Source organism: Ruegeria sp. A4 (assembly GCF_056543025.1).
The window spans coordinates 1,697,361-1,810,411 of the sequence record NZ_JBQGAW010000001.1 but is presented as its reverse complement, the minus strand read 5'-3'; the positions used below and the strand labels follow the sequence as shown (position 1 = coordinate 1,810,411).

The following is a 113,051-nucleotide window of genomic DNA, read 5'->3' as shown; positions in this document are numbered from 1 at the left end:
GAACAATCGCAGTTTTCTGGATGCGGTGATCGCGGGCGCGTTCACCGTGCCGGGTGACGGTTGCATCGACTTTCAGGCCGTGGCCGATGCACTGAAAGCAATGGATTACAACGGCTGGATCGTGGTCGAGGCAGAGCAGGACCCGGCCAAGGCGCCGCCCTATGAGTACTCGAAAATGGGCTATGACCACATCGTCCAGGTCTGCGGTCAGGCAGGATTGGAGATCAAAGCGTAACAACCCGCCCTTCGGGGCAACACCGAAGCCATGAAAGAGGAGAAAAATCATGGTGAATCAAGAACTCGGTTTCGTCGGCTATTTCGACCGGGAATCCTGTGATCTGGATGAATTCAAGGTGTTGACCTCTCAGACTCTTTCCGCCGAGACGGTGCCTTTTGCCGCCTCGGTCGAAAAGAACGTGCCCGTCTATGATATGCAGGCACTGAGCCCCGGTTTGGAACGGCCTGATACGCGCAGGGCCTTGCTGGCAGAATGGGGCCGGGTGCTGGGCAAATCCGCCGGTGTGATCGCCCTGAAAGGGGCGTATCCCGACACGTCGATCATTGATCGGGCGACGGATGTGTTTCGTGAAGTCATCGAAGAAGAACGCCAGGGTGGCGCCGGTGAAGGCGATCACTTTGCCGCCTCGGGCGCGAATGACCGGGTGTGGAACGCGCTGCAAAAGCAATGCCTGCGCGACCCCGAGGGCTTTGCGCTCTATTTCGGGAACACGGCGATAGCGGCGGCATGTGAAGCGTGGCTTGGCCCGAACTATCAGGTGACTGCTCAGATCAATCAGGTGCGCCCCGGTGGCAAGGCGCAACAGGCGCATCGGGATTATCACCTTGGGTTTCAAAGCGCCGAAAGCGCGGCCAGGTATCCCGCACAGGCTCATCTGGTGACGGCCTCGCTGACCCTGCAAGGGGCGGTTGCGCATTGTGACATGCCGGTGGAAAGCGGGCCGACCAAGTTGTTGCCGTTCTCGCAGCTCTACCCGCCGGGCTATCTGGCGTTCCGCGATGAAGCACACCGGGCGAATTTCGAAGACAGCTGTATCCAGTTGCCATTGGAAAAGGGGGACGCGGTGTTCTTCAATCCGGCGCTGTTCCATGCGGCGGGCGCGAACAGCAGCGCCGACATCAATCGCATGGCAAACCTGCTGCAAGTCTCATCCGCCTTCGGGCGCGCGATGGAGTCGGTGGATCGGCAGGCGATGTCCGTGGCGGTGTTCCCGTCTCTGGTCGCCTTGAAACAGCGCGGGGCGCTGGACGCAGCGCAGGTGGAGGCCGCAATTGCGGCGACGGCTGAGGGCTATCCCTTCCCGACCAATCTGGACACGGACCCCCCGGTCGGGGGCAATGCGCCGGAAAGCCAGGCAGATATTCTGCGTCGCGCGGTTGCGGAAGGATGGACCGAGGCGCGGCTGGCCCAGTCCCTATCGGCCCGGAACCAAAGGCAAGCTGCCTGAATTCAACACAGGCGGGCACTCGGGGGCCGCCCAAGAAGGAGAACAAGAATGGCAGACCTGCTGAAGAAACCGATCGGAACCCACGGCAAGGTACATGACATCACTCCGTCAAGCGCTGGATGGAATTATGTGGGCTTTGGGCTTTATCATCTAAAGGCCGGGGATCGCGCAAACGAAGTGACCGCGGATCGCGAAGTCATCCTTGTGATGGTTGAAGGCAAGGCGCGGATCACCGGGGCAGGTCAGGACTGGGGCGTGTTGGGCGAGCGGATGAACGTCTTTGAAAAGACCCCGCCTCATTGCCTTTATCTGCCCAACGGAACCGAATGGGAGGCCGTGGCCGAAACCGACTGCGTTATCGCCGTCTGCTCTGCCCCGGGCAAGGGCGGGCACCCGGCGCGGCGGATCGGCCCGGACGGGATCACGCTGACTGAACGTGGAAAGGGCGTAAACACACGCTATATCAACAACATCGCGATGGAGGCCGAGGATTACGCCGACAGCCTGCTGGTGACCGAGGTGTTCACCCCGAACGGCCACTGGTCGTCCTATCCCAGCCACCGCCACGACGAGGATGACTATCCCCGCATCACCTATCTGGAAGAGACCTACTACCACCGCCTGAACCCGTCGAACGGATTTGGGATCCAGCGGGTTTACACCGATGACGGCCAGTTGGATGAGACGATGGCGGTATCCGATGGCGACGTTGTCACTGTCCCGCGTGGCCATCACCCTTGCGGTGCGCCCTATGGGTTCGAGATGTACTATCTGAACGTCATGGCCGGACCGCTGCGGAAATGGCGGTTCGTGCCGGCCCCCGAGGTCGAATGGATCATGGAGCGTGACGGATGAGCCATACTTTCGCCAATTACCCAAGCCTTGCAGGTAAGACGGTTTTCATCACCGGAGGCGCCGGCGGAATTGGCGCGGAAACCGTTCGGGCCTTTGCCGAACAGGGGGCAAAGGTTGGGTTTTTGGACCTCAACGCCGATGCCGGGCTTGCTTTGCTTTCCGAGCTGGACGGAGAGCATGCATTCGCCCAATGCGATCTGCGCAACATTGACGAGATGAACGCCGCAATAGGGCAACTGGTGGAAGAGCTGGGCGACGCGGATGTGCTGGTAAACAACGCGGCCCGGGATGACCGGCACGACTGGCGCGAGGTCACGCCCGACTATTGGGATGAGCGCATGGCGACCAATATCCGCCACATGTTCTTTGCCATTCAGTCGGTGGCACCCGGAATGATCGCCAAAGGTGCAGGTTCGATCATCAATATCGGGTCGAATTCGTGGTGGGAGGCCGGAGCGGGTTTCCCTGCCTATGCCACTGCGAAATCGGCGGTGCACGGCCTGACCCGCACCATGGCGCGCGAACTGGGCGATCACCGCATCCGCGTCAACACAGTCGTGCCCGGCTGGATCATGACCCAGCGCCAGAAAGATCTGTGGGTCACACCCGAGGCGCTGGCCAAGCAAGTGGATCGTCAGTGCCTGCCCGACCCGATCGCCCCGGTCTACGTGGCGCGGATGGTGCTGTTTCTGGCCTCGGACGATGCAGCCATGTGCAGTGCCGGGAACTTCATGGTCGAAGGCGGGTCGATCTGAGCCCACACATTCCGAAAGGTGGTTCGATGACTCAACCGTTCGAACTGGCAGCTTGCGCCGAGATGCTGTGGCTGGACAGGCCGATGGATTGGCGTGCCGCCCGGCTGGCCGAGATGGGGTTCGGCGTCGGGCTGTGGAACTGGCCGGAGCTCGATATTGCCAGACTGGTCGCAACCGGCGCCAGTTTCACCATCATGAACGGCTATCTTCAGGGGCGGCTGGCTGATGATGACGGGGCCGAGATGCTGCTGGCTTCGGCCGCCGAAACAATTCAGGTCGGCAAGCGTCTGGGCGTTGCGCGTCTGAACCTGCACGGCACCGGGTTGGGTGACGGTGGCATACCGATCTGGCAGCATGACGAGGTCACAGGGCCGATGTGGCTCAAGGCCAGGGACACCCTGAACCGGATCTGTGATCTGGCCGAGGCCAACAATGTGGTGTTCACGCTTGAAAACCTGAACCTGCTGGACCATCCCGGCTGTCCGTTCGGGTCAACGGCGGACGTGCTTTCCTTGGTTTCGTCGGTTGATCGTCCGCAGTTGCGGATCAATCTCGACCTCTACCATACCCAGATCGGCGAGGGGGACCTGATCCGCTGGTGTGAAAAATGCCTGCCCTGGATCGGAGAGATGCAGGTGGCCGACAATCCCGGTCGGTGCGAGCCCGGAACCGGCGAGATCAACTATGCCGCCGTGGCGCGTGCGTTGAACGAATTGGGCTATCATGGCCCGGTCGGGATGGAAGCCTTCGCCGCAGGCGACCCGGAAGACGCGTTACACGCCTTCCGGTCGGCATTCACGCTCTGAGCGTCACCGCTGCGGTGGCGCACCAAAGGCGCGGATCACGTTGCGGGCGGCAGCCATGACCGGATCGTGGGTTTCCTTCAGGATCGTCACCCGGTCGAACCGGTCGGGGTCGCGGTTCACGGCCTCGCGCAGGGCGGTGCCGAAGGCCATGCGCAGTTCGGTCCCGATGTTGAATTTGCAGATGGAGGTCTCGCGCGCCAGCCGCGCGCGCTGTTCGACCGGCACACCCGAACCGCCATGGATGACCAGTGGAACCTCGGTCATGGAGTCGATTTGGTGTATGCGGTCCTCGTCCAGACCGCCTTCCTTGTTCTGCTGAAGGTGGACGTTTCCGACCGAGATTGCCATAGCGTCGACGCCGCTGTCGCGGGCAAACTTCGCGGCTTCCTCGGGATCCGTGCCGTTTGAGCCTTCACCGCCGGAATAGCCGACGAAGCCGATCTCGCCCTCGCACGAGATCCCGGCGGCGTGGGCCATTTCGGCAATCGCGGCGGTTTCATCGATGTTCTGCTGCAAGGGCTTGCGCGACCCGTCGAACATCAGCGAGGTGAACCCGCTGTCCAACGCGATCTTGCAATCCTCGAAAGTATAGCCGTGATCCAGATGCGCCACCAAGGGCACCGAGGCGTTTTCGGCCAGATACCGGAACATCTTGCCCAGGATCGGCAGCGGGGTGTGCTCGCGGCAGCTGGGTCCGGCTTGTAGGATCACCGGGGCGTTCTCGGCCTCGGCGGCGGCGACATAGGCGCGCATGTCCTCCCAGCCCAGCGTCACCAGGCCGCCGACGGCATAGCCCTGTTCATAGGCCGGTTGCAGGACGTCTTTGAGCGTAGCGAGGGTCATTTGAATTTGGCGATCATGTCTTTGATGCCCGGGATCGTTTCGATCTGATAGGCATGGGTGGGTTGGAAATACTGCACCAGCGACCGCTGGGTCAGCCCGCCGAGGATGGTGAAGTAATACATCTCGTATCCCGGCAGCACGCAGCAGGGGTGATAGCCCTTGTCGATGCAGATCGTGGAGCCATCGACGATGTGATAGGCATCGCCCGGTTCGTTGTCCTCGCGCTGCAGCATCTGCAGGCCCGAGCCCCAATTGGGTTTGAAGCGGAAATTGTAGGTTTCGTCATGTCGGGTCTCGTCCGGCAGGCGGTTGGTGTCGTGCTTGTGGCTGGGAAAGCCCGACCAGCCGCCCTGACCCACGGTGAACAACTCGCTGACCAGCAGGCGGCCGACCTTGTCATGCTGCTTCTGGCCCAGGATGTGCTTGATCTTGCGATGGGTCTTGGTGTCGTCGCTGCCATATTGCACCAGGTCATGCTCGCGCACGTCGAAGGGATCCAGCACTTTGTCATACTTTGCGCCGGCCACGAACACCTCGGCCGTCTCTGACACGCAGACCATCTGCGCCGGTGCCCCCGACGGGACATAGGCGCCCTCGGGCTCGCCATCCCAGACATCTTCGCCCCGGTTGCCTAGATGGGCAAAGCGCACGCCTTCGACATCCACGTCGACGCTGCCGGTGGCGGGCACGATGCAGGTTTCGTAACCCGGGATCTGGTACTCGAAGGCCTCGCCCTTTTTCAGTTTGACGATGTTGAAATAGTTCAGCGGAACCGTTGGATCATCGGCGTCTACGATGGGTTTGTTCTGATTGTCATAGGGTGCGATATGCATGGTACTCTCCTATGTGGTCGGGCCGGGATGCGAAGCGAGAAACGCGTCCAGTTCTGGTGTCGTTGGCATGGCGGGTGCGCAACCGGGATGCGACACCACGATCGACGCGCAGGCCGAACCGCGCATGACCGCGTCTTTCAGATCGTGCCCGGCCGCGATCGAGGCCAGCAGCCCGGCCATGAAACTGTCGCCAGCCCCGTTGGGTTTGACGGCCGTAACCGGGTAAATACCGGTTCGCAGCTCTTGCCCGTCCACAAAGGTGACAGCACCTTTTTCGCCCATCTTGTAGATGACGATCCGACCCGGTTTTTGGGCAAGTTCCTGCGCCTTGGCAAAACCCTTTTCGATGCCGCCGGCCATGAATCCGAACTCTTCGTCGTTGCCGACGATCAGGTTGCTGGCTTCGCCAGCCCGGGACAGAACTTCGGCAGCCACCTCGGCCGAGGGCCAGCTGTATGGGCGGTAATCGATGTCGAAAATGATCGGCAGCCCTGCGCTTTGGGCGTTCTCGAAGGCCCGGAATGTGGCGCTGCGCGACGGTTCGGACGCAAAGACCGTTCCTGCCGAGATGATTGCCGAGAAAGATGAATAATCGACCCTGTCCATATCCTCTTTGGTGACCTGGAAATCAACGGCCCCGTTGCGATAGATCACATTCTGAAAGTCCTCGATCCGGCTTTCGTACACGGCCAGAGACATGCGGTATTCGCCGCCCAGAACGCGGATATAGGATGTGTCCACACCGTAATGCCGCAACCGGTTCAGACAGAACCGCCCAATCGCATCGTCCGAGACGGACGTAATCAGCGACGCCTCGCTGCCCAACTTGACCAGCCCGGCACAAATATTGGCGGAAGAACCACCCAGGTCGGCATGAAACGTGCTGGCATCCTCGCTTTTGACGCCGATTGGGTCGGCGTACAGGTCCATGCCTGCGCGACCCAGAACGGCGAAGCGGTTTCCTTTGATACCATCCATCAAAGCGCTCAAGTTTTGTCCTCCGGCAGAATGGGTCGGCAAAGTTTGGACCTTGCGTTGAATCGATTCACACGATACTGATTTTGCAACCGGTTGCAAATGATATGTTCGGAGCCGTTGCAGATGCCTGAAATCGGAATTGGAATCGTCGGCGGCGGCTATATGGGCAAGGCCCATTCCGTGGCCATGTCAGCGGTCGGCGCGGTGTTCAACACGGCATTGCGACCCCGGCTCGAGGTCATTTGTGCGTCCAGCCCCGAAAGCGCCGAACGTTACAGGACGGCCTATGGATTTGACAAAGCAACCGATGATTGGCGGATATTGGTTGAGGATCCCAGGGTTCAGGCAATCGTCATCGCCTCGCCTCAATCGACACATCGTCAGATTGCCGAAGCGGCGTTTGAATTGGGTAAACCGGTCTTGTGTGAAAAACCACTGGGCGCATCCCTTGACGACAGTCTGGCCATGGTTGCTGCTGCCGAAGCGTCTGGCGCGGTCAACATGGTGGGGTTCAACTATGTTCGTACACCTGCGACCCAATACGCCCGCCAGCTTATTGCCAATGGTGATATCGGGGATATCACCTGGTTCCGGGGGGAGCACACCGAGGATTTCTATGCCGACCCGCACGCTCCTGCCTCCTGGCGTACGACGGGTATGGCCAATGGCACCATCGGAGATCTGGCACCGCATATGGTCAACGGTGCATTGGCGCTGGTTGGTCCGATCGCGCAGGTTATGGCGGATGTTGAAACGGTTCACAGAACCCGACCGGGCGGTGAGGTGACAAATGACGACCATGCCCAGATGATGTGCCGTTTTGAAAACGGTGTTATGGGCAACCTGTATTTCAGCCGCGTCGCGACGGGGCGAAAAATGGGCTATGCTTATGAAATATCGGGAACAAAGGGCGCCATCCGGTTCGATCAGGAGGACCAGAACGCGCTGTGGCTGTATAAGCGGGAAGGGCCCGAAGCGTCCCGTGGGTTCACAAAAATTCTGACCGGCCCGGCGCATCCGGATTACGAGCCCTTCTGCCAGGGTCCGGGCCACGGAACAGGCTATCAGGACCAGATCATTATCGAGGCCAAAGATTTTCTTCAGGCCATCCACACCGAAAAAGCCGCTTGGCCGACCTTTCGCGACGGGCATGAGGTCAACCGGGTGCTTGCCGCCGCCTTGGCATCGTCAGAGCAGCGGCAGTGGAAAGACATCCGCGATTTCTGATCGCTCAAACAAAAAAGTTCTAATGAGAGACGATGACCATGGCTAAGTTGAGATGGGGCATGATCGGTGGTGGTGAAGGCAGCCAGATTGGCCCCGCGCACCGCTTGGGGGCACAGGCTGACGGGCTGTTTGAATTTGCTGCTGGTGCGCTGGATCACCGGCCCGAAGCGGGCCGGGAATACGCGCAGCGATTGGGCGTTGCCGCCGATCGTGCCTATGGCGACTGGCAAGAGATGCTGGCGGGTGAGAAGGACCGAGAAGACCGGATCGATCTGGTGACAATCGCCACGCCGAATTCGACACATTTCGAGATCGCCAAGGCCTATCTTGAAGCGGGCTTCAATGTCTTGTGTGAAAAACCGATGACAATGACTGTGGAAGAGGGTGAGGAAATAGTCAGCGTCGCCGAAGCATCGGGAAAGATCTGCGCGGTGAACTACTGCTATTCCGCCTATCCGATGGTGCGGCAGGCCCGCGCTATGGTGCGCTCGGGCGAGATCGGACGGGTGCGTCTTGTGGTGACCAATTTCAGCCACGGCCATCATGGGGATGCCACCGATGCGGACAATCCGCGCGTGCGCTGGCGCTATGACCCTGCGATGGCAGGGGTTTCCGGGCAGTTCGCCGATTGCGGTATCCACGCCCTGCATATGGCCAGCTTTATCTGTGATGACGAGGTGAAGACGCTTTCGGCTGATATGGCCTCAACGATCGCAAGCCGGGAACTGGAAGACGATGCAATGATCAACTTCCGTATGGAAGGCGGCACAGTCGGGCGTCTTTGGACATCTTCCGTGGCGATCGGGCGCCAGCATGGCTTTGACATACAGGTCTTTGGCGAAACCGGCGGGTTGCGCTGGGCGTCAGAGCAACCCAACCAGTTGATCTACACCCCGGTAGGAGGGCGCACCCAGATCATCGAAAAAGGCGAGGGGGGTCTGCATGATGAAGTGCGACGCCTGTCTCGGGTCGCCATCGCGCACCCCGAGGGATTCCCGCTGGCCGTTGCCAATATCTATTGCGATCTGGCGGATGCGATCCGCGGTGAAAGCCGGGATGGCCTGCCCAACGCAGCGGATGGCGTGCGATCGATCGCAGCGGTGCACGCGGCTGTTGCGTCGGGCAAAGCAGATGGTGCCTGGCAGGACGCCCGCCCGCCGATGTTCCGCTGATCAGGGGCAGGGCCGCAACGTGCCCCGCTCGACCACCCGACAGGGGAAAATCCGTGCCTCGGGGTAGCGATCGGGCGTCTTCAGCATCTCTTCGACCAGATCGACCGACGAGGTGATGATCTGCTTGATCGGCTGATGGATGGTCGTCAGGTTGATATATTCCCAGCGCGACATCTCCATGTCGTTCAGGCCGATGATCCCGATATCGGTGCCCGGTTTCAGCCCGTGATCGGCCAGCGCCGACAGCGCCCCAATCGACAGGATGTCGTCGCCGCAGAAATAGGCCTGCGCCGGCTCACCGGCCAGCAGGCGCAGCATCTCGGCCCGGCCGGCCTCGAAGGAATAAGCCCCGGCGAAGGAGTGGTTGACCGGAATCTGCGGATGGTTGGCCATTTCTTCGATAAAGCCCCGCTGCCGGTCCAGGGACGAGGTCGCATCCTGCGGCCCGCCCAGATAGCCCACGCTGGCATAACCCCGGGCGACCAGCTCGCGCGCGGCCATGCGCCCGCATTCCACATTGTCGATCCCGACCACATGCACCTCGGGCGAGGTGGCAGACCGGCCGAACGTGTGCACCACCGGTACGCCAGCATCGTGGAACGCCTTGGCAAAGCTGGGCGGCAAGGTCGACGAGGCGACGATCACCGCATCCACCGAGTATTGCCGCAGCATGCGTACGGAATTGGCTGGCTCGGTCTCGTCCGTCAGGTTCACGATCAGTGGTCGCAGGCCGCGTTCCTGCAAGGCGCGTGTAAACTGGTCGAAGACTTCCAGAAAGATCGGGTTGTGAAAGTTGTTCGAAATCAACCCGATCAGCTTGGTGCGCCCGGTCGTCAGAGACGAAGCCAGAGCATTGGGGCTGTAGCCCAGCTCACGGGCCGCCTTTTCAACCTTGCTGCGCGTTTTTGCGGAAACCGAGGCACCTTCGGTAAAGGTGCGCGACACGGCGGACCGTGAAACGCCAGCCAAGGCGGCCACGTCTTTCAGGGTCACACTCACGCTGCGGGACTCCGATAACAGCGAGGCAGGAAAGCAGGTAAGTTTGGCATTGCCCCAGCATTATGCATCATCGACCTGAACTTGCAACCGGTTGCAACGCCGCCACGTCGATTCAACCGTGTTTGAGCGTCGAAATTCAGAAGGTAAAAAGGTGGGTGAAGAAACACTCGAACTCCTGACATCTTCAGCGTAACCGAAGCGCCTTTTCCAATCCGCAGATGTACCCAAGCGCCGTCTTGCACTGCCGCCAAGCGCACAGGTTCCCAGAGATGCCTGGTGTTGTCAGCGATTTGAAGTTGCACAAACTGCGGAACGGTTCAAGGGCATATCCTTTCCTGCCGCTTTCAAGATCACGTCCGATCGAGCCGCAACAGGCATGCGTGACGGCGCATGCGTTGCCAAAAGGGCCATCGGGCAATTGCTTTTTCAACCTTTGGTATTGATCCATGAACGTGGCGCAAATCATGGCCATCCCTTGGTGGACATACATGAGAGAGGCAGTGGAACGCCAACCCGCCCATTCGCAGCGCAGTTGCTATCCAAGACGGAATTTTGTTGGCGTCACACCGGTCTGGCTTCGAAAAAACCGAGTGAAGTGGGACTTGTCGGAATAGCCAAGCATGAGGCCGATCTCGGCAACTGTCATTTTGCTTTCTCTGAGGTGCTCCTTGGCGACATCGACCCGCAGACGCCTTACCTCTCGGGGAAGTGTTGTCTGATGTTTCTGAAGTGCTTTCAGGAACCGCTCGGGCTGGATACCCAGCAATCCGGCCACAACCTCCGGCCCCAGCTCTGACTCATCCAGTTTTCCGCGCAGGACAGACCGCAAAGCGGCCACTACGGTGACGTCTTCATTGTGTCGAATCGTGTCTGTCGGCGTTTCGGACTCCTCTGCCGCATGGTGTAGAAACAACCATTCCACGGGAAAACTGATCTGCATTCCGGGGTTGGGTCCAAGGCCGACTTCGATACCTTTGTAACCGCGTGGCAAGCCAAGGATGTATCTGCTTTCCCATCGCACCCGGGACGGATCCCACGCGTTTCCGACCACGCTTTGCAACAGGCGCACATAGATGGCAGCTCCAAACCCGGTAACCTGAACGGGCGGAACGGTTGGTTCTTGTTGCCGTGCGATCCGATAGATCGCTTTGTCTGCTTCCACGACAAGACTGTGCCGGACGGCGTTGGACTCTTGTGGAACAAGCCTTACGAACCGGGCAAAAAACTCGAACAGAGTGTTCGAGGATTGCAGCGACCGGGCGAATGGCGGCCATCTTTGCAGGTCAAATGTCTCTCCTACATTCAGGCCAAGGTATCGATCCCCTGACAACTCTGAGAAGGCATTCAACAGACCATAGACCAGTTCTGAGTGGACATAGACAGATGGGTCGGACAGCAGGTCGGCCTTCAAGCCGACCTGATCCAAGGCCGGTTGCGGATTGATCCCGCGGTCGGTGAGATATTGCAGAAACGGGGCGGCCAGCGCGAGGCGGATAAAGCCTTCGCTATGCGCTTCAGAAGTGGAGCTGAGTGGCACGCCCGTCACCCTTGTTAAAACCGATGGTTTCGTTCAGTGGCCTTTTTTGCGGTCACATTCGCACATGTTAGTCCAAAAGTGGCAACCCGCCCAAGAGTTTTCGGGCTACGTTTGGTAAAACGTGAATGTGAAGGGAAGACCTATGACCAACATGCGAATGTCCATTTGCCCGGCGGTAGTGGTCGCGGCAGTTTTTGGTTTTTCGGCGGCTGCGCAGGCTCAGGATCAAGAAGATCCTCAAACGCTGTTTACCAATGTGCACGTCTTTGATGGCGTGAATGAGCAACGTATCGAGAATGCAAATGTTCTGGTCGAGGGCAACCTGATCAAGACTGTTTCAACCGAAGCGGTGGACGCGCCCAACGCCGTTGTGATTGACGGCGGGGGGCGGACGTTGAGCCCGGGCTTTGTCGAGAACCATGCCCATTTGATGTTGATGGGGCCTACGCTGCCAGCGATGGAAGCCAACACAACATGGGAGGACTTCGCCATTCACGGTGCACGAATGGCTGAGATGTATCTCATGCAAGGTTTTACCACGGTCAGAGACGCCGGGGGGGCCAATGGTGGGTTGCGCAGGGCAATTGACTCGGGGCAAATCGATGGCCCCCGTTATTACCCGTCTGGCGCATTTATAGGAACGCGAGGTGGTCACGCTGACTTTGCGAATTTCACCGCGCCGCCGGGTTCAGAGACCAACATGAGCCGCCTAAACTTGGCGCAAGAGGTTAGCGGCGTCGATGACGTTTATAAATTCGCGCGTAACAATTTCCGCATGGGCGCAACGCAGTTGAAATTCATGCAATCCGGCGGTGTCGTTTCAGCCTTCGATCCATGGCAATTGCTTGCTGGATCGCCCGAGGAAATTCGAGCCGCGGTACAGGTCGCCAATGAATATGGCAGCTATGTCATGGCGCATTCCTATCGTAAGGAGGCAATCCTTAGTGCGCTGGACGCGGGTGTGATGTCGATTGAACATGGTTTCTCGTTCGACTGTGACATTGCCCAGGTCATGAACGAAAAAGGGGCCTACATCACCACCAACCTGACGGCCTTCGACCCCGGATTGCTGGACATTCCGGCTGTGGCAAACGTGCCGTCGAGCCTGGCCAAGGCAAAATCCGCATCCGCCACTTTTGCGGGCTATATCGACAATATGAAGGAATGCCCGGTAAAGCGGGGGTTCCAGACCGATTGTGTTGGTTCGGTCGAGGCGTGCAATATCCAGATTGCCTACGAGAAGCACCTGAACAATGAATTTTTTGGGCCCTATCAGTCGATGGTCACTTTGACGTCGATCGGTGGCGAGATCGTGGCGCTGTCCGGCGATTTCATGAACCCGTATACGGACGGAAAACTGGGTGTGATCGAGGAAGGGGCTTATGCGGATATCCTGCTGATCGACGGAAACCCTCTTGAAGACTTTTCCGTCGTTGGAACCGGGGATCAATGGTTTGGCGCCGACCCGAGGCCGGAAAGCCCGGAAACGATCCGACTGATTATGAAGGACGGTGTGATATACAAGAACACACTGGACTAACCAAAAAAACGGTTGGAGAGATTTGATGTTCCCTTGGTTTCGCGCCGCAGTTTTCGCTGGCTTGGTCCTGAGCGGTCATTCCGCAATGGCAACGCCCCATGCGACGCTTGACTGGTCTGACCTTCCGGATCCGTCGGTGCAGGTGTTCGATGACCCTTATCGTGATCTGAGCCCTGAACAGTTTGACGATGTCCTATTCGTCGTGCGCTTGCGCGGCAGGTTGCAGCAGGATGTCGGCAGCGTTGAGGAAAGACAGAAATGGCAAGAGCTTCTGACCGAGACTGAAGACGCCTTGGCCGAGGGGGGCGTTGATGTCGACTGGCTGCTCGATCAGCGAGAGGATGTGAAAGAGCGGCGAAGAAAGGCAGGAACAAACGGAAATCCGCAACTCGATGGCCAGAGTGTTACGCTGACAGGCTTTGCCATTCCCGCGCCGAAAGATCCGGACGGGCGAGCGGTTGCATATTTGGTGCCAGAACGCGGGATGTGCAGCCACATGCCCCCGCCTCCGCCCAATCAGATGATCCGGGTGCGGTTGAACGGCGACTGGGCCCCCAGTTACTTCCATGAACCCGTTCGGCTCACAGGTAGGCTGACGATTGAACCCTCGGTTCAGAACATGATGGTCGTGGATGGGCTTGTGCCGATGAATGCAACCTTCAAATTGGAGACGGACAGCGTTGAAACGCTGGAAACCAAGGCCGACGGTCTGGAATGGAGACAGCGTGCAGCCGATCGCGTCCGAGCTGCTGGCAATCGTAAAACTGGCGGCGCAAAGGCGTCGGAATGATAAGGCGCCTTGTTGCCGCATTGAGTATTGCCTGCGCGGGTACGGCGTCTGCGCAGGGGTTGTCCGGGCCTTCTTCGGTCGAGGCCGAGCTGAAACCTGGCGATGGCCTGACCGATCCGCAATACCGTTCCGGATTTCCGCGCAACATCGCGCCGGGTTGGTTTCGGTGGAAAGACCGGCTGGCCGAGAGCGGATTTCGGTTCAACGTGGATTACCTGGCGTTGGGTCAATCCACGAACGCCGATTTGGGAACTGGTGAAGCCGCAAGTGGAATCGCTCGCGTCTACGGCAGTTGGCAGGCAACCGAGCGGGGTTCATTGACATTCAAAATCGAAGATCGGCACGGATACACCGATGTTGCCCCGCAATTCCTTGGGCTGGACGGAGGCGCATTGTCGATCACCGGGACTGCCTTCAACGACAATGGTTTGTTGCTGACCAACCTGTTCTGGACCCAAAGGGCCGAGAACGGCGCGTGGACGCTGCAAGTCGGCCAGATTGATGTGACGGACTTTGTGGATATCTATGGATTGGTCAGCCCCTACAGCGGGTTCCAAAACCTGTCGTTCAACACCAACCCGACAATCAACACACCCAACCAGGGAATTGGCATTGCCGGTGGGATAAAGCTGAACGAAAACTTCTACGCGGTTGCCAGCGTTGCAGACGCAAACGCCGATCCGTCTGATCCAAGTCTTGACGTGTTCAGCGACGGCAATCTCTTCAAATCGTTTGAGATTGGCTACACTTCGGGCTTTGATCGCATCTATTTCGACAATGTCCATTTGACCCTCTGGCATGCAGATGCGGCCGACGATGGCAGTCGTGCAGAAGATTATGGTGCCGTGTTTTCCGCGGCTTGGTTTGTCGACAACAAATGGATGCCGTTCTTTCGGGCAGGGGCGTCGAAAGGCACGGCAGCGCTGTATGATCGTTCGGTTTCTGCGGGGCTGGGCTATTACGGTCGAAACACCGATCTGGCCGGTTTGGGTCTGAACTGGGCCGAAGCAAGAAACATCGACGGCGATCAGTTCACGCTGGAAGCATTCTATCGCTTTTCGATCTCACCCGGTCTGCAAATCACGCCGTCACTACAGTTCATTTCCAATCCGCTGCTGAACCCAAATCAGGATAGTATCACGTTGTTCAGCCTGCGAACCCGGATCGTTTTTTGATGCGGCTCGAAAGCAGCAATTCACCCGAAGCCAATTTGGGAGGCTCAGTCATGAAAACTTTGTTGGCCGCAAGCGCCATTGCAATCGTATTCGGTGCCGCGCTGCACGCGAGCGAGGAAAGCAAGACATGGGATGCGTCAGATGAGGCGAAGCAGTTTGTGAAGGACACAATCGTTCTTGGCATGTTGGCCAGCCCCTACGGCACCGGCTGGACTGAAGACGAACAGCTGCACACTTACTTCGCGCGCGCTCGGGACAACGGAATAACAGGTCATGAGATGACGCTGGCCGCAGCGGATATGTCCTTTGAGACTTTTCTTGATCAGCACTACCGCTTCCGGTCGGCGATGGCGCAACAGCCAGAGAATTACCTGATCGTGAATGAAACCCGCGATATCGAAGCCGCCCATATTCAAGGCAAGACGGCGGTCATCTGGAACAGCCAGACGGCGACGATTCTGGATGGCGACCTGAGGAAGATGGCGTTGCTCAAGGATGTGGGGATCAAGAGTATGATCCTAGCCTACAACGATATCTTCCGCACCGGGTCGGGGCAGTTGGCGGCCTATAACGGGCGCGATATCGGTCTGACCCCTTGGGGCAAGTCGGTGATCGATGAAATGGTGCGTTTCGGCATCCTTCTGGACCTGAGCCACACGGGCTCCAAAACGGCCAACGACGCCATGGACTACATGGACGAAAACTATCCCGGCGTGCCTTATGTTTACACGCATTCGGTTCCTGCCGGGCTTTACGCAAACGAACCCGGTGCGACGCCACGCGGGTGTTATCGGGCCATTCCCGATGACGAGGCCCTGCGAGCGGCCAAATCGGGTGGCTATGTTTCTCCGACATTCACTGAATGGATGATGGACGGCGTTTGGCCTGAAGATATCTCACCCAAGCAAGCCGCCGACATGATCGACTACTATGTCCAACTTGTTGGGGTCGACCACGTTGGGATCGCAACCGACGACATGTTCTCGACTGAATTGGTTGTGCAGTTCGCGACTGCAAACGCAAGCATGTATGATGATGGCGGCTACATGATCGACGCGTTCAACAAAGGGGCGACCGGCAACGGTGAGCTGGCCAAAATCCTTGCGGCAATCACCGATGATCTCTGGGCCAGGGGTTATTCCGATGAAGACCTCGAAAAGATCTATGGCGGCAACAAGATGCGGGTTTACGCGCAAGTCTGGGAAGGCAAGCCCCCCGAACAATTTCTGAAAGAATACCCCGAGCGTCTGCGTCTCAGACAGGAACTGCGAGAAGGGTTTTATTCGCGATAGACGTTCAGGACCCGCATCAAAGATGTTTGGCCCCGGCCGGGGAAATGATCAGCAATTTTGGGGGAATGATGGTGGGTAATGAGAGATTCGAACTCCCATGCCTACCCAACAAAGAACCTATTTTATAGCGCTTTTTAGCCGCTGCCTTGATTGTTATGTGCTCCTCCAATGTACCGAAGGTCAACACTCGTCGGCTGGCCAGCATCAACAATCAAAAGCGCGTAACCTGACTAGATGAGGCGCTTAGGTGCAATGTGTGGAACGGAATACAGTTCCGAACCTGCTTAAAAGTGACTTAACTGAGGGTATTTCCAAGTGTCTTTGTGGCTCGATATTTGCTACCAAGTGTCCATTGCGACAAGTTGCTACTTGGCTCTACTCATCAACAATTGTTAGTCTCATTTCGAGACCGTTTGAGAGTTTTCGCGTCAGTGCTTACTTTCGGGTTTCAAAAAGCAAAAAACAAAAAATTTGATAGTGGAAAATGTTCAAGCGACTAGTTTTCGCCGGGGTATTTCTCGTGCTTTCAGGCTGCGCTGAGTCAATAATGCAATCATATGTCGGGCGAGATATTACAGACGTAATACTCGACTACGGTCAGCCAGATAACGTGGTCAAGCTCCCAGATGGACGTTTTGCGTTTCAGTGGAGCAACACGACGTCCCATACGGCATCAACGACAACAAATGTCTACGGCTACGGAAACAACGCTACCGCCTACACGTACGGTGGTGGAACGACTTATTCGGAGTGCCTGTACACCTTATTCGCGAAACCAAATCCACAAGATAGCTTTACAGTGATCGGCTATAAAAAACCGACTTTGATGTGTGCATAGTTTAACCTGTATCGCTAGAGCGGGACTGCCAAAGTTAGAGACGGTCCCTTTTAGCTTTGTGGCACTCCAAAATGAAAAATGTGTAGATATGACGGGTCGCTTGTGTGGCTGACGCTTGAAGCGCGTTGGGCGGACGCAAGCCGGTGCTACGGCCAATCAAGTATCGGAAGTATCGGTGCAAAGGACAGTTTCTAGGCTCCAAACTCAGTGATTTACAGCCAGAATGGGACTGTAGCAGCGAGAGCGATGCCCGAAGATCTCCCCCTCAGCAAGCGCTCTCGCGGTAACCGTTCTGTCTTAGCTGTAAATCGATGAGCCGGGAGCCTAAGAAATTGCGCCTGCGCTTGCGTTCGGCCCAACTTGCGCACCGCCTTCAAACGATTTGCCAGCTTTGACCGAAGCCAGACCAAAGGCTGTTTTGGGCAGGCTGTGTTCTTTACGCCAGACTTGGGTCAGGCGTCAATCGCGTACAAGATGGCCGCCATCCACATCCAGAACGGAGCCGGTTAAAAACCTGTTCGTCATCGCCATGATCACGGCTTGCGCGATGTCCTCGGCCTCTCCGACGCGTCCCACAGGCAGGCTGCCACCAACCTGCGCATACATGCCTTCACGTGCCTCTTCCGACATTGCGGCATAGGCTTCGGTTGCGACCATGCCGGGGCTGATGCAATTCACCCGCGCCCGTCCGGACAGCTCCAGCGCCAACCCCTTCGCCAACGCCTCGACCGCGGCATTTACGGCGCCGAGGCCCGTGGCCCCGGCGGATGGGCGACGGCTGAGCACACCGGAAAAGAATGTGATGGAGCCGCCTTTGACCAACACGGGCAACACTTCGCGCGCAGCCAAATAGGGGCCGACAAACTTGGCCTCAAACATGGCGCGCAGATTGTCTGTGGGCAGATCGGTGAACGCACCATGCGCAGCACTTGAGGCTGAGATCACCAGGTGATCCACCGGGCCCAATACACCAGCCCATGATTTCACGCCGGTCTCATCGGTTGTATCGACCGGTGCGATCTGCACCCCGCCGCCGATCTCGTCTGCCGCCGCATGCAGCTTGGCAGCACTGCGGCTTGCGATGGTGATCTTTGCCCCGAGGGCGGTGGCCATCTTTGCAGTTGCCTTCCCCATACCGCTGCTACCGCCGAGAATGACAATGTGCTTGCCTTTCAGGGCGGCTTCGAAAACCGTGCTCATTTCTATGGCTCCTTTTTTGTTGGATTGATCAGTCGATACTCAGCACCAGCTTGCCGGTGGTTTCACCGGCTTCCAGTCGGCGGTGCGCCTCGGCGGCTTTAGCAATGGGCAGGGCGGTGACCTGCGGGCGCAGAATTCCCGTCTCAAGCAGATCAAAAACTGTGGCCATATCTGCGCTAAACTGATCGGGGCGATTGACGAAATAGGTGTATATATCGCTGACACGGACCGAGACGGATTTCTGGAAGTGCTTCGCCAAGTCCTCGGCAAAACTGCCTGCGGGCGGACCGGCAAGAAACCCGAACAGAACTGCGGTGCCCAGAGGCGCCAGCACATCGAGATCTGATTTCAGAGACTCTCCGGAAATCGGGTTCAGTGTCAGGTCCACGCCGCACCCGCCGGTGATTTCCATCACCCGCTCGGTGACGTTCTCAGTGCGATAGTCAATGACGTGATCGGCACCTTGATCTTTGGCATACCCAACCTTGCCGGTGCTGGTCGAGGCGATCACCGTCATGTCCAGATGTTTTGCGATCTGTATGGCCATGGTGCCAACGCCCCCGGCTGCCGCGTGAACCAGTACGGATTTGCCGGCCGCAGCGCCGCCCAAGTTGACCAGCATGTGATACGCGGTCATTCCGTTGACAGGGATAGCGGCCGCGGTTTCGAAGTCCACCGTTTCAGCCAGCCGGGTGACATGGGGCGCAGCGATCACTGAATGGGTCCCGTACCCACCGGCACCAATCGGCCCCATCCATGCCACGCGGTCCCCCACAGAGAAGCCTTCGACTCCCTCACCCAGCGCCTCTACAATTCCGGCCCCCTCGACACCAGGTACATGAGGCAGCTCGGGCATCATGCCCTCGGGCATCTCACCGCGACGAATGATTGTGTCGATGAAGTTGACCGCCCCGGCTTTGTTGCGGATCAGGATTTCTCCGGCATCGGGGGTCGGGGTCGCCTTGTCAGTTTCGCGCAAAACGTCCGGTTTGCCGGTCTGGGTGATTTCAACGGCGAAAGGCATGAGCTGTCTCCTTCTGTTGCGCAGAAGGTAGAGGTCACGTCGTTGAATGATAATGGTTGAAATTGAGAGATATAATCCCAAAAATAGAATAATGATTTATAACGACCTTGCCCTGTTTACTGTCGTCGCGAAACATCTCAGCTTTTCCAAGGCTGCGGACCGTTTGGGCATACCGCTCAGCCGGGTCAGCAGAAGGATTGCAGAGTTGGAAGACCACCTGGGCACCAAACTGTTCGAGCGGACAACCCGCCAGGTTCGCCTGACGGAGGAGGGCCGTCGTCTTCTGGACCGATGTCAGAACCCGATTGAGGCGCTGCAAGGTGTTGCGGGATTTACCGACGATACCAGACGCCAGAGCATCCGAATTACGGCGCCTCCGTTGGCCGCGCGCACGACCGTTGGCCCTCGGCTGTTGGATTTTGCGGAGCAGAATCCGGATGTGGCACTTGAGGTGACCACGACCAACATCATGTTGGATTTCTTTCGCGACAATATCGACCTGGCCTTTCGGGTCGGCCCGTTGACAGATTCCAACCTTGTCGCGAAACGGCTCTGGTCGGTTCCCTATTGCTTTTGTGCGGGACAGGGCTTCATTCGGGAGCGTGCGTTGGACGGGCCGATATACAGACCGGACTTTCTTGCTTTGCCCGCCCTGACAGCTGGTCAGCCCTGGGTGCTTGAGAGCGGGGAAACTCTGCAACCGAAGCACACCGCGCACAGTTTAACGGACCTTGATGTCATTGCTCAGGCCGCCCGCCGCAACCTGGGTGTCGCGATGCTGCCTTTGGATATGGTGGACGGAGACCTGCAACGGCTTGAGGTTACGGGCACTATCCCTTTGACGCGGGATATGTTCGCAGTCTATCCCAGTCGTCGCCTTTTGCCCGCGCGGGTCAGGAAGCTGATTGGTTTTATGGCACCCGGATAAACCTACCAATCAATCGCAACGCCGTCGCGAAAGAACCCTCCGGTCGGGCCGCCTTTCGGCAAGGTCGCGGCCCAGACAACGCCCTTGGCACCCTCAGAAATCGGACGTCCTCCGCCGCCCATATCTGTTGCGACCCAACCGGGGCACACGGCGTTAACGAGAATGCCCTGGGGTTTCAACGCGGCAGCGGTCTTGAGGGTTAGCGCGTTCAAAGCCGCTTTGGAAACGCCGTAACCGGGTGCGCCGGCGGACATGCTGTTCAGCGACCCCGCGCCAGATGAGACGTTGACGATCCGGGCATCCGTGCCTCGTTGCAACAGTGGCACCGCCGCAATCGTGGTATCCCAAGGGCCGAAGAGGTTCGTATCAAAAGCGCGGCGAACCCGATCCAGATCGGCGAGGTGGACCTGTTGGTCGGTGTCATAGTCCACACCCGCATTGTTCACCAGAACATCGAGACGACCGTAGATAGGTTCAACCATCAAAAAGAAGGCGGCGGCGACAGAGTCCGGATTTGAGACATCCAATTCCAAGGCTTCCGCCCCATATCCGATTTCATCCGCAGCAGCCTGCCCTTTTGCCAGATCGCGCGCACCCATCAAAACCTTCATCCCGTGGTCTCGGGCCAATTGCTGGGATACTTCTTTACCAATACCGCGATTGGCGCCGGTCACGAGTGCGATGCGCTGGCTGGTCATGGTCGCTCCTTCAGTTCGCCTCGGCCGCGCTCTGGCCGGCAAGAGCCACAAGCCCACGGTCACCAGATTCCCAGATTGCCGTCATGGTCATCGATGTGACAACCCAGCGGTCGTCTGATTTCGTAAGCTCATACTCATAGCGGCCACCCAGCACCCACAAGCCTTTATCAAGGCGATGGGTTGCTGTGAAATCAGCCTGTGCCGTGGCGGATGTATCGGACAGAGAGATGATCGTGTGATTGGTCACCATATGATGCGTCGCGTCGAAACCGGGCAGAAAGGCGGACCAACCCGCCACAAGCTTATCTGCGGGTTGTGTAACCGGGTCTCCGCCCCAGAGGCTGGTGTAATCCGTCGTGACTGTATCGGCAAACGCGTCGCGCACGCGGGCCCAGTCGTGGCGGTCTGCGCCTGCCGCGATATCGGTGATTGCGGTCGAGATGCCTGCCTGTGGTTCGGCGAAAGCGGCGGTTCCAATCATGGAGACGGCAGCAAGAGTCGATGTGAGTTTTCTACGCATGGGGATGCTCCGAATAGATGAGGGTGGACGCCGAACGACTGCTCGGTGTCCAGACAGGGCTTAGTTGCTCGAACCGGCGCGGAAGTGGTCAGCGACGGTATCGGCCGCCCGGGTGACATCCTCGGGGTTGTCGTAGAAATCGAACTGCGTGACATCCTCCAACCATTGCGCGGTCGCATCGCCTGCGAAACCGGCAAGAAAGGTCTGAACGCCTTGTGGGATCGCCGCGCTTTCCGAGTGCACAATGGCCAGTGGCTTATCCAAACGCTGCGGATTGTCGGCTGGGTGATAGGTCAACCAGCCTTCCCAGCCCGCATTGTTCCACTTGTCGTCATATTCCGGGATCGCGCCACGGTCGGCCTCATAGTAGTATCCGCCGATCGGCATCAGAACGCCCTCGGCGCCCTCGGGCCCTGCGGCAGGAATGATCTGACCCCCTGCGGCCTCGGCGGCGTGGGACACCTCGATCAGCCCAGCAACACCGTCTGCGCCGCCATAGACCGCCTCGACGATCTCTTCATTCTGCAACCATGGTGCAACCAAGCCCAGCCGCTGAACCAGCGGGTTGCCGGAGACCGCATCGACCATGTAGCCAGCCGAGGCGCAGATTCCCAGACCGTTGATGTGATCGGCGTCCACTTCGGGAAGGGTCGCGACGAAATCGATTGCGGCTTTGATGTCCGATGTCTTGGCCTCGGGGCTTTCAACAAAGCGCACGTTGTTCGGCAGATCGCCCGATTTTCCCCAACCGCGGAAATCAAAGGTGAAGGCGGCAAGGCCGCGCTCGGCCATCTCGCGGGCATAGTTGGCGGGCATCTGTTCCTGAACCGAGGTCCAGGCCCCGGTCACGACGACCGTCGGCAGCGGTTCAGATCCGCGCTCTTCCGGCAGGTACAGCGTGCCGGACAGGGTGGCGCCTTCGTTCTCGAATGTGACGGTGCGGGTTTCAACCTGCGCGACGGCGGCCGTCGACGCCATAAGTGCTGCGGCGGTGTTCAAAGCGAGGGTGTTCATAGCGATATCTCCCAAAGTCTTTCTGGATGGGCACAAGCCCGATGACACCTGAGATACGCTGTCGACGGCAGGCATACTTGTACCGGACTGCCGCGTTTTTGAAAGATTCTGCTTCAGACAGCATTTGCCGCACGAAATGCGCGGGGGGTCTGCCCTACTACCTGTTTGAAACTGCGCGTGAAATGCGCCTGATCTGAGAACCCACAGGCCATGGCGATATCCCCCAGAGGGCGCGCCGGGTCTTCCATCATCTTCATCGCCTGCTCGACCCGATAGGCCATGACATATTGCATGGGAGTCGAGCCCAGCGTCTCCTTGAAAACCCGCGCGAAATGCGAGGGGCTCATGCCCGCCTCGGACGCCATCTGATCGACGGTGATCGTCTGATCCAAACGGTCCTGAACGTAGGCCAGCACCCGTTGATAGTGCTGAGAGGTAAAGCGCGCGGACAGCTCGACCTCTTCAGCGCGGCGTTTTCCATATTTCTGCAGCAGTTTGACCAGAAATACCCGGCTCATGGCTTCGAACATCACTGCCGAGGACATATCGTCGGCTTCAAGCGCGTCGCGCAAAATGACGCCTGCAGCACATAGGTCAGGGTCGTAAAACTGCGGCTGATCGTGAAACTGCTCCGGCGCCAACAGCATACCGAGTTCCGACTGCGCAAAGCGCTGGACTTTGTCGGGATGCAAGGTGATCACGATCACGTCGGACTGCCCGTACCATCGCCACCCCGACCGCATGCCTGCCGGGGTCACGATGACTTCATCTTTGCAAAAGGTAAAATCCCGTAGCGTGCCGTCCCGCCAGTTCTGAACACGATGCCCCTTTTCCTGAAGGTTCAGAAGGACATGATGTTCTGCAAAAACTTCCTCGGGCATCCGATCAGGTTCGGCCCGAAAATACCGCACTGACATCAAACCAGCCGCCGAAGGGCGCTGCATCGCATCGCTGTTCAAAAGCGGTTCTGACGGATAGATATCAGCGTATCTCAAAGGCAATGAACGGCTCCGGCTGGCAACATAGATAGATTTGCAGGTATCCGCATCGCGGACAACATTCGATAAGTTGGGCCAACTGGTACAGGATCAAACACCTTGCTGGCGTTATATGTGGTCGTTGAACAGCCTACGCGACATCATTGATCAGCACTGACGGGGGACATACATGAAAAAAACGGGTGTGAGACTCTGGTGGTCGTCAGGAACGGGTTTATGTCTGAAAGTATAACACCGGCGTCTAAGAAGAGCGCTAGCTTTGTTCCGCCAGGCAGTCTCTCGTACGCCCTCCACTGAACGGCCACAACTCAACCATATATCGCTTGACCCAACATCGGTTTTATCGACGTGGGCGGTTTGTTATGACGCGGAAAATTAGCCGACGGATGCGAGGCCAGCCGTTCAGAACATAGTCCGGCAACAACCGCAATGCGCAACGAAGCACCAGTTCGCTGCAGCTGCAAAGAGTACCCTTTGATATTGAAGAGTTTCGGGCTTCTAAATGCTGGAAACGACTTACAGGGCTATGGGAAGCTCAAGTGTAACGCTCGCTCCTTTTTCCACTTGGTTGATTTCAACCACTCCTCCATGGCGTTTTGCCACCGCTGAGACAATTGACAATCCAAGGCCGCTGCCTTCCGAGTACTCTAGCTGCGAAAACCGACTGAATGCTGCTTCGCTTTGGGCGGGAGAAAGACCAGTTCCGTCATCGGCCACAGTAAGTTTGACACTTCTTCCGTCACAGAGCAGCACAATTGAAATTCGGCTCAACTTAGCGCCACCATGTTTAACTGCATTGTCCAGCAGGTTTTTGATGGCCTCAGTCAAAAAGATCTTATCCCCTGTTACCATGATTGCAGACTCCGGCATCGTGACCTCAAATTCGATCCCATTTGCCAGAATTTGTACGCCCATCTCTGCACAAGCTTCTTCAACGACCAAGCGGAAATCAATCTTTTCCATCTGATCCTGATGCGTAGGTTGCCGCAGCCGTTCCAGTGACAACAGCTGTTCCGCCACAGTGGCCGAGTTCTTTGCTGCTGCCACAAGCTCGACAATGCGTTTGTCCCTGTCTTCATCCGTTTTTGCATCTCGCAGCGCCTCGGCCATGGACTGGACTGCGGCTGCTGGATTTCGCAGTTGATGCGCAGCTTCTGAGATAAACACTTGATGGGCGTTTATACTGTCTTCGACCTGCCCAAACAGCCGGTTCAGGGTCTGAACAATGCCATGGACTTCGGTCGGGACCGGGCGTTTTATCTTGCTGAGGTCGTCGGGCGAACGCAGGTCAATGGCGTCCTGCAAATCCAGCAACGGTCGCAGGCCGCGCGCAACGCCGAACCAGACGACAAAGCCAAGGGTGGCCATTAGGATGCCCATAAGTATAGCTGCTCGGATCGACAATTCGTTGGCAAACGCGTTGCGATCCGCGATGCGTTGCCATGCGGTGACCGTCGCATCTCCTACCAGGTTATCCAGTGTGACCCGTTCGGTCATTTTCAATACGCGCACCGGCTCGTTACGATAGACAGCTTCGAAAAACTGGGGTTGGTAAACGTCCTGTTCTGTCGGGTTTGCCGAGGCAGGTGGATATGCGTAACCGGTTACGTAGATACCGCCGGGTCCGGTCACGTGGTAAAAAATCTCTCCCCCCGATGCATCGCGGATTAAGCTGCGGGTGGTGGGCGATAAAGCATCGCCGTCTGACACCGCCACATCGCGCGAGATCGCCAGACCAGCAGATAACAGGCTGTCGTCAAAAAGCTCTTGCGCCGTTTCCCGGGCAACCGTGTAGCGCCAATATCCAAGCAGAATCGCGAGCAACACCAAGGGTGTCAGGATCAGAATGAACAGCCTAAGCCGGAGCGAACCATGCCTGATCACTTCTGCACCTCAAGCAGATACCCAAGACCGCGGGCGGTTTTGATCCTAATGCCAAGGTTCTGAAGGCGTTTGCGCAATCGCGATACATGAGGTTCAACGGCAGAGTCTTCGACATCCGCACCCACGCCATAGACATAGTCAGTCAGTTGGCCCTTGGGGACAATTCTGCCGCGCCGTTCCAGCAGGCATTCAAGCACAGCCATTTCTCGGCGTGGCACGTCAAGCACCTGTCCCTTTACGCTGACCTGCCGCGCGGTGCGGTCAAATTCCAGTTCTCCGATGGTCTCTTGCGAGCCGTAATCCAGTTGCTTGCGACGAGACAGGGCGCGGATGCGCGCCTCGAGCTCGTCCATCTCGAAAGGTTTGACCAGGTAGTCGTCAGCGCCCATATCCAGACCAGACACTCGGTCACTGGTCTCGGTGCGCGCGGTCAGCAGAATAACCGGGGCGCTGTCACCCCGGTTGCGCAACGACCGCAAGATTTCAAGCCCTGACCGACCCGGAAGGTTGATGTCCAGAACGATCAGGTCCGCGCCTTCCTGCTCTAGATACAGTTCGGCTGCATCGCCGTCTGTCAGTACATCAGCAGCATGGCCCCGATCCCGCAGGCGATAGGCAATGGCGTTGGCGAGGGTCTCATTATCCTCGACGATGACGATCCGCATTCGGGCTCCCGCAAGTTTCGCGCAAGGTTGGCGCTCCATGATTGCCAGATGGGAGGGGGAATCAACCCCACAGTTCTATTTGCGATCACGGTGGCGCGGAGGGCGCCGACGTGGTTGTCTGGTCAACAGGGAGGAACCAATGGCCATTTCCAACTTCACCCGTCGCGCCGTCGTGGGGCTGATCGCCGCCGCCGGTATCGCAGCACCCGCCGCAGCCGAGGTCGATTTCTCGGGCAAGACCATTGAATGGGTCATCCCGTTTTCGGAAACCGGCGGGTCTGCCAAATGGGCCAACTTCTTTGCGCCGCTTCTGTCCGAGGCGCTGCCGGGTCAACCGACCGTGGTCGTGAAATTCATGCCGGGCGCTGGTTCGACCAAGGGTGCGAACTGGTTTCAGGAGCAAAGCCATGATGACGGTACGCTGCTGTTCGGTACCTCGGGTTCAACTCAATTCCCGTATCTGCTGAACGATCCGCGCGTGCGTTATGAATATAACGACTGGATTCCGGTCATGGCATCGGGAACCGGTGGCGTCGCCTATCTGAACGCAGAAGATGGTGCCAAGTTTGATGGATCGGCAAATGCACTGAAAGACACAAATTTCATCTATGGCTCTCAAGGCGCAACCCGTCTGGACCTTGTGCCGTTGCTTGCATGGCAGATGCTAGGCATGAACGTTGAGCCTGTCTTTGGCATCAAAGGCCGTGGAGACGGACGCCTGATGTTCGAACGTGGAGAGGCCAACATCGATTATCAAACCTCCTCGGGCTATCTGGGCGGTTCGGCGCCGCTGGTCGAGGCTGGTCAGGCCGTGCCGATGATGACATGGGGTGCCTTGGATGCAGACGGCAACATCGTGCGCGATCCGACTTTCCCGGATATCCCGACTTTCAAAGAGGTCTGCGAGGCGACCGATGGCTGTGAAACCAGCGGTGAAGCATGGGACGCATGGAAAGCCTTCTTCGTGGCGGGCTTCCCGGTTCAGAAACTGGCCTTCTTGCCCGGTGACACGCCACAAGAGGTCGTCGATGCCTACACCGCGGCGTTCCAAGCTGTAACCGAGCGTGGTGACTTTGCAGACATTTCGTCCAAACGCGTAGGCAAGTATCCGGTGTTCGTCGGCGACGGCTCAAAAGCTGCGCTGCAAACCGCGACCAATGTGGATGACAATGCCAAGCAATATGTCCTGAACTGGCTGAAGGAAGCCTATGGTGTCGAGTTGAACTAAGCCGACACGTCGTCGCGCGCCCAACGAAGGGCGCGCGCTTTTCTACATACAAGACAATTTATGAAAGGCGGCCGCTATGGAGGTTTTCGCCACCGCTCTACCTGCGCTTGGTGATGCGTGGGGTCTGATCCTGCAACCCATCGTTCTGGGCTATCTCGTGCTCGGCGTCGTTATGGGGCTGGCCGTAGGTGTTTTCCCGGGGCTTGGAGGCATTGCCGGCCTGTCGCTCTTGCTCCCTTTCATGTTCGGCATGGACCCGATCCTGGGTCTGGCCCTGATGATCGGGATGGTGGCGGTGGTTCCGACCTCTGACACTTTCGCATCGGTTCTGATGGGCATCCCCGGCAGTTCGGCATCGCAGGCCACAGTGCTGGATGGCTTCCCCATGGCCAAAAAGGGCGAGGCCGCGCGGGCGCTGTCGGCGGCCTTTTCCTCGTCCCTGTTCGGAGGGCTGGTCGGCGCGACCTTTCTGACCATGTTCATTCTGATCGCGCGCCCAATCGTTCTGGCCTTTGGACTGCCCGAGATGTTGATGATCACTATTCTCGGCCTGTCGATGGTCGCCATTTTGGCAGGACGTATCCCACTGAAAGGCGTCGCCGCCGCCGGTCTGGGCCTGATGGTCGGCACAATTGGCGAGGCCGATGCTGGTGGATCGCTTCGGATGGCGACCTATGACATTCCCTATCTGACCGATGGCTTGAAACTTGTCATTGTCGGTTTGGGTATTTTTGCGGTGCCCGAAATCGTCTCGCTGCTGCGGCAGGATCGGTCGATTGCGAAAGGCGCCTCGATAGGTGCTGGATGGCTGGACGGCGTCAAAGACTGGTTTGCGAATATCTGGCTGTCGGTCCGCTGTTCGATCATCGGGGTCGTCGTCGGCGTCATTCCGGGCCTCGGCGGTTCGGTCGTTGACTGGATCGCTTATGGTCATTCGGTTCAAACCACCAAGGACAAAAGTAATTTCGGCAAAGGCGAAGTGCGCGGGGTCATCGGCCCGGAAAGCTCGAACAACGCCAAGGAAGGCGGCGGTCTGGTGCCGACGCTTCTGTTCGGAATTCCGGGCTCGGGCTCGATGGCAATCTTCATTGGTGCGGTTGCGTTGCTGGGGTCGGGAGATATCGAAGTCGGTCCGAGCATGCTTCAGGACAATCTCGACATCACCTATTCGATCGTCTGGCTGTTGGCGCTGGCCAACGTGGTGGGCACCATCCTGTGCATCGCGGCCTCGGGCGGGATCGCCAAGCTGACCACGATCCGCTTTACCTATCTGGCGCCGTTCCTGTTCATGTTGATCAGCTTTGCAGCCTTCCAATCCGGTCAGAACTTCGAAGACCTGCTGGCCTTGTTTGTGATTGGTTTGATCGGCATCTTCTTGCGTCGGTTCGACTGGTCGCGCCCGGCTTTCCTGATCGGCTTTGTTCTGTCGAACCCGGTTGAAAAGTTCACCAATCAGGCCTTCCAGATAGCATCGTTCCGTTTCCGAAAGAGCTTTGGCGAAGGGATGGAATATGTCTTCAGCCCCATCGTCATTGTCTTGATCGTCGTCACGGTTGCCTCGGTTATTCTGGGCATCCGGCAAGCCAAGATGATCATGGCCGAGGGTGAGGTTCAGGCAGGTACAAAGCGTGCGCCATTGGTCTTTCTACTGGTGATCATGGCCTATCTGATCGTGGCTTTGGTCAATGCTAACATGATCCCTGACTACAACATGACCGACAAAATCATCCCCCTAGTGATCGGCTGTATCTCTTTGTTCTGCTGCGTGATCCTGCTGATCCAGATGATGCGGCGGCCCGAGGGCGACGCGATCTTTGCGGACAAGGAAATTGCGGGTGAGGACGCCAGTGCCCCCCATGGATTGTGGTCCACGCTGGCTTGGTTCGCTGGTCTCATCGCGGCGACATGGGTGGTGGGGTTCATCCTTGCATTGCTGGGTTTCCTGATGGCGTTTTTCCGCATTCGGGCGGGGGCCAGCTGGCAGATGGCGCTGATCCTGACCGCCTGCGGTATCGGCTTTATGTGCCTGATGGCGGGTGCTCTGAACCGCGATTTCCCACCTGGACTGTTACAGGACATGGTCAGTTTGCCTTGGCCATTGAAATGAGCAGCCCGATGACATCGCTCGGCCTGTGTACCGGGCCGGGCAGAAGAAACACCACTCAGTCTTGGCCAGGGGGGACCCGATGACCCAAACAGCAATCCCATATGTATTCATGCGGGGCGGAACCTCTCGGGGCCCGTATTTCCGCCGCTCGGATTTGCCCGAGGATCTGGACACTTTGGCCAAAGTGCTGATCGCTGCCCTCGGGGCCGGGCAATCGCTGAACATTGATGGCATCGGCGGTGGCGCGGCGGTCACGACCAAGGTCGCGATGCTGTCGGTCAGCGAGGATGACTGGGCCGATATCGACTATTTCTTCGCGCAGGTTGCGGTCGAGGATAAGTTGGTCGACTTCAAACCAACTTGCGGCAACATCCTGTCCGGTGTCGCCCCCGCTGCAATCGAAATGGGGTTGTTTGAGCCCCAAGGCGATGAAACCGAAATCCGTATCCGGGCGGTCAACACCGGGGCACGTGTAGTGGCCCGGATTCAGACACCCGGGGGAAGGCTGACCTATGAGGGTGATACAGGTATTGCCGGGGTGCCCGGTCAATCTGCACCGGTGCAGCTGAGTTTCATGGGGGTGGTTGGGTCAGCAACCGGTGCTTTCCTGCCCACCGGCAACCTGCGTGACACAGTACAGGGGATAGAACTGACTTGCATGGACGTCGCCATGCCAATGGCCATTGCCTGCGCCGCCGATTTCGGACTGACGGGTTATGAAAAAGCCGAGGATCTCGACGCCAACCGCGCCTTTTTTGACCGGATGGAAGCCGTTCGGATCGAAGCCGGGGAACGGATGGGGATGGGGGATGTGTCCAAATCCGTGACCCCCAAATTCGGCCTTGTAGCTCCTGCCAAAGCGGGCGGAACGCTTGCGGTGCGGTATTTTATGCCGTGGAAGACCCACCCGACCATGGCAGTTACCGGTGCGCAGTGCATGGCGTCCTGCGCTTTGACGCCCGGCACGGTCGCGGAAGGTTTGCTGGATCGCCCGACGACAAGCCCGGCTGAAGTCATATTGGAACATGCCTCGGGCACGATCGACGTATTGGTGGATTTCACCACTGAGAATGGGTTCACTGTAAACGCAGCAGGCTTGGTTCGTACCGCGCGCAAGTTGGCAGACGGCCATGTGTACGTTCCACAATCCGTGTGGAAAGGGAGTTGATTGGGCATTTCCAAATTGGTATACCTTTGTATACAAAAAGGAGGGGTTATGATGGACGACTACTCGGAATGCCTCGATATCGCGCGTCAGGAGCTCCGGTTGGCGCAAGCTGCCTTGCGGCGGGATATGGCCGAATACCCCACGCCAATCGCGGGGTGCGACGAGCAGTTTAATCATCTGTTGGACCAAAGCGAACGCGTCCGAAACGCGCTGGCAGCACTTGACGTGCAGCATTTTGTGCCGACACCCAGAAAACTGACCACCGAGCAGAGTATAGAAAGCCGATGAAAGTACACATTCTGGACGATTGGTTCGACACGCTGCGTGGGCTGCCATGTTTTGAGAGACTCAACGCTCATGAAGTGACGGTGTGGACGGATCATGTCGAGGATCTTGACATCTTGGCCAAGCGTTTGCAGGAGGCTCAAGTGCTGGTGCTGTTCCGAGAGCGGACCAAAGTCACGCGTGCCTTGCTGGAAAAGTTGCCGAATTTGCAGCTGATCAGCCAGCGCAGCGTCTATCCCCATGTTGATGTGCCGGCCTGTACAGATCAGGGTGTTTTACTGTGTTCGAATATGCATAGCGGCACGCCGTCTTATGCTGCGGCGGAACTCACATGGGCGCTGATCATGGCTGGGATGCGGGATTTGCCCGCTCAGATGGCCTCGGTCAAGGCAGGGCACTGGCAGGCAGGGGTAGGCAAGACGCTACGCGGTCGTCAATTGGGGCTCTATGGTTACGGCCGTATCGCGCGTGCGGTTGCGGGTTATGCCGAGGCGTTCGGAATGAATGTCGTTTGGTGGTCGTCCGATGAAGGTCGGTCGCGTGCGCAAGCGGATGGCGCTAGGGTCGCGCCGAGCCGCGAGGCGTTTTTTGCCGATAGTGATGTTGTTTCGATCCATGTGCGCCTGAAACCGGACACGCGTGCGATCATTACCGCATCGGATTTTGCGCAGATGCAGCCCGGGGCGATCTTCGTGAACACTTCACGGGCCGGGCTGATTGCTCCGGGCGCTTTGCTTGAAGCGCTCAACGCCGGTCGTCCCGGCAAAGCCGCGATTGATGTATTCGATTCCGAGCCACTGACTGACGCGACCGATCCATTGCTGGCACATCCCAACCTGCTCGCGACGCCGCATATTGGTTTTGTGACCGAGGATGAGTTCGACCTGCAATTTGCCGATATCTTCGATCAGGTAAATGCTTACGCCGACGGCGCGCCGATCCACATGATCAACCCCGAGGTTTGGACCACCGTAGAATAAGATTGGCGGCGATGGGCGCGCCGATGATCACCAGCACAATCCTTGTCAGATGGTGAGTGATCACAAAGCCCAGGTCCGCGCCTGAAACGATGGCCAGAACTGTCATCTCGGCCTGCCCGCCGGGCGCGAAGGCCAGAAACGCCTCGACCGGCTTGCCAAGCCCTAACGTGGTGACAACAGCAGTGAAGGCCGCCGCCAACACGGCCAGGACAACCACATAGGCGCAACCCGCTGCCACGACCTTGCGCAATTCCACCCAGGTGACACCGACAAACTTCACTCCGATTCCGCAACCGATGAAGAATTGCGCGGCCAGGATGGCCTCGCGCGGGGGGCGGGTATGGATGAAGTCCCCAAGTGACAAAGCAGCTGTCAGGATCATCGGTCCCAGGATCGACGCGCCGAATAGACCGATGCGCTCGCCGCCCTTCCAGCCGATAAAGGCGGCCAACACCATCAGGGCCAGTTCGTGAACGGGCAGGGCGTGCGCGGGTTCACCGATTGGGTTGGTCAGTTCAGCGCCATAGAAAACAGTCAGAAATAGCGGGGCCAACGTCACTATGATCAGCACGCGTGTGCCGTGGATCAGCGACAACGTGCGCGGATTGGCACCCGCCTCGGATCCGAAGATGATCATGTCCTGCAACCCGCCGGGCATGGCCGCATAAAAAGCGGTTGTAGTATCGAAGCCCCAAACCTTGCGGAAGAATGGCACTCCGACCAGTGCGATCAGCAGGATAAAGAACGGAACCAGCGCAATCGACGCGGCCATTTTCGGCAATTCGGCAAACAGGGCCGGAGTGATCGATGCTCCGACGGCAACGCCCAGGATAGTGCGCGCCGCCACCGAGACCTGCCCGAATCCCTCCATCGGCGCATGCGCCAGGGCTGCAATCAGACAGGCGCTCATTGGGCCGAACAGGAAGGGCAGGGGCAAATTCATTAACCAGAATGCTCCGGTGCCCAACACTGCAAGCGCGAAGGTCACTGCACGTTTTTTCGCTGAGGAGGGTGCGTTGATCTGGGTGGACAAAATGTAGATTCCGGTGCGGTTGACTTAGTGTGTATCCAAATGTATACAAGTGGACGCAATAACACAAGTGAGCGCGTGATGACCCTGCAGGACGACCCGTTACAGCCTGGCCCACAAGGCAATTCCGCCTATCAGCGCCTGCTGGATGAGATTCGCGAAGGTAGCCTGCCGCCCGGCGAACGCCTGCGCGAGATTGAGTTGTCCGAGAGGTTGGGAGTTAGCCGCACGCCTGTGCGCGAAGCGATCCGACAGCTGGAAGCGGATGGCTTGGTAACACATATCCCCCGTCAAGGCGCGACGGTACGCAGTCTGGATTACGCCGAAGTGATGGAGCTCTATGAGATGCGCGCTGTGCTCGAGGGAACTGCGGCCCGTCTGGCGGCAAGGGCGGCGTCCGATGTCGAACTGGATGAGCTGGATGTGCTGAATGACCGGCTGGCCGAGGCAGGCACCGGTCCGGAGGCCGCGCGGATCAATCGGATTTTCCATGCGACGCTTCTGGATGCGGCCAAGAACCGGTTTCTGGCTAAATCCATGTTGTCTTTACAAAAGGCGTTGCTGATCCTGGGCCCGTCGCAATTGTTGGACGGCGACCGAGCCGAGGCCGCAGTAGCCGAACACCGCCTTATCATGGCCGCCTTGAAAGCCCGGGATGGCGCGGCGGCTGAAAATGAGATGCGCGCTCATATCCACGCAGCACAACGCATGCGCATTCGCGCCTTGCAGGAGCGCGACCGAACAACGGACCAAACTCAATAGGCGGAAACCACATGGCCACCCAAAAGGAAGCCTACGATATCGCTGTGATTGGCGGAGGTAACGCCGCCCTGTGCGCTGCGATGACCGCCGCCGAAGCAGGCGCGCGCGTTCTGATCCTTGAAACGGCGCCCAAACCCTATCGTGGCGGAAACTCGCGCCATACCCGAAACTTTCGCTGCATGCATTCCAGCCCTTTAGGCCCGCTGGTCGAGGAATACAGCGAAGACGAATACCTGTCAGATTTGCTCAAGGTTACCGGGGGTAAAACCGACAAAGATCTGGCGCGCCTCGCAATTCGCACGTCTGAGGAATGTCTTCCCTGGATGGAGGAGCACGGGGTTCGGTTCCAGCCCTCTTTGTCGGGGACGCTATCGCTGGCGCGGACGAATGCGTTCTTTATGGGCGGCGGTAAATCGCTGGTAAATGCCTATTACCGGACAGCAGCGAAGCTGGGCGTCGAAGTCCTGTACGAAGCCGCCGTCACGCATCTTGAATTGAACGGAGACCGGATTGAATGGGTAGACTTCACCTGCGAAGGCCAATCCCATCGCATAACGCCCAAAGCGGTCATCGTCGCTTCGGGCGGCTTTCAGGCTGACACCGATTGGCTGACGCGTGCGTGGGGACCTGCGGCACGCAACTTCCTGATCCGGGGCACACCCTATAACCGGGGTGTCGTGCTGGCCGATCTTCTGGATCAAGGCGTTGAGAGCGTTGGAGACCCGACCCAATGCCACGCCGTTGCCGTCGACGGGCGTGCTCCGAAATTCGATGGCGGCATCGTCACCCGCCTGGACTGCGTTCCATTCTCAATTGTTGTCAACAAAGATGCCGAGCGGTTCTATGACGAGGGCGAGGACGTCTGGCCAAAGCGTTACGCGATCTGGGGTCGCTTGGTCGCAGCCCAGCCGGATCAGGTGGGCTATGTGATCATTGATGCCAAATCGCTGAATCTGTTCATGCCGTCGGTTTTTCCGCCGTTAAAGGCGGACACGCTCGAGGAACTGGCCAAAGCGATGGGTCTGCCCGCCGATAAACTGACCACGACCGTCGCAGAATTCAATGCCGCCTGCGGTGACACAAGTGGCTTTCATCCAACAGAATTGGACGGAGTTTCAACTACCGGCCTGACGCCACCCAAAACCAATTGGGCGCGCCCGATCACCGAACCTCCTTACTATGGCTACTCGCTGCGCACCGGTGTGACCTTCACATATCTGGGGCTCAAGGTGGATGAATCTGCGCAATGTTCATTGTCAAACGGCAAAATCCAGAACCTCTGGGCGGCAGGCGAAACCATGGCTGGGTCGATTTTGGGGCAGGGTTATCTGGCCGGGTTCGGCATGACCATCGGAACCGTCTTCGGACGCATTGCAGGACGAGAGGCCGCTTCTTATGCGAACTGAACTGATACAGGAAGCCCGCCGTCAGGCTGAGATCTGCAATGCCTGCCGGTATTGCGAAGGCTATTGCTCGGTCTTTCCGTCGCTTCACGCTGAACGCGCATTCTCGGACGGCGATATCACGCAATTGGCCAATCTCTGCCATAACTGCAGAGGATGTTACTATGCCTGCCAATATACGGCGCCGCATGAGTTCGACCTCAACCTGCCGAAGGCTCTGGCCGAGGTCCGGCGCGACAGTTGGGAAAGCTTCGCCTGGCCGCAACCAGTGGCGCGCTGCTTCCATAGCCATGGTGGAGCGATCGCCCTGGCTCTGGTCGTCGGCTTCGCGCTTATTTTTTGGGCCATTCGCGCGATCGGCTCGACCGGAGGCGAAGGCTTCTACTCTGTCCTCTCTCACAATGCGATGGTGTTGATTTTTGCTCCGGCATTCCTTCTGCCGTTGTTCAGCATTGGCATCAGCTTGCGGCGCTATTGGCACGCAGTTGGAGGCCAGCCGATCCAACCGGGCGACTTGAAAGCCGCGCTAAGTCGAACGGCCAAAATGCAGGACCTGGCTGCTGGCCACGGGGAGGGTTGCAATTTCGAGGACGAAGACCGTTTTAGCCAGGCCCGCCGCCACGTGCATCATGCGATAATGTACGGGTTTCTGCTGTGTTTTGCTTCGACTTCGGTGGCGACGATCATGCATTATGGGTTCGATCTGCACGCACCTTACCGGTTCTGGTCATTGCCGAAGCTGTTTGGAGTCACAGGGGGCGTTTTGCTCACTGTTGGCTGCTACATGATGGTCCGGCTGAAACACAAGTCAGACCGCAATCTCGGCGATGTTTCAGCTTGGGGCGGAGAAATCGGATTTATACTACTGCTTGGGTTTGTAGCGTTGAGCGGGCTTGTTCTTTACGCTTTCGGTTCATCCGCAGTAATGCCTGCGCTGCTTGCCGTCCATCTGGGGTCGGTCCTCGCGTTCTTCCTTCTTACGCCTTACACAAAAATGGCGCACGGTTTCTATCGGCTTGCTGCCCTTGTCAGGGATGCACAACGAAAAAGAGATGTGTCGGTGGTCCGCTAGCAGCCCGCATTTCCTGAGTGAGGCAAAGGAAAACGCATTTATTATCGAAGGACGCGGTGTCGCGGGTGGCAGCCAACGTCCCGAAGGGTTCGCGTGAATATTTCTCAGCGGCACTGAAAGATACCGCCACGAAAGGTGCGGAATTGATGGAAAAGCTTGGAGTCGCGCGTGGTAAAGCCTTTGCGCCAATCGAAAACAGAATGACGAAAAATCTATGAATTAGGTGCCTCTGAACGGCAGAGCCGATGACAGGTGTCGACAGATTGGCATCTTCGTTCTGAGCGTTAATTCCTTTCTGGAATCATTAACCCCCCCTTCTTCACTAAAAGGTCGACAATTGCGCCGACTCCTTTTTTGTGACGAAGGGACGTGAACAAAAAGGGCCGCCCTTTGCGCATTCTGGCTGCATCTCTATCCATGACCTCCAGTGAAGCGCCAACATGCGGCGCCAGATCGGTCTTGTTTATGACCAGGATGTCGGATTTCGTTATTGCCGGTCCGCCTTTTCGCGGGATTTCCTCTCCTGCTGCGACGTCGATCACATAGATTGTAAGGTCTGCGAGTTCTGGACTGAATGTAGCCGACAGGTTGTCGCCGCCACTTTCGATCAGAACGATGTCAAGATCGGGATGCCGGTTTCGCATTTCAGCGACCGCTGCAAGGTTTATCGATGCATCCTCACGGATAGCTGTATGTGGGCAACCGCCCGTTTCGACACCGATGATCCTGTCTCTTGGCAAGACCTGCAAGCGCATCAGCGCCTCGGCGTCTTCCTGAGTGTAAATATCATTGGTGATAACGCCCACTGAACAAACATCGCGCAGGGTTTCAGATAGGGCAGCCGTCAAGGTGGTCTTTCCGGCTCCAACCGGACCACCGATGCCGACGCGAAGAGGGCCGTTCATACTGCTCATGTTCGGAATATCCTTGAATACTGTGTTTCGTGTCTCATCGACGCGATGTCCGTCAGGAACGCAGTCGAACTCAATTCGTTCAAGCCTGCCATTTGCGCTTGTTCAGCGATACGAGCACATAGCGGTGTCAAATTACGGATCAGCTTTTGAGCGTTGGTTTGCCCCAGCGGCACAAGGCGCGTTGCGCACGCGACCAAGTTGCTTGCAAACGCTTGTAGATACAGCTGTGTCGTTAACAGTATGGGAAGGCTCTGCAGATGCGCGGCGTAGCCCACAGACACTGGGTAGGAAAGCTGTTGGATGTCTAAATCCCAGACGTCTCCTGTGACGGTCCCGAATGCCTGTCCCAGCAATTCGGTTTCCATTTTTCTTTCCGATGAAGCGCAGATCGCCCGTGCCTTGGTATCAACGCTGATAAGCTCATCATTGTTCTGCGCGTTGTAAGCGGACACTACGAACAGAGCGTCATTCCATCCCGACCCATGTTCCAGCACATCAGAAATCCAGGCTTCGGCGTCTTGTGAACTGGCGATAGCCCCCTCGTCAATTGCGGCTTCCAGCCCATGAGAATATGCAAAGCCTCCCACAGGATATGCCGGAGACAACCACTGGGTCAGCGTCAGGATATCAGCTTCAGTGGGCGTGGCCATGTGTCCTGCCGTGGCCGTAGGCCCCGCCTTCAGGGGTGAACGGTTCGTGCACCTCACGTACTGTGGCCCCGATCTTCAAAAGCATGTCTCGGATCACATGATCGACCTGGATCAACAGACGATCCTTTTCGATCTGGCAGGGCGTGTGGCGATTGCCGATATGCCATGCGATACGTGTCAGATCAGGAGCCGAGACCTCCAGCAAGGCTTCGGGCGCGGCCTGGATTTCAACCGCGCGCCCATCGTCCAGGATCAGCGCGCCGCCGTGATCCAGTGAGGTTGTCTGAGCCAGGTCGACCAGAATCTGTTCGCCGCTTTCGCATGTTAAAACCTTTCGGCGCAAAAACCGATCGTCATAGGTCAACGACAGGCAATCGGCAGTGTCGTCGTGCATGTGATCCGAGTAACGGCGTGCGGTGCAGAGCAGGGCGGTCATACCGTCGCCTCCTCTGGAGCAGAAATGGTCAGAGCCAGATCGAATCCGAAAACACCCGATGCACGATCCGTTCGCGTGATAGGCCGCGTTTTTTCAACTCTTCGTCGCTGAGCGATTGCAGGAATTCGACTTGCCGCACGCGCGATTGAGCTTCGGCCACACTGATCAGAGCCCCGTAGATTGATGATCCGATGGACGCGATCAGACCGGGCAGCGAAAAGCCTGCGTGTGATTGTGTTGCTGAGTGTGCCATTTGGACCCTCGTAAACGTTGGTCCTCCCTTGAGCATTAATATCTGTCATATCGGCCTCACGTTGAAGTGGGTGTTTGGTCATTTCTGCCTTGCGCACGGTGCAATGCAGCATAATTTTTAGTCAGAACATAAAGTATCGCTGTGCCATCGGCAGCACTTCGGCCGGTTGGCAGGTCAGCAATTCACCGTCTGCCCGGACCTCATAGGTTTCCGGATCAACTTCGACATGCGGCGTCGCGTTGTTGAGCAAAAGATCCTGTTTGCCAATCTCTCGTGTGTTTTGGACAGCGACAGTCTGCTTCGCCAAGCCCAGTGTATCACCAATTCTGTCGGCCTGTGCGGCCTCAGAGACAAATGTGATTGCCGAATGCTCGACCGAGCGGCCATAGGCTCCGAACATCGGGCGGCTATAGACTGGTTGCGGTGTGGGGATCGACGCGTTTGGGTCACCCATTTGGGCACAAGCAATCGTACCGCCCAGCAAAACCATCTCGGGTTTCACACCAAAAAAGGCAGGGTTCCATAAAACGAGATCGGCACGTTTGCCTTCTTCGATACTGCCAATCTCGTGGCTCAGGCCATGGGCAATGGCCGGGTTGATCGTGTATTTGGCGATATAGCGTCTGACGCGCAGGTTGTCGTTTTCACCTGTTTCCTCGGGAAGGCGCCCGCGCTGTTTCTTCATTTTGTCGGCGGTTTGCCACGTACGGATCAACACTTCGCCCACGCGGCCCATAGCCTGACTGTCGGACGCAATGATGCTGAACGCGCCCATGTCGTGCAGGATATCTTCAGCCGCGATGGTCTCACGCCGGATGCGGCTTTCAGCAAAAGCCACGTCCTCGGGGATGGATTTGTCGAGGTGATGGCAGACCATCAGCATGTCCAGATGTTCCTCGACCGTGTTTACCGTAAAAGGCCGCGTGGGGTTGGTAGAGGAGGGCAGGACATGGTCCTCTCCGCAGATTTTGATGATATCTGGTGCGTGGCCGCCGCCCGCGCCTTCAGTGTGGAAAGCGTGGATAGTCCGACCCTTTATCGCGGCAACCGTATTTTCAACAAACCCGGATTCGTTGAGCGTGTCAGTGTGGATCATCACCTGAACGTCCATCGCGTCAGCGACCGAAAGGCAGCAATCGATGGCCGCCGGGGTCGTACCCCAGTCCTCGTGCAGTTTCAGGGCACAAGCCCCGGCTTTGACCTGTTCCTCCAAAGCAGCGGGAAGCGAAGCATTTCCCTTGCCTGCAAAAGCAAGATTCATGGGAAAAGCATCCGCCGCCTGCAACATCCGGCCGATATGCCACGGGCCGGGGGTACATGTGGTCGCCAGAGTGCCATGTGCCGGGCCGGTGCCACCGCCAAGCATGGTCGTCAGGCCAGAATGCAGCGCGTCCTCGATCTGTTGCGGGCAGATGAAGTGAATATGGCTGTCGAACCCGCCAGCCGTCAGGATGCGACCTTCGCCCGCGATGGCTTCTGTGCCGGGACCGATGATGATGTCTACGCCGGGTTGCGTATCTGGATTTCCGGCCTTGCCGATCTTGGCGATGCGCCCGTTCTTCAGACCGACATCCGCCTTGTAGATACCCGAGTGATCCACGATCAGAGCATTGGTGATCACAGTGTCCACGGCACCTTCGGCACGCGTGGTCTGAGACTGCCCCATCCCATCTCGAATGACTTTGCCGCCACCGAACTTGACCTCTTCACCATAGACATCTTCGCGGTGGCCGGTTTCACTGAAACGCGCAGTTGTTGCGCGCTCCACGATAAGGTCTTTTTCTACCTCGATGATCAGATCGGTATCTGCCAATCGTACTTTGTCGCCGACCGTTGGGCCGAACATGGAGGCATAGTCACTCCGACTGATCTTGCCCGGCATCTTTCAGAGCCCCCATGATATGCATATTGAAACCGTAAATGTGCCGGCGCCCTTCAAATGGCACCAGAATAACTTCGCGAGTTTGGCCTGGCTCAAATCGCACCGCGGTACCCGCCGGGATGTCCAGCCGCATACCCAAAGCTGCATACCGATCAAAATCCAGGGCCGAGTTTGCTTCAGAAAAATGGTAGTGGCTGCCGACCTGTATGGGTCGATCGCCGGTATTGGCGACAATAACAAGACGGGTGCTGCGTCCCGCGTTCAACGTCAGAGAGCCTTCGGCAGGAATGATCTCGCCCGGAATCATTTCGGCAGCTTCAAAATCACGGTTATGGCGATGACCCCAATCAAAGCCAACCCAACTGCAAGCGCGGTGTAATCGCTGCCATGGGCGTGAATATGGGTATCCGAATGGGCCGTGGCCGGACCAGCCAGAATGAGAGCGGGAAACAGCATGCGGATCATGGGTGACTCCTTTGGAAATTAGCGAATGGGGTTGTGGACAGTCACAAGTTTTGTGCCATCCGGGAAAGTGGCTTCGACCTGCACCTCGTGGATCATCTCGGGCACGCCTTCCATGCAGTGTTCCCGAGAGATCACTTCAGCCCCAGCTTGCATCATGTCGGCGACCGAACGGCCATCGCGCGCGCCTTCGACCACGGCATCGGTAATCAACGCAATGGCCTCGGGGTGATTCAGCTTGACGCCACGCGCCAGCCGTTTGCGAGCGACCTCGGCGGCCATGGCCACCAGTAGTTTGTCTTTTTCACGAGGGGTCAGGTTCATGTCAAAGCATCCAGCATCGGGGTAATGTGTCGTTGTTCAGCCGGCGCAGAACCGGCATCAATGTGCGGCGCAGTGCAAAGCTGTCGCCGGCCAGAATGCGAATGACCAGTAGGTCTTTCCGGATCAGAGTTGCCCCGGCGGCGTCCGGTAGCAATTCCCTGACAGGCTCCAGATGACCTTCGGCGGAACCCGACATTAAGACGATCAGGGCCATCGCCCCTGCGCCGTTTGCAATATGCCGCTTAGCCAAGTGAGTGTGCCAATCACCAGCAAACCTAATCGCATCGAGAAACACCGGCGTTCCTTCGCGCCAAATCTCGATTTGATCGCGCAAGCGGATTTCAGTCAACGTTTCACCCATTGCGACGCGTCCAAAAACAAGCGGTTCCACCATCAGCATTTCGGCATCCGGTGACAGGTCGATCCTGAGGCGCCGGTCCAACGCACTGCCATTGTAAAGAATGGTCTCTTGCGGCAACCAGTTCAGCCGGGCTCCAGCCTCTACCGTCAAATGATTTGTAACCTGGCCCCATTCTTTGGGCTGGGCCTTGTAAGCGCGCTCGCAAGCTTGCGTAGTCAAGTTCAGCGCCGTGCCTTTTGCTGCGTTGCAAGAAAACCGAAATGAATCTCCTCCGGTCACTCCGCCTGCCGAGTTTAGCAGAACCGCATCAAGTTCAGGTGTCGTGGTTCTGGGGAATAGGCATTTGAAAGACCCAGATTGGCGAAACTTATTCAGCACGGTCCTGTTGCCCAATTGCTTGGTGCTTAAGCTGACGGTGCCTGCTGCGCGCGGTGGTACTGCGCTGTGCGCGGGTAATATGGTTGCAACTTGTGTAATAGGGCACCTACAGCGCTTCGGTTTGCTGCCACCTGTTTCTCTGTTGAAGTATCGGAACACTAACTTGCAGCGTCGGAATCTGCTTAATTTCCCATCATATGATTAAACTTTAGACAGCAACCATTGGCTTGGATGAAAAAATATGCGCATCTCGCCGATTTCCCAAATTGGGTTAAAGGTAAGTTGGGGAGGCTTCGTTTTCCTGAAGGATGGGCGGAAAGCTGAACTCAGCTATCCGCACGATTGCCACAGTGCGTCTTCCCGTTCGCAGGCTTTCATCAGCTTCAGGTAAACGCGCAACACAGGCTTCATTGACGCGCCAGCAGCGAGCTCAGAATGAAATCCTCCATGCTTCCAGCGATTTTGCTCATGGGCGTTTCCGACAGGACGCTGCGATACGCGCTTCCTTCCAGAACCTCTATCACCAATTGCGACGCCTGTAGCGGATCCGGAACAGCGCGCAGATCTCCTGCGTCAACTCCGCGTTTCACTACTTCTTCAAGCGCCTCGGTCAGTCTGGCTCGGTTTTCGACGAACAGTCGCGCGATATCCGGTTGACGAACGGCTTCGCTCGAAATCTCCAAGGTGAGGATGACGTTCTCCGGCGCAGCCAGATAGTTGGCGTAGGCCTTGATGAACTTTTTCAACACTTTGGGTGCGGGTGCATTTGAATTCAGGACTTTCAGAAACGGCTCCAGCTCGCGGCGTTCAAGCATCGCGATTTCCACAAGCACGTCATGCTTGCCGCGAAAATGGTTGTAGAGGTTTCCAAGGCTGACGCCCGCCCGCGATGCGATATCGCGGACGCCGGTCTGATGATAGCCGCGTTCGAGAAAACACATAACGGCGGCCTCCAAAATCTGGTTGCGGCGCTTGGCTGTTGCCTTTTCCCGGGTGGACCCTGGTTTTTTGGTGTTTTCGGGCATTTTGGTTTTTTCATATTGAACGAACGATCGTTCATAATATATGACATCCAATCGTGCCCCACAAGGCGCAATGGTTCAGGCGGCTCAGGAAAAACAGGACAATGACAGACAAAACCTCAGAAGCTCAGCGAAGACCAGCCCGACGATGGCTCTGGATTGGATTGTCGCTGATGCTGTTTGTGGCGGTCGTCATCCTGTTATTTGACGCGGAAGATACGGTTGATGTTCAGGCAGCAAACACCTCACCTCCGCCACCGACCGTCTCTGTCGTAACTGTTGTTCCGGAAACCGTGCAGGCGCGTGTTTCTGCATTTGCCGAAGTTCGGCCTCGTTGGGATGCCGAGCTGCGGTCTGCTGTGTCCGGGCGCATCACCGCAGTCCATGCCGGCGCTTTGGCCGGGACACAGGTGGAAGGGGGCGACCCTTTGTTTTCAATCGAAAATGCCCCCTATCAAAGCGCCGTTGCAGCCGCCGAGATGGAGCTTGAGCGAGCGGAGCTTGCACTGTTGCGCGCGCAGAACAACGTAACCGTCGCGAAACGGCAGTTCGAACGAGACGGGGTGGAACCGCCAAACAAATTGGCCGTGAACCTGCCGCAATTGCGCGTCGCCGAAAAAACCGTTGCAGCGGCGCAGGCACGCCTGAATGCGGCGAGAAATGACCTGAAGGACGCAGAAATTGTTGCCCCGTTTTCAGGCTTTGTCACCCGTCGTTTTGCCAGCCTTGGCCAGACGGTCAACCCGGGCGATCCCCTGATACACCTGTCGGACAACCGGCAATTCGAACTGGTTGCCGGGTTCAGCCAAGCGGATTGGGCGCTGTTCGATCATCCGATCTCTGGCGTTGCTGCTGACCTGACGCACCGTTCGGGCGAAAACCTGGGTCAGGCACGCGTCCGGCGTGGAGGCGGTTTTCTGGATCAGGACACACGACAGGTGCGCGTCTTTTTGGATGTCGCAAACCCCGGTGACGGCATACTCGCCGGAGACTTTCTGAAAGTGCACATTCCCGGACGGCGAATTGCTGACACCGTGACCCTGCCGGAAAGCGCCCTGACGCGCGCGGGGTACATTTGGATAGTGGATGAAAACGACCACCTTGAGAGGTTCAGCCCGAACATCCTGTTCCGCAGCGAAGGTGCTGTCACGATACAGACGCCCGACGGGAACGGCCCATGGCGCGTGGCCAAGACACCTTTGGCCTCGTTTCTGCCGGGTCAGCGCGTCACGCCGCTGTCGGATGGGGGTTGAGCCATGCACGCGCTGACATCCTGGTTTATCCGCAACCCTGTCGCCGCCAATCTGATGATGGCGCTGATCCTCTTTCTAGGGGTGCAGACGCTGCTGAATATTCGGATCGAGGGCTTCCCTCGCATACCTGCGGAAAGCGTTACGATTTCGATCGAGTTCCCGGACGCCACTGCCGAACAGGTCGATGAATTGGTGACCCACAAAGTTGAGCAGGCGCTGGAAGGGTTGGAGGGCGTGCGCAGTGTGACTTCGCGATCCCAAAACGATCTGAGTGTCGTGACCGTCCGCCGCGCGGGTGGCCAGAAACTGCAAGCCGTTCTGGATCGTGTCCGCATTCGCATCGATGGGTTGACCGATCTGCCCGATACCGCGCGCCGCCCTGTGATCGAAGCGTCGGGTTTCGATTTTCCAGCGCTCTATCTGAACCTTTACGGCGAAACAGACCCGGCCACATTGCAGAGCCTGGCGCAGCGCCTGAAAGAAGAGCTGCTGGCGCAACCGGAATTGTCCCGGCTGCAAATCTGGGGTCTGATCCCGCGGGAACTGCGCATCGAAATCGACCCTGCGCTGCTGCGCCACTATGGCCTGACCGTCGCGGATGTGACCCGCGCAATCGAGGAAAACTCGGTGGCATTTCAGGCAGGCCGTTTGCGGACCGAGGGCGGCACGATCTATCTGCGGGCCGATGATCGCGCAAAATACGCTCCTGAATACGCGGCCCTGCCGATCATCGAACGTGACGACGGGTCTTTTGTGCCCTTGGGTGATATCGCCAAGATCGAAGACGGGTTTCAGGACGGCGAGTACCTGTTTCGGCTGAACGGCAAGCCAACCGTCGGGATGGAGGTTCTGGTCGGGCAGAAAGAGAACCTGCTGACGATCAGTGACGTTGTGCGCCGCACGGTGGATGAGTTCAGCCGCCAGTTGCCGTCGCAGGTTCAGGTCGAGGTCTGGGGCGACAGCGCCGGCTATATCTCGGACCGGCTGGCGCTGTTGCGGTCCAACGGGGTGCAGGGGCTGATCCTTGTGACCTTGATGCTGTCGGTGTTTCTGAACGTGCGCCCGGCCTTCTGGGTCGCCATGGGCATTCCGGTTTCGGTCATGGGGGCCATAGCCGTTTCGGGTTCAAAATGGGTGGATTATTCTCTGAACGATGTCACCACCTTTGGTCTGATAATCGCCTTGGGCATTCTGGTTGATGACGCCGTTGTGGTTGGTGAAAGCGTTTTCGAAGAACGCCGCAATGGCAAAGACCCGATAAGAGACACGGAACGCGGCGTGCATCGCGTGGCGGTTGCGACTGTCTTTGGCGTGCTGACCACAATCGCGGCCTTTTTCCCGATGCTGTTAATCGACAATCCGCTGGGTAAGGTGCTGGCCGGGTTTGCGGGGATCGTGATCCTGACGCTGATCTTCTCGCTCATCGAAAGCAAATTCATCCTGCCCGCCCATCTGGCGCAGGTTTCGATGGGGCAAGATCGTAGGTACCTTTTGACCCGCCTCTGGGGTCAGGTACAGGATATTGCACAGGGCGGCTTGGACTGGGTGCGGGATTGCATCTACCAGCCTTTACTCGTTGCGGCGGTGCGACAGCGTTACGCCGTACTGATCCTGTTCATTGCCGCTGCAACGTTGGGGCTTGGCCTTATGTACAAGGGCAAAGTCAAGACGGTGTTCTTTCCCGAGGTGCCCGGACAGGTCATCACGATGAATCTGGAAATGGACGCCCGCGCGCCCTTTGCTTTGACCCGCACTAATGTGGACCGGATCGAAGCTACGTTGAATGGCCTGAACGCCGAGCTTGCCGAGGACGCAGGTATGGCCACGCCACCCGTTCAGACGGTGTTCAGCATCATCAACAGCGCTGGTAGCGCGCAAATATACGCCGAGATGATCCCGGTGGCCGAACGCCCGGACGTTCCGATCCTGACTGTTGTTCGTGAATGGCGCGACCGGGTTGGTGCGGTCGAAGGCGCGACCGAGTTGGAGTTCACCGGATCGGAAACGCTCGCCGGGGGCTTCCGCATACGGTTGGCGTCAAAAGACGAAGACCTGCTGCGACAAGCCAGCGTCGAGATGAAAGACTTTCTGTCGAAAATCGAGGGCGTGGCGAATGTGCGGGATGGGCTGGCGGGCGGCCAGCCCGAGCTGAAACTCCGCCTGCGCCCGGACGCACGGCATCTAGGATTCAATGCCGAGGCTCTGGCCCGACAGATTGGCTATGGGTTTGGCGGGGCCGAGGTGACCAAGGTCAGGCGCGATTGGGCCGAAGTTCGCGTGGTCGTACAGAACGCGCGGGAAAACCGCGATACTCTGGCCGATCTGATGCAGACCCAATTGCGCAGCGCATCCGGTGCTTGGGTACCGCTCGAGACGGTTGCTGAGATCGAAGGCGCCTACACTTCTGGCACTGTCGATCGCCGCGACGGCAAGCGCATGAACATCGTGGCCGCGTCCATCGACCGCGATCGTGTCGCCCCCGAAGAGGTTGGTCAGGCGGTGTTCGATCAGCTGGTTCCGAAACTCCGCGCCAAGTATCCCAGCCTAGCAGTCCTGCCTGCCGGCGAACTGGAAGAGATGGCTGATATCAGCGATGGCCTGAAACGTGCGCTGCTGCTGGCGGCGGTTCTGATTTATGTGCTGATGGCCGTGCCGCTGAAAAGCTATTGGCAGCCGTTCGTCATTCTAGCCATTGTCCCCTTTGGCTTTATCGCGGCCGCCGTCGGGCACCTGATCATGGATGTTTCACTGTCGCTGTTTTCGTTTTTCGGCATGCTGGCGCTGACCGGTGTGATCGTGAACGACAGTCTGGTCATGATCACCCGATACAATCAGGCGCGCGAGGAAGGCCAGCCCGTGGATCTGTCCCTGAAGAGCGCAGGTATTGGACGTTTCAAGGCAATATTTCTGACCACCGCAACGACGGTGATCGGCCTGCTGCCTTTGCTGACCGAAACCTCCGAGCAGGCGCAGTATCTGATCCCTGCCGCCATTTCTCTGGCTTTTGGGGAACTGTTCGGCACCGCCCTCATGCTGCTGCTGGTGCCGGTGCTGATTGCCATTACCGAAGATGTCCTTGTCGTCTTCAAGCCAGCCCCGCCGCACCCTTCCGGAGAAAGGACACAGTCATGACACGTAGCATTCTGGCCCCCGCATTCGCCCTGATGGCGCTTGCAACGCCTGCCGCATCTGATGGTCTGAACGTGATTGTGGAGGGTATCCGCAACGCCAAGGGAAACATTGTGATCCTCGTTTTCGACGACGCGCGCGCCTTTGACGGTTTGGATGTCCAGAGCGCGATTGACTACGCCCAGGTTCCGTCCCGCAAAGGCAGTGTCAGCCATGAGTTTCCCGACCTGACGGCCGGCCCTTATGCTGTGCTGCTGTTTCACGACGAAAACAAGGACGAAGACCTGAACATGACCGAGACGAAGCTTTTGGAGGGGCTGGGTTCAACCGGCGCCCCGAACCCTCAGGACTTGCCTGATTTCAGGGCCGCCTCGGTCTGGCCGGGCGATGTCCGCGTTCGTGTCCACTATGATCCGTGATGCCGCATGCTGAGGAATAGAAAACTGACTATAGGCACGTTGCTGAGCGTGTTTCGGTGGCGTGTCGGGATCACCTGGTTTCTGATACTGTCGGAAACTGCATTAACCGTGTTGATCCCGCTGTTCATCGGCTTTGCCATCGATGGATTGCTGCGCGGACAGTTTCAGCCCTTTGTGCATTTGGGCGCTCTCATGGTCGCCCTCACGCTGATCGGCGTGATCCGGCGGATATACGATACGCGCGTCTACGGAACGATCCGCGTCGAGCTGGGCAAGGCGCTTGCTGCGCGTTTTTCAAACCTGCCGATTTCTTCGTTGAACGCCCGGATCGGAATGGGGCGCGAACTGGCCGACTTTCTGGAAGAGATCCTGCCTTCGGCAATTTCAGGAATCATCCAGTTCGTCGTCTCAGCAATATTGCTGTTTTACTTCTCGCCGGTGCTGGCTCTGTCAGCCTGCGGGGTGCTTGTGGGAATGATATGCATCTACGCCCTGTTTCATTCGACGTTCTGGCAATGGAACCGGGCCCTGAATGAGCAGATGGAACATCAGGTCAGCATTCTGGAGCAACGCCGCGTCCGCCCGGTGCTTGTCCACCTGACGAAACTGCGTCGTTTCGAAGTGAAGCTCTCGGATACCGAAGCCTACCTGTACGGTGTGATCTTCGTTCTGCTGATAGGTCTGATCCTGTTCAACCTGTGGTTCGCGACGCAAAATCTGGATGCGACACCCGGAATGATCTTTTCGATTGTCAGCTACTCATGGGAATTTGCTGAAGCCGCGCTTGCTTTGCCGATCACGTTCCAATCCTGGTCCCGGCTGTCCGAAATCACGGTCCGATTGCAGAGAGGATGATCAGATTTTCAAACTGCAAGTTGCGTGGAACAGGTGTTGCAATCAGGTGTTGGTCTTCTAGTGACCGCCGTTGAACCACCCTCCGGCATGCGGCAGGGCAGCTCTTTGTGGCAAATACCCTGTGCGATTGCTTTGCGGCAAAACTGTCAGAGACCTGTATCGCGGGAAAAGCAGGTTTCGAAACAATGGCAGTGTCTCTGCGCAGGTCAGAGTGTTGAATGGAATGTCGTACAGGCTGTAGCTTTGCCAAGACAGCGTCGGCGGGATCTTTCCGGTAGGGAAGGATCAGCCAAGCCAGCCCATTTGCAATTGCTTAGGTTCAGGCTGTATAACGCCTGAGAACGTTATGCGTGATTTTCTGAGTGGTGCGGTCCTTCCGCTTGAGACATAGGAACCAATAGATGGTGCCCGCGCAGAAGGCCTCGCCCTTGCCTTCGATCAGCTGCGCCCAACCAGTTTGCGAAACCGTGTCATAGCGCGATACGATGTATTGCTCGGCCACCTTGGCGCCTATGCTGGGCGATGTGATACGGGCCGCGTTCGGATCAATATCTTTGTTGAAAGCGCTGACCTTGATTTCGATCCCGTCTCCTCGACGGCAGCGGAACTGTGAGGAGTACCCGATCAAAGGTCATTCAAGCACCGGTTCGGACTGTCGGGCCTCAACCTTGGTTGTGACGTTGTTGCAGGCAGCGCCCAGCATAGCAGGCGATGCGGCCACGCTCACGGAGGCTTTCAAAAAGCCGCGGCGGCTAAGGTAGTCAGTAATCAAAGCAGAGGTTTTTTGGGCACGGTGATTTGTCCAGCTGGGTTGGAATGCGGTTGGCACATCGGTCAAATGATCCGCAAAAAACCACATCCGCTCAAAGCCTAAAAAGCCAGTTGCTACCAGATTGAACAATATCAGGGCAAACACTGGCGCCGATGCGTTCAAAGACTGCCTTAGAACATTACCTTCCTCGGCATTCCATTGGCTTGTGCCACGCGGAATCTTGTCCAAGCATTGGGGAGTGGCCCAGTGTTGTCTTGACTGCATAGGTTGTCGTTGGCGCGCGGGCAGGTTCCGCGCGCCATCAAGGCTTCACTCTTGCCAGCTCATGAAAACCTGCCGCGCCTTTTCGCTTTCGGGGCGTAGGTTCTCGATGCCGCCATAGGGGACGTCTTTACCGATTTCCGAGTTCGGATACTTGGCGATCATCTTCTGATGTCGCTTGATCATGTCCTGGAACGATGCGCCGGCCCAGAGGGAGTACCCGACCAGCGGATGCAGCTCGCGCGGGTCGCGATAGATGTTGTACGTTGGCGCGGCGGCTCCGGGTGCGCCCGGAGCAGGCAGGTGCATCTTGAACTCCTGTTTCACGACCGAGCGAAGAACCGGGCCCTCGTACACATAAACGTAGTCTCGTCGCCCATTGCCTTCGCCTTCCAGCAGCAGGGCCGTCTGATCGATCCCATCGATCACCCGATCACGCGGGATATAGTCGGTGGCGCCAGCGATACGCGCCATCGTCGTGTAGATATCCGAGACATGAAAAATGTCACCGGCGGCGCTGTCAGCCTCGATCACACCGGGCCAGCGAATGAATGCATCAGTGCGCACACCCCCTTCGAGATGTTGGGTCTTGCCGCCGCGATAGATCAGTTGGTTCAGCCCGGATGTTCCTTCGTAATGGTACATCAACCCGTTGTCGGCCATGATCATGACGATGGTGTTGTCCGCCTCGCCGGTCTTCTCCAGCGCGTCGAGAACTTCGCCGATCCAACCGTCCAGAAGCTGCAACTTGTCCGCGTGGAAGCCTCCGTTACGTGACAGCGCCTGATCGGGATAGACAAAGTTCAGCGGATAAAGCGGCCAGTATTGCAGGAAAAACGGCTCATCCAAGGCTGCGACACGCTCGAGCTGTTCAATTGCCTGCGTCTGGTAGCGCTCGTTCATCTCTTCGTATTTGGCTTGGGTCCATTCTTCACCTGCGGCCATGTCGACTTCGCGGGCTTGCCCTCCTGCCTCGGCTTCGACACCTGTCACCAAACCATAGGGCTTGAAACGCTCATCCAGCAGAAGGGCATTGTTCTGTCCCGACGCGTGGTACCCCAACATGTTGTTCGCCTGCATCGCCTCGCGGGTCATCAGGCTCAGCTGAACCTGCTGATGCAGCGGGAAGGCCGCCCAGTCAAAGCCCTGATTGTGTGGGTAGGCCTCTTCGATATCGCCCTGATGCCATTTGCCGACATGCGAGGTGTTGTAGCCCGCCTGTTTCAGGATTTCCGGCAGCGTCACTTCGCTGGCAGGAAGCCCTTCCCCTACCAAAGCCACTTTCACCTCTTCCACGCCGGCCCGGATCGGGTGGCGCCCGGTCAGCATGGCCGTACGAGTGGGTGTACATGAGGGCTCGGTGTACATCCGCATCAACGACATGCCTTCGCTGGCAAAGTCATTGATATTCGGGGTTTCAATGCCCATCACATAGTTGAGTTTGCGTTCGCCCATCTGGCCAAAGCTGATGTCATCGATGAGGATGTACAGGAAATTCGGGGGTTTGCCGCCGTTGGCTTCCCGAAGTTCAGCCAGCCTCGCATCAATCTCGACGTCCTGCGCATCCCATTGCTCGCCAAATTGGGCGCGCAGGAACGCAAATTCACCGTCATGCACAATCGCGTCTTGTTGTGCGGCCGATTGTGTGGTGCTCAACGCTGCTAGCAAACAGGCTGCGATGCCAGTCCTTTGGACAACATTAGTCATTCTGCGTTCCCCCTTTGGTGCTCCTGAAGCTCATTGCCTGAACAATCAGGTCGCGACACTTTGCTGAAAGAGATTGGTTTGAATGATGCGCCAGCTCAGATAACCGCTGGTGTTCTGGTGGCGTTAGAAACGTCACCACGCGCTCTGATCGGGCATCGGCCTCAGGAAGCCGTGGTCGGCCCATGGTGGCGAGGTTTGGAGTTTTTGCTGACACTTGACTCCCCGCGGTTCGAATTCGCTACATTACCGGTAAAGTGTCAGGCTCTGGGAATGGACCACATCAAGAATTCGCCAAATTCGCAAAAGGGTGTCCCTTCCGTATCAGACGGGGTTACGCCCACAGCCGTGCTGAATTTCGAACACCCCAACAAAATCGGGGAAATTACGCCGTGGGAGATAGACTTCCGACAGCTCGATCCCGGTCGATTGTCGACGTCCATAAGGGTGCGCTCAGGGCGATCGGTCTCCGCTCTCAGCATCGCGATGAACCAACGCGTTCATCAACGTGGTGTTTCGCCCAAGGGCTGGATGACGTTCGGGATTCCGTCAAATGGTGCGGTCGACAAATGGCAGGCAAAGGACGTAACCGATAACGCATTCCTGTCCTTCGGTGACAGTGATGGGTTTGACGGTATTTCGACGGCCGGTTTCACGGGAAATGTCATTTCCTTCCAAACCAAAAGATTGGAGAATTTTGCAGAGTCCTGCGGATTTCACCTGGCGCGCGACAACCCGGATGCCCACAGACTGAGGTCCAAAGCAGGTTTGGCCAGCATGGCGAATCTGGAGGGTCGCGTAGCCGGGCTTCTTAACAGTGGTGATGCGCAGTGGTCTGAGGCGGCTGAGCAGGCCCTGATGCTTGAAGCCCTGATTATTCTGACCGACAACGAAGCGCATTTTGACAGGAGTCAGGCGGGCACCAGGCGGCGTGCCCTGGATCGCGCAACCGATCTTATGGTTGCCACTCTGGAAGACCCGATTTCAATTGAAGAGATTTGTAAAGAAAGCGGGGCGTCTTGGCGAACTCTGGATCGCGCGTTCAAGGAACAGTTCGGACAAAGCCCCAAGTCGTATTATATGCGTCTCAGGTTGAACCGTGTTCGCGAGGACCTTCTTTCAGGGTCTTTCAGCGGAAGAATAACCGATGCTGCAAACCGGCTCGGATTTTGGCATATGGGCCAGTTCGCGCGCGACTACAGGCTGTTTTTCCGAGAGCTGCCGTCTGAAACAAGGGGCGTGCAGAAATAGGTTTCCCATACCAATTCCGCTCTTCAGCACCCGGAAGTATCAGGGGCAGGGGCCAGCACCTTCCTGCCCTGAGCTGGCGTCAAGCGCATATCGGCAGGAGTGTTGTTGCCAGTTTCGAGCAGTATGGTGTCGTCCGGTACAGAGTTGAGATGCGCCAAGACCCGTAGGATCACATCTTGCCCAACGAATGGCGGCTACTTGTTGCGTCCAAATTTACAAGGTGCAGTTCTACCTGTTCCGAAGCAAGCCCGGTGGCCAATCTTTGCAGGACCGTCTCATTTTGATCTTTGTCAAGGTTGGATGCGGCCCAACGAGATACAGTCACGGGTGTATCAGGAGGTCTTGCATGGAAAGACTGGTCGAAATTGGGCGGACATTTGTTCAGGCGATGCGTGATCGCAATGGCTTGGCAAGTGTTGACGAGATGTATGCGGAAAACGCTCAGTCCATAGAGGCGGTTGTGCCTCCGGTGCGGCAATTTCGGATTACAAAGGGGCGCGACGCCATCAAGGCAAAGCGGGAGGATTGGCTGAAAACGCATGAAATCCAAACGCTTACGGCAGATGGTCCTTTTGTTCATCCGCCCAATCGCTTTGGCGTGCGTTTCAATGCCGAGGTCGTGCAGAAAGACACCGGACAACGAATGAACCTTAGCGAGATTGCCATTTATTCCGTTGAAGATGGCAAGATTGTACTGGAAGAGTTCTTTATGTTGCCAAAATAGCGAACGGTGCCTGGCAACACGGGTTCCCAAGCGCTTGCGGCCATTTCAGGAAGCCTCGCCAGGTCCGGCGCTGCAATCAAGTACGTCCAATCAAAATGGGCGGTTGACTGGTCGGTCCGGGGCTTGATGGACAGATGGATTAAGGCTTGCAGCATTTTAGCACTCTGCCCGGATCGGAGAACCTAGATGACCGAACTCTCACCTGACAAGCTGTCTGCCGAGGCCGGGGTTTGTGCGGCAGATACCGACGAGAATGCCCCGCCACACCCCTATGAGAAACTTGACCGCGCAACGCGCGCGGCCCTCGCCCGTGCCACCGCCGGTGTTTCCCCGCATTCGATAATGGCCACCTGGATGGATTGGGCCCTGCACCTGGGTCGTTCACCCGGACGCCAGCTTGAACTGACAGAACGCGCGGCACGCGATGCGGCCAAGCTCTGGGTCTATGCCAGCGAGATGGCGACCGGCGCGAAGGCCACTCCGCCTTTTCAGCCACGCAAGCAGGATCACCGTTTCAATGCACCCGGCTGGCACAAGGCGCCATTTTCCCTTTGGCAGCAGGCTTTTCTGAGCGCACAGGATTGGTGGCAGGCCGCAACTGACGAAATGCCCGGCATCGCCCCCCGCGACGCCGAACGCGCGCAATTTCAGGTTCGCCAGGCACTTGATCTTGTCTCTCCTTCGAATTTCCCGTGGTCAAACCCGGAAATCATCAATCGAACGTTCCAGACCGGCGGTCGCAATTTGATGGAGGGCGCCGCGCACTTTCTTGAGGATGTTGCCCATACCATAACGCAACAGCACGAACCTGCCCCTCAGGGGTATGAAATCGGTAAAGACATTGCCGCGACCCCCGGCAGGGTCGTTTATCGCAACGCGCTGTTCGAGCTGATTCAATACACTCCACGCACCAAGCGCGTACAGGCCGAACCGATCCTTTTCGTGCCTGCATGGATCATGAAATACTATGTGCTCGACCTTTCTCCGGAAAACTCCATGGTTCGGTATCTGGTCGAGCAGGGCTTTACCGTGTTCATGATCTCCTGGGTCAATCCCACCGCTGATCAGGCTGATCTCAGCCTCGAGGATTATCGCCTGAACGGTGTCATGGCCGCGATCGAGGCCATCGAGAAAATCGTTCCGGGTAAAAAGATCCACGCCAATGGGTATTGCCTGGGGGGTACACTTCTGGCGATTGCAGCTGCGGTGATGCAACGCGATGGTGATGACCGGCTTGCAAGCGTTACGCTGATGGCGGCGCAGGTTGATTTTGCCGAAGCCGGTGAGCTTTTGCTGTTTATCGATGACAGCCAGGTCGCTTTTGTCGAAGATCTGATGTGGTTGCAGGGCTATCTTGACCGCCCTCAGATGACGCGAACTTTCACGACAATCCGCGCCGAGGATCTGATCTATGCCCGGGCTGTGCGCCGCTATTTTCTGGGTGAAGACGACCTGCCTACGGATCTGACCGTCTGGAACAATGACACGACCCGGATGCCGGCGCGAATGCATTCCGAATATTTGCGCGGTCTGTTCTTGGAAAACCGGCTGAGCGCTGGGCGCTTTTCTGTCGAAGGTCGGGTTGTTGCGCTCAAGGACATACGCGTACCCATGTTTGTGGTCGGAACGGAATCCGACCACATTGCTCCGTGGCGATCAGTGTACAAAATTCGGCTGTTTACCGACGGAGACCTCACCTTCGTGCTGACCAACGGTGGTCACAATGGCGGCATCCTGAGCGAGCCGGGGCACAAGCACCGCCACTATCGGTTGGGCCACAGGCCGGCCGACGCGCTGTATACCTCGCCGGATGAGTGGTTTGAGTCGGCCAAGGAAAAGCAAGGTTCCTGGTGGCCCGCGATGGTGGATTGGATCAAAGACCGTTCATCGGGCGAAACTGCGCCGCCGCCGATGGGCGGAAAACTAAGGGGGGCTGAAAACCTGCCCAAAGCGCCGGGCAGCTACGTTCTTCAGACCTGAAACCGGTGGCGTGGGTCAGACCCGTCAGTGCCCGGTCGATCTCCTTTGGACATCCTGCGCAAGCCCTTCAGGTGAAGTTGAGATTTTAATCGCTCGGTCAGATCTGGGACTTTGCGATGGATCAAGCCTTGCTGCGGCGCAGGTGTGCTATCGTTCAGGTCTTCGAACCCGGTGCCACATTTGCGGTTTTGTCGAAGGCCGAGCCCGCAATTTGAAACGAAAAGAGGCAATACACAGATGATTTCGGGCGGATGTATCTGGAGAGTTGAGCCATGACACGCGCAATGGTTTTGAACGAGGCCGGCCGCGCGCTGAGACTGGAAGACATCGAACTTCCAGCGCCGGGACCTCATGATATCGAGATCCAGATCGAGGCTTGTGGAGTCTGCCGCACGGATCTTCACATCGTCGATGGTGACCTCGAACATCCTGAACTTCCACTGGTTCCGGGCCACGAAATCGTTGGGCGGATCGTTCGAAAGGGGGATGCCGTAACAGGGCTGGATGCCGGTCAGCGTGTGGGCGTGCCTTGGCTTGGGTCCACTTGTGGTAAATGTCCGTATTGCCGCCGCGCACAGGAAAACCTGTGTGACGCGCCGGTGTTCACAGGATACACGCGAAACGGAGGATTTGCCGAAGCCTGCGTTGCGGATGCACGGTATGTCTTTGCCCTGCCAGAGATTGCCGATCCGGTTGCACTGGCGCCGTTGTTATGTGCCGGGCTTATCGGGTTTCGCTGTCTGCGAATGGCCCAGGATGCCAAGGAAATCGGCTTTTATGGCTTCGGAGCTGCCGCGCATATCCTTGCACAACTGGCCGTCTGGCAGGACCGGAAAGTATATGCACTGACCCGGCCCGGCGATATCGAGGCGCAGGAGTTTGCGCGTGAGCTTGGCGCGGTATGGTCTGGTGGATCCGACGAACGACCACCGGCGGAACTGGATGCTGCAATCATATTCGCACCTGTCGGAGCCCTTGTGCCCAAAGCGCTGCAAGCTGTCCGCAAGGGCGGCCGCGTGGTTTGCGGCGGAATTCACATGAGCGATATTCCTTCCTTTCCCTACAGAGATCTTTGGGGGGAGCGTCAAATCCTGTCTGTCGCAAACCTGACGCGTCAGGATGGTGAGGAGTTTTTTGCAATGGCTCAAGCCGCAGGCATCCAGACACGGACCCAAAGATATTCACTGAAAGACGCCAACACAGCCCTCGCGGATCTGGGCGCCGGACGATTGCAAGGTGCAGCGGTTTTGGTTCCCTGACCAATGGTCTGTCGCGCCCCGCACCGGCTTGACAAGTCACAGCGGACGTCAGCATCCGAAATTAGGGTGGTGGCTTAGGCAAACGGATCCTGATCGAGGAACGGACGGAACACCGGAGCACGAAAGACCGCTCGGCGCACTGGGATGCCGCCCACCCGTGCCGGGCACGATCATACCGGCAAACCCGTGGACGATCATGCGCCAACAATCAAACTGGACCGTCAGATGAGCGAAGAGCTTGTTTCCATTCAGCGTGCTGAAAATGCTGGCTTTGTATTGCAAATCGGCTTTTGGTGCCGCAGACAACGAATATTGGTGTCATGCCCGACAAATGTGTCACCGATATTTACATTTAAATATATGAAAAATATATGTTTAAACGTAAGAAAACGAAAAAGCTTTTCAAACGATCTTCATTTTCGTCAAGACGTTTACAAAATTTTGTTTCAAATCCAGTAATTTGTTGTGAAATTTTCCACCGCCTTTCCATTATTGAAATGCACATAAGTGCGCTTTCGTCTGCTGGAAGAGGAGCCAGACGACGAGAGAAAGGGAAATGGGAGGAATTAATGACCAACAAATCTGTCACACGCCGCGGCGTGTTGAAGTCTGGTGCCGTTGCAGGCACCGGTCTGGCCCTGCCTACGATCTTCACGGCTTCGTCGGCGGCCGCTTACACCAACGAACCAACCGGAGGGTCCGTGACCCTGGGCTTCAATGTTCCCCAGACCGGTCCGTATGCGGAAGAGGGCAATGACGAGCTGCTGGCGCAACAGCTGGCGGTGGAACACCTGAACGGAGAGGGTGACGGCGGTTGCCTGAACACCTTCACGTCCAAGGCGCTGAAGGGCAATGGCATTCTCGGCAAGAAGGTCGAGTTCGTCACAGGTGACACCCAGACCAAGTCAGACGCCGCACGTGCGTCTGCAAAGTCGATGATCGAAAAAGACGGTGCGATCATGATCAACGGCGGGTCGTCCTCGGGCGTGGCCGTTGCGGTTCAGGGCCTGTGTCAGGAAGCGGGTGTGATCTTTATGGCGGGTCTGACCCACGCCAACGACACGACCGGCAAGGACAAGAAAGCCAATGGTTTCCGCCATTTCTTCAACGCCTACATGTCGGGCGCTGCGCTTGCGCCGGTGCTGGCTGCCGAGATGGGCAATGACCGCCGCGCCTATCACCTGACAGCGGACTACAACTGGGGCTGGACCCAGGAAGAGTCGATCGTCGCCTCGACCGAAGCCCTGGGATGGGAAACGGTCAACACCGTCAAAACGCCACTCGCGTCAACAGACTTCTCGTCCTACATCACTCCGGTTCTGAACTCGGGCGCGGACGTTTTGGTTCTGAACCACTATGGCGGCAACATGGTGAACTCGCTGACCAACGCGATTCAGTTCGGCCTGCTCGACAAAGTCGCCAACGGCAAGGACTTCAAGATCGTCGTGCCGCTGTACTCGGAACTGATGGCCGCCGGTGCTGGCGAGAACATCAAGGGCGTGCTGGGTTCGATGAACTGGAACTGGCAGTTGCAGGATGAAGGCACCAAAGCCTTCGTGAAATCCTTCGGCGAAAAATACGGCAAGCCGCCGTCCAATTCGGCGCAAACCTGCTATGCCCAGGTTTTGCTATATGCTGATGCTTGCGAGCGTGCCGGTACGTTCAACCCATGCGGTGTCGTTGAAGCGCTGGAAGACTTCGAGTTCGACGGCCTGGGCAACGGCCCGACCTGGTATCGCGGCGCGGATCACCAGTGCTTCAAGGACGTACTGGTCGTGCGTGGCAACATGAACCCGACCAACGCCTATGACACGCTGGAGATCGTCGAGATCACCCCACGCGCGCAGGTTGAATACGATCCGGAGCATCCGATGTTCGCCGGTGGCGCACTGGGTGAGTGTAACCCGGGCGCATAAGACCGCGTATCAAAGTCTGGCCGCCAAAATGGTGGCCAGACATCTACAGCAGGGTTGATCCTGTTGTGCCACTCAATTCACACTGACCAACCCTGAGGTGGGCCAATGGACGCCATCCTATTGCAAATTCTGAACGGTCTGGACAAAGGGTCGGCTTATGCGCTGATTGCGCTGGGGCTGACGCTTATTTTTGGGACGCTCGGCGTTGTGAACTTTGCCCACGGGGCCCTGTTCATGATCGGTGCGTTCTGTGCCGTCACTTTGCAAAAGCTCATGAACCTGAGCTTTGTAACCATCGACGAGAGCCAAACCGACTTTCTTGGCAACCCGCTGAAGGTGGAAACACCTTATGTCGAGGCGTGGTTCGGCCCGGAGTTCGGGGCGACGATCATCGACTGGTCCGTTCCATTGGCCATCCTGTTTGCGATCCCGATCATGCTGGCGGTTGGCTATGTGATGGAACGCGGGCTTATCAAGCATTTCTACAAACGCCCCCACGCGGACCAGATCCTTGTCACGTTCGGGCTGGCGATCGTGTTGCAGGAAATCGTAAAGTATTTCTTCGGTGCCAACCCCATCCAGACCCCGCCGCCCGACGCGCTGAGTGGCTCTATCGATCTTGGCACCATGATCGGGTTTGATCCCAACGCGATCATCTACCCGATCTGGCGCCTCGTCTATTTTGGCTTTGCGGTTGCCATTATCGGTGCCGTCTTCTCATTCCTGCAATTCACCACCTTCGGCATGGTTGTGCGTGCCGGCATGGCGGATCGCGAAACTGTGGGCTTGCTGGGGATCAACATCGACCGGCGCTTTACGATCATGTTCGGTATTGCTGCCGCGGTGGCCGGTTTGGCGGGCGTCATGTACGGGCCGCTCAACCCACCAAACTATCACATGGGGATGGATTTTCTGGTCCTCAGCTTCGTTGTGGTTGTCGTTGGGGGCATGGGGTCTCTTCCCGGTGCCGTGCTGGCTGGCTTTCTGCTGGGCATTCTCGAAAGCTTCGCCTCTACGACCTGGGCCACGACGACGATCCCGGGCATCAACCAAATCATCATCTACCTTGTTGCCATTATTGTGCTGCTCACACGCCCGCGCGGTTTGATGGGACGCAAAGGCGTGATGGAGGAATAATCGATGTTGAGACTGAACAAAAAAGACACCAGCCTGCTGATCATCGTCGGCATCCTTACGATGCTGGCGCCCTTCATCCTGAATCCGTTCCCCGAAGGCAGCGCCATGGCGCAATTCAACGCGGGCTATCCGGACCTGATGCAACGTTTCGTGATCTTTGGCATCTTTGCCATCGGCTTCAACATCCTGTTCGGCCTTACCGGATACCTGTCCTTCGGTCACGCGGCCTTTCTGGGCGTTGGATCCTATTCCGCCGTATGGATGTTCAAGCTGCTGAGCTACAACATCATCCCGGCTATCGCACTCAGCGTTGTGGTCGCCGGAGTGTTCTCTTTGCTGATCGGGTTTGTCAGCCTGCGCCGGTCGGGTATTTATTTTTCGATCCTCACGCTGGCTTTCGCGCAGATGAGCTTTGCGTTGGCTTATTCGGTGTTGTCCAACCCCAAGTTCAACCTGACGAACGGGGAAACGGGATTGCAGGTTTACGCGGATGATCCGCAGATTCTGCAAGGGGCGAACTCGCCGGACCTGCCGCATCTGTTCGGGTTGCCGATGCGCGCAACCTACACATTAGACGTGGGTGCGTGGAGTTTTGATTTCAACGCGGGATACTATCTGTGTGCAGTGATTATGATGGTGGTGTTCTATCTGTCCATCCGAATTTTCCGTTCACCTTTCGGGATGATGCTGCGGGCCGTCAAATCAAACCAGCAACGGATGAACTATACCGGCCTGAACTCGAAACCCTACACGCTGGCAGCTTTTGTCATCTCTGGCATGTATGCCGGCCTGGCTGGTGGGCTGATGGCCGCAATGGACCCGCTGGCAGGGGCCGAACGTATGCAGTGGACCGCATCGGGCGAGGTCGTTCTGATGACGATCCTGGGCGGCACCGGCACACTGATCGGGCCGGTGCTGGGTGCGGGCTTCATCAAGTACTTCGAAAATATCTTCTCGAAGATCAACGACAACGTGTTGCACAGCTGGTTTGCATTCCTGCCTGACGGGCTGGAGGACGCGGTGGTTTTCTTGATCCATCCGTTTATCGGCAAGGGCTGGCATCTGACGCTGGGCATTCTTTTCATGCTTGTCGTTATCTACTTGCCGGGTGGTCTTGTCGAAGGTGGTCAGCGTTTGCTGAACCGGCTCAAGCGCAAGAAATCAAAATCCGACGACGCGACGTCGGGCAAAACGGAACCGGCGGAATAAGGGGCGAGCCATGGCAATTCTAAGAGTCAAAGACGTCAGCAAGCGCTTCGGCGGCCTCAAGGCGCTCACGGACGTGAATCTCAGCGTCGAGGAGAATTCGGTCCACGCAATCATCGGGCCCAATGGGGCGGGCAAGTCGACCTTGCTGAATTGTCTGGTTGGCAAGCTCATGCCAGACACCGGGTCCGTATTGTTCGACAACGCGTCGGTCTTGGGGCTTGAACCCTTCCAGATCAACCAGATGGGCATAAGCCGCGTGTTTCAAACACCCGAGATTTTTGGTGAATTGACAGTGATGGAGAACATGTTGATTCCGATCTTCGCCATGCGGGATGGGGCGTTCCGAATGCATGCATACGAGACCATCGCCAACGAAAAGGCTGTTGTTGAACAGGCCGAAGCGATGCTGGAAGAGATGAACATGGCCGACAAGCGTGAGATGCACGCGGCTTCGCTGTCGCGCGGTGACAAGCGCCGGCTCGAGATCGGCATGTGCCTCAGCCAGAATCCGCGGTTGTTGCTGCTGGACGAACCGACGGCGGGGATGGCGAGGGCGGATACCAACAACACGATCGACCTGCTGAAACAGATCAAGGAAGAACGTGATATCACCATCGCGATCATCGAGCATGACATGCATGTTGTCTTCAGCCTTGCCGAACGCATCACTGTTCTGGCACAGGGGACACCCCTGGTTGAGGATACTCCTGAAAACATCCGCGGAAACCCAAAGGTTCGCGAAGCCTATCTGGGCGAGGCTGCGTAAGGAAAAGCTATGAACGAGAAACCTGACTTTTCGAAAAACGCCAATATGGCCAGCACCGCCCCTGCGTTTCTTTCCGTTTGGGATATGCACTCCTATTATGGAGAAAGTTATATCGTGCAGGGTGTCAGCTTCAATGTGCATGAAGGCGAGATCCTTGCTCTTCTTGGGCGCAACGGTGCGGGCAAAACCTCGACACTGCGCTCGATTGCAAGGGTTGGAGAACCCGAAGTAAGACATGGCGAAATCTGGTTGGACCACAAACCGCTGCACAACATGACAAGCTATGAAGCAGCAGCGGCTGGCCTTGGTCTTGTACCGGAAGACAGACGCATTATTCCCGGCCTGACAGTTGAAGAAAACCTGCAACTTGCACAGATTGCTCCTCCGATCGGATGGTCCCTTGAACGGCTTTACGAGCTGTTTCCGCGTCTCGGTGAGCGCAGGAAGCAGGAGGGGATTACATTGTCGGGAGGCGAACAGCAGATGCTGTCAATCGCCCGAGCGCTTGCCAGGGACATCAAGGTGCTGCTTTTGGATGAGCCGTATGAAGGTTTGGCGCCTGTGATCGTCGACGAAATCGAAAAAACCCTCATACATGTCAAGCAGCAGGGCATGACCACGATCATCGTTGAACAGAACGCTGTACGCGCTTTGGAACTGGCGGATCGCGCGATCATTCTTGACACCGGTACCATCGTGTTCGACGGAACGGCAAAAGAAGTGCTTGAGGACACCGGTCTTCGTGAGGAGTATCTGGCGATCTGAGCGTTATTCTGATCGGGAATTCGACCCGAAGGGTATGCCCAGTTCGTGGCCCACCAAGACCCGCGTTCAGGGCAGATACTGCCCCATGCGCGATCAAACCTGTTTCACCTCAAAAAATGATGGTCGTTGGCTCAAACCCGAATGCGGGTTTGCGGCAACAGGTTCTGTCGGGGCTGTGCCGAATGCACGTCTTGTGCAACGGGCCCCAAAGGACGAGGGGGCAAGTTTGCAATGCTTCGTGACATCCGCCACTGCGCCAACCAGACGATTGCGCCGCGGTGTTCCAGGTCGTTGTGCGATGGATAAGAAAGTCAGGCTCTGGCCCTGGGCTGCCAGTGCCTTCGCCGCAGGGGCCTGCAAGCCGAACCTTCCCTAAATCATTTCGGGCAACCGTCTTGATCGTGTGCCCATGGTTTCAATCGGCCTGAAAACGCGCCGACGAAATCTGTGCCCGGAATAGGCCAGTGTGTCTCGCTTCACTTCCGGCTTGTACTATCCGGCCGGCCCATTTCGGCGTCCGGTTCCCAGCACCTTCACTTCCAGCCAGTGGAACATCAGGGCAATAATACCGGCCACGAGAATGTAGAAGACGGCCAGCAGGATGAGCGGCTCGTAGATGATGAACGTGTCGGACCGCACCCGGGATGACACGGCATAGATATCCACCACCGTAATCGTGGCGACCAAGGGCGTCGCCTTCAACTGGAGGATGGTTTCACCGCCCAGGGTGGGCAGAACGTTGCGGATTGCCTGTGGCAGCCAGATGCGGCGGAACATCGTCAGCCTAGGCATGCCGAACGATTTGGCGGCCTCCAGCTGGCCCTTGGCGACGCCTTTGAAGGCTCCGCGCATTACCTCACCTTCATAGCCGGCATAAGAAAGCGTCAAAGCCAGCACCGCATAAGGCCAGGCCTGACGCAGATACGGCCAAAGCTCGGATGATCGTATCCATGGGAATTGAGGGAACAATGAGCCGAGGCCATAGTACAGCAACCAAAGCTGCAAAAGCAGGGGTGTGCCCCGAATGATGGTGCAAAACGCCTTGGCGGGGGCCGCAAGGTACCAGGGCCCAACGGCCTGGGCCAACCCCAGTGGTACGGCCAGCAGAAACCCGAGAACGACGGTGACAACAAGCAGCCAGAGCGTGGTCCAGATTCCCTGCAACGCAAGCGGTGCGTATTTTGGCAACCAGTCCCATCGCAAAGACATGGCACACCAGATCACGATCCCGGCAAAGATCAGCATCATCACGATGCGATGGGGTTGCATCAAGGACCTGAGATCGATCATCTGCCACCTCCTTTCAGAGAAGGTTGACCGCGACGCGCCCATTTTTCGATCCGCGCGAAGATGGCGCCCGAAAACAGGGTGACCATGAGATAGAGAAAACCCGCCGCCAGAAAGAAGGTGAAATAGGCGCGTGTGCTGCTGGCGGCCTGCCGGGTTTCCAGTGTCAGTTCGTTGAATCCCACGACCGCGAGCAGGGCGGTGTCCTTGGTGGCGATCAGCCACAAGTTGGCCAGACCGGGTACGGCAAAGCTCATCATGGCGGGGATCGTCACGCGGCGCATGGTCATGAAGGCGGGCATCCCGTAGGATTTGGCGGCCTCGATCTGTCCGGGTGGAACCGCCTGTATGGCTCCGCGTAGAATCTCGGTTGCATATGCGCCCTGAACGACGCCCAGAACCCAGATGCCCGCGGCGACGCCATTGACCTCGACCCGTCCTCCGCCCATTGCAGCAGAGATTTTGTTGATGATGTCAGATCCCACATAATAGAGGATCAGGATCAGGACCAGTTCCGGCACGGCCCGGATCACGGTCGTGTAGATGGCAAGAAGATCGCGCGTGACCTTCCCGCCGTAAAGCTTGCCATAGGCTCCGAACAATCCGATCACGAGGCCGAGCGCATATGCACCAAAAGCGATCTGCAATGAGTGGGACAATCCGCGCAGCAGATTGCCCCCCCAACCCGGTGGCGACAGCGACAGAAGCTCTGCGCTCTGCGCCAATCCAAGCGATTCCAACAGTCCGGTCACGGCAGTCGCTTAGTAGATGCTGGCCGAGAAATAGTTCGAAGTGATCTTCTCGTGCGTTCCATCGGCAAGAATTGCCGCGATGCCTTTGTTCAGCGCTGCAAGCAGGTCATCGTCGCCCTTGCGAACACCCGCACCAACGCCCCGGCCCAGGATGGCCGGATCATCTGCGACGGCGCCTTTGATTTCACAGCATGCCCCGGCATCCGAATTCACAAAGTCCGCCATGGCGATACTGTCGGCCTGAGTGGCGTCAATACGACCTGCGAACAGGTCCTGGTTGGCCTCATCCTGAGTTTGATAAACCTTCAGTTCGGAATCCTTGAAATATTCCTGCGCATAAGCCTGGTGGATGGTCGACGCCTGAACGCCGACAACCTTACCGGCCAGCGACTCGGGGGTCGCTTCGATATCCATCGATTTGTCCGCGACGATGACGGCAGGTGTGTTGTAGTAAGGATCGCTGAAATCAATGGTTTTCAGCCGCTCTTCGGTGATCGACATAGACGCCATGATGGCGTCGATCTGCTGTCCTGTCAGCGACGGGATGATACCATCCCAGGCGACCGGCGTGATGATACAGTCAAGTTCCGCTGCGGCGCAGACCGCATTGATGACATCGACTTCCCAGCCGACCCAATTGCCTGAACTGTCCAGAGACGCGAATGGCGGATACGGTTCGGCCGCGATGCCGATCTTGACCTCTTCTGCACTGGCGATACCAGCCGAAAGGACAGCGGCGGCAAGGCCGGACGCGAGCAGTTTCTTGACGTTCATTTTGATACTCCCTTTTGGTTCATTTTGTTTTGCTTTTTTGGTTCAGGCGACCGAGCTGAGGAACTGCTTCAGGCGCTCTGATTTCGAGTTTCCGAAGACCTCGGCAGGTGGGCCCTGCTCTTCGATGCGGCCCTCGAAGAGATAGACAACGTGGTCTGCGACTTCGCGTGCGAATTTCATTTCATGGGTGACAAGCAGCATTGTGCGCCCTTCGGCGGCAAGATCGCGGATCACGGTCAGAACTTCGCCAACAAGCTCGGGATCAAGCGCTGACGTGGGTTCATCGAAAAGCATCACCGAAGGATCGACCGCAAGCGCCCGGGCAATGGCGGCGCGCTGTTGCTGACCACCCGAAAGATAGGCCGGATAGGTGTCGGCCTTGTCGCCAAGACCCACCCGCGTCAGCAGCTCATGCGCCCGCGCGATCGCCTGGGCTTTTGGCACCTTGAGCACATGCACCGGCACTTCGATCACGTTCTCCAGAAGCGTGCGGTGTGTCCACAGATTGAACTGCTGGAAAACCATGGCCAGGCGCGTGCGGATACGTTCGATCTGGCGGCGGTTGGACGGGCTGCCATCGGCGTGCATTTCAACCGGTTCCCCGCCGATGATTATCTTTCCGGAACTCGGCGTTTCCAGAAAGTTGATGCAGCGCAGCATGGTGGATTTTCCAGAGCCTGACCCCCCGATAATGGCGACAACATCCCCCTTGTTTGCGGTCAGGGATACGCCTTTCAAAACCTCCAGCGTGCCAAAGGATTTGTGCAGATCCTCAACCTTGATCGCCTCGTCAGACGTGGTTGTTTCGGGTGCGGGTGAAACTGCTTTGGCTGTGTCCATATCCAAGAATCTTCTGATTTCAGCTTGCAGTAAGCCCCGAATCTCGCAATTATGCAAGTGTATAATAACCTCGTGCCATGGATGAACCTGACGTGCAGGACGACAGCCGCAAATTCAAACGTGAGTCTGCCGAGTTTCGCCGCGAGGCGCTGATTCTGGCGACTTTGGACCTGATCGCCGAGATGGGCGTTCGGGGTGCCACGGTGCGCGAGATCGCAGCCCGCGCGAATGTGACCCAAGGTTTGATCCGGCACTATTTCTCATCCAAGGACGAACTGGTTCAGGCGGCGTATGAGCACCACATGAATACGCTGACGGACCAGACAGCGGCGTCGTCAGGAACCGGAAGCGCGGTGTCTCAGTTGACCAACTTCGTCGACGCGTCACTGCGACCGCCTATCGTCGATCCAAGCGCCGTGGCGTTGTGGGCGGGTTTCCTGAACAAAGTGCAGCATGACCCGAAAATGCAGCGCATTCACCAGCGAACCTATGACTATTTCCGGGATCACCTCGAGAAGCTGATCGTCGCGGCATTGCAGGAAACCGGGCGTTCGGTTGATGCGTCAGAGGCAATGCAACTGGCCATCGCCTGCAACGCGGTGATCGACGGCCTGTGGCTTGAAGGGGGCGCGCTTCCGGATGCGTTTTCCGAAGGCCAACTGGCGCGGATCGGTTTGGATTCCGTCAGCGCCATCGTCGGGATTCCATTGACCAAAGAGGTGGAGCAGCCATGAAGACCACATCGGTGACAGAACGGTTGGCGGGCTTGGGCGGTGCCAAATGGGGCGTACATCTGAAAGCCCGCGACCTGATCAAGGCCGGAGCGGACATCGTCGAAATGACGATAGGAGAACCGGACGTGCCGGTGCCGGACGCGCTGGTCGAAGCCACCGTTGCCTCATTGCGGGCGCAGCGGACAGGGTACTCTAACGGGCGCGGTGAAGCCGGGCTGCTTGACGCGCTGGCTGCGCGCTATTCTGCCTCTCGCGGGCGGGCTTTCGAGCCCGGGAATTTTCTGTGCTTTCCCGGCACGCAAACCGCCTTGTTTGCAGCCATGGCCGGGGTCGCCGAGGCGGGCGACGAAGTTCTTGTCGGCGATCCGATGTACGCGACCTATGAAGGTGTTGTTCGTGCATCCGGGGCCGAGATGGTGCCCGTACCGCTGCGGCCCGAGAAAGGGTTTCGCATGCAGGCAGCAGATATCGCGGCCCGCATCACTCCGCGCAGCCGCGCCATTCTTCTGACAACGCCGCATAACCCGACGGGCGCGATCCTGACCGCCGCGGACATTGCCGAGATCGGGCAGCTGGCGATTGCGCATGACTTGTGGATCATCTCGGACGAGGTTTATGAAGAATTGATCTTTGACGGTGCCCGATTTGTTTCACCATTGGCCGATCCGGAACTGGCGGATCGTGTCATTGGCGTATCATCCATTTCGAAATCTCATGCCGCTCCGGGGTTCCGCAGTGGCTGGTGTGTCGGGCCCGCCGCGTTCTGCGAAGCGCTGCTGCCCTATTCCGAGACCATGCTTTTTGGCAATCAGCCTTTCATCGCGGACATGACCGAAAAGGCGATCCGTGACGGGTCCGAGGTTGCCCCCGGTATGGCCGCCCGCTTTGCTGGCCGCGCGACCCTGTTGGCCGATCGTCTTGAAGCTGAAACGGATCTGATTGTTCACCGGCCCGAGGCGGGAATGTTCGCACTCATCAATGTCTCTGCCACCGGGCTGGATGGCGAAGCCTATGCCTGGGATCTGCTACAGGCCGGGGTGGCCGTCATGCCGGGATCCGCCTTTGGTGACAGCCTGACGGACTGGGTGCGGGTCGCTTTGACGATCAATGACACGGACTTTGGTACCGCGGTTTCCCGTATCATCGAACACGCCAACAGCAAATCACGCGAGGTCGCATGAGCGGTATGACAATTGGCGAAGCTCTGGTTGCCGGGCTGCGCCAGCGGGATGTGACCTGCGTCTTCGGAATTCCGGGCGTTCACACAGTGGAACTGTACCGAGGGCTTGCCGCTTCGGGCATACGACATGTGACGCCCAGACACGAACAGGGGGCGGGTTTCATGGCCGACGGCTATGCCCGTGTGTCGGGTAAACCGGGTGTTGCCTTTGTGATCACCGGCCCCGGATTGACCAACACGCTGACGCCGATGGCGCAGGCGCGGGCCGATTCAATACCGATGCTGGTGGTGTCCGGCGTCAATAAAACCGGATCGCTTGGCAAGGGTTTGGGGCATCTGCACGAATTGCCAGACCAAATCGGGCTGGCGAAAACGGTTGCGTTGGTGTCTGAACAGGTCACCGGCCCCGGCGCTCTGGACCCGGTTTTGGAGCGCGTTTTTCACGGCCTCAGCAACGGTCGCAGCGGGCCGGTGCATATCGAGGTTCCGTTGGATGTCGCAGCGGCGGAATATCAGGAAACAGCAGTCGAGACGCCTGACCCTGATCCTCCGGTCGGCCCGGCATTGATCAGGCAGGCCGCAGGGCAACTGGCTGAGGCAAAGAAAGTCGTCATTCTGGCGGGCGGCGGCGCGAAACGTACCGAGGCGGGATTGCAGGCACTGGCCGAAGCTCTGGATGCCCCTGTTGTGCAAACCGTCAACGCGCGCGGCCTGATGCACGGACATGCCCTGACCGTTCCGGCCAGCCCCAGCCTGAACGCGGTGCGCGCATTGTTGGAAAGCGCCGATAGCGTTCTGGCCTTGGGAACCGAGCTGGGGCCAACCGATTATGACATGTATGCCACCGGTCAGATTGCGAAACTGCCAAACCTGATACGGGTTGATCGGTGCAGCGATCAGCTTTCACGGCATAATGCAGCGATTGCCATTCAAGGTGACGTCGGCTTGGCTGTGCCAGCGCTGTGTCAGGCTCTGCCGCAGAGGGCACGGCAAAGCGACGGTGCGGACCGTGCCAGAAAAACGCGCGATGCGGCCTGGCAGGAGATTGGTCCGGATTATCGCCAACAGGTGGAGATACTCAATGCGATGCGCTCGGCGTCTCCGAATGCTCTGATGGTCGGGGATTCCACTCAGCCCATTTATGCCGGCAATCTTTACTATGATCACGACCGGGCTGGTGGCTGGTTCAATGCGGCGACGGGGTATGGTGCGCTTGGTTATGGCATACCCGCAGCCATCGGCGCGTCGATTGCCGATCCAACGGCGCGGGTAATATGCATCGTCGGCGATGGCGGGGCGCAGTTTTCAATGCCGGAAGCAATGGCCGCGGTAGACGAAAACCTGCCGGTCACGTTCGTGATCTGGAACAATCACGGGTACCGGGAAATCGCCACATCGATGCAGGATGCAGGCGTGACGGTCATTGGATGTGACCCCACACCCCCCGATTTTGCAGCAACGGCCAGATCCTTTGGCATTCCGCATACCAGGGTTCCCGACAAGCCGCAGGCCATCGCGCACGCGTTACGCGAAACCGCGTCCATGGGCGGGCCCGCGATGATCGAAGTCACCGCCCGAAAATTCGAACTTCAGAGAGATTGAAACATGTCAGACCCAACTTTTGAGTTTTCCCGCGCCATCACCCGCCGCCCGGCATCGACCATCGCTGACGGATTGCGCGCAGAAGATTTCGGAAACCCGGATTTCGATGGGATGACGGCCGCGCATGGGGCTTACGTGGCAGCACTGAAAAGCACCGGGGCCGAGGTGATCGAGCTTGATCCCCTGGATGCGTTCCCAGACGCGCAGTTTGTGGAAGATACGGCCCTGTGCCTGCCGCAGGGTGCTGTGCTGATGCGGCCGGGCGCGCCTTCGCGAATGGGGGAAGTGGCCGAGATCGCCCCGGCACTGCGGGCCTGCTATGAAACGGTCACACAGATCAATGGTCCCGGCCATATCGAGGGTGGAGACATCCTTGTAACCGGCCGCGAAATTCTTGTGGGCCGGTCAGACCGCACTGACGCGGAAGGTGTTGAGGAACTGGCAAAAATCACCTCGGAATGGGGTCACAAACTGCGGGAAGTGTTCACGCCCGAGGGCGTTTTGCACTTCAAAACGGATTGTTCTCTGATGGATGCCGAGACAATTCTTGCGACCCGGCGATTGGACGCTTCGGGCTGCTTTGAAGGCTACCGGGTGCTGCATGTTGCTGACGGAGAGGAGGCAGCGGCAAACGCGATCCGGTTCAACAATCTGGTGCTGATGGCCGCTGGTTTCCCACGCACCGCAGAGATGCTGGACCGCGAAGGCTATGAGGTCGTTGAAATTGACAATACAGATTGTGCAAAGCTTGATGGTGGCATGTCCTGTCTTTCATTAAGGTTCTGAGGGGCAGCTGCCGGGTTCAGGCCCCAGTGAATTCGGCAGGTCGGCGTGTTGATGGTTCGAAAGACAGGCGGTGAACAAGCTTGATTTCTTCCGGTTGACCGGCGCGCAGGTAGCACTGTTTGAACCCTGTTTCCCAAAGCCCAATGGCTAGGCCCCGCGGCAAGGGTCGGCGGGCCCTGAGTGGGATTGTCTTCCTTGTTCGCATCGGATCGTGCACCGCCGCTGCCATCGCTGCACATTGCGCGCGCACCGGTGTCTGGCCCATCTCTAATGGCCCGAATTCGGAAGCGCCAGAACACTCGTGAGTGTTGCCGTTGTCGCCAGCACCACCAACACCATCAATGCCTCAACCTCGATGGAGCGGGCGAGGCGTTGCGCTGCCTTGACCTCTCCACCTTGCATGGCCGGAACAAATCGGAGCTTGTTTGCGGCGGCAAGAAACAACAGCAGCGCCACAAAAAACACTTTGAGCAACAACGCCTGCCCGTAGCCAGTGAACAGCAGCCCTTGGAGATTGCCGACAAGCAACCAGGCCATCCAAAGACCCGCCACGATTAACGCCGGCACAAGCCAAGTGGCAGCTTGCCCAAAGACATGACCGAGTTCAGAAGCATCCTTCAGATGTTCAGGAGCAAGGGCCATATTCCGCAGCGGGCTGAAGATGCCCACCCAGAAAGCTACACACAACAGGTGCAGCAGGAGCAGGAGCTGGATACCAAAGCTCTCCAGTTCCGGCACGTGCCCGATCTGTGCAAACGACCACAAAGCGATCGTGCCACCCAACAGCGCGATCCACTGACCAAAGCGAGGAACGGACAGCCCCACAAGGATCAACGCTGCGCCTGCAAGGCGGTAAACAAGTGTGTCGCCCACGGATGTCTGCCACAGCAGGCCAAGCATCTGCGGATCGACCATGCCGTCAACCCCGCCTGTCAAGGCGGCTCCACGAAGCAAGAAGCCAACTGCAGTCGCGACAAGAGCAAGCCATGCCAAGGCCCTGGCCTGGCGCGTCATCGCAAGGTTCACCGGCGCGACAAGGCCGGAATAGAGGCATCCAACAATCACAAGCCCGGCAGAGCCCGCAAAGCCGATGTAGAGCACCAGCTTTGCGAGGATCGCGGCAATCGCCCAGATGTCTGGCATGCTCATTCCACGGTAAAGGAAAACTCGCCCTGCATCGCATGGCCGTCTTCACCCAAACCCCGCCATTCGATGACATAGGTGCCCGTTCCATTGCTCGGCAGTGGGATCGTGAATGCCTGACCAAAACTTGTCTGGTCGCCCAAATCCAGGCTTACTGCCGAGTGTTCTTCATGGGCCATCTCTATCCGTGTCAGCCGGATGTTTTTCGAGAAGTTGAGGCCAATTTCAGCGGGCGCAGTGGTTATCGTGGCGCCGTTGGCAGGGGTTGTTTCTTCAATTTTGGAATGCGCCAGTGCGCCGTTGGCAAGCGCAACCATAAGCGCGAATGTCATGATCTTCTTCATTGGGTTACCCTCAGTTTATTCCGTTGGCGCGCTGGATTTCGCGAATGTAGGCGATCACCATGGCAACGTCACCTCGTGTCAGGCCCTCCACGGGGGGCATGTCGCCAAACTGCCAATGGTGGCTTCTTACACCTTGTGAAACCGCCCTGTGAAAGGCTTCATCAGCGTGGTGACTGGGTTCGTAAATTTTGTGGATCAGAGGCGGCCCCGCACCCTCTACGCCGACCGCATTGGCGCCGTGGCATGACGCGCACGAGACCTCAAAAACACGCTGGCCGATTGCGGCATTGCCTTCGATGGCCGGCATCTGAATTGCGACCATGGCGTCGCCTTTGCGTGTTTCATGCGGTGTGGTCTCTTCAATTGCGCCGGGGCGAAGAGTTGCGAAGGCGGCGACGGCAGCGACAGCGCATGCGCCGATCAGCAAGTGACTTTTTTTCATGGATTGGTCCTGACATTTTGGAAGCTGGTAGCGCTGCGGCACATCGCGAACAGCCACACGTGCTGGTCGCTTACATCCGCAGGGATTTGTGCTGCTTCAAAGGTCAGGGGGCCTGTAAAGGACGTCTGGTTCACTCAGCTTGACTTGGGTTCCAACATGGAACTCCGGGTCAGTATCACGCCGACCCTTGGCAACTTCACTGACTTGGAACGGCAATGCAACGGCTTGGCAGATAAAGGGATTGCACTTTCCGGTTTCGGAACTCTCCGGGTCATGATGATGACCTGAAGCCGAGACGTCACCGCTGGTTGCCAATGCTGAGTGTACGGAAGGTTGCATATGGTGCTTACAGTGAAGGTCCACGCAGCCCTTCGACAGCGCGTGCGCAACACCGCCAATGCCGGTCAGGATGACCAGAACGCCAACTAATAGAACAAGAGAGTATCGCCGGATGACCATGGTGCCGGACGTTACTGCACGCAAGCGCACGATACAACGCCACACAATTCATCGCCCCGAAACAGGGTCGCTCAATTGTGGTCTGCGATGCAAAAAAAGCAAACCGTGACTGCGATGCGGTTTTGTGCGCTGCATTCTCACCATAGTCTTCATGGCCCAATTCGCAGTATCGGATGGTATCAATCATGCGCTCCCTCTGAGACTCACTGAAAGGGCTGAGTTTATCCCGTGCGCCTTTGTCCTTGCCAAAGCAATCTTGAGACCCCGGGCATCATTGTGCGCAGTTCATGCCCGACTGTTATTTGTGCTTTATTATTGTGTCGCCGCACACTGCAAGACGCCTTGCCAGTGTACCAGCCTCTTTAGGGCATCTTGTACGCAAAGACATGCGAAGGGTCCTACGTGTGGTGTTTGGTCTAGTGTGGGGTTTTGGTTTTGTGTCGGGCAGGGGCCGACGGAAGTATTAGATCCCATGTCTGGACAGTGAGAGATACGCATACAGCTTCATTTTGTGTCACACCGTCACACCTGTGTGTCACACCGCTCTAATGCTTGCTATCTAGTTGTTCTGTTAGGTTTTGGTGGAGCCTAGGGGAGTCGAACCCCTGACCTCTTGCATGCCATGCAAGCGCTCTCCCAACTGAGCTAAGGCCCCATCCAGGTACCGCTGCTGCGGTGGACGGACGTTTAGGAGACAGTGACGACGAGTGCAAGTCCAAAAATGGAATCGAACGCGAATTTCCGCACTAATCCGCACTAAGCTGTCCGTGGAACGAAAAAGGCGACCCTGCGGTCGCCTTTGACTTGATCAGTTTTCGTCTTCCGAAGACATGTCGGTGATATCATCCAGCGAAACGTCATCACTGGTGTCATCATCGTCATCCAGCAGATCATCATCCAGTTCAACGTCGACAGAGTCGTCGTCATCCAGTACCAGCTCCTCATCCGACGCGTTTTCACGCGCTTTGACCGAGGCGGCATCTTCTGCATCCGCCGCGATCATGCGGCTTTTGGATGTTTCAAGCTCCACGATCTCGCCAGTGTAGGGGCTGATGATCGGGTCCTTGTTCAGGTCGTAGAATCGCTTACCGGTGGTCGGGCAAACGCGCTTTACGCCCCATTCTTCCTTGGGCATGTCAAATCCCCTTGATATCAGGTGAGTCGTCTAAATGATTCAGCTCACCTGCCACAGGCAGAGGGCACTGTCAAAGTCTTTGCGCAAGAGAGGTCGCGATATGGGAGAGCACGCATTGCCAGGGACACCGCCGGTGCCACTGAGGCTGCGCAAATCCGCCCAGGCGCGGCGCATAAGTTTGCGAATTTCTCAGCTGGACGGCCGGGTTACGCTGACCTATCCGGTCGGTGTGCCTGAATCCGAGGCGCTGAGTTTCGCACGTACCAAGGAAGAGTGGATTCGTCAGCATTTGCAGGACAGGCCGGAAACGGCCGTGGTGCAGTTCGGACAGAAGATACCGATTGAAGGCGTTGTCCGGCGAATCGTGCCCGCCAAGGGTCGGCGCGTTCAGTTGATGGCGGACGAGGTCGCAGTGCCAGAAGGGGCCGAGGCGCGCAGATTGGCCCGGTTTCTGAAGGAATTGGCGCGAGACCGATTGATTGGCGCGTGTGATGATTACGCGGCAATGCTGGGGCGGTCGTACAGCACGCTCAGCCTGCGCGACACGCGGTCACGCTGGGGATCATGCAGTTCGCAGGGTGGCTTGATGTTCTCGTGGCGGCTCATCCTCGCGCCGTCCGAGGTGCTGCACTATGTGGCCGCGCACGAGGTGGCGCATCTTGTCGAGATGAACCACTCGCCCGCGTTCTGGGAACAGGTGGAACGCATTTTCGGCCCCTGTCAGCAGCCCCGCCGCTGGTTGCGTGACAATGGGGCAGAGTTGCATCGTTACAGGTTTGACGCAAAGCCGAGTTGACCTTGCGCAGATTTGTGATCACATAAGCGGATGTTGAGCACACGCCCGTCTGACACCCAAACTGCCACTCATGACCGGGTGTACCGGGTCCTGAGATCTCGAATCATGCATGGTGAGATGGCGCCGGGACACGCGCTGACCTTGCGTGGCATCGGCAAGGAATTCGGCGTCTCGATGACCCCGGCGCGGGAGGCCGTGCGCCGTCTGGCCGCCGAGGGCGCTTTGTTCCTGTCCAATTCCGGCCGGGTCTCGACACCTGAATTGACCAACGACCGGATAGAAGAATTGGCGGCGTTGCGCGCGTTGCTGGAAGTCGAGCTGGCCAGCCGGGCTTTGCCCCGGGCGCATATTGCGCTGATCGACCGGTTGCAGACCATCAACATGACCGTTGCCGAGATGGTGACCAAGCGGGACGCGGTTGGGTACATCCGTTCAAATCTGGAATTTCACCGCACCCTTTACCTGCGGGCTCAGGCGCCCGCGATGCTGGCCATTGCCGAAACGGTCTGGCTGCAACTCGGGCCGACGATGAGGGCGCTTTACGGGCGTCTCAGGCGCACTGAGCCACCGCATTATCACAAGCTGATCATAGCTGCCCTCAAGGCCGGGGACGAACCGGGCTTGCGCCTGGCGGTCCGTTCGGACGTGACGCAGGGATTGCGCTTGCTGGTGAGCTGAGCGGCATCCCGCCGACATTCCCGCGCCTGCTGCGCAAGGTTTCACCGTTCTGGCCTGTTCAACCCGACTGGGTTACTCTTGATGCAAATCACAAACAAGAGCAGACCACAGCCATGATCACTCGCCGGACTTTTTCCATTTGCCTTGGATCAACATTGTTGGCCGCCTGCACGGGTGGCGGTGCGCCATCCAGCGCGCCTGCATCGCGTATGCGAGCTGTTCCCAACGCGGGTTGGGATGCCTGGGTTGCCGGATTCAAGGGCAGGGCGGCATCGCAAGGTATTTCACAATCCACGATTGATCGCGCTTTTCAGGGGGCAGGGTATCTGCCCGATGTGATCGAGCGTGACCGCAATCAGGTAGAGTTCAAGCGTTCGCTCGAAGACTACCTGGCCATTGCCGCCTCGGACGAACGGATCAGCACCGGCCAGAAGATGCTGCGGCAATACAACGGGACGCTGTCGCAGATCGAGGCGCAGTACGGGGTAGACAAGGAAATCGTCGTTGCAGTGTGGGGGTTGGAAAGCCGCTATGGCGCGCGTCGGGGCGATGTGCCCGTTGTATCAGCTCTGTCGACGCTGGCCTATGACGGGCGGCGTGGTCAGTTCTTTGAAAGCCAGTTGATCGCGGCGCTCAAGATTCTTCAGAATGGTGACACCACGCCTGACAAGATGACCGGCAGCTGGGCCGGTGCGATGGGGCACACGCAGTTCATTCCAACCTCTTACCTGGCCTATGCCGTGGATTTCACCGGCGACGGGCGGCGCGATATCTGGTCGGACGATCCGACGGATTCTCTGGCTTCGACCGCTGCTTACCTGTCACGCGCAGGCTGGGTGCGGGGGCAGCCCTGGGGGGGCGAGGTCGGAACCGTTTCCGGTACACCGGTCGCCGTGCTGCAACCACAGAAACCCGGGCCGCGCATTGCCGTCTTCCGCAATTTTCAGGTCATCAAGCGCTATAACAATTCGGACAGTTACGCGATCGGGGTCGGTCATCTGGCGGACAGAATCGCCGGTGGCGCGCCGTTTCAGGCCTCGTTCGGGCCAGATGCAAACGGTCTGACACTGGACGACCGCAAGGAATTGCAACGTCGGCTGACATCCCAAGGGTATGATACGAAAGGCGCGGACGGGGTGATCGGCAAAAACACGACGTCTGCCATCAGCGCGTATCAAAGCGCCAATGGCCTGGCGGTCACCGGAGAACCCTCGGTTGCGTTGTTGCGCAGGTTGGGCGGCTGACGGTTACGCCGCCAACCCTTTCGAGCCGATGTCGAGGAATTTTTGACGGCGGTCCTGTATCAGGGTCGCCGCGTCTTTGCCGTCCAGTTCCGCCAGCATATCGGTAAGAGCCGCGCGAACAGCTTCGACAGCGGCCGGACGATCGCGATGTGCGCCGCCCTTGGGTTCAGGGATGATCCGGTCGCAAACGCCAAGCTTGTGAAGATCCTGAGCGGTCAGACGCAGCGCCTCGGCCGCTTCACGCATCTTTTCTGCATCTTTCCAAAGGATCGATGCGCAACCTTCAGGCGAGATCACTGAATAGACCGAGTGTTCCAGCATTGCCACGCGGTTGGCGGTGGCAAAGGCCACGGCCCCGCCCGAGCCGCCTTCGCCGATGATGACCGACACCAGGGGCACGCCGATCTTCAGACACATCTGGGTCGAGCGGGCAATCGCTTCGGATTGACCACGTTCCTCGGCGCCTTTGCCGGGATAGGCGCCGGCGGTATCGATCAGGGTGATCACCGGCAGGCCGAACCGGCCGGCCATCTCCATCAGGCGGACCGCCTTGCGATAGCCTTCGGGGCGGGCCATGCCGAAATTGCGTTCGATCCGCGATTTGGTGTCGCTGCCTTTTTCATGGCCGATCACCATAACGGGTTGATCGTTGAAACGTGCAAGCCCGCCGATCACGGCCAGATCATCGGCAAAATTGCGATCTCCGGCCAAAGGGGTGAATTCGGTGAACAGGGCATCGACGTAATCGCTGCAATGCGGGCGTTCCGGATGGCGGGCGACCTGGCATTTCCGCCATGGGGTCAGGTCGGCATAAAGCTCATCCAGAAGCTTGGCGGCTTTGGCGTCCAACGCGGCGGCTTCTTCGGTTACGTCCATCTCTTCGTTGGTTCGGGCCAACGCACGCAGCTCTTCAGCCTTGCCTTCAATTTCAGCCAGCGGTTTTTCGAAATCCAGATACTGGGTCATGACGCCTCTCAACGCGAAAGTTCCCTGCTATATGGCCTGACGGTGCTCCGGATGCAACTCGGCAAGATCCGAGTGGTGAAGATGTTCGATTTCAGATGGGTGAATGGAAAATCGGATACTGATGGCCGCCGCTAAGAAAGACCCCGCGCTGCGCGCTCTGGCCTGCACCCACCACAATCTAACGCGGCGTCTGACCCTGTACCCACCCGACACCGCGCCCGAGGATATGTTGGCCGAAACCTGTCTGGGTCAATTGGGCCAGAGAACGGGATAGAGCGAGGCCACAAGCAGCACCGCCATTGTCCAGTTGAACGCAACCAGCCTGCGCGGGTTCGTCAGCACCCGCGACATCTGCTGTCCTAGAAAGGTCCATGTGCTCACCGATGGCAGGTTGACCGCCCCGAAAACCAACGCCACAAGCGCAATCGCATGCAGGGTCTGGCTGGGCGTGTAAGCGGTTGTGGCGGTCAGGGCCATGGCCCAGGCTTTGGGGTTCACCCACTGAAAGGCGGCGGCTTGCAGAAACGTCATGGGTGTCCCCGCTGCCAAATCGCCTGCGGCTGGCGCGGCATGCGCGATCTTCCATGCCAGATAGAGCAGATAGATCACCGACACGACCTTCAGCACTGAATAGCTGACCGGGTACCGGTCAAAGACCTGAACCAGCCCTGCACCGACCAGCAGCACCATGAGCGTGAAGCCAAGGCCAATGCCCAGCATATGCGGGATCGAACGCCGAAAGCCGAAATTCGCACCCGATGCCATCAGCATCAGATTGTTCGGCCCGGGCGTAATGGATGTCACGAAGGCAAAAGCGATGAGCGCCAGAAGGATGTCGTAAGTCATGCTGCGAAGTATCGTCTGACCGGCAGCAAATGAAATTGCTTTTTCGTGCGCGTTTCCGCTATTTCTGCAACTTATGATGAAGAATGATCAGATAAATCGCCAGATATTGCAGGAACTGACCCGCGATGGGCGCATCAGCAATCTGGAATTGGCCGAACGGGTCGGGCTGTCTCCGTCCGCCTGCCTGCGTCGCGTTCAAGAGTTGGAAAAGGCCGGCGTGATCACCGGTTATCGTGCGGTTCTGAACCCGGCCGCGATGGGTGTCGGCTTTGTCGCCTATATCGGGGTCGGTCTTGGTGAACACACGAAAGCGGCGCAGGAGGGGTTTGAGCGTGCCCTGCAACAAGCCCCCGAAGTGGTCGAATGCCACAACATCACCGGTACGATCGAATACCTGCTGCGCGTCGAATGCGCCGATCTGCCGTCCTACAAGACCTTCCATACCGAGGTGCTGGGAACGCTGCCTCATGTCACGTCGATCACATCCTATGTGGTCATGGGGTCACCCAAGGATCTGCGTGCGTAGCCACTGGAAATGTGAAGCCACACTCTCTTGCAGCGCAAATTTTCAGGGCCTAGTGTCTTTGTAATGACGCTGCCAGGGGATACGCCCAGCCAAAACGGCACGCAAACAGGGAGATTACGATGAAACTCGTTCGAACAGTGGCGACCGCAGTTGCCATGTCGGTCATTGCCGGGGCCGCTTTGTCTGCCCCGCTGAAACTGCAACCTGCCAATCCGCAGCCGTCTCCGAAGGCGGGTTTGAATGTCAAATACTTAGGTACAGGCAATCAACACAAGAAGATCCGGGATTTGAGTCAGGCAAAAAGCATGCTGTCTAAGGCGAAGCCCGGAAAGCCGTTGCGCGGGTTGGATTACAGGGACACCAGCAAGGGTGAGGATGTCTTGACCTTCGACCAGGCCTACAACGTTGCCGCCGAGGTCACAGGCTATATGCGCTTTGACTCACCTGGCGTTTACGAGCTGGAAACGTGGTCGAATGACGGGATAGAGGCTTGGGTTGGCGGTCAGCAGATTGGCCGGGTAAATGGCATTCAGGGCTGTGAAGCCAATCAACGCACCGAAGTGGAAGTGCCCAAGGCGGGTTGGTATCCACTGAAGATCGTCTATTTCCAGAAACTGGGAACCTCTTGCCTGATGATGAAGTCAGGAAAGAAGGGGGAACGCTTCACATGGACGCCCAATGACGTTTTTGGCCGTTGAAGAATTCATGAAAGGGCGCTCGATCGAGCGCCCTTTTTTGGGGGCTTAGCTGCCCGCCGCAATCAGTTCGGCCTGCGCCACGATGACTTCGGCCTGCTTGATTGAGGCGATGTCGACAAGGCGGCCTTTATAGACGGTTGCGCCCTCACCGTTGGCTTTGGCCTGTTCCATTGCGGCCAGGATTTCGCGGGCCTCGGAAACGGCCTCATCCGACGGGGTAAAGACCTGATTGGCCAGTGCAATCTGTTTGGGATGGATCGCCCATTTGCCGACCATACCCAGCGTGGCCGAGCGTTTCGCCTGAGCGATGTACCCTTCATCATCGCTGAAATCCCCGAATGGCCCATCCACTGGCAGCACCCCATGGGTGCGGCACGCTGCAACGATGGTGGCTTGGGCCCAGTGCCACGGGTCAGACCAGTGTTTTTCGCCGTCACGCAGCATATAGTAGTTTTCCTGTGTGCCGCCGATGCCCGTGGTCTGCATTCCCATCGAGGCCGCAAAATCTGCGGCTCCAAGGCTCATCGCCTGCAAACGGGGAGAGGAGGCTGCGATCTCTTCCACATGCGCGATACCGGCAGCGGATTCGATAATGACCTCGAAGCTGATGGGTTTGGTTCGGCCCTTGGCGCGTTCAATGGCGGTGACAAGGGCATCCACGGCATAGACATCCGATGCGCAGCCGACTTTGGGAATCATGATCTGGTCCAGACGGTCGCCTGCCTGCTCCAACACGTCGACAACGTCACGATACCAATAGGGGGTATCCAATCCGTTGATGCGAACGGACATGTATTTGTTGCCCCAATCAACAGTGTTCAGGGCTTCGATGACGTTGGCGCGGGCGATGTCCTTGTCCGAAGGCGCAACCGAATCCTCGAGGTCAAGGTTGATCACATCCGCAGCAGAAGCTGCCATTTTCGGGAACAGTTTGGTATTCGATCCCGGACCAAACAGTTGGCAGCGATTGGGTCGTGCAGGCGCGGCGGGTTGGATGCGAAAGCTCATCTGGACCTCGTGTGGGTAATGAAATTGCGATTTTCTCGTCCAATGAGGTATTAAATTGCGCAACCTGGCGCAAGGGAGATTGTGCATCTGCGGCAATGCGGTTGCAGAATGCTGCGTGTCAACAGTTGAGAAGTGGTGATTAAAGTTTAATCACTTTGGAAACTTCGAATAATTTTGCGCCATTTGTGTCAATGGTGCAAGAAACTCGCGTACCCGCCGTGTTGGGCGGATCAAAACGCGAAACGCTCGTTTAAACGCTTCTCTAGCTTGGGCCGGAATCAAAGGAGTGACCGCAATGATCGAGACACCGTACCTGCTGTTTTTGGGCGATGCGCCCGACCAATTGGCGGCCAAAGTGGCTGTGGGCATCAAGGATTGGCGCCCGGAAAACGCCGTCGGCCAATATCGTATGGACGGCTGCAAGGCTGATCTGGGTCTGAAGGATATGACCCTGACCGAGGCCAAAGCGGCCGGCGCAAAAACGCTGGTTATCGGTGTCGCCAACCGTGGCGGCGTCATCAGCCAGGAATGGAAAAAGGTTCTGGTCATGGCGCTTGAGGAAGGGTTTGACCTGGCCTCTGGCCTGCACAACCTGTTGCGCGACGAGCCCGATCTGGTGGCGGTGGCCGAAGCAACGGGGCGAAAGCTGCACGACGTGCGTGTACCCGAGGTCGATTACCCGATCGCCAACGGGATCAAGCGCAGGGGCAAACGTTGTCTGGCCGTCGGCACCGACTGCTCTGTGGGCAAGATGTACACGGCAATGGCGATGGATGCCGAAATGCGCAAGCGTGGTATGAAGTCGACCTTCCGCGCGACCGGCCAGACGGGCATTCTGATCACCGGCGATGGCGTGCCGCTGGACGCCGTTGTTGCGGATTTCATGGCTGGCTCGATCGAATGGCTGACACCGGACAACGATGACGACCACTGGGATCTGATCGAAGGTCAGGGATCGCTGTTCCATGTGTCCTATTCCGGCGTGACCATGGCGTTGATCCACGGCGGCCAGCCGGACGCGCTGATCCTGAGCCATGAACCGACCCGCGCGCATATGCGTGGTCTGCCGACCTATCAGCTGCCGACGCTCGAAACCTTGCGCGACACCGCGCTGGCCCTGGCCAAAGTGGCGAACCCCGATTGTCAGGTCGTCGGCGTTTCGGTCAACACGCAGCACATGTCCGAAGAGGACGCGACGGCATATCTGGCCAAGATCGAAGCAGATATGGGGCTGCCGGCGACCGATCCGTTCCGGTTCGGCTCGGGCAAGTTGGTGGACGCGTTGGCCGCGATGTGATCCAACCGGCCCGCCGGTGGCGGGCCGGTTCCGCCTCTGGCGGGAGTATTTGGGAAAAGATGAAGGAGCAGGTGCGTGCAGATAGAGGTCTCTCGCGGTGTGTTTCAGTTGGCGCAGGTGTTTACCATTTCGCGCGGGTCACGGACCGAAGCAAAGGTGCTGACGGTGCGGGTGTCGGACGCAACGCATCAGGGCTGGGGCGAATGCGTTCCTTATGCGCGTTATGACGAAACGCTCGAGTCGGTCGAGGCCGAGATCGCCGGCTTGCCTGCTGAGTTCAGCCGTCGGTCGCTGATGGATCTGCTGCCTGCCGGTGCCGCCCGGAACGCCGTGGATTGTGCTTTGTGGGATCTGGAAAGCAAGCGCGCCGGCAAGCGCGCCTGGGATTTGGCGGGCCTGCCGGTGCCCGGACCCGAGATCACGGCCTATACTCTGTCGCTGGATACTCCGGAGGCAATGCAGGCTCAGGCGGCCGAGAACGCGCACCGCCCGCTTCTGAAGATCAAGCTGGGCACGCCAGATGACATGCCCCGGCTTGAGGCCGTGCGCGCCGGTGCGCCGAACGCCAGGATCATCGTGGATGCAAACGAAGGCTGGTCGGCCGAGGTTTACGCCGACCTCGCCCCGCATCTGGTGCGTTTGGGCGTGGCGCTGGTCGAGCAGCCATTGCCGGCCGGTGATGACGATGCGTTGATCGGAATGGCCCGCCCGGTGCCCGTCTGCGCCGACGAGTCCTGCCATGATCGCGCCAGCCTGCCCGGGCTGAAGGGGAAATACGATGTCATCAACATCAAACTCGACAAGACTGGGGGCCTGACCGAGGCGCTTGAATTGCGCAAAGCCGCAATCGCGGAAGGGTATGACATCATGGTCGGCTGCATGGTCGGCAGTTCGCTTGCCATGGCGCCCGCGACACTGTTGGCGCAGGGTGCGATGGTGACGGACCTTGACGGCCCGCTTCTGTTGGCCGAAGACCGCGACACCCCGCTGATTTTTGACGACGCCGGAGTTCACCCGCCCGAAGCGGCGCTCTGGGGCTGAGGAGACAAACATGACCCGAACCGTTTATGTGAATGGCGAATACCTGCTCGAGACCGAGGCCAAGGTATCCATCTTTGACCGTGGCTTCCTGTTTGCAGACGCGGTTTACGAAGTGACCAGTGTACTGGATGGCAAGCTGATCGATTTCGAGGGCCACGCGGTGCGCCTGAAGCGGTCTCTGGACGAGCTGGAGATGGCCGAGCCCTGCACCAAGGAAGAACTGCTGGAAATCCACCGCAAGCTGGTTGATCTGAACGGCATCGAAGAAGGGCTGGTCTACCTTCAGGTTTCGCGCGGCAGTGACGGTGACCGGGATTTTGTCTTCCCTTCGGCCGATACCAAGCCAAGCCTGGTTCTGTTCACCCAGAACAAGCCCGGGCTGGCTGACAGCCCGGCGGCACGGAAAGGTGCCAAGATCATCTCGATCGAGGACATCCGTTGGGGTCGCCGCGACATAAAGACCGTGCAACTGCTTTACCCTTCGATGGGCAAGATGATGGCCAAGAAAGCGGGCTGCGACGATGCATGGCTGGTCGAGGACGGCTTTGTGACCGAGGGCACCAGCAACAACGCCTATTTCGTCAAGAACGGCAAGATCGTGACCCGCCCGCTGTCCAACGACATCCTGCACGGGATCACTCGCAAGGCCGTGCTGCGCATGGCAGCCGAAGCACAGATGGAAGTTGAAGAGCGGCTGTTTACCATCGACGAAGCCAAAGAGGCTGACGAGGCGTTCACGACCTCGGCCAGTGCTTTCGTGATGCCGGTAGTGGAAATTGACGGAGTCACGCTGGGTGATGGTACACCCGGTCCGATTGCCAAACGCCTTCGTGAAATATACCTGGATGAAAGCCGAAAGGCCGCGATCTGAAGAACCACCACGTTGGACAGCGTTGCAGCAGGCTGCTGCGGCGCCGTGCCAAACTCAGTCGGGCCCCGGGGCAGGACGAGGAATTTCGCTGTAGATCCCGCCGAGCATGAGCAGATCACATGCGACTTTCTGGCGGGACACCGGTCTTGTTGTGGGACCAGTTCCTGCTTTGTAACAGGAATATGGTTGAAGGCGGGGCTACCCGACCTTGAAAGGGCTCAGGCTTTCCTGAAACTGTTCGATGAATTCCAGCGTTACCAATGACGGTTGCTTCAGAATTGGACGCACCAACGAAAGGGTATGCGTCAAGGACGGCTTGAACGGCCGATAACTCAATCCCCTCGACGTGTATTGGACGGCATCCAGTTCGCTTACGACCGAGACTCCGACACCTTCCAGCGCCAATTCACATGCTGCCGTGAACTGCCTGACCTCGATATGCGAGTTCAATTCGACATTGGCATGTTGAAACACTTTCGAAAGCCGCCCGAAAAAGTCGCTGTCGCGTCGGGTGTGGATGATTTTGCTATGTGCGAGATCCGCCGGCGTAATTTCGGAAAGGCTTTCCAACTCGTGCCCGGTGGGGAACACGCACACCGTGCGAACGTCGATGTCCCTGCTTTCTACTGCCGGATGACCGTGAAAGCTGTCAGTGATTCCGAAATCATACTGCTCACCGATCATCCATTCCAGAATGCGTTCAGGTCTGTCTGGTTCGATCGTCAGGGTGACACCGGGCCGATCCTTCAGGAAACCGGCGACGACTTTGGGCAAATGGCTGGTGGCAAATCCCGGCAGGCAAGCGACACGGATGTGCCCTGCTTTGCGTTGTGTGATATCCTGACTGACATCCGAAATTTGTCTCATCAATTCGAGAACGCGCTCGACGCTGGGCAAGAGATAGCGAACCTCCTGCGTTGGTACTAATCGGCCTTCCCGACGGTCAAAAAGCTGAAACCCGAGCGACTTTTCAAGATCGGACAGCAATCTGCTGACAGCTGGCTGGGTCACGCCCAGATCAGCCGCAGCGGCCGTGACAGACCCATTGGTGGTCACGGCCATCAGGGCCTCCAACTGCCGAACTCTCAGAATTTGACTCATTGCTGATCCCGATCTGCTGCGCCATTTCATAACACTATGTTATTTTTTCACCAAGTAGATAGGCCTTGAATTATATTTTTGTAACGTTAACGTCGTGAAATCGTCATGTGTGCCGTTTACGCGTTGCGGTCGGTATTCAACGAAGCATCAACCCTGATGCATGGGAGGAATCATGAAAAAGAATCTGCTTGGCGCGATTGCCATCACCACAGCCTTGTCCCCCTTGGCGGCAATGGCGCAAACCGAAGTCCAGTTCTGGCACGCCTTCACCGGTCGCCTAGGGGAACTTGTCAAAGGACAGGTTGAAGAATTCAACGCCAGTCAGGATGAGTTCGTCGTGGTCGAAAGCCACAAGGGCAACTACTCGGAAACCCTGAATGCCGGGATTGCAGCATTCCGGGCCGGTGAACAGCCACATATCCTGATGGTGTTCGAAGTCGGCACGGCGACAATGATGTCAGCCAAAGGGGCGATCAAGCCGGTCTATGAAGTGATGGCCGAAAGCGGCGCGTCTTTTGATCCCGACGCGTATATTGGCGCCGTCAAAGGCTACTACACAACCACTGACGGAGAGATGCTGTCGCTTCCCTTCAACTCCTCGACGCCGGTCCTGTGGGTCAACCGCGATGCCATGCAAGCAGCAGGCGTTGATCCGGACACGGATCTGTCCACTTGGGAAAAAGTCGGCGAAGTGCTCGAGCAGCTGAAGGCAGGTGGCGAAGACTGCCCGCTGGTGACAGCATGGCAAAGCTGGATTCACCTTGAAAACCTTTCAGCTTATCACGATGTTCCGTTTGCCTCACGGGACAACGGATTTGCCGGTCTGGATACCGAGCTGATGCTGAACGGTCCGGTGCAGGTTGCACATCTGACCGCGATGGGTGACTGGGCCAAGGACGGCAAGTTCATCTATACCGGCCGCAGAAACGAAGGTGGTGCGAACTTCCGGTCAGGCGAGTGCGCATTGTTCACCGAAAGTTCGGCCGGATACGCCGGCATCAAGGCAGAGGCCGAGTTCGATTTCGACGTGCGTCCGCTGCCCTATTGGGAATCCGTTACCAGTGAGCCGCAAAACACCATCATCGGTGGCGCGTCTCTTTGGGTAATGGAGGGTCATGAGCCCGAAGAGTACAAGGGCGTCGGAGAGTTCCTGAGCTTCCTGTCATCACCTGATGTACAAGCGGCATGGCACCAGAACACCGGTTATCTTCCAATCACGACAGAAGCGGGTGAGGTTACGCGTGCCGCAGGTTTTTATGACGAAAACCCGGGTACCGACGTCGCAGTGATCCAGATGACCGCGAAAGAGCCGACCGCAAATTCGAAAGGCTTGCGTCTGGGATCGTTCGACCAGATCCGGGGCATCATCGACGAAGAGCTTGAGGCGATCTGGTCCGGTGAGAAGACCGCTCAGGAAGCGATGGACAGCGCGAAGGAACGCGGTGATGCGTTGCTGCGCCGGTTCGAATCCGCCAATCAATAAGTCGTAACGTTATGCGGGCCCTTTCGGGGCCCGCATTTTCTTTCTTCGGTGGGTTTTCAGGATGGAAAAACGCGTCACCTTTCGCGGCTGGCTGTTGCCATTGGCGTTGATCGCCCCTCAGGTCATCATTTCCGCTGTTTTCTTTTTCTACCCCGCCGGTCAGGCCATCTGGCAGTCGCTGTTCATACCTGACCCGTTCGGGCTGTCGTCCCAGTTCGTGGGGCTCGGCAACTTTGAATTTCTGCTGAGTGACAAGTTTTATCGCGCCTCTTTCGTGACGACGGCGGTGTTTTCCACGTTGGTCACGTTGTGCTCGATGATCCCTGCCTTGTTTCTTGCGGTTATTGCGGATCGATTGATCAAAGGGTCCGGGGTCTATCGGACTTTGCTGATCTGGCCCTACGCTGTTGCCCCTGCGGTCGCGGGCGTTCTGTGGCTTTTCATGTTCAACACGCGCGTCGGCGTCGTGTCATGGTATCTTGGCCAACTTGGATATGACTGGAACCACGTTCTGAACGGCACCGAAGCCATGGGGCTGGTGGTCGTTGCTTCTGCCTGGGGGCGCATAAGCTATAACTTCCTGTTCTTTTTCGCTGCCCTGCAATCCGTTCCAAGATCCGTGATCGAGGCGGCGGCGATTGACGGCGCGCATTTCTGGCGCCGATTCTTCACGATCGTACTGCCGCTGCTGTCGCCGACGGCGTTCTTCTTGCTGGTGGTGAACGTCGTCTATGCCTTCTTCGAAACCTTTGGCGTGATCCACACGATCACCGGCGGCGGGCCGCAACAGTCGACGACAATCCTTGTCTACAAGGTATTTTCGGACGGGTTTGTGGGGCAGGACCTCGGCTCGTCTTCGGCGCAATCAGTCATCTTGCTGATCGTCGTGGGACTGTTGACGGTCATCCAGTTCAAATACGTGGAAAAGAGGGTGCATTACTGATGGCGGCCCAACAACACGGAATGGTCCAAAAACGCGGCGCGGGCATCTGGTTGTCCCATGCCCTCATGATACTCGGTGTCCTGATCATATTTTTCCCGATATGGCTTGCCTTCGTGGCTTCGACCGTGACCCAGGCCGAGATCGTCTCGCCACCGATGCCTGTCGTGCCCGGCGATCAGTTCTGGGTGAACTACAAGGCGGCGCTGTTCTCGGGGGTAAATGTGCCCGTTGCCACGATGCTGTTCAACAGCCTGGTGATGGCAATCGGAATTGCAGTCGGCAAAATCATCATCTCTCTGCTGTCGGCTTTCGCGATTGTCTATTTCCGCTTTCCCGGGCGAACGACGTTCTTCTGGCTGATCTTCCTGACCCTGATGCTGCCGGTCGAAGTCCGCATCGTTCCGACGTTCGAAGTTGTCGCCGGGTTCGGCATGCTCAACAGCTATTACGGGCTGATCTTTCCCCTGATCGCCTCGGCCACGGCAACCTTCCTGTTCCGTCAGTTCTTTCTGACCATCCCCGATGAGCTTGCCGAGGCAGCCCGGGTCGACGGCGCGCGACCGATGCGGTTCTTCATCGATATCGTCGTCCCCATGAGCCGGACCAACATCGCCGCACTGTTCGTGATCCTGTTCATCTATGGGTGGAACCAGTACCTTTGGCCGCTGCTGATCACGACCGATCCCGAAATGAATACCATCGTGATGGGTATCAAGCAGATGTTCCCGTCCGGTGACGACTTTGCGCATTGGCCGACGATCATGGCGACGTCCATTCTGGCGATGATCCCGCCGGTCATCGTGGTGGTGTCGATGCAAAAGCTCTTTGTCCGTGGCCTTGTCGATAGCGAGAAGTAAGAAATGGCAACAGTTACTCTAGAGAATGTCAAAAAGAGCTTTGGCCCGACGGATGTGATCCACGGCGTTGATGTCGATATCGCCGATGGAGAGTTCATCGTGATCGTCGGCCCGTCAGGCTGCGGCAAGTCCACATTGTTGCGGATGGTGGCAGGGCTGGAAACGGTCACGTCCGGGGAAATCCGGATCGGCGGTGAACGCGCCAATGACAAAGAGCCCATGGATCGCGACATCGCCATGGTGTTCCAGAACTACGCGCTCTACCCACATATGTCCGTGCGTCAGAACATGGGGTATGGCCTGAAGATCGCGAGGCTGCCCAAGGCTCAGATCGATCAAAAGGTGACCCAGGCGGCTAAGCTGTTGCAGCTTGAACCTTTGCTGGATCGCAAGCCCAGGCAGTTGTCCGGCGGTCAGCGCCAGAGGGTCGCGATGGGCCGGGCCATTGTCCGCGAGCCCGCTGTTTTCCTGTTTGACGAGCCGCTCTCGAACCTCGATGCCAAGCTTCGTGTTCAGATGCGTCTGGAAATACGCGAACTTCAGGAAAAGCTTGGGATCACGTCACTTTACGTCACGCATGATCAGGTCGAAGCAATGACGATGGCGGACAGGATGATCGTGATGAACGGCGGCATAGCCGAGCAGATCGGCACGCCGCTCGAGGTCTATGAAACTCCGCAGACGCTGTTTGCCGCGCAGTTCATCGGCAGCCCGGCAATGAACATATTCGAAGCACGGCGCGAAAACGGGGCGGTCAAGATCGGAGAAATCGAAGTCGGCCCCTCTGGGGGTCCGGACTGCGCCGTGAAGCTTGGTATAAGACCAGAGCATCTGTTGTCGGATGACAATGGCCCGCTTGAAGCCGCGATTCAGATGGCTGAACCGCTTGGGGCCAACACGTTGCTGCACGGTCACCTGTCGGGCTCTGAAAGCGCAATCACGGCAAGCCTTCCCGGTGTTCACCCGATCGAAGGACGCCATCCGATTATGCGGTTCTCGGTGGCACCGGAGAAAATGCATTTGTTTGACCACGCGACAGGCAAAAGGCTGGAAGGCTGATGGCGTTTCAACAGGTTGAGGCCTTTCGCGGTGGGGAGAACCTGATCCGGGTCGTGGGGCATCGTGGGGCACGGGGCGTGTTGCCTGAAAACAGCATGATCGGCTTCGACTTTTCACTTTCCATTGGCGTCCCGCTTCTTGAATTTGACGTTGTCCTGACAGCCGATGATGTGCCGGTCATTACGCACAATCATCGCCTGCATTCGGCCAGTTTCCGCGATGGCAATGGCCTGTTTCTGACCGGGGAAGAGCCGAAAGTATCCTCGCTGACTTACGAACAGATCCGACAATTCGATATCGGGCGTCTGGACGGGCATTCCGCCTATGGCCAACGCTTCCCGGATCAGGCGCAAATAGACGATGTTCGTGTTCCAAGGCTGTTGGATCTGCTCGATTTGGTCGATGACCCGAAATACCGTGATGCCCATCTGATGCTCGAGCTGAAGTCGGACCCCGACCTGGCCCATGATGCACTTTACCGAGAGAACTTTGTCCGCAGAGTACTTGGGGATGTTCGCGGCAAAGGGTTATCTTCGCGCGCGGTGCTTCACAGTTTTGATTGGAACCTGTTGGCGGAGTGTCAGAGGCAAGCTCCGGATATGCCTTCATCCTACCTGACGCAACTTCCGGACAATGCCGACGATGTTGGCGAGGATTCCTCAAAATCCGTTTGCCCGGACTTTCGTGGCCGTCGCGACGAAATTCCAAACTTGGTAAAGCAGGCCGGCGGTTCGCTTTGGTGCCCGTACTTTGCGGATGTAACGCCCGAAAACGTCACGCGCGCAAAAGAGCTGGGCCTGTGCGTCGTCGTGTGGACAGTCAACGAACACGAAGATATCGGCAGGATGATCGATCTGGGCGTGGACGCAATCGTATCCGACTATCCCGGGCGGGTTCAAAGACAATTGTCGGAGTCAGGCTTCCGTTGGCAGTAGCTCACCGGTGATCCCGGCACCTCGAGGGTGACGTGGATGAATTTCTTACGCCATTTGAAATTTGCCTCAAAAAAAGGCCCTTCAGCCCGTTGACGCTCAGGGCCCGCGTGTTTTTGCGGCCTGATTTGATGAGAGCCTTATCTCAGGAAACCGTTCTTGGGCGCGCGGCTGACGGAAATCCGGAACACTGCCCCCATTGCTCTGAGCGTTGTACCCGCAGTTGTCGGGACAGCGTTCCACACGTTCTCCGATGAATTGGAATTGATATCTGGCATCGGTTTCGGCCATCGCTGACCACAACCGTCATCGACGGGCCGTCACGCCTGACGGATGGCGCCAAATATTGAGTCACATTAACAACAATCTTGTGATTGCTGCAGTTCTGTCTCTTTTCCGCCGGAATTTGTGCTGATAAGGATAAAATTAAGTGTTGGGGTGTTGTAAGTGCGAGTGGGCAGATGAGAGCCGGAACAAACGGTCAAATAGCTATTTCCTGGTGTCAGACGGAAATTGACGGGCTTGAAGACGCTCCTCTTTCCTGTTTGGCGATCGGATCGGCATGGTCATGGCGTGGTCAAGCAATCGTCATGAGCGAGGCTGCCGAGCAAAGAATCGGAAGAATAGGAAATGTCGGGGGCGCTGCCAGCCAGGTGAACAGCCACTTTCCAATTGTCCGTGACATTCCAGGCCACGTGGCCGGAACCCTTACCCTTACCAACGGTGCGCAGAAGTTCTCTGCCAAGCTTGTTGCCGATGGCAACGATACGTCGCGGGCTCTCGTGTTCGAAGGCGCTTGCCCCCCACGGGACGAAGAGTTCTGGATTGTCGAAGTGACCGAGCTTGCGATGATTCCAAACCCCGCCGCGAAAAGCGGCGCGACGGTAGTTTCTTTCCCGGTCTCAAACTAGGATTTCAAGGCGCCGCCAGACGGTTTCGGCGCGCTGCCGGGTCCGGTGGCTGTCTGCCCTGATCGTTTTTCTGACCTTTGCGGAATGCTGTGTTGACTCCGCCAGCATTGCGGATATAAGCGCGGCTTCATTGGTGTTGGTGGCCCCCGCAAGGGGATGCCTGTCATGGGGGAGACCTCAAGAGGACAACGCCCTTCATAGTGGCCCGTCGGGGCTTCGACCTAACGAAGGAGATCAGCCGTGACCAAACGCACGTCTGCCAAGTACAAAATCGACCGCCGGATGGGCGAAAACATCTGGGGTCGTCCGAAATCCCCGGTCAACCGTCGCGAATACGGCCCCGGCCAGCATGGCCAGCGCCGCAAGGGCAAACTGTCGGACTTCGGTCTGCAGCTGCGGGCCAAGCAGAAGCTGAAAGGCTACTACGGCGACCTGACCGAGAAGCAGTTCCGCCGCATCTACGCCGAAGCCGAGCGTGTGAAGGGCGACACTGGTGAAAACCTGATCGGCCTGCTGGAGCGCCGTTTGGACGCTGTGGTCTACCGTGCCAAGTTTGTCGCAACTGTTTTTGCTGCACGCCAGTTCGTGAACCACGGCCACGTCAAAGTGAACGGCAAGCGTGTCAACATCCCGTCCTACCGCGTCAAAGAAGGTGATGTGATTGAGGTACGTGACAAATCCAAACAACTGGCTGTTGTCTTGGAAGCCGTTGCGCTGGCCGAGCGTGACGTTCCTGACTACATCGACGCCGACCACTCGAAAATGACCGCGACGTTCGTGCGCGCGCCGGGCCTCAGCGATGTGCCTTACCCGGTCGTCATGGAACCGAACCTGGTCGTCGAATTCTACGCGAAGAACTGATCTTCGCCGCAATCGAATTCTGAAAGGCCGCGCTTTTGGCGCGGTCTTTTTTTATGGTTTGTCCATGGCGAAGCCGTCATCGCGACATTGCCCGCGACTCCTTAGGGTGTTTTTGGGCTAGTGTTTTTGGGCAAATGACGTGCGTGTCAGATCGGCAGGGGCCTGCCTTCGGCGATCGCTTCCATCGCGAAATACGAGGTTACGCTGTCCAGCTCGACCTTTTCGATCAATCGTTGATAGACCTTGTCATATGACGACATGTCCTGCGTTACGACTTTCAGCTGATAGTCGTAATCCCCTCCGATCCGATGAAAATCCACGACTTCCGGGATTGTCAGAACATGGCTCCGAAACGCCTGAAGCCACTGGGCAGAGTGGTGTCGGGTGCGGAGCATGACGAAGACCACAAGGCTCAACCCCAGTTCTTCTCGTGCGATGCGGGCCGTGGATCCGATCAGCACACCGTTTTCGTTCAGGGCCTTCAAGCGCCGCCAGCAGGCATTCTGGGACAGGCCAACCCGATCCGCCAATTCCCGCTGTGACAGGGTGGCGTCCTTTTGCAGCTCTTTCAGAATGCGTGTATCAATTTGATCTACTTTTGATGTCATAACTGATCATATGACACAAATTTTTTAAAATACACGCAAAGATATGTGAAGTCTACTCGGGTCAGAAATATCACATTGGTATGGCAGTAAGGAGCCAATGTCATGACCCTGTCCAAATTTCGTGCGGAACTCTGTTCCACCGCTCACAATTCAAATCTGCGCGATGGGCTGATCGGCGAGAACGTTCTGATCCCGGGTCTGCTTGGAGACGTGCCGCTTGTCTATGCGGATTACGTCGCTTCGGGCCGCGCGTTGCGGCAGGTCGAGGATTTTGTGGCGCAGGACGTTTTGCCGTTTTACGCAAACAGTCACACCGAGGCCTCCTACTGTGGGTCCTACATAACACGTCTGCGCCGCGAAGCGCGGGCGGAAATAGCCCGCATTGTTGGTGCTCGGGAAGAGGACGCGGTGATCTTTACCGGGTCCGGCGCCACTGCGGGGCTCAATCGGCTGGTCAGCCTGCTAGGGGTGGCAGAGGCTGACCAGCCGATTGTCTTGATCGGCCCGTACGAGCATCACTCGAACATTCTGCCCTGGCGCGAAAGCAAGGCGCGTGTCATCGAAATCCCCGAAGCCGAGGGCGGTGGCGTGGACCTGCATGCGCTGAAAGCCGCTCTGGAGGCCCATGTGGATGCCGATTTGGTGGTCGGATCGTTTTCTGCCGCGTCCAACGTAACGGGCATTGTCACCGATCCTGATCCGGTCACGCGGATGCTCAAGGCGTATGGTGCCTTGGCCGTTTGGGACTATGCCGGTGGTGGGCCCTACCTGCCGATGGACATGGGGCCCGAAGGGGCCCGAAAGGATGCGATCGTGGTTTCGCCGCACAAGTTTCCCGGTGGCCCGGGCGCGTCAGGCGTTTTGGTTGTGAACCAATCGGCCGTGAAACGGACGTGCCCCAGCTGGCCCGGCGGTGGAACCGTCAGTTTCGTGTCACCGTGGCGGCATGACTACAGCACCGATCTATCCACCCGGGAAGAGGCCGGAACGCCCAACGTGATCGGAGACATTCGTGCGGCGCTGGCCTTCATCGTCAAGGATGTCGTCGGAACGGACGAAATCGCCCGGCGTGAGGCGCAGTACAATCAAATGGCGCTGGACGGCTGGCAAAACAACCCGAACCTGACCCTGCTTGGGGTCGAGAAAGCGCACCGTCTGCCGATCTTTTCCTTCCTGGTGCGCGACAATGCGGGCCAGCCCGTGCATCAGCAGCTGTTCACGCGGATGCTGAGCGATATCTACGGCATTCAGGCACGGGGCGGCTGTGCCTGTGCCGGACCCTACGCCCACCACTTGCTGGGGATCGATCGGACAACGTCTGAGGCGCTGCACGCTGCCTTGTCCGCCGGGGAAGAAATGAAAAAACCCGGCTGGGTGCGTCTGAATTTCTCATATCTGATGAGCGAAGAGACGGTTCAGTTCATCATCGACAGCGTCAATGACCTGTCGCACCGGACCGAAGAATTCACGCCTTACTACAACGCTGACCCGGCAACAGCGCGCTTCAAGGCCGCATGAGGGAATTGCCGCTTTTCTCAACCCTTTGAGACAGGTATGAGAGGCCCATTCAACGGAGCCTCTCATGACCAAGATCACCCCACAACCCGGCATTATGGACATCGCGCTGTATCAGGGCGGCCAGTCGCATGTGGCGGGAGTGGAGCATGTGATCAAGCTGAGCTCGAACGAGAACCCCTTTGGACCCAGCCCCAAGGCAATAGAGGCGGTGCGCGACAGCGCGGCCATTCTGCATCGTTATCCCAGCACCGACCACGCGAGCCTGCGCGCGGCCATCGGCGCACGCCATGGGCTGGACCCAGCGCGGATCATCTGCGGTGTCGGCAGCGACGAGGTATTGCAATTCGTCGCCCAGGCCTACGCGGGGCCGGGGGACGAGGTGATCTATACCGAGCACGGGTTTTCCATGTACCCGATCATCGCCCGCATGGCCGGCGCGACGCCGGTCATGGTGGCCGAACGTGACCGCAAAGTGGATGTGGATGCCATTCTCGCCGCGGTGACGGGGCAGACGCGGATCGTGTTTGTCACCAACCCCGGCAATCCAACTTCGACCATGATCCCGAACGACGAACTGGAACGTCTGGCGCTGGGTCTGCCCGACACCTGCCTGATGGTTCTTGATGGCGCTTATGCGGAGTTTGTCGAGGGGTTCGATGGCGGGGCGTCGCTGGTTGACGCCCATGAGAATGTAATCATGACGCGCACCTTCTCAAAAGTGTACGGGTTGGGCGGTATGCGTGTCGGATGGGGCTATGCGCACCGCCCGATCATCGACGTGCTGAACCGGGTGCGCCAGCCCTTCAACCTGTCAATGACCGCATTGGCGGCGGCTGAAGCTGCGGTAAACGATGTGGAATTCCTGACCTTCTGTCAGGCCGAAAACGCGCGCCTTCGCGTGTGGCTGGCCGATCAATTGGCCAGGACAGGCGTGCCGTCGGACCCGTCTTGCACCAACTTCATCCTAGCGCGCTTCGCCGATCGGGCCGAGGCCGAGGCCTGCGATGACTACCTGAAAACGCAGGGTTTGATTGTCCGGCGGGTTGCAGGCTACAACCTGCCGAACGCCTTGCGGATCACCGTGGGCGACGAAGAAGCCTGCCGCCGTGTGGTTGCGGCGATCACTGCATTCAAAGAGGGCGCAGCATGAGCCAGATTTACGACCGCGTTGCGCTGATCGGGCTGGGCCTGATTGCTTCGTCCATGTTCTGGGCGATGAAACGTGCAGGGCTGGCCGGGGAAGTGACGGGTTATGCCCGGTCCGAAAAGTCCCGTGAAACCGCGCGCAGGATCGGATTGTGTGACCGTGTTTGCGACACGGCACGCGAGGCGGTTGAAGGCGCCGATCTTGTCGTGCTCTGCGTGCCTGTGGGGGCTATGGGCGCAGTTGCAGAAGAAATTGCACCCGTGCTGAAACCCGGTGCCACCGTTTCGGATGTGGGTTCGGTCAAGCGGGGCGTCATTCGGGCGGTGCAACCGCATATCCCCGACGGTGTGCATTTCGTTCCCGCGCATCCCTTGGCAGGGACCGAGCATTCCGGCCCTGAATCCGGGTTTGCCGAACTCTTTGACAATCGCTGGTGCCTGTTGGTCCCGGTCGAGGGGTCGGACCCGGATGCCATTGCCCGTCTGCGCGCGCTTTGGGAGGGCATGGGGTCGAATGTCGATGAGATGGATGCGGATCACCACGATCTGGTTCTCGCCGTAACGTCCCATGCGCCGCACCTGATTGCCTACACGATGGTTGGCGTGGCCGACGACCTGCGACGGGTAACCGACAGCGAAGTCATCAAATATTCGGCCGCCGGCTTCCGGGACTTCACCCGGATTGCCGCGTCCGACCCGACCATGTGGCGGGATGTGTTCCTGTCCAACAAGGATGCGACGCTGGAAATCCTGGGCCGGTTCACCGAAGAGCTTTTTGCCCTGCAACGCGCCATACGCACCGGGGACGGCGATCATTTGTTTGACTACTTCACCCGCACCCGTGCTATTCGTCGCGGCATCATCGATGCCGGGCAGGATACGGATGCGCCGGACTTTGGGCGGGGAAAGGCAAGTTCATGAGGCTGTGTTGGGGGCACATTCTGATCGGGATCGTGGCTTTGGCCGCCGCGCCGGTTCAGGCCGCGCCCCTTGATCAGTCTTTGGTGCCCCTCATGCGCCCTTTGACTGTTCAGCAGGCTGTCAGCGCGCCTGCCCCTTCTGATATTGCCAACCTGCGTCCGGTTTCGCGTCCGGTTTCGCCGCAAGTCACAGCTGCGGCGGCGCGCCCGTCGGAGCTGCCACTTCTGGGGCCGGATACGTCCTTGATGCCTTATTTGCGGCCCGAGTCCGTCGAGCAGCAGGTGTTGTTCAAAAGGCGCAAGCTGCGCAAAGGGTCTGTTTGCGGGGATATTGCCATTCAGGGCAAACCTGTTGGCCGGGTGGGCAGCAAGAATTCAGCCTGTGGTGTCAAGGATGCGGTACAGATCACCTCGGTTTCGGGAGTGATGCTCAGCCGCCCCTCGACGATGGATTGTGGCACCGCCATTGCGTTGAACAAGTGGGTCGACAAGACCGTCAAACCCACCTTCAAACGCCGCGGGCCCGTGGTCGAGCTGCAAATCGCCGCCCATTATGCCTGCCGAACCCGCAACAACCGCAAAGGCGCGCGGATATCCGAACATGGCAAGGGTCGTGCGATCGATATCTCAGGTTTCAAAATGGCCGACGGTGAGGTGGTGACCGTCCTGAACGGGTGGCGCAAGAACCCGTCTCAGAAACAGCTCAAGAAGATCTGGCGCGGAGCGTGCGGCCCCTTTGGTACCGTGCTGGGGCCGAATTCCGATCGCTATCACAAGGATCATTTCCACCTTGATACGGCCCGCTATCGCAGCGGACCCTACTGCCGTTAACGCAGGATCAGGCGCGGGGCAGGGCCCAAAGGCAGCGGCCCGAGCGCCACGAAACCATCGCGGAAATTCAGTTGCAGATCCAGCGCGTTGGGGTTTCCGCCCAGCCCTGCCAGAAAGTTCAGCCCTCGGGTGACGGGATCTACGGCCTGATCAGGAAGGGCTCCTGCCGCGTTTGCCATTGCGATCATATCCCGCCAGTTTTCGGCTTTGACGGCAATCTCTCCGGTCGGGATACCTTGGGCGTCCACATCCAGATCGCCTGTCGCGAACAGGCGCAGCTCACCCCATTTGATCTCGGCCAGACGCAGATCGATGGCCACGGGCTGCGGACGGCTGTCTTCGAGGGCGGACCGGCTCCAAACCTTGTCGAAAGTGGTGACCATATCCAGTTCCAGCGTCTCAAAGCTCTGCGGTAACGAACTTGCGGAATGCATCAGGGCCCGCAGTTTTTCCCCCGGTGTAAACCCATCCGCGCGGGCCGTGATGGAATAGGCTTCTGAAATTGGCGTTTGTTCCATGATCAGGCTCAGCGTGTCACCCGAGGCCAGCGTGGTGGAGTTTTCCGTCACCGACCAGGCCCCGGCCGTCAAAGCCATTTTCTCCAGCACGAGCGAGACGCCGGGCTGCAATTGCAGCTCGGCAAGCAAGTCGTCGGCCACAATTGTTGATGTCTGGTCGAAATATGACAGGCGTTGCGGTGTGTCCGCGAACCGCAATATCTGACGACCGGGCCAGATGGCGGGGCTTTTGAATTCGATCCAATCCGCGCTCCACGCCGTGCCGTTCACCGGATCCGCCAGCGCCGGATTGTTCAGACGGGTCATGTGGTGGGTCGGATAGCCCGCTGTCGCGACATTCGAGAAATCCGCTTGCCAGCCGCGCGCCTCCTGCTGTTCGAACCAACCAGTGATCGCAGAGCGCAGGCCGTATCCGGCCACGAACCAATAGGCGCTCCATGCCAGGGAAACAAAAATCAACACTCGTATCAGACGCATTCGAAAGGCCCTTTTTCCCGCCTTGGAATTGATGTTTATAGGCCGAAACAGGCAAGGACCAGTGCAATGACGATGTGGGTATTCGGATATGGATCGCTGCTGTGGAATCCGGGCTTTCCGGTGGCACGCAGTGAACGCGCGACACTTCATGGTTATTCCCGGTCCTTCTGCATGAGCTCGATCCACCATCGCGGGACCGAAGAAAAACCCGGCCTGGTGCTGGCACTGGACGAACAGGCGAACGCCAGTTGCACCGGTTTGGCCCTTGCGGTCGAGGCGGGTCACGAAGACCGTACGCTGCACGAGCTGCGCGAGCGCGAGCTGATTTCCTCGGCCTATGTTGAACGTATGCTGGATGTGCACCTGGAAAACGGCGAAATCGTCAATGCCGTTACCTATGTGATCGATGCCGACCACGTCCAGTATTGCGGCGGGATGCCGTTGGAGGAACAGGCCCGGATCATCGCCCATGCGGTTGGCGGGCGCGGTCCGAATGACGAATATCTTTACAACACCGTAGAACATCTGGCCGAGATCGGGCTGCGTGACCATGATCTTGAGTGGTTGGCGCAACGGGTGCGCGACATCACCGCATAAACTCTTGGCGTCACGCGCGGAATCCCGCTAGATTCGACGCAAAGCAGGCAAATACCGGGAACCACGCGCATGGCGCAGGCACATCAGGGCGCGAGACCCCATTTCTCGCATCCCATTCGACAAATTCTGTTGATGTTGATGGCGATCGGCTTGTCCGGGCTGGGCGTGTTTCTGGCACTGCCTTACGTATTGCCGGTTTTCTACGCCAATCCGTATCTGAATGGTTTCATTCTGATCGTATTTCTTATCGGCGTCCTCGCTTGTTTTTATCAGGTTACGCAACTGATCGGGTCCGTGCGCTGGATCGAGGCCTTTGTCGGGGGCGTCGTTCGCGAAGATGCGCGTACACCGCAATTGCTGGCGCCTTTGGCTTCGCTGCTGCGCGAGCGAGGCGCGCGCTCGCAGATCAGTTCCACCTCAACCCGGTCCATTCTGGATTCCGTGGCCGAGCGTGTCGAAGAAGAACGGGAAATCACGCGTTATATAACCAATGTTCTGATCTATTTGGGTCTGCTGGGTACGTTCTTTGGCCTGGCGACAACCGTTCCAGCCATTGTCGACACCATCCGCAGCCTGAACCCGCAGGAAGGCGAAGAGGGGCTGGCCGTCTTCAATCGCCTGATGACGGGGCTCGAGGCGCAGTTGCAGGGGATGGGGGTTGCGTTCGGGTCCTCTCTGCTGGGTTTGGCGGGATCGCTGATTGTTGGTCTGCTCGAAGTGTTTGCCGGGCACGGGCAGAACCGCTTTTATCGCGAGCTCGAAGAATGGCTGTCCTCGATCACCCGCGTCGGATTTGCCGGTGGTGAAGAAGGCGGGGCAGAGATCGCCGTACTGACACCTGTGCTGGATGCCATGTCCGAACAGATGGATGCGTTGCAGGATCTGTTTGCCGCTCAGGAAAGCGAGCGGGCTGAGGTTTCCGCCAAGCTGGGGCAACTGGTCGATGTGATTGCCGAGATGAACAATCGCCAGGCCAATACCGAAAGCGTCACTTCGGCTCTGGAGCGTGTCGCGCTGGGGCAGGATGCGTTGCTTGACCACATGCGCGAACACGGTGCAGGCGATGGCATCGATGCCGAAAGCCGGATGCGCCTGCGCTCGATGGACGTGCAGTTGCTGCGCATTCTTGAAGAGATTTCGGCGGGTCGTCAGGAAAGCATGAACGAATTCCGCAAGGATATCGAACTGCTGGTCAAGGCCCTGACCCTGCCCCGAGGCGCGGTGCGCACCACGCCGGAAGGAGAGTAGTCCATGGCGCTGTCCCGCCGCACCGGTCAACGCTTCCAGGGCTCGGTCTGGCCCGGATTCGTGGACGCGATGACCGGGCTGCTGATGGTGCTGACATTCGTTCTGACCATTTTCATGGTGATTCAGTTTGTTCTGCGCGAGACCATTTCGGGGCAGGAAGACGAACTGACGACACTGGCAGACGAAGTTGCTGCGCTTGCGGGCGCACTGGGTTTGGAAGAGCGTGAAAACAGCCGCTTGCAGGCAAGGCTGGGTGCGTTGAACACGACGCTGTCGCAGGCCGAAGACGATCTGGCGCAAGCGCAGTCGCTGATCGCCTCACTGACCACCGAACGCGACCGTCAGGCCGCCGCGCTGGATCAGGCGCAGACCCGTATCACGAATTTCGAAGCACAGGTTGCGGCGCTGCTTGCCGAGCAGGAACAGGCTTTGGGCGACATCGCAGCGCTTGAGACTGAGCGCGAGCAATTGCTGACGGAACAAGAGGCGCTGAACCTTGCCCTTGCACAAAGTCGCGAGGAAATCGATGCGCAGACGGAAGCGGCCCGATTGGCAGCCGCCCGCCGCGAGGCGCTGGAAGCAATGGTTGCGGATCTGGAGCAAAGCGGCAAGGAACGCGCGGCGGAAATTGCCACCCTTGAACAGCAACTGAGCGATGAAGAAGCCGCCCGCCTGGTCGAAGCCGCTGCTGCCGAGGCATTGCGAAACCGTCTTCAGGATGCGGATGCCGAACTGACGGCCATGACGCTCGCGTTGGAGGCACAACGCAAAGAGGCCGAAGACACGCTGACTCTTCTGGCCGCCGCGCAAGCCGCGCGGGCTGAGCTTGAGCGACAATTCGGCGACGTGAATCCTGATGAATTGCGCGCCCAGCTTGAAGCCGCCCTGGAGGCGCAAACGCAAGCGCAGGCGGATGCTGATGAACAACGCACCTTGGCCGAACAAAGGCAGGCCTTGCTGGCTCTGGCCGAATCGACATTGTCGGAAGAGAAAGAAATCTCAGCCGAGGCCCAGCGTGAGGCGGCACTTCTCAACCAGCAGATTGCCGCCCTGCGCGGGCAGTTGGGGTCATTGCAGGCCCTGTTGGATGATTTCGAAGAGCGCAACGAGGCCGCCGAAATCCAAATCCAGACTTTGGGTCAGGACCTGAATGCCGCGCTGGCCCGTGCCGCTTCGGAAGAACGCCGCCGCCGCCTGCTGGAAGAAGCCGAACGCCTGCGTCTCGAAGCCGAGGCCGAAGCACTGGCCGGTCAGAATGAGGAACTGGCAGCGCAGGCGGAAGATCTGCAACGCTATCGTTCGGAATTTTTCGGACGTCTTCGGGATGTCCTTGGCGATCAGGAAGGCGTGCGGATTGAAGGCGACCGTTTTGTCTTTTCGTCCGAGGTTTTGTTTCCGACAGGATCAGCCGTGCTGTCCGCGGAAGGGCAGCAGGAGGTTGCGAAAGTTGCCAACATCCTGCGCAGTGTCGCCGCCGAAATTCCACCCGGTCTGAACTGGGTGATCCGGGTCGACGGCCATACCGACAACGTTCCGCTGGCAGGTTCGGGCCGATACCGGGACAACTGGGAACTCAGCCAGGGTCGCGCGTTGTCTGTTGTGCGCTATATGGTCGACGCGCTGGGCATCCCGCCCAATCGTCTGGCGGCAAACGGGTTTGGTGAGTTCCAGCCGGTCAATCCGGCTGACACGCCCGAGGCGCGGGCGCAGAATCGCCGGATCGAGCTGAAACTCACGGAAAGATAGCAAAACCCTTGCCTCTTGCCTGGGTAATCTGCGTGATGGGGTCAAACCGATTACCGTCTGCCAAAGCGAAAGCTTTGATCCGGAGTGCCCATGAAACACCGGGGTACCACGGGGTAATCCTCGGTCAGAAAATACGCATAGGTTCCTGAAGGGTATTCTGCTGAAACGGTGAAGGCGCCGTTGCATTGGTCCAAATTGCCGTGACCCTGAACAAAAACGTAGTCTTCGTTGAAAGTGCCGTCATGCCGCCCGCCCGGCGCAGCGCCACCCGGCCGGTTGCCGGTTTTCAGACGATAGGACGACGTCATTTCGGTCACTTTGCCCCCTACGACGCCAGTGACGGCATATATCGGGAAACCATCTGCCGCATAGCCGATCAGAGGTGAATGCTCGGACGGTGACCATCCCAGCAGCTTGACCAACCCTGTCGGTACACCGTGATAGTGATATTTTCCATTCGGCTGTACATGGGCAAAATTGGCGTCCAATCCCAAGGAAACAGCGCCACCCAAGGCATTGTAGGACCACCCGGATCCGGGGTCGCCATGCCAGAACTCGGCCGCCAGCGGGTCGAACACAACCCCGTTGAGTGACACGCCAAAGTTCCACCCCATTTGCAGCGGTGTGATTGCACCTTTGGCCGTTGGATTTGCAGGCAATTTCAACCTGACCTTCTGCTGTTCGATCTGGTGCGGATTGCCTTGGTTTGGAAACCGGCCAACCAGATGATCAGGAATACCATTGCCCGTCACTTTGATTTTTCCGCCTTTTTCTTTCACCGAGGCGCTGCTTTTCCCGGGGTTTTCGGTTGCGGGCACCAACCTCAACGGTTCTGCGGTCGTTTCGTCGTGATAGCGAAACCTGTGCTGTGCAGTTGCCACAGCGGCAACGGCGGATAGGGCAAAGGCGGCGCCCCAGAGGATTGAAATTTTGCTCACGTGTCGATCCCTGTCTTGCGTTCATCATTGAAGATGACACGCAACAGACGTCTTTTTCCGTCGCATTTTATTGTGCCGCCACTTAAAAAGCCCGGCGATGGGGATCGCCGGGCTTTGAAGGAGTTGTCTGTTTTCCGGTCAGTCTGCCGTCAACAGAGGTGGCTTGTCTCCTGAAATGCGCCGTTGGTCCGGGCCAAGAATTTCAAGATCCAGTTCGCCTTTCTTGACCGAGACACGCACCACGCCGCCCTTGGCCAGCTTGCCGAACAACAGCTCTTCGGCCAGCGGCTTCTTGATGTGCTCCTGAATGACACGACCCAGCGGGCGTGCACCCATCTTGTCGTCATATCCCTTGTCGGCCAGCCACTCGGCAGCTTTCGGGGTCAGGTCGATGGTCACGCCACGATCCAGCAGTTGTGCCTCAAGCTGTAGGACGAATTTCTCGACCACCTGCAAAATGACCTCTTTCGGCAGCGGTGCGAAGGAGATCACGGCATCCAGACGGTTGCGGAATTCCGGTGTGAACATGCGCTCGATCGCGGCCGTGTCTTCGCCTTCGCGCCGATCGCGACCGAAGCCGATGGCGGCCTTGGCCTGTTCCTGCGCGCCCGCGTTCGAGGTCATGATCAGCACCACGTTGCGGAAATTCACCGTGCGCCCGTTGTGATCGGTCAGCTCGCCATGGTCCATCACCTGCAACAGGATGTTGAACACGTCCGGGTGGGCCTTTTCGATTTCGTCCAGCAGCAATACGCAATGCGGATGCTGGTCGACACCGTCGGTCAGCAGACCACCCTGATCAAACCCGACATAGCCCGGAGGGGCACCGATCAGGCGGGAAACCGCATGTTTCTCCATGTATTCCGACATGTCGAAACGCAGCAGTTCTACACCCAAGGTATCCGCCAGCTGTTTCGCCACCTCGGTTTTGCCAACCCCCGTCGGACCGGCAAACAGATAGTTGCCGATGGGTTTTTCAGGTTCGCGCAGACCGGCACGGGCCAGTTTGATCGCACTGGACAGCGCCTCGATGGCCAGATCCTGACCAAACACCACCCGTTTCAGCGATGCTTCGAGGTCTTTCAGCACCAACGCATCATCCTTGGTGACGTTCTTGGGCGGAATACGCGCGATCTTGGCGACAACCGCCTCGATCTCTTTGACGCCAATGGTCTTGCGCCGCTTGCTTTCCGCGACCAGATGCTGCGCCGCGCCGGCCTCGTCGATCACATCGATGGCCTTGTCGGGCAGCTTGCGGTCGTTGATGTAACGCGCCGACAGCTCGACCGCCGTCTTGATCGCATCGGCGGTGTATTTGATGTCATGATGCTCTTCGAAATAAGGCTTCAGCCCGCGCAAAATCTTTACGCTGTCTTCCACCGAAGGTTCGTTCACGTCGATCTTCTGGAACCGGCGGCTCAGCGCTCGGTCCTTTTCGAAGTGCTGACGGAACTCTTTGTAGGTGGTCGAGCCCATGGTGCGCAGTTTGCCGCCCTGAAGCGCAGGCTTCAGCAGGTTCGAGGCATCCATAGCCCCGCCCGAGGTCGCCCCGGCACCGATCACGGTATGAATCTCGTCGATGAACAACACCGCGTCCGGGTGATCCTCCAGTTCGGTCACAACCGCTTTCAGACGTTCTTCGAAATCACCGCGATAGCGGGTTCCGGCCAGCAGCGCGCCCATGTCCAACGAATAGATCGTGGTATTGGCCAGCACATCGGGGGCCTCGCCACCGACGATCTTGTGCGCAAGGCCTTCTGCGATGGCGGTCTTGCCCACACCCGGATCCCCCACCAGCAGCGGGTTGTTCTTGCGGCGGCGGCACAGCACCTGGATGCAGCGTTCCACCTCATCCGAGCGTCCGATCAGCGGATCGACATCGCCAGCTCGAGCCTTGGCGTTCAGATCCACGCAGTATTTTCCCAGCGCGCTTTCTTTCTGTTCGGCTTCGCCGGATGCGGTCTGGGCGTCTTCTTCCACCTGATCCGCACCGGATACCGAGCGGCTTTCGCCATAGGCAGGATCCTTGGCGACGCCATGCGCGATGAAATTGACCGCGTCGTAACGGGTCATGTCCTGCTCTTGCAGGAAATAGGCGGCATTGCTTTCGCGTTCGGCGAATATGGCGACCAGAACGTTGGCGCCGGTCACTTCGGTCCGGCCCGAGCTTTGCACGTGGATCGCGGCGCGCTGAATGACGCGCTGGAACGCTGCGGTGGGTACGGCTTCGGATCCGTCGATATCTGTTACCAGATTCGAAAGATCCTCGTCGATGAACTCCACCAAAGTGCTGCGCAACTCGTCCAGATCGACACTGCACGCTTTCATGACGCGCACGGCATCGGGTTCTTCCAGAAGGGCCAGCAGCAAATGCTCCAGCGTTGCGAATTCATGGCGCCGTTCATTTGCAGCCGCCAGGGCCGCGTGGATGGCTTGTTCCAATGTGCTCGAGAATGAAGGCACGCGGGTGCTCCTCTGTCTTGGGTCAGAAGGGGGCGGTTTCTTGGCCGGAACCCCATCCCAACCATGTCCTCATAATACTAGAGTTTGGTTGATCGTGGCCCGGCTTCAAGGGTTTTCTTTCACTTGACAGTCACATTTGTTGTGACCGTGGCCCTGAAGAGGAGCAAATAGGCATCAGAACCGGTCTTTTCTAGCCCGAATTTCGGCAAAAACGGCCTCGGGGTCAGCGCCCACCATACCCAATTTCGCCTGAATCGCCGGATCGGTGGCCCGCAGAAACGGATTTGTGGCCTTTTCGAGGGCCAAAGTGGACGGAACAGTGGCTTTTCCGGCCGCACGCGCGCGGTCGATATCCGCAATGCGATCTTTCAGGGCCTGGTTTTCGGGATCGACTGTAATCGCGAATTTGGCATTGGATTGTGTATATTCGTGCCCTGAACAGACCAAAGTGTCGTCCGGCAGGGCGGCCAGTTTGTTCAAAGAGGCCCACATTTGCGCGGGTGTGCCCTCGAACAGGCGCCCACAACCCAGCGCCATCAGGCTGTCGGCGGTGAACACGGCGGAACTCTGAGGCATGTAGAACGCGATATGGCCATCCGTATGCCCGGAAACGTCCAGAACCTGAACCGGTTCGCCGCCGATCTCGAAACTGTCCCCCTCGGTAACTTGCTGATCCAGCGGCGGCAGGCGATTTGCGTCAGCGGCGGCCCCGATGACTTTTGCCGGCTGTTTGGCCAAAATTCCCGCAAGCCCGTCCACGTGATCCCAGTGATGATGGGTCAACAGCACATGTGACAGTGTCCACCCCCGATCATCCAGCGCCTTCAGGACCGGTGTGGCCTCGGGCGCGTCGATCAGAGCGGTCTGGCCAGTGACGGCGTCATGCGCCAGAAAGGCGTAATTGTCGCTGAGGCACGGGATTGTAACGATTTCAAGAGGCATGGCCTTTTGCCCTTTCATTGCTAGACTGCGCCCAGCTAAGCCGATTGACCGGATGTCCGCAATGCATCTTGATGTACAGGATCTGAGGAACTTCTATTACCGCAGCACATTGGGGCGTGCGGCGCAGGCGGCTATTCGCGGGCGTCTGATCGAGCTTTGGCCCGAAGCAAAAGGGCAGACAGTGGCGGGATTCGGTTTTGCGGTGCCTTTGCTGCGCCCTTACCTGTCGGATGCGCGCCGGGTCATCGGGTTGATGCCGGGGCCACAGGGCGTGATGCCATGGCCGGCAGGCATGCCCAACGTTTCGGTCCTGACCGAAGAAACCCTCTGGCCGATCGAGACCGGCCACGTGGACAAGCTTGTGGTGATGCATGGGCTGGAAACGTCGGAACGGCCAAACCAGTTGCTTGACGAATGCTGGCGCGTGCTGGGCCCCGGTGGCCGGGCCGTCTTCATAGTACCCAACCGGGCGGGCCTGTGGTCACGGTCGGACAAGACCCCGTTCGGGTTCGGGCGCCCGTACTCGGCAACTCAGTTGGAAAACCAGCTCAAGGCGCATCACTTCCTGCCCGAGGTGCATTGCTCGGCCTTGTACATGCCTCCGTCGTTCCGGCGATTCTGGTTGAAATCCGGCAACCTGATCGAAAAGACCGGCCAGCGGATTCCGACGGTCATGGCCGGTGGGGTGCTGATGGTCGAAGTCAGCAAGCATATCCGCCCGCCAAGCGGCAGCGTGACCAAGGACGCGGTCAAAAAGCCGATCAAGGCACTGGACGGCTTGCTGAAGCCCGCCTGAGACCCCTGCAATTCCATGCGAAAAATTGAGGAAAAAAAGTCACAGGAATCGCAAAAACCTGCATATTCGTAACATTTTTCAACTGGGCCAATGTGTTCAAACCGTCGCACTTGCCGTAAGTTAATGAAAAATAACAATTTGTGGATAAATCTGTTACCGCTATAGCGTATTGCTTGGTTGGTTCGGCTCTGCTACATCCCCGGTGATTTTGATCCCCGACCGTCTGGCCGGGGTTTCTTCACGCCCCCGGGGTAGCTGCCGCACGCGAATTCGGGGCCCAAAATATCGGAAGGGTGGACGTGTCCGAACCAGCTTCGATTTCCACTGGCATCGCCGAGCGCTATGCCACCGCGATCTTCGAGATCGCAAAAGAGAACAACGACCTTGCAGGTCTGGAATCCGGCATCAATGATCTGGCAGCCGCGCTGGACGACAGTGCAGAGCTGCGCGACCTGATCGCATCGCCGCTGGTTTCCCGCGCTGAACAGGAAGGCGCGATCACCGCGATCGCAGACAAGATGGGTCTGAACCCCATCCTGCGCAACACGCTGGGTCTGATGGCGCAAAAGCGCCGCCTGTTCGTCGTGCCGCAACTGCTGAAGGTTCTGCGCGACATGCTGGCCGAAGAGCGCGGCGAAGTGACCGCCGAGGTTGCCTCGGCCAAGGCGCTGACCAAGACCCAGATGGAAAAACTGTCCAAGACACTGTCCGAGCGCGTGGGCAAGACGGTTACAATCAACGCGACCGTGGATGAAAGCCTCATCGGCGGTCTTGTCGTTAAAGTGGGCTCGAAAATGATCGACAGTTCGATCCGTTCGAAGCTGAACTCCCTACAGAATGCAATGAAAGAGGTCGGATAAATGGGAATCCAAGCTGCAGAGATTTCTGCAATCCTGAAGGACCAGATCAAGAATTTTGGTCAGGAAGCCGAAGTGGCCGAGATCGGTCGCGTGCTGAGCGTCGGTGACGGGATTGCCCGTGTATACGGTCTGGACAATGTGCAAGCCGGTGAGATGGTCGAATTCCCCGGCGGCATCATGGGCATGGCGCTGAACCTGGAAAGCGACAACGTCGGTGTCGTTATCTTCGGTTCCGACCGTGACATCAAAGAAGGTGACACCGTCAAGCGCACCAACTCGATCGTGGACGTTCCGATCGGTGACGAGCTGCTGGGCCGCGTTGTGGACGGTCTGGGCAACCCGCTGGACGGCAAAGGCCCGATCAACGCAACCAAGCGTGGCGTTGCAGACGTAAAAGCGCCCGGCATCATCCCGCGTAAATCGGTTCACGAGCCGATGGCAACCGGCCTGAAATCGGTTGACGCGATGATCCCGATCGGCCGTGGCCAGCGTGAGCTGATCATTGGTGACCGTCAGACCGGCAAAACCGCCGTTGCTCTGGACGCAATCCTGAACCAGAAAACCTACAACGACGCAGCAGGCGACGACGAGTCGAAGAAACTGTACTGCGTTTACGTAGCGATCGGTCAAAAGCGTTCGACCGTTGCACAGCTGGTGAAGAAACTGGAAGAATCCGGTGCGATTGAATATTCGATCGTTGTTGCTGCGACCGCTTCGGACCCGGCTCCGATGCAGTTCCTGGCACCCTACGCCGCAACTGCGATGGCTGAATACTTCCGCGACAACGGCCGCCACGCGCTGATCATCTATGATGACCTGTCGAAACAGGCTGTGTCTTATCGTCAGATGTCGCTGCTGCTGCGTCGTCCGCCTGGACGTGAAGCGTATCCTGGCGACGTTTTCTACCTCCACTCCCGTCTGCTGGAACGTTCGGCGAAGCTGAACGAAGACTTCGGCGCGGGCTCGCTGACTGCTCTGCCGGTTATCGAAACCCAGGGTGGTGACGTTTCGGCGTTTATTCCGACCAACGTGATCTCGATCACCGACGGCCAGATCTTCTTGGAAACCGAACTGTTCTACCAGGGCATCCGTCCTGCCGTGAACACCGGTCTGTCGGTTTCGCGTGTGGGCTCTTCGGCTCAGACCAACTCGATGAAGTCGGTTGCCGGTCCGGTTAAACTGGAATTGGCTCAGTACCGCGAAATGGCTGCTTTTGCGCAGTTCGGTTCAGACCTCGACGCCGCAACCCAGCAGCTGCTGAACCGTGGTGCGCGTCTGACCGAGCTGATGAAACAGCCGCAGTACTCGCCGCTGACCAACGCTGAAATCGTCTGCGTCATCTTCGCAGGTACCAACGGTTACCTCGACAAGATCGATGTTTCCGATGTTGGCCGTTACGAAGCTGGCCTGCTGGCACACCTGCGTGGCAAGCACGCGGATCTGCTTCAGTGGATCACGGACGAAGACCCCAAGATCAAGGGTGACGCTTCCGACAAGATCAAGGCTGCGCTGGACGAATACGCCGCAACCTTCGCTTAAGGGAGAGGCGGGCATATGCCAAATCTTAAGGACCTTAAAAACAGGATCGAGTCGGTCAAATCGACCCGCAAGATCACCAAGGCCATGCAGATGGTCGCGGCTGCAAAACTGCGCCGCGCCCAGGAATCTGCCGAAGCCTCGCGTCCGTATGCCGAACGGTTCAATGCCGTGATGGCAGGGCTGGCGGCTTCTGTCGGGGGCAGCGACAGCGCCCCCAAGCTGCTCCGTGGTACGGGCAGCGATGATGTCCATCTGCTGGTTGTCATGACAGCTGAACGCGGCCTCTGCGGCGGCTTCAACTCGAACATCGCCAAGCTGGCCCGTGTCAAAGCGGAAGAGCTGCGCCTGAAAGGCAAGACAGTCAAGGTTTTGACTGTCGGCAAGAAGGGCCGCGACGCGCTGAAGCGTGATTTTGGCGATCTGTTCGTTGGACATATCGACCTGAGCGAGGTCAAGCGTCTTGGCTATGCCAACGCGCAGGACATCGCGAAGGACATCCTGTCTCGTTTCGACGGGGGAGAGTTCGACGTGGCCACGATCTTCTACTCGAAGTTCGTCAACGTCGTGACCCAGATCCCGACGGCACAGCAAATCATCCCTGCCTCGTTCGAGGACGAAGCGGCGGGTGACGACAGCGGTGCCATCTTCGACTACGAGCCCAGCGAAGAAGCCATTCTGGCCGACCTGCTGCCCAAGGGGGTTGCGACCGCGATCTTCTCGGCTCTGCTCGAAAACGGGGCGTCTGAACAGGGTGCACGGATGTCCGCTATGGACAACGCGACACGCAACGCGGGTGAGATGATCGACAAGCTGACGATCCAGTTCAACCGCTCGCGTCAGGCCGTGATCACCAACGAGCTGATTGAAATTATTTCCGGCGCCGAAGCGCTGTAAGAAAACCGGAGACGAAACATGGCGAATGCAAAAGGCAAAGTCACACAGATCATCGGGGCCGTCGTAGACGTGCACTTCGAAGATCAGCTGCCTGAAATTCTGAACGCGCTGGAAACCACCAACAACGGCAAGCGCCTGGTGTTGGAAGTTGCTCAGCACCTGGGTGAAAATACTGTCCGCACCATCGCGATGGACGCGACCGAAGGTCTGGTCCGCGGCGAGGCCGTGACCGACACCGGCGCACCGATCTCGGTTCCGGTCGGCAACGCCACCCTGGGCCGCATCCTGAACGTGGTCGGCGAACCGATCGACGAAAAGGGCCCGGTCGAAGCCACCGAAACCCGCGCCATCCACCAGCCCGCGCCCGAGTTCGACGAACAGTCGACCGAGTCGGAAATCCTGGTGACCGGCATCAAGGTTGTTGACCTGCTGGCCCCTTACGCCAAAGGCGGTAAGATCGGCCTGTTCGGCGGTGCCGGCGTTGGTAAAACCGTTCTGATCATGGAACTGATCAACAACATCGCAAAAGTGCACTCGGGCTTCTCGGTGTTCGCGGGTGTTGGTGAACGGACCCGTGAAGGGAACGACCTGTACCACGAGATGATCGAATCGAACGTCATCAAACCCGACAACCTGTCGGAAAGCCAAGTGGCCCTGGTTTATGGTCAGATGAACGAGCCTCCGGGTGCGCGTGCACGTGTTGCTCTGACCGGTCTGACCCTGGCGGAACAGTTCCGCGACCAGTCCGGTACCGACGTTCTGTTCTTCGTCGACAACATCTTCCGCTTCACGCAGGCGGGTTCCGAGGTGTCGGCTCTGCTGGGTCGTATTCCTTCGGCGGTGGGCTACCAGCCGACGCTGGCCACCGACATGGGCGCCTTGCAGGAACGCATCACCTCGACCAAGTCGGGATCGATCACCTCGGTGCAGGCGATCTACGTGCCTGCGGACGACCTGACCGACCCCGCGCCGGCAACCTCGTTTGCGCACCTTGACGCGACCACCGTTCTCAACCGTGCTATCTCGGAAAAGGGTATCTACCCGGCCGTTGACCCGCTCGACTCGACCTCGCGTCTGCTCGACCCGGCCATCGTTGGAGAAGAGCACTACAAGGTTGCGACCGACGTTCAGCAGATCCTTCAGCGCTACAAGTCGTTGCAGGACATCATCGCCATCCTCGGCATGGACGAACTGTCGGAAGAGGACAAACTGACCGTGGCCCGTGCCCGTAAGATCGAACGTTTCCTGTCGCAGCCGTTCGACGTGGCCGAAGTCTTCACCGGTTCGCCCGGCGTTCAGGTTCCTCTGGATGTGACCATCGCGTCGTTCAAGGCCGTTGTGGCCGGCGAATACGATCACCTGCCCGAAGCGGCCTTCCTGATGGTTGGCGGAATCGACGAAGTGATCGCCAAAGCGGAGAAGATGGCCGCAGAAGCCGCCTAAGGAGTATCCCTGATGGCAAACACGATGCAATTCGACCTCGTCAGCCCCGAGCGGAGCCTTGCTTCGCTGCAGGCGAGCGCGGTCCAGATTCCCGGCGCGGACGGGGACATGACGGCAATGCCCGATCATGCCCCCACCATCACCACGCTGCGCCCCGGTCTGCTCAAGGTCGAGGCACCCGAAGGGTCCAGCGAATACCTGGTCACCGGCGGGTTTGCCCAGATCAACGGCGACAGCCTGTCGGTTCTGGCCGAAAAGGCCATCCCGGTGGCGGAAGTAACCCGCGCGCATCTGGATGAGCTGATCGCCGAGGCGCGCGCCTCGCACGAGGTGGCGAAGGAAAACGGCGAACAGACCATTGTCGACGATGCAGCCAAGCTGCTGGCCGACATGGAAGCGCTTGGAACGCATATGAGCCTGTAACGGGCCCACTGGTGAAAAATTTGAGCGGCCTCGCAATTGCGGGGCCGTTTTTTTGTCGTGCTTTTGCCGAAATGCCGGGGTAAGTTGCGGGAATTCAAGAATAATGATGATAAGATGAAAAAGTTCCTAACCCATCCTATTGGAATTGCGCAGGGTGAAGATGTCCTGTTCTCGGAGTTTGCCGACGGCGGCGATATGTGGACCGGGCAGGGGCCGCGCGAACGCCGCACCCCCATTCGATTCAAAGAAGCATTTCGAACCCCGCCCATGGTGCAGATCGGGATCTCGCTGTGGGATGTCGACACGTCCTCGGCGCTGCGCGCAGAGGTTCAGGCCGAACATATCACCGCCGAGGGTTTTGACGCAGTATTCCGGACCTGGTCCGACACTCGGATTGCCCGCATTCGGGCAAGCTGGACCGCGATAGGAGAGGTGGCACACCCGGACGACTGGAATATTTCCTGATCCGGGTCCGCCATGTTTTCAGGCGTTTGAACGATTGATTGGGCTCAGTCGTCCTGCGCTTCGATCATGTCCACGCGCGTGGCGTGGCGGCCGCCTTCGAATTCGGCACCCAGAAACGCGTCAACGATGTCCAGTGCCAGACCTTCGCCGACAACCCGCGCGCCAATCGACAGCATGTTGGCGTTGTTGTGCTGGCGGATCATGCGGGCCGAGAATGTGTCGGAACAAACGCCGCAGCGGATGCCGGGCACTTTGTTCGCAGCCATCATGATACCCTGTCCGGTGCCGCAGAGGACGATACCCAAGCTGCAATCGCCCGAGGCAACGACCTGCGCCGCGGCCTTGCCGTGCTTGGGGTAATGGGTGCTTTCCGGGGTTGTCGGGCCGATATCAACCACGTCCCAACCTTGTTGCGCGATGTGTTTGGCCACGGACAGGCGCAGCTCGATTGCCGCGTGATCGCTGGAAAGAACAATACGTTTGTTGGCAGTCATGGGGGTGTTTCCACTTGTGTCGCCGATCGCGCCCCATGGTCAGATACCTGCGCAATCGGTATTCCGGAAATCAGGCGGCGACATGTTCGGTCGCCTCCTGTTGCTCAATCCATCTGATACATGGATTCGTAGATAGGGGTCAGCGTCTTGTCTTCGAACAGCGAAGACACACTGGTTCCGTTCCAGATGTTCAGGATCGCCTGGGTGAAGATCGGCGCAGTCGGAACGATGCGGATATTCTTTGCCTTCAAAATCTCTTTGGTCGGCTGGATCGTATCGGTCAGCACCAGCGACTTCATGACCGAGTTCGTCACCCGTTCGACCGCGGGGCCGCTCATGACGCCATGCGTGATGTACGAATGAACTTCCTTGGCGCCATTGTCCAACAGGACCTGCGCGGCCTTGCAAAGTGTTCCGGCGGTGTCACACATATCG

115 protein-coding genes and 1 tRNA gene (2 of these 116 cut by a window edge) are annotated in these 113,051 nt (G+C 58.0%); 69 read left to right on the top strand and 47 right to left on the bottom strand.

From position 1 onward, the window contains the following. The 5 genes in view from iolE to ACR0E2_RS08940 are tightly spaced (at most 49 nt apart) and all read left to right on the top strand, a layout consistent with a single transcriptional unit that may run on beyond the window. Positions 1–235, top strand: partial view of a myo-inosose-2 dehydratase gene (gene iolE / locus ACR0E2_RS08960; RefSeq protein WP_480446134.1) — the final stretch only. It extends 665 nt beyond the left edge of the window; the window shows 235 of its 900 coding nt (coding positions 666–900); its start codon lies beyond the left edge, outside the window; its stop codon occupies positions 233–235. 49 nt (positions 236–284) lie between these two features. After that, entirely contained in the window at positions 285–1,466 is a 1,182-nt protein-coding gene (locus ACR0E2_RS08955) for a phytanoyl-CoA dioxygenase family protein (protein WP_480446133.1), read from the top strand. Positions 1,467–1,514: 48 nt separating this feature from the next. Next, entirely contained in the window at positions 1,515–2,321 is an 807-nt protein-coding gene (iolB, locus tag ACR0E2_RS08950) for a 5-deoxy-glucuronate isomerase (RefSeq protein ID WP_480446132.1), read from the top strand. Further along, entirely contained in the window at positions 2,318–3,076 is a 759-nt protein-coding gene (locus ACR0E2_RS08945; RefSeq protein WP_480446131.1) for an SDR family NAD(P)-dependent oxidoreductase, read from the top strand. The genes iolB and ACR0E2_RS08945 overlap by 4 nt, the downstream gene beginning before the upstream one ends. A 26-nt stretch (positions 3,077–3,102) precedes the next feature. Then, positions 3,103–3,882 (top strand): TIM barrel protein, encoded by a 780-nt coding sequence (locus ACR0E2_RS08940; protein WP_480446130.1) that lies wholly within the window; start codon positions 3,103–3,105, stop codon positions 3,880–3,882. 3 nt (positions 3,883–3,885) lie between these two features. On the opposite strand, the gene ACR0E2_RS08935 is transcribed toward ACR0E2_RS08940, so the two are convergent. Genes ACR0E2_RS08935 through iolC form a run of 3 tightly spaced genes read right to left on the bottom strand, consistent with a single transcriptional unit; the run spans position 3,886 to position 6,536 of the window. Continuing rightward, on the bottom strand, positions 3,886–4,725 hold the full coding sequence (locus tag ACR0E2_RS08935) for a class II fructose-bisphosphate aldolase (RefSeq protein WP_480446129.1): 840 nt from the start codon (positions 4,723–4,725) through the stop codon (positions 3,886–3,888). After that, the gene (locus ACR0E2_RS08930) at positions 4,722–5,558 is read right to left on the bottom strand and encodes a 5-deoxy-glucuronate isomerase (RefSeq protein ID WP_171229084.1); all 837 of its coding nucleotides are present in this window, start codon (positions 5,556–5,558) and stop codon (positions 4,722–4,724) included. Before ACR0E2_RS08930 ends, ACR0E2_RS08935 begins: the two co-directional genes overlap by 4 nt. Before the next feature lie 9 nt (positions 5,559–5,567). After that, a complete protein-coding gene (gene iolC, locus ACR0E2_RS08925) occupies positions 5,568–6,536 on the bottom strand; it encodes a 5-dehydro-2-deoxygluconokinase (RefSeq protein ID WP_171229083.1) in 969 nt (322 codons plus the stop codon). 123 nt (positions 6,537–6,659) lie between these two features. On the opposite strand from iolC, the gene ACR0E2_RS08920 reads away from it, so the two are divergent. Together ACR0E2_RS08920 and ACR0E2_RS08915 are read left to right on the top strand one after the other, a co-directional pair. Further along, the gene (locus ACR0E2_RS08920; RefSeq protein WP_480446128.1) at positions 6,660–7,763 is read left to right on the top strand and encodes a Gfo/Idh/MocA family protein; all 1,104 of its coding nucleotides are present in this window, start codon (positions 6,660–6,662) and stop codon (positions 7,761–7,763) included. A gap of 38 nt (positions 7,764–7,801) precedes the next feature. Continuing rightward, positions 7,802–8,935 carry a Gfo/Idh/MocA family protein gene (locus tag ACR0E2_RS08915; RefSeq protein WP_480446127.1) on the top strand — a complete coding sequence of 378 codons (1,134 nt, stop codon included), beginning with the start codon at positions 7,802–7,804 and terminating at the stop codon, positions 8,933–8,935. Here the strand turns inward: ACR0E2_RS08915 and ACR0E2_RS08910 are convergent, their stop codons facing one another. Continuing rightward, complete coding sequence (locus ACR0E2_RS08910) at positions 8,936–9,934, bottom strand: LacI family DNA-binding transcriptional regulator (protein ID WP_480446126.1); 999 nt, start codon at positions 9,932–9,934, stop codon at positions 8,936–8,938. Between the two features lie 535 nt (positions 9,935–10,469). Further along, complete coding sequence (locus ACR0E2_RS08905) at positions 10,470–11,471, bottom strand: helix-turn-helix transcriptional regulator (RefSeq protein WP_480446125.1); 1,002 nt, start codon at positions 11,469–11,471, stop codon at positions 10,470–10,472. Between the two features lie 142 nt (positions 11,472–11,613). Between ACR0E2_RS08905 and ACR0E2_RS08900 the strand changes: the two genes are divergently transcribed. The 4 genes from ACR0E2_RS08900 to ACR0E2_RS08885 are packed head-to-tail and all read left to right on the top strand — an operon-like array spanning position 11,614 to position 16,268. After that, entirely contained in the window at positions 11,614–13,011 is a 1,398-nt protein-coding gene (locus ACR0E2_RS08900; RefSeq protein ID WP_171615406.1) for an amidohydrolase family protein, read from the top strand. Positions 13,012–13,036: 25 nt separating this feature from the next. Beyond that, the gene (locus ACR0E2_RS08895; protein WP_480446124.1) at positions 13,037–13,801 is read left to right on the top strand and encodes a DUF3299 domain-containing protein; all 765 of its coding nucleotides are present in this window, start codon (positions 13,037–13,039) and stop codon (positions 13,799–13,801) included. Continuing rightward, positions 13,798–14,976, top strand: a complete 1,179-nt coding sequence (locus ACR0E2_RS08890; protein ID WP_480446123.1) for a carbohydrate porin — start codon at positions 13,798–13,800, stop codon at positions 14,974–14,976. Before ACR0E2_RS08895 ends, ACR0E2_RS08890 begins: the two co-directional genes overlap by 4 nt. Before the next feature lie 50 nt (positions 14,977–15,026). Beyond that, positions 15,027–16,268: a membrane dipeptidase gene (locus tag ACR0E2_RS08885; protein WP_480446122.1), complete on the top strand. Its 1,242-nt coding sequence runs from the start codon at positions 15,027–15,029 to the stop codon at positions 16,266–16,268. 1,297 nt (positions 16,269–17,565) lie between these two features. Here the strand turns inward: ACR0E2_RS08885 and ACR0E2_RS08880 are convergent. Both ACR0E2_RS08880 and ACR0E2_RS08875 read right to left on the bottom strand, forming a co-directional pair. Next, entirely contained in the window at positions 17,566–18,306 is a 741-nt protein-coding gene (locus ACR0E2_RS08880) for an SDR family oxidoreductase (RefSeq protein ID WP_480446121.1), read from the bottom strand. Between the two features lie 28 nt (positions 18,307–18,334). Continuing rightward, entirely contained in the window at positions 18,335–19,330 is a 996-nt protein-coding gene (locus tag ACR0E2_RS08875; protein WP_480446120.1) for a quinone oxidoreductase family protein, read from the bottom strand. A 91-nt stretch (positions 19,331–19,421) separates the two neighbouring features. Between ACR0E2_RS08875 and ACR0E2_RS08870 the strand changes: the two genes are divergently transcribed. After that, a complete protein-coding gene (locus ACR0E2_RS08870) occupies positions 19,422–20,258 on the top strand; it encodes a LysR family transcriptional regulator (RefSeq protein WP_480446119.1) in 837 nt (278 codons plus the stop codon). A 2-nt stretch (positions 20,259–20,260) separates the two neighbouring features. Here ACR0E2_RS08870 and ACR0E2_RS08865 read toward each other — a convergent pair whose 3' ends face one another. From ACR0E2_RS08865 to ACR0E2_RS08840, 6 genes are all read right to left on the bottom strand, one after another. Next, positions 20,261–20,956, bottom strand: a complete 696-nt coding sequence (locus tag ACR0E2_RS08865; RefSeq protein WP_480446118.1) for an SDR family oxidoreductase — start codon at positions 20,954–20,956, stop codon at positions 20,261–20,263. Between the two features lie 10 nt (positions 20,957–20,966). Next, on the bottom strand, positions 20,967–21,476 hold the full coding sequence (locus tag ACR0E2_RS08860) for a nuclear transport factor 2 family protein (RefSeq protein WP_480446117.1): 510 nt from the start codon (positions 21,474–21,476) through the stop codon (positions 20,967–20,969). A 60-nt stretch (positions 21,477–21,536) separates the two neighbouring features. Continuing rightward, positions 21,537–22,490 (bottom strand): alpha/beta hydrolase, encoded by a 954-nt coding sequence (locus ACR0E2_RS08855; RefSeq protein ID WP_480446116.1) that lies wholly within the window; start codon positions 22,488–22,490, stop codon positions 21,537–21,539. Positions 22,491–22,603: 113 nt separating this feature from the next. After that, positions 22,604–23,434, bottom strand: a complete 831-nt coding sequence (locus ACR0E2_RS08850; RefSeq protein WP_480446115.1) for a helix-turn-helix domain-containing protein — start codon at positions 23,432–23,434, stop codon at positions 22,604–22,606. Between the two features lie 570 nt (positions 23,435–24,004). Next, the gene (locus ACR0E2_RS08845) at positions 24,005–25,315 is read right to left on the bottom strand and encodes a sensor histidine kinase (protein WP_480446114.1); all 1,311 of its coding nucleotides are present in this window, start codon (positions 25,313–25,315) and stop codon (positions 24,005–24,007) included. 53 nt (positions 25,316–25,368) lie between these two features. Then, on the bottom strand, positions 25,369–26,037 hold the full coding sequence (locus ACR0E2_RS08840; protein ID WP_171638856.1) for a response regulator transcription factor: 669 nt from the start codon (positions 26,035–26,037) through the stop codon (positions 25,369–25,371). Positions 26,038–26,176: 139 nt separating this feature from the next. Between ACR0E2_RS08840 and ACR0E2_RS08835 the strand changes: the two genes are divergently transcribed. From ACR0E2_RS08835 to ACR0E2_RS08815, 5 genes are all read left to right on the top strand, one after another. Beyond that, positions 26,177–27,265 carry a type 2 periplasmic-binding domain-containing protein gene (locus tag ACR0E2_RS08835; RefSeq protein ID WP_171118945.1) on the top strand — a complete coding sequence of 363 codons (1,089 nt, stop codon included), beginning with the start codon at positions 26,177–26,179 and terminating at the stop codon, positions 27,263–27,265. Positions 27,266–27,341: 76 nt separating this feature from the next. Next, the gene (locus tag ACR0E2_RS08830) at positions 27,342–29,372 is read left to right on the top strand and encodes a tripartite tricarboxylate transporter permease (protein WP_480446113.1); all 2,031 of its coding nucleotides are present in this window, start codon (positions 27,342–27,344) and stop codon (positions 29,370–29,372) included. 79 nt (positions 29,373–29,451) lie between these two features. Further along, positions 29,452–30,540 carry a 4-oxalomesaconate tautomerase gene (locus ACR0E2_RS08825; protein WP_480446112.1) on the top strand — a complete coding sequence of 363 codons (1,089 nt, stop codon included), beginning with the start codon at positions 29,452–29,454 and terminating at the stop codon, positions 30,538–30,540. A 51-nt stretch (positions 30,541–30,591) separates the two neighbouring features. Continuing rightward, the gene (locus ACR0E2_RS08820; protein WP_171363989.1) at positions 30,592–30,828 is read left to right on the top strand and encodes a hypothetical protein; all 237 of its coding nucleotides are present in this window, start codon (positions 30,592–30,594) and stop codon (positions 30,826–30,828) included. Continuing rightward, entirely contained in the window at positions 30,825–31,805 is a 981-nt protein-coding gene (locus ACR0E2_RS08815) for a D-2-hydroxyacid dehydrogenase family protein (protein ID WP_171229064.1), read from the top strand. Before ACR0E2_RS08820 ends, ACR0E2_RS08815 begins: the two co-directional genes overlap by 4 nt. On the opposite strand, the gene ACR0E2_RS08810 is transcribed toward ACR0E2_RS08815, so the two are convergent. Continuing rightward, positions 31,774–32,748 (bottom strand): AbrB family transcriptional regulator, encoded by a 975-nt coding sequence (locus ACR0E2_RS08810; RefSeq protein WP_253284204.1) that lies wholly within the window; start codon positions 32,746–32,748, stop codon positions 31,774–31,776. The two genes, ACR0E2_RS08815 and ACR0E2_RS08810, sit on opposite strands and share 32 nt — an antisense overlap. Positions 32,749–32,916: 168 nt before the next feature. On the opposite strand from ACR0E2_RS08810, the gene ACR0E2_RS08805 reads away from it, so the two are divergent. The 4 genes from ACR0E2_RS08805 to ACR0E2_RS08790 all read left to right on the top strand — a co-directional run bounded on the left by ACR0E2_RS08805 (position 32,917) and on the right by ACR0E2_RS08790 (position 36,290). After that, complete coding sequence (locus ACR0E2_RS08805) at positions 32,917–33,597, top strand: GntR family transcriptional regulator (RefSeq protein WP_152459099.1); 681 nt, start codon at positions 32,917–32,919, stop codon at positions 33,595–33,597. A gap of 11 nt (positions 33,598–33,608) precedes the next feature. Then, positions 33,609–35,003, top strand: a complete 1,395-nt coding sequence (tcuA, locus tag ACR0E2_RS08800; RefSeq protein WP_480446111.1) for an FAD-dependent tricarballylate dehydrogenase TcuA — start codon at positions 33,609–33,611, stop codon at positions 35,001–35,003. Further along, positions 34,993–36,072, top strand: coding sequence for a tricarballylate utilization 4Fe-4S protein TcuB (gene tcuB, locus ACR0E2_RS08795; protein WP_480446110.1), 1,080 nt, complete (start codon positions 34,993–34,995; stop codon positions 36,070–36,072). The genes tcuA and tcuB overlap by 11 nt, the downstream gene beginning before the upstream one ends. 65 nt (positions 36,073–36,137) lie before the next feature. Then, on the top strand, positions 36,138–36,290 hold the full coding sequence (locus tag ACR0E2_RS08790; RefSeq protein WP_480446109.1) for a hypothetical protein: 153 nt from the start codon (positions 36,138–36,140) through the stop codon (positions 36,288–36,290). A 66-nt stretch (positions 36,291–36,356) separates the two neighbouring features. Here the strand turns inward: ACR0E2_RS08790 and ureG are convergent, their stop codons facing one another. From ureG to ACR0E2_RS08740, 10 genes are all read right to left on the bottom strand, one after another. Continuing rightward, positions 36,357–36,986: an urease accessory protein UreG gene (gene ureG, locus ACR0E2_RS08785; RefSeq protein WP_152459096.1), complete on the bottom strand. Its 630-nt coding sequence runs from the start codon at positions 36,984–36,986 to the stop codon at positions 36,357–36,359. Further along, positions 36,983–37,636, bottom strand: a complete 654-nt coding sequence (locus tag ACR0E2_RS08780; protein ID WP_480446108.1) for an urease accessory protein UreF — start codon at positions 37,634–37,636, stop codon at positions 36,983–36,985. Before ACR0E2_RS08780 ends, ureG begins: the two co-directional genes overlap by 4 nt. After that, the gene (gene ureE, locus ACR0E2_RS08775; protein ID WP_171229062.1) at positions 37,620–38,072 is read right to left on the bottom strand and encodes an urease accessory protein UreE; all 453 of its coding nucleotides are present in this window, start codon (positions 38,070–38,072) and stop codon (positions 37,620–37,622) included. Before ureE ends, ACR0E2_RS08780 begins: the two co-directional genes overlap by 17 nt. A 28-nt stretch (positions 38,073–38,100) precedes the next feature. After that, complete coding sequence (locus tag ACR0E2_RS08770; protein WP_171118922.1) at positions 38,101–38,325, bottom strand: DUF1127 domain-containing protein; 225 nt, start codon at positions 38,323–38,325, stop codon at positions 38,101–38,103. Positions 38,326–38,446: 121 nt separating this feature from the next. Then, positions 38,447–40,207, bottom strand: a complete 1,761-nt coding sequence (gene ureC, locus ACR0E2_RS08765) for an urease subunit alpha (protein ID WP_480446107.1) — start codon at positions 40,205–40,207, stop codon at positions 38,447–38,449. After that, positions 40,182–40,514, bottom strand: coding sequence for an urease subunit beta (locus ACR0E2_RS08760; protein ID WP_480446106.1), 333 nt, complete (start codon positions 40,512–40,514; stop codon positions 40,182–40,184). The genes ureC and ACR0E2_RS08760 overlap by 26 nt, the downstream gene beginning before the upstream one ends. Continuing rightward, complete coding sequence (locus ACR0E2_RS08755) at positions 40,511–40,672, bottom strand: hypothetical protein (protein ID WP_171169025.1); 162 nt, start codon at positions 40,670–40,672, stop codon at positions 40,511–40,513. Before ACR0E2_RS08755 ends, ACR0E2_RS08760 begins: the two co-directional genes overlap by 4 nt. A gap of 18 nt (positions 40,673–40,690) precedes the next feature. Beyond that, complete coding sequence (locus tag ACR0E2_RS08750) at positions 40,691–40,993, bottom strand: urease subunit gamma (RefSeq protein WP_152459090.1); 303 nt, start codon at positions 40,991–40,993, stop codon at positions 40,691–40,693. Position 40,994: 1 nt separating this feature from the next. Next, positions 40,995–41,732: an urease accessory protein UreD gene (locus ACR0E2_RS08745; RefSeq protein ID WP_480446105.1), complete on the bottom strand. Its 738-nt coding sequence runs from the start codon at positions 41,730–41,732 to the stop codon at positions 40,995–40,997. Positions 41,733–42,139: 407 nt separating this feature from the next. Further along, a complete protein-coding gene (locus ACR0E2_RS08740) occupies positions 42,140–42,757 on the bottom strand; it encodes a TetR/AcrR family transcriptional regulator (RefSeq protein WP_480446104.1) in 618 nt (205 codons plus the stop codon). A gap of 101 nt (positions 42,758–42,858) precedes the next feature. On the opposite strand from ACR0E2_RS08740, the gene ACR0E2_RS08735 reads away from it, so the two are divergent. The 4 genes from ACR0E2_RS08735 to ACR0E2_RS08720 are packed head-to-tail and all read left to right on the top strand — an operon-like array spanning position 42,859 to position 48,410. Then, the gene (locus tag ACR0E2_RS08735) at positions 42,859–44,007 is read left to right on the top strand and encodes an efflux RND transporter periplasmic adaptor subunit (RefSeq protein WP_480446103.1); all 1,149 of its coding nucleotides are present in this window, start codon (positions 42,859–42,861) and stop codon (positions 44,005–44,007) included. Positions 44,008–44,010: 3 nt separating this feature from the next. Continuing rightward, positions 44,011–47,139: an efflux RND transporter permease subunit gene (locus tag ACR0E2_RS08730; protein ID WP_480446102.1), complete on the top strand. Its 3,129-nt coding sequence runs from the start codon at positions 44,011–44,013 to the stop codon at positions 47,137–47,139. Next, entirely contained in the window at positions 47,136–47,555 is a 420-nt protein-coding gene (locus ACR0E2_RS08725) for a DUF2141 domain-containing protein (protein ID WP_171118908.1), read from the top strand. Before ACR0E2_RS08730 ends, ACR0E2_RS08725 begins: the two co-directional genes overlap by 4 nt. Before the next feature lie 6 nt (positions 47,556–47,561). Beyond that, entirely contained in the window at positions 47,562–48,410 is an 849-nt protein-coding gene (locus ACR0E2_RS08720; protein ID WP_480446101.1) for an ABC transporter six-transmembrane domain-containing protein, read from the top strand. A gap of 319 nt (positions 48,411–48,729) precedes the next feature. Here the strand turns inward: ACR0E2_RS08720 and ACR0E2_RS08715 are convergent, their stop codons facing one another. From ACR0E2_RS08715 to ACR0E2_RS08705, 3 genes are all read right to left on the bottom strand, one after another. Beyond that, on the bottom strand, positions 48,730–49,038 hold the full coding sequence (locus ACR0E2_RS08715) for a hypothetical protein (protein WP_480446100.1): 309 nt from the start codon (positions 49,036–49,038) through the stop codon (positions 48,730–48,732). A 3-nt stretch (positions 49,039–49,041) separates the two neighbouring features. Continuing rightward, positions 49,042–49,410, bottom strand: coding sequence for a twin-arginine translocation signal domain-containing protein (locus tag ACR0E2_RS08710; RefSeq protein WP_480446099.1), 369 nt, complete (start codon positions 49,408–49,410; stop codon positions 49,042–49,044). Between the two features lie 81 nt (positions 49,411–49,491). Beyond that, positions 49,492–51,099 (bottom strand): sulfatase-like hydrolase/transferase, encoded by a 1,608-nt coding sequence (locus ACR0E2_RS08705; RefSeq protein ID WP_480446098.1) that lies wholly within the window; start codon positions 51,097–51,099, stop codon positions 49,492–49,494. 579 nt (positions 51,100–51,678) lie between these two features. On the opposite strand from ACR0E2_RS08705, the gene ACR0E2_RS08700 reads away from it, so the two are divergent. From ACR0E2_RS08700 to ACR0E2_RS08655, 10 genes are all read left to right on the top strand, one after another. Next, positions 51,679–52,398, top strand: a complete 720-nt coding sequence (locus ACR0E2_RS08700) for a helix-turn-helix domain-containing protein (RefSeq protein WP_480446097.1) — start codon at positions 51,679–51,681, stop codon at positions 52,396–52,398. Positions 52,399–52,744: 346 nt separating this feature from the next. After that, entirely contained in the window at positions 52,745–53,122 is a 378-nt protein-coding gene (locus ACR0E2_RS08695; protein WP_171118898.1) for a nuclear transport factor 2 family protein, read from the top strand. 186 nt (positions 53,123–53,308) lie between these two features. Continuing rightward, positions 53,309–55,102 (top strand): PHA/PHB synthase family protein, encoded by a 1,794-nt coding sequence (locus ACR0E2_RS08690; RefSeq protein ID WP_480446096.1) that lies wholly within the window; start codon positions 53,309–53,311, stop codon positions 55,100–55,102. A 272-nt stretch (positions 55,103–55,374) separates the two neighbouring features. Continuing rightward, positions 55,375–56,361 carry a zinc-dependent alcohol dehydrogenase family protein gene (locus ACR0E2_RS08685; RefSeq protein WP_480446095.1) on the top strand — a complete coding sequence of 329 codons (987 nt, stop codon included), beginning with the start codon at positions 55,375–55,377 and terminating at the stop codon, positions 56,359–56,361. 144 nt (positions 56,362–56,505) lie between these two features. Further along, positions 56,506–56,820, top strand: a complete 315-nt coding sequence (locus ACR0E2_RS08680; protein ID WP_171229049.1) for a hypothetical protein — start codon at positions 56,506–56,508, stop codon at positions 56,818–56,820. 110 nt (positions 56,821–56,930) lie between these two features. Continuing rightward, complete coding sequence (locus ACR0E2_RS08675; protein ID WP_152459077.1) at positions 56,931–58,277, top strand: substrate-binding protein; 1,347 nt, start codon at positions 56,931–56,933, stop codon at positions 58,275–58,277. A gap of 105 nt (positions 58,278–58,382) precedes the next feature. Continuing rightward, complete coding sequence (locus ACR0E2_RS08670) at positions 58,383–59,414, top strand: branched-chain amino acid ABC transporter permease (RefSeq protein ID WP_171118891.1); 1,032 nt, start codon at positions 58,383–58,385, stop codon at positions 59,412–59,414. A gap of 3 nt (positions 59,415–59,417) precedes the next feature. Beyond that, positions 59,418–60,623 carry a branched-chain amino acid ABC transporter permease gene (locus ACR0E2_RS08665; RefSeq protein ID WP_480446094.1) on the top strand — a complete coding sequence of 402 codons (1,206 nt, stop codon included), beginning with the start codon at positions 59,418–59,420 and terminating at the stop codon, positions 60,621–60,623. 10 nt (positions 60,624–60,633) lie between these two features. Beyond that, positions 60,634–61,389: an ABC transporter ATP-binding protein gene (locus ACR0E2_RS08660; protein ID WP_152459074.1), complete on the top strand. Its 756-nt coding sequence runs from the start codon at positions 60,634–60,636 to the stop codon at positions 61,387–61,389. A 9-nt stretch (positions 61,390–61,398) separates the two neighbouring features. Further along, positions 61,399–62,154: an ABC transporter ATP-binding protein gene (locus tag ACR0E2_RS08655; RefSeq protein ID WP_152459073.1), complete on the top strand. Its 756-nt coding sequence runs from the start codon at positions 61,399–61,401 to the stop codon at positions 62,152–62,154. A 492-nt stretch (positions 62,155–62,646) separates the two neighbouring features. On the opposite strand, the gene ACR0E2_RS08650 is transcribed toward ACR0E2_RS08655, so the two are convergent. From ACR0E2_RS08650 to ACR0E2_RS08635, 4 genes are read right to left on the bottom strand one after another with little or no spacing between them, the layout of a single operon-like run. Next, on the bottom strand, positions 62,647–63,444 hold the full coding sequence (locus ACR0E2_RS08650; RefSeq protein ID WP_171615472.1) for an ABC transporter permease: 798 nt from the start codon (positions 63,442–63,444) through the stop codon (positions 62,647–62,649). Next, positions 63,441–64,193 (bottom strand): ABC transporter permease, encoded by a 753-nt coding sequence (locus ACR0E2_RS08645; RefSeq protein WP_152459071.1) that lies wholly within the window; start codon positions 64,191–64,193, stop codon positions 63,441–63,443. The genes ACR0E2_RS08650 and ACR0E2_RS08645 overlap by 4 nt, the downstream gene beginning before the upstream one ends. Before the next feature lie 9 nt (positions 64,194–64,202). Beyond that, positions 64,203–64,967, bottom strand: coding sequence for a transporter substrate-binding domain-containing protein (locus ACR0E2_RS08640; RefSeq protein WP_171229047.1), 765 nt, complete (start codon positions 64,965–64,967; stop codon positions 64,203–64,205). A 42-nt stretch (positions 64,968–65,009) separates the two neighbouring features. After that, positions 65,010–65,807: an ABC transporter ATP-binding protein gene (locus ACR0E2_RS08635; RefSeq protein ID WP_480446093.1), complete on the bottom strand. Its 798-nt coding sequence runs from the start codon at positions 65,805–65,807 to the stop codon at positions 65,010–65,012. Between the two features lie 77 nt (positions 65,808–65,884). On the opposite strand from ACR0E2_RS08635, the gene ACR0E2_RS08630 reads away from it, so the two are divergent. From ACR0E2_RS08630 to ACR0E2_RS08615, 4 genes are read left to right on the top strand one after another with little or no spacing between them, the layout of a single operon-like run. Beyond that, the gene (locus ACR0E2_RS08630) at positions 65,885–66,541 is read left to right on the top strand and encodes a TetR/AcrR family transcriptional regulator (RefSeq protein WP_480446092.1); all 657 of its coding nucleotides are present in this window, start codon (positions 65,885–65,887) and stop codon (positions 66,539–66,541) included. After that, complete coding sequence (locus ACR0E2_RS08625; protein ID WP_480446091.1) at positions 66,538–67,722, top strand: pyridoxal phosphate-dependent aminotransferase; 1,185 nt, start codon at positions 66,538–66,540, stop codon at positions 67,720–67,722. The genes ACR0E2_RS08630 and ACR0E2_RS08625 overlap by 4 nt, the downstream gene beginning before the upstream one ends. Then, entirely contained in the window at positions 67,719–69,323 is a 1,605-nt protein-coding gene (locus ACR0E2_RS08620) for a 5-guanidino-2-oxopentanoate decarboxylase (RefSeq protein ID WP_480446090.1), read from the top strand. Before ACR0E2_RS08625 ends, ACR0E2_RS08620 begins: the two co-directional genes overlap by 4 nt. Positions 69,324–69,326: 3 nt before the next feature. Next, complete coding sequence (locus tag ACR0E2_RS08615) at positions 69,327–70,109, top strand: dimethylarginine dimethylaminohydrolase family protein (protein WP_480446089.1); 783 nt, start codon at positions 69,327–69,329, stop codon at positions 70,107–70,109. A gap of 267 nt (positions 70,110–70,376) precedes the next feature. Here ACR0E2_RS08615 and ACR0E2_RS08610 read toward each other — a convergent pair whose 3' ends face one another. The 5 genes from ACR0E2_RS08610 to ACR0E2_RS08590 form a co-directional block, all read right to left on the bottom strand. After that, a complete protein-coding gene (locus ACR0E2_RS08610) occupies positions 70,377–71,210 on the bottom strand; it encodes a copper resistance D family protein (RefSeq protein WP_480446088.1) in 834 nt (277 codons plus the stop codon). 44 nt (positions 71,211–71,254) lie between these two features. Continuing rightward, positions 71,255–71,584 carry a copper resistance CopC family protein gene (locus ACR0E2_RS08605; RefSeq protein ID WP_480446087.1) on the bottom strand — a complete coding sequence of 110 codons (330 nt, stop codon included), beginning with the start codon at positions 71,582–71,584 and terminating at the stop codon, positions 71,255–71,257. A gap of 22 nt (positions 71,585–71,606) precedes the next feature. After that, entirely contained in the window at positions 71,607–72,038 is a 432-nt protein-coding gene (locus tag ACR0E2_RS08600) for a c-type cytochrome (RefSeq protein WP_480446086.1), read from the bottom strand. Positions 72,039–73,076: 1,038 nt separating this feature from the next. After that, positions 73,077–73,152, bottom strand: a tRNA-Ala gene (locus ACR0E2_RS08595). 153 nt (positions 73,153–73,305) lie between these two features. Next, entirely contained in the window at positions 73,306–73,632 is a 327-nt protein-coding gene (locus tag ACR0E2_RS08590) for a TIGR02300 family protein (protein ID WP_152459046.1), read from the bottom strand. Between the two features lie 100 nt (positions 73,633–73,732). On the opposite strand from ACR0E2_RS08590, the gene ACR0E2_RS08585 reads away from it, so the two are divergent. The 3 genes from ACR0E2_RS08585 (at position 73,733) to ACR0E2_RS08575 (ending at position 76,350) form a co-directional block, all read left to right on the top strand. Beyond that, positions 73,733–74,428: a M48 family metallopeptidase gene (locus ACR0E2_RS08585; RefSeq protein ID WP_253283469.1), complete on the top strand. Its 696-nt coding sequence runs from the start codon at positions 73,733–73,735 to the stop codon at positions 74,426–74,428. 30 nt (positions 74,429–74,458) lie between these two features. Beyond that, positions 74,459–75,106 carry a GntR family transcriptional regulator gene (locus tag ACR0E2_RS08580; RefSeq protein ID WP_480446085.1) on the top strand — a complete coding sequence of 216 codons (648 nt, stop codon included), beginning with the start codon at positions 74,459–74,461 and terminating at the stop codon, positions 75,104–75,106. A gap of 113 nt (positions 75,107–75,219) precedes the next feature. After that, positions 75,220–76,350: a lytic murein transglycosylase gene (locus ACR0E2_RS08575; protein ID WP_171206289.1), complete on the top strand. Its 1,131-nt coding sequence runs from the start codon at positions 75,220–75,222 to the stop codon at positions 76,348–76,350. Between the two features lie 3 nt (positions 76,351–76,353). Here the strand turns inward: ACR0E2_RS08575 and ACR0E2_RS08570 are convergent, their stop codons facing one another. Further along, positions 76,354–77,316: an acetyl-CoA carboxylase carboxyltransferase subunit alpha gene (locus tag ACR0E2_RS08570; RefSeq protein WP_152459042.1), complete on the bottom strand. Its 963-nt coding sequence runs from the start codon at positions 77,314–77,316 to the stop codon at positions 76,354–76,356. A 103-nt stretch (positions 77,317–77,419) separates the two neighbouring features. Between ACR0E2_RS08570 and ACR0E2_RS08565 the strand changes: the two genes are divergently transcribed. Beyond that, the gene (locus tag ACR0E2_RS08565) at positions 77,420–77,590 is read left to right on the top strand and encodes a hypothetical protein (protein WP_480446084.1); all 171 of its coding nucleotides are present in this window, start codon (positions 77,420–77,422) and stop codon (positions 77,588–77,590) included. On the opposite strand, the gene ACR0E2_RS08560 is transcribed toward ACR0E2_RS08565, so the two are convergent. Next, positions 77,566–78,162, bottom strand: coding sequence for a LysE family translocator (locus tag ACR0E2_RS08560; RefSeq protein ID WP_480446083.1), 597 nt, complete (start codon positions 78,160–78,162; stop codon positions 77,566–77,568). The two genes, ACR0E2_RS08565 and ACR0E2_RS08560, sit on opposite strands and share 25 nt — an antisense overlap. 73 nt (positions 78,163–78,235) lie before the next feature. Between ACR0E2_RS08560 and ACR0E2_RS08555 the strand changes: the two genes are divergently transcribed. Further along, positions 78,236–78,688: an Lrp/AsnC family transcriptional regulator gene (locus ACR0E2_RS08555; protein WP_171118856.1), complete on the top strand. Its 453-nt coding sequence runs from the start codon at positions 78,236–78,238 to the stop codon at positions 78,686–78,688. A gap of 119 nt (positions 78,689–78,807) precedes the next feature. Next, positions 78,808–79,386 carry a PA14 domain-containing protein gene (locus ACR0E2_RS08550; protein ID WP_152459039.1) on the top strand — a complete coding sequence of 193 codons (579 nt, stop codon included), beginning with the start codon at positions 78,808–78,810 and terminating at the stop codon, positions 79,384–79,386. 45 nt (positions 79,387–79,431) lie between these two features. Here ACR0E2_RS08550 and ACR0E2_RS08545 read toward each other — a convergent pair whose 3' ends face one another. Continuing rightward, the gene (locus tag ACR0E2_RS08545; RefSeq protein ID WP_480446082.1) at positions 79,432–80,394 is read right to left on the bottom strand and encodes an L-malyl-CoA/beta-methylmalyl-CoA lyase; all 963 of its coding nucleotides are present in this window, start codon (positions 80,392–80,394) and stop codon (positions 79,432–79,434) included. 295 nt (positions 80,395–80,689) lie between these two features. On the opposite strand from ACR0E2_RS08545, the gene dgcN reads away from it, so the two are divergent. From dgcN to ACR0E2_RS08530, 3 genes are all read left to right on the top strand, one after another. Continuing rightward, on the top strand, positions 80,690–81,691 hold the full coding sequence (dgcN, locus tag ACR0E2_RS08540) for an N-acetyltransferase DgcN (protein WP_171232903.1): 1,002 nt from the start codon (positions 80,690–80,692) through the stop codon (positions 81,689–81,691). 75 nt (positions 81,692–81,766) lie between these two features. Continuing rightward, positions 81,767–82,732: an N-acetyl-D-Glu racemase DgcA gene (gene dgcA, locus ACR0E2_RS08535; RefSeq protein ID WP_480446081.1), complete on the top strand. Its 966-nt coding sequence runs from the start codon at positions 81,767–81,769 to the stop codon at positions 82,730–82,732. A gap of 10 nt (positions 82,733–82,742) precedes the next feature. Further along, positions 82,743–83,603, top strand: a complete 861-nt coding sequence (locus ACR0E2_RS08530; RefSeq protein WP_480446080.1) for a D-amino-acid transaminase — start codon at positions 82,743–82,745, stop codon at positions 83,601–83,603. A 198-nt stretch (positions 83,604–83,801) separates the two neighbouring features. On the opposite strand, the gene ACR0E2_RS08525 is transcribed toward ACR0E2_RS08530, so the two are convergent. Continuing rightward, positions 83,802–84,704 carry a LysR substrate-binding domain-containing protein gene (locus ACR0E2_RS08525; RefSeq protein WP_480446079.1) on the bottom strand — a complete coding sequence of 301 codons (903 nt, stop codon included), beginning with the start codon at positions 84,702–84,704 and terminating at the stop codon, positions 83,802–83,804. A 172-nt stretch (positions 84,705–84,876) separates the two neighbouring features. Here ACR0E2_RS08525 and ugpB point away from each other — a divergent pair, with 172 nt between their 5' ends. The 7 genes from ugpB to rpsD all read left to right on the top strand — a co-directional run bounded on the left by ugpB (position 84,877) and on the right by rpsD (position 91,750). After that, positions 84,877–86,187, top strand: coding sequence for a sn-glycerol-3-phosphate ABC transporter substrate-binding protein UgpB (gene ugpB, locus ACR0E2_RS08520; protein WP_171232901.1), 1,311 nt, complete (start codon positions 84,877–84,879; stop codon positions 86,185–86,187). A gap of 61 nt (positions 86,188–86,248) precedes the next feature. Continuing rightward, positions 86,249–87,130, top strand: a complete 882-nt coding sequence (gene ugpA / locus ACR0E2_RS08515) for a sn-glycerol-3-phosphate ABC transporter permease UgpA (protein ID WP_152459032.1) — start codon at positions 86,249–86,251, stop codon at positions 87,128–87,130. A gap of 20 nt (positions 87,131–87,150) precedes the next feature. Next, entirely contained in the window at positions 87,151–87,987 is an 837-nt protein-coding gene (gene ugpE, locus ACR0E2_RS08510) for a sn-glycerol-3-phosphate ABC transporter permease UgpE (RefSeq protein ID WP_480446190.1), read from the top strand. Between the two features lie 3 nt (positions 87,988–87,990). Beyond that, positions 87,991–89,046: a sn-glycerol-3-phosphate ABC transporter ATP-binding protein UgpC gene (gene ugpC / locus ACR0E2_RS08505; RefSeq protein WP_480446078.1), complete on the top strand. Its 1,056-nt coding sequence runs from the start codon at positions 87,991–87,993 to the stop codon at positions 89,044–89,046. Beyond that, positions 89,046–89,981, top strand: coding sequence for a glycerophosphodiester phosphodiesterase family protein (locus ACR0E2_RS08500; RefSeq protein WP_253286088.1), 936 nt, complete (start codon positions 89,046–89,048; stop codon positions 89,979–89,981). The genes ugpC and ACR0E2_RS08500 overlap by 1 nt, the downstream gene beginning before the upstream one ends. Before the next feature lie 587 nt (positions 89,982–90,568). Further along, a complete protein-coding gene (locus ACR0E2_RS08495; RefSeq protein WP_480446077.1) occupies positions 90,569–90,889 on the top strand; it encodes a hypothetical protein in 321 nt (106 codons plus the stop codon). 240 nt (positions 90,890–91,129) lie between these two features. Further along, positions 91,130–91,750: a 30S ribosomal protein S4 gene (rpsD, locus tag ACR0E2_RS08490; RefSeq protein WP_152459028.1), complete on the top strand. Its 621-nt coding sequence runs from the start codon at positions 91,130–91,132 to the stop codon at positions 91,748–91,750. A 146-nt stretch (positions 91,751–91,896) separates the two neighbouring features. On the opposite strand, the gene ACR0E2_RS08485 is transcribed toward rpsD, so the two are convergent. Then, complete coding sequence (locus ACR0E2_RS08485; protein ID WP_480446076.1) at positions 91,897–92,358, bottom strand: Lrp/AsnC family transcriptional regulator; 462 nt, start codon at positions 92,356–92,358, stop codon at positions 91,897–91,899. Between the two features lie 102 nt (positions 92,359–92,460). Between ACR0E2_RS08485 and ACR0E2_RS08480 the strand changes: the two genes are divergently transcribed. The 4 genes from ACR0E2_RS08480 (at position 92,461) to ACR0E2_RS08465 (ending at position 96,773) form a co-directional block, all read left to right on the top strand. Next, positions 92,461–93,876: an aminotransferase class V-fold PLP-dependent enzyme gene (locus ACR0E2_RS08480; RefSeq protein WP_480446075.1), complete on the top strand. Its 1,416-nt coding sequence runs from the start codon at positions 92,461–92,463 to the stop codon at positions 93,874–93,876. 64 nt (positions 93,877–93,940) lie between these two features. Continuing rightward, positions 93,941–95,026, top strand: a complete 1,086-nt coding sequence (hisC, locus tag ACR0E2_RS08475) for a histidinol-phosphate transaminase (protein ID WP_480446074.1) — start codon at positions 93,941–93,943, stop codon at positions 95,024–95,026. Next, complete coding sequence (locus ACR0E2_RS08470) at positions 95,023–95,943, top strand: prephenate/arogenate dehydrogenase family protein (protein WP_480446073.1); 921 nt, start codon at positions 95,023–95,025, stop codon at positions 95,941–95,943. The genes hisC and ACR0E2_RS08470 overlap by 4 nt, the downstream gene beginning before the upstream one ends. After that, positions 95,940–96,773, top strand: coding sequence for an extensin-like domain-containing protein (locus tag ACR0E2_RS08465; protein WP_480446072.1), 834 nt, complete (start codon positions 95,940–95,942; stop codon positions 96,771–96,773). The genes ACR0E2_RS08470 and ACR0E2_RS08465 overlap by 4 nt, the downstream gene beginning before the upstream one ends. Here the strand turns inward: ACR0E2_RS08465 and ACR0E2_RS08460 are convergent. Beyond that, the gene (locus ACR0E2_RS08460) at positions 96,770–97,768 is read right to left on the bottom strand and encodes a DUF2125 domain-containing protein (RefSeq protein WP_480446071.1); all 999 of its coding nucleotides are present in this window, start codon (positions 97,766–97,768) and stop codon (positions 96,770–96,772) included. The two genes, ACR0E2_RS08465 and ACR0E2_RS08460, sit on opposite strands and share 4 nt — an antisense overlap. A 66-nt stretch (positions 97,769–97,834) precedes the next feature. Between ACR0E2_RS08460 and ACR0E2_RS08455 the strand changes: the two genes are divergently transcribed. The 3 genes from ACR0E2_RS08455 to ACR0E2_RS08445 all read left to right on the top strand — a co-directional run bounded on the left by ACR0E2_RS08455 (position 97,835) and on the right by ACR0E2_RS08445 (position 101,359). After that, positions 97,835–98,365 (top strand): gamma-glutamylcyclotransferase, encoded by a 531-nt coding sequence (locus tag ACR0E2_RS08455; protein ID WP_171229014.1) that lies wholly within the window; start codon positions 97,835–97,837, stop codon positions 98,363–98,365. A 69-nt stretch (positions 98,366–98,434) separates the two neighbouring features. Beyond that, positions 98,435–99,613 (top strand): biopolymer transporter ExbB, encoded by a 1,179-nt coding sequence (locus ACR0E2_RS08450; protein ID WP_152459020.1) that lies wholly within the window; start codon positions 98,435–98,437, stop codon positions 99,611–99,613. 3 nt (positions 99,614–99,616) lie between these two features. Beyond that, positions 99,617–101,359 carry a peptidoglycan -binding protein gene (locus ACR0E2_RS08445; protein ID WP_171168957.1) on the top strand — a complete coding sequence of 581 codons (1,743 nt, stop codon included), beginning with the start codon at positions 99,617–99,619 and terminating at the stop codon, positions 101,357–101,359. A gap of 50 nt (positions 101,360–101,409) precedes the next feature. On the opposite strand, the gene ACR0E2_RS08440 is transcribed toward ACR0E2_RS08445, so the two are convergent. The 3 genes from ACR0E2_RS08440 to gloB all read right to left on the bottom strand — a co-directional run bounded on the left by ACR0E2_RS08440 (position 101,410) and on the right by gloB (position 105,702). Beyond that, positions 101,410–102,297 (bottom strand): YHYH protein, encoded by an 888-nt coding sequence (locus tag ACR0E2_RS08440; RefSeq protein WP_171725840.1) that lies wholly within the window; start codon positions 102,295–102,297, stop codon positions 101,410–101,412. A gap of 138 nt (positions 102,298–102,435) precedes the next feature. Beyond that, positions 102,436–104,760, bottom strand: coding sequence for an ATP-dependent Clp protease ATP-binding subunit ClpA (clpA, locus tag ACR0E2_RS08435; RefSeq protein ID WP_171118822.1), 2,325 nt, complete (start codon positions 104,758–104,760; stop codon positions 102,436–102,438). Between the two features lie 174 nt (positions 104,761–104,934). Continuing rightward, positions 104,935–105,702 carry a hydroxyacylglutathione hydrolase gene (gene gloB / locus ACR0E2_RS08430; protein ID WP_480446070.1) on the bottom strand — a complete coding sequence of 256 codons (768 nt, stop codon included), beginning with the start codon at positions 105,700–105,702 and terminating at the stop codon, positions 104,935–104,937. 61 nt (positions 105,703–105,763) lie between these two features. Here gloB and ACR0E2_RS08425 point away from each other — a divergent pair, with 61 nt between their 5' ends. From ACR0E2_RS08425 to ACR0E2_RS08395, 7 genes are all read left to right on the top strand, one after another. Next, positions 105,764–106,498, top strand: coding sequence for a class I SAM-dependent methyltransferase (locus ACR0E2_RS08425; RefSeq protein ID WP_152459015.1), 735 nt, complete (start codon positions 105,764–105,766; stop codon positions 106,496–106,498). 299 nt (positions 106,499–106,797) lie between these two features. Further along, positions 106,798–107,358, top strand: a complete 561-nt coding sequence (locus ACR0E2_RS08420) for a F0F1 ATP synthase subunit delta (protein ID WP_171118817.1) — start codon at positions 106,798–106,800, stop codon at positions 107,356–107,358. Then, positions 107,359–108,897: a F0F1 ATP synthase subunit alpha gene (atpA, locus tag ACR0E2_RS08415; RefSeq protein WP_152459013.1), complete on the top strand. Its 1,539-nt coding sequence runs from the start codon at positions 107,359–107,361 to the stop codon at positions 108,895–108,897. Between the two features lie 15 nt (positions 108,898–108,912). Further along, a complete protein-coding gene (locus ACR0E2_RS08410; protein ID WP_152459012.1) occupies positions 108,913–109,791 on the top strand; it encodes a F0F1 ATP synthase subunit gamma in 879 nt (292 codons plus the stop codon). Between the two features lie 18 nt (positions 109,792–109,809). Further along, on the top strand, positions 109,810–111,234 hold the full coding sequence (gene atpD / locus ACR0E2_RS08405) for a F0F1 ATP synthase subunit beta (RefSeq protein ID WP_152459011.1): 1,425 nt from the start codon (positions 109,810–109,812) through the stop codon (positions 111,232–111,234). A gap of 12 nt (positions 111,235–111,246) precedes the next feature. Continuing rightward, positions 111,247–111,657 carry a F0F1 ATP synthase subunit epsilon gene (locus tag ACR0E2_RS08400; RefSeq protein ID WP_171168948.1) on the top strand — a complete coding sequence of 137 codons (411 nt, stop codon included), beginning with the start codon at positions 111,247–111,249 and terminating at the stop codon, positions 111,655–111,657. A 114-nt stretch (positions 111,658–111,771) separates the two neighbouring features. Next, complete coding sequence (locus ACR0E2_RS08395) at positions 111,772–112,122, top strand: H-type lectin domain-containing protein (protein ID WP_480446069.1); 351 nt, start codon at positions 111,772–111,774, stop codon at positions 112,120–112,122. Between the two features lie 44 nt (positions 112,123–112,166). Here the strand turns inward: ACR0E2_RS08395 and rpiB are convergent, their stop codons facing one another. Together rpiB and ACR0E2_RS08385 are read right to left on the bottom strand one after the other, a co-directional pair. After that, positions 112,167–112,616: a ribose 5-phosphate isomerase B gene (gene rpiB / locus ACR0E2_RS08390; protein ID WP_170346044.1), complete on the bottom strand. Its 450-nt coding sequence runs from the start codon at positions 112,614–112,616 to the stop codon at positions 112,167–112,169. Between the two features lie 104 nt (positions 112,617–112,720). After that, positions 112,721–113,051: the final stretch of a ribose-phosphate pyrophosphokinase gene (locus ACR0E2_RS08385; protein ID WP_152459007.1), read on the bottom strand. 689 nt of this gene lie beyond the right edge of the window; the window shows 331 of its 1,020 coding nt (coding positions 690–1,020); its start codon lies off the right edge, out of view; the stop codon is at positions 112,721–112,723.

Coding starts and splice junctions, on each gene's coding strand:
- ACR0E2_RS08955 (WP_480446133.1), top strand. CDS start 285: ATGGTGAATCAAGAACTCGGTTTCGTCGGCTATTTCGACCGGGAATCC.
- iolB (WP_480446132.1), top strand. CDS start 1,515: ATGGCAGACCTGCTGAAGAAACCGATCGGAACCCACGGCAAGGTACAT.
- ACR0E2_RS08945 (WP_480446131.1), top strand. CDS start 2,318: ATGAGCCATACTTTCGCCAATTACCCAAGCCTTGCAGGTAAGACGGTT.
- ACR0E2_RS08940 (WP_480446130.1), top strand. CDS start 3,103: ATGACTCAACCGTTCGAACTGGCAGCTTGCGCCGAGATGCTGTGGCTG.
- ACR0E2_RS08935 (WP_480446129.1), bottom strand. CDS start 4,725: ATGACCCTCGCTACGCTCAAAGACGTCCTGCAACCGGCCTATGAACAG.
- ACR0E2_RS08930 (WP_171229084.1), bottom strand. CDS start 5,558: ATGCATATCGCACCCTATGACAATCAGAACAAACCCATCGTAGACGCC.
- iolC (WP_171229083.1), bottom strand. CDS start 6,536: ATGGATGGTATCAAAGGAAACCGCTTCGCCGTTCTGGGTCGCGCAGGC.
- ACR0E2_RS08920 (WP_480446128.1), top strand. CDS start 6,660: ATGCCTGAAATCGGAATTGGAATCGTCGGCGGCGGCTATATGGGCAAG.
- ACR0E2_RS08915 (WP_480446127.1), top strand. CDS start 7,802: ATGGCTAAGTTGAGATGGGGCATGATCGGTGGTGGTGAAGGCAGCCAG.
- ACR0E2_RS08900 (WP_171615406.1), top strand. CDS start 11,614: ATGACCAACATGCGAATGTCCATTTGCCCGGCGGTAGTGGTCGCGGCA.
- ACR0E2_RS08895 (WP_480446124.1), top strand. CDS start 13,037: ATGTTCCCTTGGTTTCGCGCCGCAGTTTTCGCTGGCTTGGTCCTGAGC.
- ACR0E2_RS08890 (WP_480446123.1), top strand. CDS start 13,798: ATGATAAGGCGCCTTGTTGCCGCATTGAGTATTGCCTGCGCGGGTACG.
- ACR0E2_RS08885 (WP_480446122.1), top strand. CDS start 15,027: ATGAAAACTTTGTTGGCCGCAAGCGCCATTGCAATCGTATTCGGTGCC.
- ACR0E2_RS08880 (WP_480446121.1), bottom strand. CDS start 18,306: ATGAGCACGGTTTTCGAAGCCGCCCTGAAAGGCAAGCACATTGTCATT.
- ACR0E2_RS08875 (WP_480446120.1), bottom strand. CDS start 19,330: ATGCCTTTCGCCGTTGAAATCACCCAGACCGGCAAACCGGACGTTTTG.
- ACR0E2_RS08870 (WP_480446119.1), top strand. CDS start 19,422: ATGATTTATAACGACCTTGCCCTGTTTACTGTCGTCGCGAAACATCTC.
- ACR0E2_RS08865 (WP_480446118.1), bottom strand. CDS start 20,956: ATGACCAGCCAGCGCATCGCACTCGTGACCGGCGCCAATCGCGGTATT.
- ACR0E2_RS08860 (WP_480446117.1), bottom strand. CDS start 21,476: ATGCGTAGAAAACTCACATCGACTCTTGCTGCCGTCTCCATGATTGGA.
- ACR0E2_RS08855 (WP_480446116.1), bottom strand. CDS start 22,490: ATGAACACCCTCGCTTTGAACACCGCCGCAGCACTTATGGCGTCGACG.
- ACR0E2_RS08850 (WP_480446115.1), bottom strand. CDS start 23,434: ATGCAGCGCCCTTCGGCGGCTGGTTTGATGTCAGTGCGGTATTTTCGG.
- ACR0E2_RS08840 (WP_171638856.1), bottom strand. CDS start 26,037: ATGCGGATCGTCATCGTCGAGGATAATGAGACCCTCGCCAACGCCATT.
- ACR0E2_RS08835 (WP_171118945.1), top strand. CDS start 26,177: ATGGCCATTTCCAACTTCACCCGTCGCGCCGTCGTGGGGCTGATCGCC.
- ACR0E2_RS08830 (WP_480446113.1), top strand. CDS start 27,342: ATGGAGGTTTTCGCCACCGCTCTACCTGCGCTTGGTGATGCGTGGGGT.
- ACR0E2_RS08825 (WP_480446112.1), top strand. CDS start 29,452: ATGACCCAAACAGCAATCCCATATGTATTCATGCGGGGCGGAACCTCT.
- ACR0E2_RS08820 (WP_171363989.1), top strand. CDS start 30,592: ATGGACGACTACTCGGAATGCCTCGATATCGCGCGTCAGGAGCTCCGG.
- ACR0E2_RS08815 (WP_171229064.1), top strand. CDS start 30,825: ATGAAAGTACACATTCTGGACGATTGGTTCGACACGCTGCGTGGGCTG.
- ACR0E2_RS08810 (WP_253284204.1), bottom strand. CDS start 32,748: ATGAATTTGCCCCTGCCCTTCCTGTTCGGCCCAATGAGCGCCTGTCTG.
- ACR0E2_RS08805 (WP_152459099.1), top strand. CDS start 32,917: ATGACCCTGCAGGACGACCCGTTACAGCCTGGCCCACAAGGCAATTCC.
- tcuA (WP_480446111.1), top strand. CDS start 33,609: ATGGCCACCCAAAAGGAAGCCTACGATATCGCTGTGATTGGCGGAGGT.
- tcuB (WP_480446110.1), top strand. CDS start 34,993: ATGCGAACTGAACTGATACAGGAAGCCCGCCGTCAGGCTGAGATCTGC.
- ureG (WP_152459096.1), bottom strand. CDS start 36,986: ATGAGCAGTATGAACGGCCCTCTTCGCGTCGGCATCGGTGGTCCGGTT.
- ACR0E2_RS08780 (WP_480446108.1), bottom strand. CDS start 37,636: ATGGCCACGCCCACTGAAGCTGATATCCTGACGCTGACCCAGTGGTTG.
- ureE (WP_171229062.1), bottom strand. CDS start 38,072: ATGACCGCCCTGCTCTGCACCGCACGCCGTTACTCGGATCACATGCAC.
- ACR0E2_RS08770 (WP_171118922.1), bottom strand. CDS start 38,325: ATGGCACACTCAGCAACACAATCACACGCAGGCTTTTCGCTGCCCGGT.
- ureC (WP_480446107.1), bottom strand. CDS start 40,207: ATGCCGGGCAAGATCAGTCGGAGTGACTATGCCTCCATGTTCGGCCCA.
- ACR0E2_RS08760 (WP_480446106.1), bottom strand. CDS start 40,514: ATGATTCCGGGCGAGATCATTCCTGCCGAAGGCTCTCTGACGTTGAAC.
- ACR0E2_RS08755 (WP_171169025.1), bottom strand. CDS start 40,672: ATGATCCGCATGCTGTTTCCCGCTCTCATTCTGGCTGGTCCGGCCACG.
- ACR0E2_RS08750 (WP_152459090.1), bottom strand. CDS start 40,993: ATGAACCTGACCCCTCGTGAAAAAGACAAACTACTGGTGGCCATGGCC.
- ACR0E2_RS08740 (WP_480446104.1), bottom strand. CDS start 42,757: ATGCCCGAAAACACCAAAAAACCAGGGTCCACCCGGGAAAAGGCAACA.
- ACR0E2_RS08735 (WP_480446103.1), top strand. CDS start 42,859: ATGACAGACAAAACCTCAGAAGCTCAGCGAAGACCAGCCCGACGATGG.
- ACR0E2_RS08730 (WP_480446102.1), top strand. CDS start 44,011: ATGCACGCGCTGACATCCTGGTTTATCCGCAACCCTGTCGCCGCCAAT.
- ACR0E2_RS08725 (WP_171118908.1), top strand. CDS start 47,136: ATGACACGTAGCATTCTGGCCCCCGCATTCGCCCTGATGGCGCTTGCA.
- ACR0E2_RS08720 (WP_480446101.1), top strand. CDS start 47,562: ATGCTGAGGAATAGAAAACTGACTATAGGCACGTTGCTGAGCGTGTTT.
- ACR0E2_RS08700 (WP_480446097.1), top strand. CDS start 51,679: ATGACGTTCGGGATTCCGTCAAATGGTGCGGTCGACAAATGGCAGGCA.
- ACR0E2_RS08695 (WP_171118898.1), top strand. CDS start 52,745: ATGGAAAGACTGGTCGAAATTGGGCGGACATTTGTTCAGGCGATGCGT.
- ACR0E2_RS08690 (WP_480446096.1), top strand. CDS start 53,309: ATGACCGAACTCTCACCTGACAAGCTGTCTGCCGAGGCCGGGGTTTGT.
- ACR0E2_RS08685 (WP_480446095.1), top strand. CDS start 55,375: ATGACACGCGCAATGGTTTTGAACGAGGCCGGCCGCGCGCTGAGACTG.
- ACR0E2_RS08680 (WP_171229049.1), top strand. CDS start 56,506: ATGCCGCCCACCCGTGCCGGGCACGATCATACCGGCAAACCCGTGGAC.
- ACR0E2_RS08675 (WP_152459077.1), top strand. CDS start 56,931: ATGACCAACAAATCTGTCACACGCCGCGGCGTGTTGAAGTCTGGTGCC.
- ACR0E2_RS08670 (WP_171118891.1), top strand. CDS start 58,383: ATGGACGCCATCCTATTGCAAATTCTGAACGGTCTGGACAAAGGGTCG.
- ACR0E2_RS08665 (WP_480446094.1), top strand. CDS start 59,418: ATGTTGAGACTGAACAAAAAAGACACCAGCCTGCTGATCATCGTCGGC.
- ACR0E2_RS08660 (WP_152459074.1), top strand. CDS start 60,634: ATGGCAATTCTAAGAGTCAAAGACGTCAGCAAGCGCTTCGGCGGCCTC.
- ACR0E2_RS08655 (WP_152459073.1), top strand. CDS start 61,399: ATGAACGAGAAACCTGACTTTTCGAAAAACGCCAATATGGCCAGCACC.
- ACR0E2_RS08650 (WP_171615472.1), bottom strand. CDS start 63,444: ATGATCGATCTCAGGTCCTTGATGCAACCCCATCGCATCGTGATGATG.
- ACR0E2_RS08640 (WP_171229047.1), bottom strand. CDS start 64,967: ATGAACGTCAAGAAACTGCTCGCGTCCGGCCTTGCCGCCGCTGTCCTT.
- ACR0E2_RS08635 (WP_480446093.1), bottom strand. CDS start 65,807: ATGGACACAGCCAAAGCAGTTTCACCCGCACCCGAAACAACCACGTCT.
- ACR0E2_RS08630 (WP_480446092.1), top strand. CDS start 65,885: ATGGATGAACCTGACGTGCAGGACGACAGCCGCAAATTCAAACGTGAG.
- ACR0E2_RS08625 (WP_480446091.1), top strand. CDS start 66,538: ATGAAGACCACATCGGTGACAGAACGGTTGGCGGGCTTGGGCGGTGCC.
- ACR0E2_RS08620 (WP_480446090.1), top strand. CDS start 67,719: ATGAGCGGTATGACAATTGGCGAAGCTCTGGTTGCCGGGCTGCGCCAG.
- ACR0E2_RS08615 (WP_480446089.1), top strand. CDS start 69,327: ATGTCAGACCCAACTTTTGAGTTTTCCCGCGCCATCACCCGCCGCCCG.
- ACR0E2_RS08605 (WP_480446087.1), bottom strand. CDS start 71,584: ATGACATTCGCGCTTATGGTTGCGCTTGCCAACGGCGCACTGGCGCAT.
- ACR0E2_RS08600 (WP_480446086.1), bottom strand. CDS start 72,038: ATGAAAAAAAGTCACTTGCTGATCGGCGCATGCGCTGTCGCTGCCGTC.
- ACR0E2_RS08590 (WP_152459046.1), bottom strand. CDS start 73,632: ATGCCCAAGGAAGAATGGGGCGTAAAGCGCGTTTGCCCGACCACCGGT.
- ACR0E2_RS08585 (WP_253283469.1), top strand. CDS start 73,733: ATGGGAGAGCACGCATTGCCAGGGACACCGCCGGTGCCACTGAGGCTG.
- ACR0E2_RS08580 (WP_480446085.1), top strand. CDS start 74,459: ATGTTGAGCACACGCCCGTCTGACACCCAAACTGCCACTCATGACCGG.
- ACR0E2_RS08575 (WP_171206289.1), top strand. CDS start 75,220: ATGATCACTCGCCGGACTTTTTCCATTTGCCTTGGATCAACATTGTTG.
- ACR0E2_RS08570 (WP_152459042.1), bottom strand. CDS start 77,316: ATGACCCAGTATCTGGATTTCGAAAAACCGCTGGCTGAAATTGAAGGC.
- ACR0E2_RS08565 (WP_480446084.1), top strand. CDS start 77,420: ATGGAAAATCGGATACTGATGGCCGCCGCTAAGAAAGACCCCGCGCTG.
- ACR0E2_RS08560 (WP_480446083.1), bottom strand. CDS start 78,162: ATGACTTACGACATCCTTCTGGCGCTCATCGCTTTTGCCTTCGTGACA.
- ACR0E2_RS08555 (WP_171118856.1), top strand. CDS start 78,236: ATGATGAAGAATGATCAGATAAATCGCCAGATATTGCAGGAACTGACC.
- ACR0E2_RS08550 (WP_152459039.1), top strand. CDS start 78,808: ATGAAACTCGTTCGAACAGTGGCGACCGCAGTTGCCATGTCGGTCATT.
- ACR0E2_RS08545 (WP_480446082.1), bottom strand. CDS start 80,394: ATGAGCTTTCGCATCCAACCCGCCGCGCCTGCACGACCCAATCGCTGC.
- dgcN (WP_171232903.1), top strand. CDS start 80,690: ATGATCGAGACACCGTACCTGCTGTTTTTGGGCGATGCGCCCGACCAA.
- ACR0E2_RS08530 (WP_480446080.1), top strand. CDS start 82,743: ATGACCCGAACCGTTTATGTGAATGGCGAATACCTGCTCGAGACCGAG.
- ACR0E2_RS08525 (WP_480446079.1), bottom strand. CDS start 84,704: ATGAGTCAAATTCTGAGAGTTCGGCAGTTGGAGGCCCTGATGGCCGTG.
- ugpB (WP_171232901.1), top strand. CDS start 84,877: ATGAAAAAGAATCTGCTTGGCGCGATTGCCATCACCACAGCCTTGTCC.
- ugpA (WP_152459032.1), top strand. CDS start 86,249: ATGGAAAAACGCGTCACCTTTCGCGGCTGGCTGTTGCCATTGGCGTTG.
- ugpE (WP_480446190.1), top strand. CDS start 87,151: ATGGTCCAAAAACGCGGCGCGGGCATCTGGTTGTCCCATGCCCTCATG.
- ugpC (WP_480446078.1), top strand. CDS start 87,991: ATGGCAACAGTTACTCTAGAGAATGTCAAAAAGAGCTTTGGCCCGACG.
- ACR0E2_RS08500 (WP_253286088.1), top strand. CDS start 89,046: ATGGCGTTTCAACAGGTTGAGGCCTTTCGCGGTGGGGAGAACCTGATC.
- ACR0E2_RS08495 (WP_480446077.1), top strand. CDS start 90,569: ATGAGCGAGGCTGCCGAGCAAAGAATCGGAAGAATAGGAAATGTCGGG.
- ACR0E2_RS08485 (WP_480446076.1), bottom strand. CDS start 92,358: ATGACATCAAAAGTAGATCAAATTGATACACGCATTCTGAAAGAGCTG.
- ACR0E2_RS08480 (WP_480446075.1), top strand. CDS start 92,461: ATGACCCTGTCCAAATTTCGTGCGGAACTCTGTTCCACCGCTCACAAT.
- hisC (WP_480446074.1), top strand. CDS start 93,941: ATGACCAAGATCACCCCACAACCCGGCATTATGGACATCGCGCTGTAT.
- ACR0E2_RS08470 (WP_480446073.1), top strand. CDS start 95,023: ATGAGCCAGATTTACGACCGCGTTGCGCTGATCGGGCTGGGCCTGATT.
- ACR0E2_RS08465 (WP_480446072.1), top strand. CDS start 95,940: ATGAGGCTGTGTTGGGGGCACATTCTGATCGGGATCGTGGCTTTGGCC.
- ACR0E2_RS08460 (WP_480446071.1), bottom strand. CDS start 97,768: ATGCGTCTGATACGAGTGTTGATTTTTGTTTCCCTGGCATGGAGCGCC.
- ACR0E2_RS08455 (WP_171229014.1), top strand. CDS start 97,835: ATGACGATGTGGGTATTCGGATATGGATCGCTGCTGTGGAATCCGGGC.
- ACR0E2_RS08450 (WP_152459020.1), top strand. CDS start 98,435: ATGGCGCAGGCACATCAGGGCGCGAGACCCCATTTCTCGCATCCCATT.
- ACR0E2_RS08445 (WP_171168957.1), top strand. CDS start 99,617: ATGGCGCTGTCCCGCCGCACCGGTCAACGCTTCCAGGGCTCGGTCTGG.
- gloB (WP_480446070.1), bottom strand. CDS start 105,702: ATGCCTCTTGAAATCGTTACAATCCCGTGCCTCAGCGACAATTACGCC.
- ACR0E2_RS08425 (WP_152459015.1), top strand. CDS start 105,764: ATGCATCTTGATGTACAGGATCTGAGGAACTTCTATTACCGCAGCACA.
- atpA (WP_152459013.1), top strand. CDS start 107,359: ATGGGAATCCAAGCTGCAGAGATTTCTGCAATCCTGAAGGACCAGATC.
- ACR0E2_RS08410 (WP_152459012.1), top strand. CDS start 108,913: ATGCCAAATCTTAAGGACCTTAAAAACAGGATCGAGTCGGTCAAATCG.
- atpD (WP_152459011.1), top strand. CDS start 109,810: ATGGCGAATGCAAAAGGCAAAGTCACACAGATCATCGGGGCCGTCGTA.
- ACR0E2_RS08400 (WP_171168948.1), top strand. CDS start 111,247: ATGGCAAACACGATGCAATTCGACCTCGTCAGCCCCGAGCGGAGCCTT.
- ACR0E2_RS08395 (WP_480446069.1), top strand. CDS start 111,772: ATGAAAAAGTTCCTAACCCATCCTATTGGAATTGCGCAGGGTGAAGAT.
- rpiB (WP_170346044.1), bottom strand. CDS start 112,616: ATGACTGCCAACAAACGTATTGTTCTTTCCAGCGATCACGCGGCAATC.